Raw genomic sequence first — 114377 nt, 5'->3', positions numbered from 1 at the left:
CTTCAGCAGAAAGCGGTCCAGTTGCGCCTCCGGCAGCGGATACGTCCCTTCAAAATCCACCGGGTTCTGCGTAGCAAACACCGTGAACCACCCCGGCAGCGCATGCCGCACGCCATCCGCCGTCACCTGCCGCTCTTCCATGCACTCCAGCAGCGCCGCCTGCGTCCTCGGAGGCATGCGGTTAATCTCATCCACTAGCAGTAAATCCGTAAACACTGGCCCCGCATGAAACGTAAACTGATCCGTGCCCGGCTTCAAAATCGTAGTGCCCAGAATGTCGGCGGGCATCAAATCCGGAGTAGCCTGCACGCGCTGAAAACCCAGTCCCAGCAGCCGTCCCAGCGTCTTCACCATCAGCGTCTTCGCAATGCCCGGCACACCCTCCAGCAGCGCATGCCCCTGGCACAGCACCGCGATAATCACCTGCTCAATTACCTCATCCTGCCCCGCAATCACGCGCCCCAACTCCGTCCGCGCATGCGCAATCAACTGTTGTGTAGCGGCAAGATTTTCTGTCTGGGGAAGTTCCAAGTTCTCGCTCATGAAGCCCTTTCCTGAGGCTGAAATTCTATCGTCGCAGCATGTAATCTCGCAGCCGCCTTCAACTCATTCATATGCTGACCGAGCAGCCGCACCAGCCGCAGCGCCTCGCGTGCAGCAAGCGCATCATTCTGCGCCCCCGCTTCCGCCGCCGCCAAATCCGCTTCCAGCTCTTGGCCCACATTCGGAAACCTGCGCCGAATCACAACCGCCATCTCGCTCGCATCCAAACGCTGCATCCGCATTCCGCACAGCGCCAGCGCACGCCGCCGGAACCGCCCCCACGCCACAGACACAGCCGTAGAAGAGGCCCCGGCCTTGCGATACAGCGACCCCAGCGCCTCCACAAACTCAATCGGCGTCGTACGTACCGGCAACGGCAGCGAGCGCACCGGCCCGCTCCTGCGGCTAAAGCTCCACACAATCAGCAACGCCAGCACCGGCAGCGACCAAGTCAGAATCCGCAGCGCCGTCGAATCCGCAAAGCTCCAGTTCGAGCGAATGCTCCCATGCAGCGACTCATCCCAATAAAACTTATGTCCCGCACGCGGTCCCAGCGAGTTCAGCAGCAAGTCCAGGTTGCGTGCACGCGCCAGCGAGCCATTTTCCAGCGGCGTCGAGCCCGCCCACCACACCGCATGCCCCTTGCCCCAATCAAACTCCACCACCGCAGCCTGCCCACCGCACGTATATTCCACGCGCTGCGTTGGCTTGCCCAACTGCCACCCCGCCTGCGGAACCATCCACACCTCGCCGGTATTCGCCAGAGCGTCCAGACCATTCGCTTCCAGCTTGCAGGCCGCAAAATTAAACTCACGCACCCCCTCCGGCGACCCCTGCGGCAACATAAATCCGCCCACCATCCCCGTAGTCAGCACGCGCCCGCCGCGCTCCAGAATCTGCCGAATCGCCTTGATATCCGATTCCTCATGCAGCATCGGCTGGGCAAAAATCACCACCGTCTCCGGCCCCGCCACTGCGGCAAGCTCGCTCAGAGGCCGCTCCCATCTCTCAATCGGATATCCAGCGCGTTGCAGCGTCTCATACGCCGCCTGCGCCCCATGCTGCCCGGCCAGGTAACTCGAAGGCAGCGGATTATCATCCTCGCCGCTCGGCGTCACAATCCCCGCAACCACGGCCAGCGCCAGCGCAATCCCCACGCACCAAGCCAGAAACTTGCGGTCCCCCGCATCCAACCCCGGAGTAATGGAAGCAAGCAAGCTCACCGCCCCTCACCTCCAGCCGCCGAGCCGCCCTGGATCAACGCCGAAGCCAGCGCATCCGCCTGCCGGTAGTCCGCCTCACTCGCAGCGCGCCCGCCATACCAGACGCGCTCAAAGCTCCCCGTAAGCGCCGCCAGCCCATCCTTGCGAGGATCTTCCGGCGCAACCAGCGCAAGATACTCCCGCGGCGTCCGCGCCCTGTCCGCAGGCCACAGCCGCTTCGATTCCAGCCGCGAAATCGCCGCCCAGTAAAGAAAGTGGATCGCCTCGCGCCACATCCCGGCCCCGGCAGACCGCTGCGCATCCGCCATCCAAAGCTGCCAGTCGCGAGCCGAAGCCGCCGTCGCCGCAGGCCCATTCCCATCGCCAACCAGCCGCACGCGCCAGCGCCGCTCCAACTGCAGCAGCCCCCATACCAGCCCCACAGCCACCGCCAGCAAAAATCCCCAAACCAGCAAGTGCCCAACCCAAGCCGCGCCCGCCAGCAGGCGTCCCACCCCGCTGAATATCCGGTTCAGCCAGCCCATCGTGCGCTCATACATGCTTTGCCCCGGATTCAGTGTCTGCAGCCGGTGAAACTCGCGCCGCGCTAGCACCTCCCGCATCGCGTTGCTCTCAACCACATGGGAAGAAGCCCCCTGCACCGCCGCTCCAGCCTGCGCTGCATCGTCCGCAAGCCGCTTCTGAGCCTCCTGCAACAGTTCCGTAGTTGTTTTCGGCGCAGGCAGCGTCTCATCGCCCGCAGGCTTCGCCGACACATCCGGTTTCGCATCCGGACTCTGCGCCTGCTCCAGCAGCGCGCGCAGCCAGCCATACCGCACCGTGCGTTTTTCAGGATTAGCAGTAGCGCCAACCGCCACGCGGTCATCCACGCCCACACGCTGCACATCGCAGCTCTTCTTATCGCGCCCCTTCGCGCACTCCGCAGTCAGCCCCGCCAGCTCCCCAAGATGCCTGCGGTAATCCTCCATCGAAGCATCCCGCACGCCCTGCGCCGCCGGAGCAGCAGAAGCCACAGGCGCATCCGCCCGCATCACCGGAGCAGCCACAGCCGACACAACCACCACAACCATCAGGCCCCGCGCTCTACGCCGCATGAACATTACTCTTGCGTATGCTCCACTTCACTTGGCGCGGAGGCTTCCGCAACAGCCGGAGCAGCCGTCATCCCCGCCGCCTCCATCATGCGCACAATGTCGTATCCTTCCTTGCGCACGCGCTGGTCGTAGTAAAACAGCGTCAACCCCGTCGCATAAATCGGTCCCAGAAAGGTGTTCGTGCAAAACGCCACAACCAACTGCAAAATGCGCGCCCACGCCGGCAACTGCCCCGCGCCACGCACCGCCAGCACAATAAACGGCGACTGCAAAATCCCCGCCAGCCCTATCTGGATCACCAGGCACAGCAGCGCCAGCACAAAAATCTGCCCACGCGCCCCTTTACTCAGCTCAATCGAGCGCTTCAGAGCCTCCCGCGCCTTCGACTTCTCCACCACGCACGCCGGAACCGCCAACGCATACCGCAGCCCCATCAGCACCGCGTAAACCACCGCCACAAGCACCAGCGCGAAAAACGCCAGCGCCAGCAGCCCAAAGAGTATCGTCTGCTGCGGGTCCGCCGCCTGCCCTTTTCCGGCATGCAGCACCGACCCAAACTTCAAAAATGTCACCGCCGCAAAGCCGCCATAACAAACCGCCAGCGGAGTCCACAGCACAAAGGCGATAATCGTCATCAGCCACAGATAAGTGCGCAGCCGCGGCCACACGCTCTTATACGCTCCGCGAATCGTCGCCGGCTCGCCGAGATACACCCAGGCCACAGCCCGGTTATTCGCCGCCACAGCCAGTCCGCCCAGCAAAAACATCACCAGCCACTGCACGCCGATAAACACGACGTTCAGCCAGATCACCTGTCCCGTCAGGTGCCATGCGCGGAACAGCTCCTGCAGACCCACCTGCAGCAGTCCCACCAACGAAAGAGAACCCGCATAAACCGCTGCAATCCCCGCAAACAGCAGGAAATTCGTGCGGTAGAGCTGGGCGGTTCTATCCAGAATCTCGCCCAGTGAAAGAGGACGCAGCTCAGTTTGCATCAGCGCCAATCCTTTGCTTACTTGGCCGGATACTAGCACAGTCGGGGTGAAGGCTCGAAAACCCGCGTGAATAGCGGGTAAATCCAAACGGAAGTGCTGTCCAACAGTGTCCATGCCGATGGACAGCATCAGGGAGAAAATCGAGCAATGTTCTATGACGCGGAACGGGGAACGTATTTCGCCGACTGGCGGGACCGAAAGGGTAAACGTCACCGGAAGGCCTTCAAATCATCGGCGGCGGCGCTTGCATACGAGGCAGAGGAAAAAGCAAAGAACCCAAAAGCACGAGCGACGAAACAAGTACGGGCCGCGTCATCGTCACTGCGTGGAGGACGCGGCCAAAGAAAAAACTCCAGTACCTTAAAACCTTTCTTGCTGTCGTCGGGGAAAAAGCGCCAAAGCGCATCACAGCGGCAGAGGTCGAAGAGGTGAACTACAGGCTAAACATGCAGGGCTATAAGCCATTGACGGTGCTGCTCTATGCACGAGAGACACGCACGGCATTGCGTTATCTGGCTGCGCATCATGGCGCAAAGCAATTAGAAGGGTTGGTCAAAAACCCGACAGGCATTCGACCACGAAACATTGTTTGGACGGATGACGAAAAAGACGCAGTTTTTAGGCTGGCGAGAGAGCGCAACAAGGGGCTTTTAATGTGGCTGCTGCTGTGCTCAGACTTAGCCATTCGCTCAGGAACAGCGTATCGAATCGGCTTCAATCACTATGACGCGATGCGGCAAGAGCTGAGGTTCACGACAAAGTGGCGCGAAACAGCAACGCTGCCAGTGACAGCAGAGATTGTGCAGCTTATCGAGAGCTGTAATCCGCGAGACAAAAGGCCATTCGTTGCGCAGTTGTGGGAGAACAAGCACGGGCCAAAGCCAAGCGGAGTGCATCGGCAAAGCGTGCAGCGTGCATGGACAAAACTGCGTGAAGATGCGGGGCTGCTGCGTAAGGTGTGGCCGCACGACTTGCGGAGAACAACAGCAGTAAAAATCTACAACCAGACAAGGGACATAAGAGTAGTGCAATCGACGCTGACACACATGCGTTTGGAGTCAACAGTGCACTACCTCGACCACGATTTAGCGCCAGTGCCTCGGCAGATTTTAGAAGCGGTGAAAAGAGGGCCATTCCTTGTGAAGAGGGAGAAGACAGCATGAGACGAGCAATCCAGCACATGGGAAGCGTGCGCATGTTCCACCTTGCGGCAAGCGCGGCGGCAGGTCCACCACGCGACCGCACGCCGATGACAGTGCGGGCCATGGACCACTGCCGGGACGAGTGGCAAAGAGCGCACCAGACAGGAATTGAGAAGGGCTTGAACGAACACAAAGCGGTTCGCATGGCGGCGGTGGCATACAAACTCGCCATGCCCAAAATGCGCGATTTGCCGTCCATCCGCGCCTACATTTCCTGCATCGCGCAGGGTATCCAACTCGAAGTGTTTGAAGGCCGCGACGGTTCCCAACTCCTTTATGCAGCGCAGGTTGCGCTGGCACTCCACCAGAAAGGCAGGAAGAAATGACCACCCCACCCCCCACCCTCGAGGGCAAGCTAGGCCACAAAACGCTCACAGTAACCGAAAAATGTCTAGTGGAAACTGACAAAAACCGGGTACTGATTGCGCTCACGGCTGGTGAAAACTTCACTGAAACGCCTTCGCCTTTCGGCATCGAAGAGCAGTCACCAGCAGCGCGACGGCTGGCATGGATTCTAAAGAATGCCGGGGAAGAATTGCTCGACGCTGCAACGCAAATCGACACGGGCTACATGTATGAACTGGCACGAGAAATCGCAAGCCGCGTGCTGGCCGTCTGCCCATTGGAGTAAGCCAGTGAATTACTTCCTTGTTGCTGTTGTGGTCGTAGTACTCACAGCCTTCACCACATACGTGAGAGAGAACATGGCAATCATCAAGCGACCAAAGAAAAAAGTTGTAGTGAAGGCGGTGGCATGCCCCGTGTGCCACCGCACGCACCAGCCAGATGTAGAGTTCGGCCCGTTCTGCTGCGCCTCATGTCTGCAAACCGTCATCCGGCCCCTCATTCTAGCTGACCCGCGAAAGCCGCGCTAACCACAACCTGTTGGGGTGGGGTCAGCTGACCCCACCCCAATATATTGCGGTCATAGGTTGACATCAATGTATCATCGCAAGCATGGAACTACAAGACGCATTAGCAGGGGTAGAACGTAAGCGGGAGTCAGAGACCGCCGCACCAGCGGCGGCGGCATGGCTCTCAAACCCAACGCAGCACAAACGAGTGCTCACACCCATGCAGGAGTTCTGGCTAAAGGTTCGCCAGTGGCAAGGGGAGATTGAGCGCGGGGAGATTTGGACCGATGACAGCAAGACAGGTAAAGGTGCTGGCAAGTCTGAAACTGTGGCTCTACGACCGGGCGAAGTTGAGGACGGGAAAGGTGAGCAGCATGCAGGAAACGGACGGGAGAGCGTCGCATAGGCGACGCGCCTACGATGCCCGCATCATCAGGGCAATCGACTTTGAAAAGTGCTTCAACGAGTTAGACACAGCGGACCGCATGCTGCTGGTTCACATCCATCGGGACGGCGTGACACAGGAAGAAATAGCGGAGATGCAGGGCCGTTCCCGGCGCTCCGTGTGCTACCAGTATGACGATGCGTTGGACCACTTGGGAGACCACTTGGAGTTGCGCAACCTGCTCTAAGCATCCCCCATAAAAATGCGCAAATTTTTGTTCATGGCCCAATAGGGCATTACGCGAAAACCGAAAAACGGGAGGGATACCCTCCCACCCCCCGGGAGGCAGAAAAAATCATGGGCTTGTCGCCAGAAGAAAGATACAAAATTCCAGCCAACACAAAATTTGCAGTCGTGGGTCGGGAGCTAGCAGACGCATGGGAGCGGAACAACTACGAGGACATAGAGCGGCACGTTAGGACACTTGCACTCGCACGCGCCGAAGAGTATGAACAACGAGACCATGCCGAAGTCATTGCGGCACTCGCCCGGCAAGTCGGAGACGCGGCACTGCAAAAGCGGGACGTGAGGCCGCTGGTGGAACAGATAGTCGAAGCCATGAAGCAAGAGCAGCGCGGCGGCACTGTGGTGGATTTGGAAGCGATTGAGCGCACAGTCACGGCGGCACTCGGTCGGCGGCTCAGGCGTTAGCGGAGTCCCACCGGTGGCACTTGCCGTGCGGGGCACGTCGCGTGCCACCTACCTCCGCGAAGTCTGCAGCAAAGAACCATAAAAAGCAATAGATAGAAAAACCTATACTCGGTGCTCGGCCCTTTGGTGCGCGTCCAGCGCCGCCAAAGGGCGGCGGCACAGTCCGCGCAAGGGGCCTCGGTCAGTTCCGCCCGTTCGCATTGCCGCACGCTGCGTCACCGAAACGCGCTGAACGCGCATTCGGCTCCTTGCTGCCAGTCGCTTCGCTCCCGTCTCGCTCACTCCCCTTCGGGCTGCTCGGCCCCCTCGCGGGGCGTCCGGCTCGTGCCTCGCCTACCTGCGCTCCATTCGTCGCGCCCCCGCGTCCCGCCTCGCCCCGCTCCGCTTCGCTACGCGGCGGGGCCGAAAAACAAAGACGGCCCCGGCCCTTCGTACACCAAGCCATAAAAGGCAACGGCAAAAACAACAGCAAAGGCACTCGGCTGCGCCTCGCCACTGCGCCGCTTCGCGGCGCTGCCACGTGGCGCGGTTCGGGTGCGCGTGTGTTCGCCTCAGTGTGTCGCACCTTGTCAAGGGCGCTTCGCGTGGCTCCGCCACTCCGCTGCGCTACGCCCCTGACTGGCGGCGCGGTGGGAAGCATCCATGAACACACGCGCTGTTGCTTCTCTCGTCGCTCGTCGTCCTTGCCACTGGTGCTCGGTCCCAGTCGGCACGCACTCCCTGTTCGTTCGCACAGTCGGCCAAGTATCCCGGGTCCGTCACTTCTGCACGGTCGGCTGTCTTGCCGCATGGTCCCACATCACGGCAGGCCAGCCGCACCAGCCGCCATAGCAGCGCGGCGCTGGTGCGCCGCGCTGTCCAAAAACGCTGCTGTCCACATTTTTTATGGACAGCAGAAAAAGACGCATGTATAAAGGGAAATTGAGCCGTTCTCACGACTTGGCCGGATACTAGCACAGTCGGGGTCATTAAATTGTGAGCGGATTCCACCACAGCCCTCAAGGTAACCGCGTATTTCTTACCGCACATTCTTACCTTGCAGGGGAAACTTTACCCAGCCCGCCAGCGCGCTCCAAACCGCAAAGCCACGCATTTCCCACATTCCGCATCAGACTCGCAACTGGAAGTTTTGGCACACCAGTTGCCATATCTCAAGCAGGGCGAAACCGCGATCCAAAGCCGGCAGCACCTCCGCACTGCCCTTCGGAACGCGGTTCCGTCCTGGGGACTAGGGACCTGTAAATGGATAATGCTGTGAAGACTCGTTGCAAACGATGGCTTTTTCTTGGATTCGCAATAGGCTTCGCCGTCTTTGCCGCGCGCCGCACATGGGACGAGACGGAAGACGAGCCAACTCCCCCAGCCTCTAATGGAGCGTCTGAACCTTCACGCCTGACGGAATCTCCAGGTGGAACGGATCGCCCTGCAGCTCCTGGTTCTCCGTCACCTTATCCACTGTCATCACGATCTGGAATTCCTCGAGTGGCCGTTTAATCGTCACGGTTGAGGGATACAGGCTGCCGCCAAAGTCTACATAGGAGCCATAGAGAACCTGCGTCTCCAGGTTTCCCTGCGCGTCATAGATATCCTGCTGATAAGGCCGCAGGTCCTCGCGGTGGAAATGAATCACGCGAACCGTCTTTCGCTCCGGGCTGTCCGGCTTGCCCCGCATCACGGTCAAAATATATTCCGGAATCAGCAGCAGATGCTTCCGCTTGGCATCCTCCACGGTATCCGTGTCCGCCATCATGGAGTACTCGTCGTCAGGGTCCAGTCCGCGCACAATCAACGCATCCAGAAAAAATCCCGGCCGCATATTTTCAATCGCGTTCTTGGACTTGTGCGTCAGCTCGTTCGGTCCCGTGTAGGCAACGTTCTTCGGCGGATTCACATACAGCGTGAAGGTCTTTCCGTCGCTCGCCATGCTGAACATCGGCGTGCCAATCACCGGGTAACGCCCATACACGCGCAGCATCTCCGGCTTCCGCATCAGGATGATGCCCGGAAACGAGGTGTAATCCTTCTCGACGCCATCCTTGGACTTCATTGTGCTGAAGCTGATATCCACCTTCGCATTCAGCGTGTTCAGGCCACTCCAGCGGTCGTTCAGTTGCTTCACCAGGTCTGCCGCGGACGCCGTCTGCGTCACCGTCGGAGGCTTTGGCACCGGCAGCTTCCGCGTAGTAAACAAACACCCCGTCACCGGCAGCAAAGCCGCCGCCAGCGCCACAACGCCTGCAACCCACCCAATATTGATACGCGCAGTCCTCATCGGCTTCCCGCCCTCTTCACCGCGCTGCGATACTCAGCCACGTTCTGGTTATGCTCCTCAAGCGTTGCGGCAAACAGGCTCTTCCCCTGCGGATTCGCTCCCGACGCAACAAAGTAAAGATAGTCCGTACGCGCCGGCTGCATCGCCGCCTTCAAGGAGGCAGCTCCCGGATTCGCCACCGGCCCCGGCGGCAGCCCTGCATGCAGATACGTGTTGTAGGGGGTGTCGTGTTTCAAATCGCTGGCATAAATTGTGCCGCGCCACGCGCCCTCCAGCTCCAGGCCGTAGATCACAGCCGGGTCCGTCATCAGTGGCATCTTCTTCTCCAGCCGGTTCTGAAAAACGCTGGCTACAAGAGGCCGCTCCGTAGCCACAGCCGTCTCTTTTTCAATCAGGGAAGCTTTCGTAACCACGGAATGAAAATTGCTCGCCAGCCCAAGCTGCCCCGCCATGACGCGAAAGTGCTTCACCATCGCCGCCGCGATCTGCTCCGGCTTGGACTTGGGAGCAAAGTGATAAGTGGCCGGGAAAAGATACCCTTCGAGACTCGTAGCCTTCGGGTCCAAATCCTGCACCAGGCTCGCTTCGCTCTTCGCCACCGTCAAAAACTCCTCCGCCGGACCAAAGCCCGCCTGTTCCAGCCGGGCCGCAATCTCAAAAATATTCGACCCCTCAGGAATTGCTACCGTAATTGTGTAAACATCCCCGCGCCGAATCCGTCCATACACTTGGCTAACCGTCGCAGGCTCCGCAAAGCGGTAGGTACCAGCCCGCAAACGCCCCGGCCTCAGCCATCGCAACACATCAAACGCATACTGCGAACGAACCACCCTCGCAGCCTCAAGCTGCTGGCCAATTTTCACCGCGCCTGAGCCCGGAGCAATCTCCACAAAGGTCTCCTGCGCAGGCCCAAACGGCGTAAGTGCAACAAAAGCCGCCACTCCCGCCGCGCCCAGAACCAGCAGCAACAGCAGAAATGCCAGCACTCTACCCCAGCCGGAGCGCTTTTTCTTTTTTTTACTCGTGGTTTTCCGCCTGCGGCTGGCCATCCTGTTGCCGTATTCCCTCTGAAGCCTTCCTTTATCTGACGCAAAGGATAGCCCTAAGATTCTCTTTTGCTTATATCTATTGTATCGGTCTATCGGTCTCGATGCTCCCGTCAGACGTAGCAAATCAGGTGCGGAAAAAGCGGCGGCTTCTGCCCCCTGTACCCCACACCCTGTACCCTGTACCCTGTCATGCCTCCTCGCTACCTAGCCCTCGACATCGGCACCAAACGCATCGGCATCGCCGTGTCTGACGAGTTGGGCCTGACCGCGCAGCCCGTCATGACCCTTGAAGTCCGCCGCAATCCCCGCGAAGACCTTCGCTCCATCGCCCGCCTTGCCCGTAAATTCAGCGTAGTTGGCATCGTTGTAGGTAATCCGCTCCACCTCTCCGGCGAGCAAAGTCCCCGCGCCGCCAAAACCCAGGCCTTCGCGGCAGAGCTAGGCGAGCTGACCGGCCTCCCCATCCACCTATGGGACGAGCGCCTGACCACGGAAGAAGCCCACCGCATCCTCTACGAAGCCGGCCACGCCCGCCAGGACCACGCCCCTCTGGTCGATCAGGTAGCCGCCACGCTGATTCTCCAGTCCTTCCTCGAAGAGAAATCCCGTACCCCTTCCTAGTTCCTTGCCTCTGCGGGCGCTCCCGGTCCCTGGCATTTGGAGACCGTGGATACCCATACCCAAGCTCTCTCCATCCCCGTTCACCACAAAATCCGGCGTTGTCATCCTGGTCGAAGCGCATTGGGGCCCCACGAAGTGGGGTAGGCGGAGTGAAGGATCTGCGGTTGCCTTTCGCTGCCCCCACCCCCATCTCGACCCCGACCACCGGGAGGGCCACAAAAGCCCCGTGGCGCGCCAAGCGCGCAGCCGCTGCATGCCATGCAAAATAAATCTCAAATCTGTGGATAACTCTTGCGCTCAATTAACCCCTTTTGTGCCACACTAAAAATCAAGCAGAAAAACGGCCCGATTCCAATGGAATCGGGCCGTTCATCATTCAGCTTTAAAAAAGTTTTTTCGGGCCATTTTTTCTGCAAAGTAACCACTTTTCACCAATCTATTAACGAATAGGTAAACAGGTGAAACCAACCGTATGGATTTATATTTCAACACCTTACAAGAACTACCGCCATATTGAGGCAAATCGACTCAAAGGGTAGGCCGGGGCCTCCACCCCGGCAATCAAGCTAAGCAGGCTCACCCGCAGCCCGAACCGCCTTGGGCAGGTGGTAACTCTCCGCATCCGACGGAAAAGCGCGATGCTCCACATCTTCCCGGTACTGCTCCATAGCCGAGCGAAAGAGCGCAGCAGCATCCGCATAGCGCCGGACAAACTTAGCCTGCGGCGAAAAGCTCAGATTCACAAGGTCGTGGAAGACAAGAATCTGCCCATCGCACTCTGGCCCCGCACCAATGCCAATCGTAGGAATAGGCAGCGCCGCCGTAATAGCAGCCGCAGCTTCCCGCGGCACACCTTCCAGAACAATCGCCCCCGCACCGGCTTCCGCCAGCGCAATCGCGTCCGCTTTAAGCTGCTCGGCAGCCTCAAGCGTGCGAGCCTGCACGCGATAGCCCCCCATCCGGTGTACAGACTGCGGCGTAAGCCCCAGATGCGCAACCACGGGAATCTCAGCCTCTATCAGCGCCCGGACCAGCTCCACGCGAGCCCCTTCAATCTTCACCGCCTCCGCTCCGGCTTCCTTCACAAAGCGAACAGCGTTAGCCACTCCCTCAGCAACAGGACCGTGATAGCTGCCAAAAGGCATATCCGCCACCACCAAAGCCCGCCGCACAGCCCTGCGCACAGCACGCGTGTGGTGCAGCATCTCGTCCACGGTAATCGCAAGCGTGTTGTCGTGCCCCATCACAACCATCGCCAGTGAATCGCCAACGAGGATCATGTCAATCCCGGCCTCATCCACAAGCCGCGCAGTGGCATAGTCATAGGCCGTAAGCGCAGAAATAGGCTTGAGCTGGCGTTTCATCTCAGCCAGCGCGGGAACTGTGATTTTGGTGATGGGTGTATTGGCGGGCGAAAGCCCACCAGTAGGAAAGTTCGTGAGGCTCATGTTGTCTCCAGTGCCGCTCCGTAAACTCAGGATGCTGCCCGTACGAGGCGAGTATACGCCCCCATGCTTGAATAGGTGCAAATCAGGCGGCCCATGTTGCGGGACTGCTTGCGAAGGGCAGGCACAGAGGCAGAAACTGGTACGAGCATGTTTGTGGCAGGGAACGGGTTAACGGAAGTTGCGATGGGTGCGGCGGCAGTAGGGCTGGTAGCAGGCAGCTGTGCCTATGCTGCAATGTGGCCCGGCTCGCAGATTTTCGGGCGAACGCTGATCGCCCCCAAAAAGCCGAACGAGATCGCGCTGACCTTCGATGATGGCCCAAATCCTGAATGGACGCCGCGCCTGCTGGACCTGCTCGACAAATACAGCGTAAAGGCAACGTTCTTCCTGGTCGGCAACTACGCAAGCGCGGAACCGGCATTGACGCGCTACCTTGCAAACGCCGGGCATGTCGTGGGAAACCACACGTGGTCGCATCCCAACCTGGCAATGACCGCTCCGGCAAAGGTCCGCGAAGAGCTCAGCAACACAAAAGACACGCTGGAGCAGATTACCGGCAAGCCAGTGCGGCATTTCCGCCCGCCATTCGGCGCACGCAGGCCAGACGTGCTGGGCACGGCGCGAAGTTTAGGCATGACCCCAGTGCTCTGGAACGCAATGACCAGCGACTGGAGCGAACCGGACTCCGAAAAGATTACAAAGGCCCTGCTGGCGAAGATTGAAAAGCTTGACGCGCACAAACGCGCCGCAAACGTAGTGCTCCACGATGGCGGCCACCTGGAGCGCACCGCAAATCGCGGCCCCAGCGTACGCACAGTAGGAGCGTTGCTGGAGCGGTTCGCAAACCAGAAGAAATTCGTGACAGTAGCCGAGTGGGCGTAACGCTTTCCGCATCCTAAAGACTGCGGAAAGCGTTCCCCGCGGCTTCAATAGTCCGCTGAATTTCCGCTTCGCCGTGAGCAGCACTTAGAAAGGCAGCCTCGAACTGCGAAGGCGGAAGCCAGATTCCCTGGTCCAGCATTGCGCGATGAAAGCTCCCGAAAGCAGCGGTATCACTGGTAGCAGCTTCGTCATAGTTAGTGACTTCGCTTCCGGTAAAGAACCAAGTCCCCATGGAGCCGACGCGATTGGTCGTGAGCGCAACGCCAGCCTTTTGGGCTTCAGCAGCCACGCCTTCAAAGAGTGCCTTCGATGTGGCTTCAAGCCGTGGGTAGATCTCCGCAGCATGCTCTCGTAGATAACTGACCGTTGCAATACCAGCAGCCATAGCCAGCGGATTTCCGCTAAGAGTTCCAGCCTGGTAGACAGGTCCAAGAGGCGCAAGCTGATCCATGAATTGCCGCTTGCCACCGAATGCCCCAACAGGAAGACCGCCGCCAATGATTTTGCCCAGCGTAATGAGATCAGGATCGAGTTTGTAAAGCTCCACCGCACCGCCAAGAGACAGCCGGAATCCAGTCATCACTTCATCCACGATGAGAAGCGCACCCTCGTGGCTTGTAATTGCGCGCAGCCCTTCAAGATAACCCGGAGCAGGCGGAATGCACCCTGCATTGCCAACGACCGGCTCAAGAATGATGGCTGCAATTTCGTTCTTATGCGAGGCAAATGCCTCTTCGACGGCTTGCAGATTGTTGTAAGGCAGAGCGAGCGTAAGTGAGGCAATGGCTTCCGGTACACCTGCAGAGCCGGGGATGCCGAAAGTCGCAACGCCGGACCCTGCTTTAACCAGGAGTCCGTCAGAGTGCCCGTGGTAGTTGCCTTCAAATTTCACGATGATGCTGCGGTTAGTCGCAGCGCGGGCCAGTCGAATCGCCGACATCGTGGCTTCCGTGCCGCTCGAAACAAAGCGCAGCTTTTCAATCTTCGGATAGCAGGCTACAACCAACTCAGCGAGGTCAGCTTCGGCCGCTGTTGATGCCCCAAAGCTGGCAGAGTTGCGTGCGGCGCGTTCAATCGCTTCGACAACCGGCGGAAAGGCATGCCCCAGAATCATCGGGCCCCACGAGCCAAAGTAGTCGATGTAGCGGTTACCATCGGCGTCGGTCAGGTATGCACCCAGTGCCGATTCAATAAACGGAGGATGACCGCCAACAGCGCGAAAGGCGCGTACAGGCGAGTTCACGCCGCCGGGAAAAAGGCGCTCGGCGCGCTCTTGAAGCTGATGCGAACGGGTGTGCGAAGGTGCGGCTGTCGGCTGGCTCATGTTGAGTTCAGTATAGAAGCGGAGCCAGCAGCCGAATCAGTGATTGCCGCGCTTGCGCAGGCGGAGTGCGTAGAGATTGAACGCGACGGATAGGCAGAGCAGCAGGATGCTTGCGCCGTTGACCCAGTGGTGCGCGGTAGGGCTGGAGGCTTCGGAGAGCAAGGCGCGCTCCGATAGAGCAATGACAAGCAGCGCACAACCAAGGGCCGTCATACGGCGGGATTTGGTCGAGTCATTTTGATTCACCAGGCACATAGCGGGTTCTCCGGCAGGCTGCAGACTACTTGCTCTTACCTGAAAGTATTTTGCCACGATGCTTGAAAGTTTGCCTGAGTTCCTGCCAGTCTTTTTCGGTCTGGTCAGCGTAGTGGGAGCCAAATTCCGCGAGAGCTTCGGCAAAACCTTCTCCGGAGCCTAGATATCCGGCCAGAACAATGGGGTCGCCGGCGCGGGCGTGACCTCTTGCAAGCAGTTCTCCACAAACGGCGGCATAGGCGGCCAGTCCTTTGCCTGCCAGATCCTCTAGGTCGATGCCACCCTTGTGGTCGTTCAGTTGGCGGACGAGGTATTCGCGGCTGCCGATGCGTGTCCAGCCGAGAAAGGGGTCAGACTGGAGCTGCATCGCGCGCTGCCCGTCGGCTACGCGCTGGCCGTTGTGCTGGGGTTTGCGAGGTTTAGGCAGGTAGGGCGCATAGCCGCTGGCGGTCTCTTCCTTCACTTGGAGAAACAGCGGATCATTGGGCCCATTGCCTTCGAGGTAGATGCAGAAATCGCGGAGTCCAACGGAGCCGGTCCCTACCACTTTGAACGCAACATCGACCGGCCGGTAGAGCGAGAGAAGATGAACGCGCTGCGGCTCCAGCATCTGCTGATAGGGCTTGAGGGCGTCGAGGACCGATTGCGCTTCTTGTGCAGAGATGCGGGTGAGCGTAGGCTTGATGGTCTTGAATCGGCGGCGAGCTTCGCGCTGCGCTGCGCGGCCAGCGGGCTCAGTGAGGACTTCAAGCGTGTGCTGTGGAGTGGCGCGTTCGGCTTTCAGCAGGGCATCGTGGACGGCTTCGCCTTCCACATGTACCTGGTAGCGGGCTACATCGAGGAGAGGCATCTCGGCGAAGTTGCGCATGCAGGCCGAGTAACGAGTGACGCATTGAACAACGGCATCGCGGGTAGAGGACTCCTTGTTACCGGCCTCGCGGCCAGCGAGGACAAGAGAGGCAGCCATGCGCTTGAGGTCCCACTCAAAGGGCGCTCGGATGGTCTCATCGAAGTCGTTGATGTCGAAGACGAGCCGGCCATCGGGCGCGGCGTAGGCTCCAAGGTTGCGGACGTGGGCGTCACCGCAGATTTGCGTGCGGATGCCGGTGGAGGGAACCGCGGCAAGGTCGTAGGCCATCACAGGCACGGCCCCGCGAAAGTATGCAAAGGGCGATGCCGCCATAAGCTGGTACTTGAGCCGGATGAGCTGCGGTACGCGGCCCTGCGCGGCGCGTTCGAGAAGAGTAAGCGCGGAAACGCGGCGGGCTTTGAGACTCAGATCGCTGTGCTGCTGGCGGCCAATGTGCTTGCGGTGCGATTGGCCGAGCTTGCGGCGGCCTTCCGGAGTAGTCCAGTCCATGAGAGGGAACATACAACGCCCGGCGCAGGGGCGCAAATGCGCCTGATAGACTTGCGCTGATACAGCAACGTGGCCGTGCAATCTTGTGCCGACGCTCCTCAAATCGCTGGAGGATTCCTTTGGGTCGCGTTCTTCGTATTTCCGCTCCGCTTTTAATTGCGTGGATGTCCGGCATGCCGGCGCTGTGCCACGCGCAACAGCAGGCGGCATCTTCCGCTTCGATTCCGCTGACCGTGGAGGCAATTTATGGCGCGGAGCTGCTGACGGGCACACCGCCGGACGGTTTTGCCTGGTCGCCGGACGGCAAGTACCTGAGCTATGTCGCAAATGGTGAACTTATCGGGTTGGATATAGCGAGCGGCAAGCCGCAGACGCTGGTGAGCCGTGAGAAGCTGCAGCCTCTGCTGGGCGGCGGAGGCATGGCCAGCTACTGGTGGGCGCCGGATTCGACGCACCTGCTCTTCGATGCCGATGGGCGCCTGTGGTTCTTTGATTTGAAGACGGGCACAGGCACAGAGATGGGCTTTACCGGCGCGGCGGCGGGAGATAATCCGACGTTTTCTCCCAACGGCGAGATGGTGGCTTTTGTGCGAGACCATGGGCTGAGCGTCATGCGGCTCAAGGAGGCATTTACAGCGCTGGGGCCGCCTGTGGCGAGCATTGCTGCTGCGCCGAATCCAAACACACTGAATGGTGAAGTGGACTGGCTGTACGGGGAAGAGCTGGATGTGCAGTCGAATTACTTCTGGTCGCCGGACTCAAAGAACATTGCGTTTTTACAGATGAACGAAGCGAACGTGCCGGAGTATCCGCTGACGGATTGGATTCCCACGCATGCCAAGGCGGAGATGCAGCGGTATCCGCTGGCAGGAGACACGAATCCTGAAGTTCGCGTAGGAGTGGTGGGCTCCGGCGGCGGCAAGGTGGCCTGGGTGAAGCTGCCAATTCAAGCGGGGCAGGACTATGTACCGCGCTTTGGTTGGGTAGACCGGCACACGGTCTGGATTGAGACGCTGAGCAGGGACCACAAGAAGAGAACCATCTACTTTGCAGATCCGTGGAACAACGACGGCAAGCACGGAGGTGATCCGCTGCAGATGCTTGTGGTGACGGACGACAAGTTTCTGGATGCGGACTACGACGTGTGGGTGGGCGGCGGAGCAATTGTGCTGACCAGTTGGGTGGATGGGCACAACCATGTGTACCTTGCGAACTATGAGCAGGCAAATCCGCTGAGCGGCCCGGCGACTCCGCCGCGGCAGCTGACCAAGGGGCCGTGGGACGTGGACAGAGTGTTGGCGGTAGACGCCGCGAAGCAGATGGTCTTTTACACGTCGAATGAGTTTGATTTGCTCGATCGCCAGGTTGCGCGGGTAAGTTTTGCCGGGGAGCGCAGGACGCTGACGGCGGGCTCAGGCACGCATGACGGAAGAATTGCGCCGGATGGCAGTGCGTTTGTGGACACCTTCTCAACGCGAGCCACGCCGCCACGGATGAGCCTGTGCCATGCGGGCGCAGGCGCGGGAGATTCCGCGTCTGGCTGCAAGGAGTTCTGGGCATCAAAATCACTGGACGCCTATAAGCTGCATCCGCCGGTACAGATGGAGACCAAGGCCCCGGATGGAACGGTTCTCTACGCCACGTTGATGCTGCCGGAAGGCGAGCACGGAAACAAAAGTGTGCCGCTAATCCTCAATCCCTATGGAGGGCCGACGGGGCAAACGGTGTTGAACCGCTGGGGCGACAGTTTCTGGGCCGATAAACTTCTCTTCGATGCGCTGCTGGCGCAGCATGGATTTGCCGTGCTACGAACAGATAATCGCGGAACGCCGGGGCGGGGCAGGGACTTTGCGCAGGCGGCATATCGCGATTTTGGCAAGGTTCAGCTGGAAGACCAGTTGACGATGCTGGATGCCGCGCTAGGGAAATTCCCCGAGCTGGACAGTAAGCGAGTGGGCTTCTGGGGGTGGAGCTGGGGTGGGACGTTCACGTTGTACGCCATGACGCACTCGGACCGCTTTGCGGCGGGCGTGAGCGTGGCTCCAGTGACGGACTGGCGCAACTACGACTCGGTATACACGGAGCGGTACTTAGGGCTGCCATTCGACGAGCAGAATTTGTACAAACGCACATCCGTAGTGGAGACAGCGAAGAACCTGCACGGGCGTCTGCTGCTGATGCATGGAACGGGCGATGACAACGTGCACATAGGCAACACCGTGCAGTTCGTCGAAAAGCTGATTGAAGCGGGGATTCCGTACGATCTGCAAATTTTTCCGCGCAAGACGCATGAGATCCAGGGCGGAACTGCGCGGCCAGAGTTATTCAACCGCATCGTGGCGCATTTTGAGCAGTATTTGCAGCCGGCGACGAGGCCGGAGTAAAGCGAGATATGCGGAAACTCTAGACTTCGCGGCGCTTAAAGAGGTCGTCTTTTTCCTGCATGGGGCAGCGGGCGCAGCTGAGGCAGCAGGCCACCAGCAGGGCCACGCCAATGGTAACGACGAGCGCTACGAGGCTTCCACTCGTCACGATCCAATGCCAGACGTTGTCAGCATTCATTGCGGTTCCACCCAGGCAGAGGCTAGTTTTCCCGGCCAAATCAGTCTCTATCGGGCTCGCTGGCGGCGTCGGGGTTCTGTCAGGAGCCTCAGTGTAGCATCTATAAACTTCGACTCGGTACAAGAAATTTTGTTGTGGCGGCAACAAAATTTCTGCGGAATTCCTGTTGTGGGATAGCAAAGAAAAAGCGAAAATATTCTTGGGAAGAGGATTTGCCCGCTGTGATGGACGAAAATGCCATTCCGATGGATGCCGCCGAGGCGGCCGTAGCCGATGAGCTGATGGCTACATGGGAGAGCCCCGTTGGGGAGAAAACGGCAGATGAACCAGCAGCCGTGCGAGAAGATGAGCCGAGTCTGAACTGGCTGTTCGTGGATTTGAACTCCTATTTTGCTTCGTGCGAACAGCAGGTACGCAAGGAACTCCGGAACCGGCCCGTAGGCGTGGTGCCGATGATGGCAGATACAACCTGCTGCATTGCTGCCAGCTACGAAGCAAAGGCATACGGCGTGAAGACGGGCACGATTGTTGCGGATGCGAAGACGATGTGTCCGGACATTGTGCTGGTAGAGGCGCGGCACGACCTTTACGTCAAGATGCACCACGCGGTGATTAAGGCCGTAGAGAATTGCCTGCCGATAACAGCGGTGCAGTCGATTGATGAGATGGCCTGCCGGCTGATGGGACGCGAGCGAAAGCTGCTGAATGCGCTGGAACTGGGACGCAAGGTAAAGCGGGCAATTCGCGAACAGGTTGGCGAGATGATGCGCAGCTCGGTGGGGCTGGCGCCGAATCGCTTCCTCGCAAAGATTGCCAGTGATATGGAGAAGCCGGATGGCCTGGTGGCGTTGCCGGCGGACGTGTTGCCGGCAGCATTGCCAACGCTTGATCTGCGTGCATTGCCCGGAGTTGGAGCACGAACAGAAAAGCGGCTGAACCTGAAAGGTGTTCGCTCAATGGAGCAGCTGCTGGCGCTCGATTGCGAGCAGATGGGGCAGCTTTGGGGCTCAGTGTGGGGGGAGCGGCTGTGGCACTGGCTGCGTGGACAGGACTTCGACATGGCGGATCACGAGCATGAGAAGTCGCTGAGCCACCAGCATGTACTCGCGCCGGAGATGCGGACGCAGGAGAAGGCATGGGCCGTTGCATTGAAGCTACTGCACAAGGCTGCGCTGCGGCTTCGTGATAAGCATCTGTGGGCTGCCAGCATTGGGTTGGCCATTGGCTTTGCCGTGCCGAGGGAGAAGCGTGGGCAATCCACGCCGGTGAGCAGTTATGGCGTGCCGCGCCACGGATGGCATGACGAGATTCGCCTGACAGAGTGCCAGGACAACCAGATGCTGATTACGGCGCTGCGCAAGCTCTGGTCGAATCAGCCGAAGGGCGCGCAGTATGCGCATCCGTTCTTTGTAGGTGTGACGCTTGGAGGTCTCGTGCCGGATAAGCTTCACAGCCTGAACTTGTTTGACGCAGGCGACGAGCATGAGAACCGCACAAAGCTGCTGGCCGCAATGGATGAGCTGAATCACAAGTATGGGATGAGCACACTGGCTCCCGCAGCGATGTTGACGGCGTATAAGGCCGCGCCGACGCGAATTGCGTTCCATAGCGTACCGGATTTTGCCTTGGAGACAGGAACCGTGGGGCGTGGAGAGTAGGGACGCACTACAAAGCGTCAGTGAGTTTGTTGAAGGAATAAGCCACGTCCCGCAGGTGAGACGTGGCTTATTCCTTTGCACTTGTGCGAAGCGCGTTACTTGGATTTCTTGGAGGGAGACAAAGCCACTGCGGCTTCCGTAGTGAGAACCCGGAAGACGAAGGTCTCTTGAAGGTATAACTGTACGGCAGTATCCGTGTGGCTGAGGTAGCCGATGGAAACATCCTGCCCGAGGTTCAGCTCGAAGTCGCCGCCGCGTGTCGTCACAATGAACGCACCCTCGATTGCAGGCGCCCAGATAATGTTGCTATCCACGATGCGCTTGACGTGCTCCAGCACAGGGTAGCCGTGCTCACTGGTTTCGGCGAGCGAGGTGTATTCGTCGGCTCCGAGAAGGAGGGAGTAAGGCCCATTGACGCCGACGAGCAGCAACTGGCTGAGAGCGTGAGCAATGGCATCAGGATAGTCGCGAACATCAGCAGGCAGCGTATCAATGGGGTTGCTGGTGCTTTCGCGAATGCCTTGGATATTGGCGTCGGAGTAGCCGTTAAAGATGGCGCGGTCTTCGGCAAAAGCCAGTTTCTTCGCGGCATCCTTTGCGGGTTGCCAGTCGGAGTCATCAGAGCCGCGCTCCACATCGTCAATCGTCTGACGGGAAAGCTCGAACGGCACGCGCAGCTCGACGAGCGGCTTGACTTCACGCTGCCGTGCGAGGATGCCAGCGGCAGGCGCGGAGATGGATTTGAGGTGGCCGGTGCCAACTCCGGGTAAAGAGATTCCTCCCGGTGCGGGAACATCCACAACCCGCCGTCCGGCAAGGTAGCGCTTCAGCGTTCTTGTTGTCTCTTCCTCAATCTGTGCCCATGCTGCATCGGAGATGGGCGCCAGCTCCCGGTGGAGGTTGTTCATCTTGACTCTCCCTTCAGTGATCCTATCTTGAGTGATGTATCTTGCAGTGCAATGGGCGTGGATGCCGCTGCTGGCTGTGCGGCTGGCGGCTGATTCGTGGACTCTGTAGCGCTGGGCGCATCGGGAGTAACGCTATCGAGAAATGTTACCGATGGCACAAAGAACAGGCCGCCGGTGACAGGGCTGCTGAAGTCGAGCAGCCGATCGTAGTTGCCCGGCGGATTGCCGAGGAACATGTTGGTAAGCATGAGCTCAGTGATGCGCGGTGTGCGGCAGTAGCCAATAAAGTAAGTTCCAAACTCACCATGTCCGGGTCGTCCAAAGGGCATGTTGAAGCGCAGTATCTGCAACTGCTTCCCGTTCTCTTCAATGTTGGTGAGCGCGTTGTGCGCGTTGGATGGCTTCTCCGCGTCGCTCAGTTCAATGTCCGAGAGCTTGCGGCGACCGATGATTCGTTCCTGCATCTCAACGGGCAGGGAATTCCATCCCTGCATGTCATGGATATACTTCTGCACAATGACGTAGCTGCCACCGGCAAACACCGTGTCTTCGTTACCGGTGAGCACAGCCTCACGTGCCGCATTGTCGCGAGGATTCTCCGTGCCGTCTACAAAGCCCACCATGCTGCGGTCATCAAAGTAGCGGAAGCCCTGCACTTCATCGACCACGGTAACTACGCCGCCAATGCTCTCCATAATGTGCGTGGCCAATTCAAAGCAGTAGTCCACGCGCTGAGCGCGAATGTGAAAGAAAATATCGCCGGGTGTGGAGACAGCGTGACGATTAGCGGCGTGAATTTCCTTGAATGGATGCAGCTCCGCGGGCCGTGGCACTCCAAAGAGCTTGTCCCAGATATCGGAGCCGAATCCGGCAACACAAGTAAGCCCTGCTTCAAGGTCGCGAGCGTCCACGGCGCGAATAAGGCCGGAGAGACCAGCGCAGAAAGAGCGCAGTTGCGTGTAAGCATCCTCATCCTGACGGACGGTCAGTACAAGGAAGATTGCGGCCCGGGTAAGCGGGCTAACGATAGCTTGTGGAACAACAGTTTCGATGAGCTCGCCGGGGGTGTCCATAGCTTCCATCTCGATCTATGCTTCTGCCTGCCACCTGAGTATCGCATTTTTATGCGAACTGCGGGTTGCCGTTCCTCTAGCGGCAATGCAGATGCCATATAAAGCGACGCATACTTTTATACCGCGCCAGGTTTGTAATGAGTTTCGAGAGGAACAGTACAAGCTCCTGGGATGCTTCGCGGACCAAAGCCTGAAATGTCCAGCACAAATTGAAGTACCTGGTGAAAAGCCGGAAGGCGCAGAATCATGCCGCACCATGCCCAGTAGAGGTTGATGTGCTCAAGCGCACGGGCAAAGGCGAGCAGACCTTCTTCCGCGGGAGCGCCGTCGGCTGGATCGTAGCGCATGCGCCGGATGGAACCATGCGGAAGAGACTCGGCATCAAGGAGCGTGAGACCAACAGGATGCTGAGCTTCAATCCATCGCCGCATCACGCTGCATTGTCCGCAAGTGCGGGAGGCGTAAAGCCGGGCTGGCTCGCCGGAATGATAAGGAAGCCAGCGCAAGCGCCACGCTGGAACGTCTGTGCGATAGCGCTGCCAGGCTGTCCCAAAGCGCTTGGCAAGGTCACGGTTTTCATCCCAATGGGCAATGCCAGCGGAGTAGACGGCAGAGATACATGTAGCCAGAACAAGCCATGAATTGCGAAGCAAAAGCGCCCATAGAAACATGACAACCGTGCAGGAAAGCTGCATGGGGCTTGCACAGTAACGATAGATTCCGCTGGTTACAAGGCGCAGCGGCGGATCATAGGGGATAGGCGTGCCGTTGCCGCGCTGTGCAAACTCCTGCGCCGCGCTGATACCCGGAAGTGCCGCAATGGCCACGCATTGCAGGGCCGCAACCAGAAGTGCATACGGCATAGACAGAAGCGGATGCCACACAGAGACAATGCCAGGCGCAGGACGAAGCGCGAAGGCCAACTCAGGCAGCAGAAAGAGGAAGATAAGGCCGGAGAGCATAGCCTGCAATGCAACACGAAGCGGCAGATGCGTGCCGAGAAGAGTCCAGCGCGCAAGACAGTAGGCAGGAGTGAGAACAAGAAGCAGTGCCGTGGCTTCTCCCATCAGCCAATTTCTTTGCAGAACAAGAAGCGGATTGCAAAACGGCATGACCCACAGATCCAGCGCTCCGAAAAGTACAAGCACTTCTGGAAGAGCAAGAGTAGGAAAGGTAAGGACAGGCACGCAGCCCCACAAAATCGCCCAGCCAATGTAGAACTCAAGAAGCATGCCAAGCAGCGCAGGCGTATCGGGAGAAAAACTCCACCAGTGCGTGACCAGGTTGATGCGTTGCAGAATCAGAAGCGTAGGCAGCGTCCACAGAATGCCGAGCAGGCACGCTGCAAAGATGCGTTTGCGGCGTGGGCGTGTGGCAACCGCAATGACTGCCACAACAAGCGGAAAGTAAAGTACGCCAACGCGAATCCAAAGAGTATCTTGCATGGGTACTACCTCTGCGGCGTAGCATTCGCGGCAATGAGATATTTGGCTGCTTCGCGCACGGCCACATGTTCCCACGGAGCGAAATACCAGAATGGATCGAGTTGGCGGTCAAAAGTGATGCGCCAGGTGACAGCGGTATGCTGTGCATCCACGGAACGCCACCTCACGTCAGAGCTTTTCCAGCAGATCCACTGCGTAAGCTTGCTGGAGTCGCTAACGGTATCAAAGCGCACATGGCCGGGTTCCGAGACGGTGACGCGCATAACGAGATCGCCGGGAGGGTCACCCTCTGCACCCGTAAAGTGAATGACATGCACCGTATTGATGCCCAGGCCCGAGCCATGTGCCTCAAGTGGACGAGGGAAACCGATGCGCAGAAAGCGCGGCAGCGGCGTATGAATCGCCGGATTCTGTGCAAGCGTAATCTGAACTTCATCAGCAGATGCGTTGACAACCTGCGTGACTTCGACAGACTGCGCGCGGCTGGGTGTAAGCTGCGGCACCACTCCTTCCAGCGAGAGCGGCAGAAGCAACACAACGCAACTCAAGGTTGAGGCTCCCTTTTCATGTGCGAGATCGATGATGGCTCCAATGAGCAGTCCAACACCGAGAAACAACGGTGACGCAAAGAGAATGCAGAGATAGCCTTCCCCCACAAGCGGAGCGATGATAAGAAGCGCAAGCGTAATGCCGCGCAGGATGCTTCCTTTCGCGGATTCCGGACGTGGCGCAAGGACAAGGAGCAGCGCCAGTATGCCGGGAATCCCGATGAACATGAGTGAAGTGTGGCCAAGACCGGCGTGCATGATGAGGCGGTATGCCAACGTTCCAACAAAAAATGCTGTAACGAGAAACGCGCCTGCAATCCAGCGCGTTCCGCTTTGGGCGTTGAATGGCTCCGGCTCAAGCTGGTTGAAGGCCGGCACGCGGTCTTCAGGGTTCTGCTGTGAGTTCATCTCTTGTGCTGACATTACGCCTCCTTGAAGGGATAGGCTTAGTTCAACGTTGGGATTAGCTGCGCATCACGCAAAAGCGACAGCAGCTTGGTACGGACGGGGCGAAGCACAGGCAGCTTAACGAGCGTGAGCATTTTCAGCGTGAAGTCAATGGAGCCATCCGCCAGCAAGCGTGTGCGTTTTTGCCCGGCAGAGTCGTCATAGAGAAACATCACCAGCAAGCCCATTTGCAGCGCCCACAGTGCCAGAGGCAGAGTTTGTTCCAGGTCTTTCGGGAGCTTTTCCCTTTCAAGAGCCTGCGCGAAAATCGCCATGGCGCGTCGGCGCATTTCACTGGTTTGCGGCCCGAGGCACGAAAGCGGATGTGTGGGCTCTCCGGTGTAGCGAAAGATGATGCCGAGCAGCTTGCGGTCGTTCTGCGCCAGGTCAAACTTGGAATGCATTGCGGCCAGGAGGCGCTTCTTTACATTCGCGGTTTCTGCAAATGTCTCCGCGCAGAGCTGTTCCTGCGCAAACTGAACAGCTTCGTAATAAGCCTGGATGATGGCCTCTTTGCTGTCGAAATAGTAGTAGGCCGCTCCCTTGGCAACTCCGGCATGCGCGGCGATCTGCTGCATTGTAGTTGCATCAAAGCCATTCTCACGAAATAGCTCAAGCGCAACTCGGAAGATTGTTTCGCGAGTGAGTTCGCCTTTAGTGGTGGACGGATCAATTTTGACCATGGTCAAATTCTGTTTCCACCGCGCTGGGGTGTCAAGAAGAAAATTGACTATGGTCAAAAATAATTAAATTGTACCGTTCTGAAAGAAATGCGCTAGTGAGCGTCGATTTCAATCTTCTTCAGCGTAGGCGGGCGCTTGAGCATAAGAATCAGCGGCAGGAGAATAAGGATGACGACTCCTAAAGCACGGAACTGATCCATGTAAGAAAGCAGCGTGGCCTGCTGCTGCATCTGCGAGTAGAGCTGAGCAAGGGCGCGGTAATGCGTGTCGTGCGAGTTGCCGGGACGCGATGCTGCTCCGGCAACAAACTGCTGAACCCAAGGAGATGTCCCATCGGTATGCTGCCCGAGAACCTGCTGATAAAGTTGGGCCTTGCGCTGCAGAAGTGTACTGCTGACAGCAATGCCAATGCTCCCGCCTTCATTGCGCACAAGAGCGTAGATACCGGCAGCCTGCGAGCTTTGTTCTTTGGGCAGAAAGCGAAACATGATGGTACTGATGGGAACCGTGGTGAGCCCAACGCCAAGAACCTGCAGGATGCGCGGGAGGATCATATCGATCTCTGCAGACTGCAGATTCATAGAGCCCATCCACCAGAGCGAAATGGCGATCAGCGTGAGCCCGGTGAAGATGAATCCGCGCGGATCAAGCCCCTTGCCGAGCAGGTAGCCGACAATCGGCACAGCCATCATGGTAAAGACGCCGGCGGGCGAAAGCGCAAAACCCGCAGTGGTGGCGTCGTAATTCATCATCTGCTGCATGTAGAGCGGCAGCAGATATGTGGTTGCATAAAGCACCGAGTACAGGCACAGAACAAGGATGCAGCAGGTACGGAAATTACGTTCTTTGAGCAGATGCAGATTGATGATGGGTCTGGCGTGGTTCCACTCCCACACAATAAGCCCAAGCAGCGAGACTGCGGCGATGATGACGAAGCTGACGATGAAATTCGAGCCGAGCCAGTCGAGTTCTTGGCCCTTATCGAGCACAATTTCAAGTGTCGCAAGGCCAAGCGATACGAGCGAAAGGCCAACGTAGTCAATGTGCAGGTTCCGGCGATTAGCCGCAAACTGTTGCTTCATGTAGGTCGGATCTTCCAGCACCATGCGAGCAAGGAAGAAACAGGCAATGCCGACCGGAATGTTGATGTAGAAGATCCAGCGCCAGGAATAGTTGTCGGTAATCCAGCCACCGAGCGTGGGGCCAAGCACAGGTGCAACAAGAATGGCAATGGTGTAGAGCGCCATGGCCATGCCACGCTTGTGCGGCGGAAAAGCATCGGCAAGAATAGCTTGCACGGACGGCTGCAGACCGCCGCCTGAGAGTCCCTGTAGAACGCGGAAGAGAATCAGCGTGCCGAGTGAAGGTGCGATCCCGCAGAAGGCAGAGAAGATGGTGAAGAAAAGGACCGAGGTAAGGAAGAAGTTCTTGCGGCCAACAACGCTGGAGATCCACCCGCTGATGGGGAGAATGATGGCGTTGGCAACAAGGTAGCTGGTGAGCACCCAGGAACCTTCGTCCTGCGAGGCCGAAAGCGATCCGGCAATGTGGGGCAGGGCAACGTTGGCAATGGAAGTGTCGAGCACCTCCATGAAGGTGCCGATTGTGACGACAATCGCCACAATCCATGGGCTGAAGACCTTCCGGGCAGGCTCGGGATAAGGCATAGGCAGTGCGTGCACAGGCATAGCTGCGGGCGCTTCGTGCTCGGCGATTTCCTGTTCTTTAATCATGGGGAAGCTTAACTGTACTCATCAGTTCAGTGAATTGAACGTATGAGTCAATGAATTGGACGCCGTACACTGGGGCAAGGATTCAGGAAGTCGATGGCAAAGACGGCAACCAAAACGGCGGAAGAGCGAAAAAGGCAGATTGTTACGGAGTTTCGCCGAGGGGAGATTCTCGAGGCGGCAGCGAAGGTCTTTGGCGACAAGGGCTTTGAGGGCACGCGGATGGATGACATCGCCGCGGAGGCAGGGCTTGCGAAGGCGACGGTCTATGCCTACTTTAACTCCAAGGACGAGATTTACGAGGCAACGGTAGGGCAGGCGCTGGCGGAGATTTCCGCGCTGACGGAAGAGCAGATTGCCCTGGCGAAGGATTTTGTAGGACGTTTGCGGGCATTTGTTGCGGTTCGATTGAGTTATTGGCGAGAGAAGCAGTCGTTTTACCGTGTGATTTCAAGCGTGAATCGCGAGATGCTCGACCGTAAACGGAGCCTGAAATGGCGCAAGCCCGCGGTGGATTATCTCGTTTCGTTATTTATGGAAGCCGCGGAGCGGAAAGAAATTCCGCAGCAGAATTTTGAAGTGGCGGCGTGGGCGCTGATGGATATGATTCGAGGGATTCACGAGCGCAGGATTGCGCGGACAGAAGATTCCCCCGAAGAAGAGATTGAGCAGTTGACGGCGTTTATGCTGCGGGCGCTGGGAGCGACGCGCGGGATGCAGAAAGCCTGACCTAGTCCTTTATTTTCACGCGCAGTGGTTATGCGGTGGAGCGGTTGTGAATTTTTGCCAGCCGCAATCCCCGTACAGAATTGAAAACGAAAATGCGCTCAGCGGAAAGAAACTCTTCTCGCGTGATTGTTGCCACTTCGATTTCAGGATGTGTTGCCAGCAGATGCTGCCGATAGACGCCGGGCAGCAAACCACATTCAAGCGGCGGCGTTATCAACTTTCCATTCTTCTCAATCATCACGTTATGAATGGCGCATTCGGTCACATGGCCTTGTGTGCTGAAGAAGAGCGCATCATCACAACCCGCAACCTGTGCTTGCGCAAGAGCTTCATCAAATAAGACACGCCGCGTTGTTTTGTGTCGTAGAAAAACATCTGATGAATCGACCTGTATGGGAGAGAGCAGTAGAAGGGCCGACTCTCTGGATGGAGTCAGAGGAGTGCTGGTGATAGAGACAGTGCCAGAGCGCGACAACAGCAGACGAACGCGATGATGGGTTCCTTGCGGAAATGTTTTCGCCAACTGATATAGCTGCTGGCGGATATTTTGTGAGTCACAGGCGAAATCAAAATAGGTAGCGGAATTTTGTAGACGTTGAAGGTGGAGATTGAGCAGTGTGAAGTCATCTGTCCATGCTATGGTTTCAATCAACTCAAACCGCGGTGATGTGTGCGTGAGGAACTTCGACTTCAATAGGCATTCTTCGTACTCAGCCTGCGGGTCGGAGTCATGCGTAATGCCTGAGCCTACGCGCAGCCTGGCCTCTCCCTTTTGAAGCGTCACCGTGCGTATAGCGACACTGAAGACCGCGTCCCCATTGGGTGAAAAGAAACCAATGGCTCCGCAGGCAATCTCGCGTGGCCCGTTTTCAAGCTCACGAATAACCTGCATGGTACGTACTTTGGGCGCGCCAGTGATGGAGCCGCATGGAAAAAGACTGCGGAAAATTTCGTAATAACTCGTTTGCGGCTTGAGCTCACCGCGAATAGTTGAGGTCATCTGCAGCAGTTGCTGATAACGCTCAATGGTGAATAAATCCGTGACTTCAACGCTGCCGGTTTTGCAGATGCGCCCTAGGTCATTGCGCATGAGATCGACAATCATCACATTTTCCGCGCGATTCTTCTCATCTGCCGCGAGCCATGCGGACATACGCGCATCTTCCTCAAGATCGCGACCTCGGGGAGCCGTGCCCTTCATCGGGCGTACGGTGATTTGGTCTTGCTGCTTACGAAAGAAAAGCTCCGGTGAGGCTGAGAGTATATGTGCTTGGCCAGTGTGAATAAGCGCTCCATAAGCAACCGGCTGGTTCTCCATAATCTTTGCAAACAACTCCGCAGCGCCTTTGCTGTAACGCATGCGCATCTTCATGGTGAAGTTGGCTTGGTAGAAATCTCCGACTTCGATGAACTGACGAACCTGCTGAACATGGTCGCGGTATTCAGACGGGGAGATGCCTAAGGAGATTGCAGAAGGTTCTTCGGCGTCTTCGTCACAAGGTTCGGAAGCAGCGGGTAAAGATGCACTCTCTTTGCGAATAAGCGGGGCGTGATAGACACCAAACCATGCCAGAGGAAAATCACTCGCATATGCAAGCGCCGCGACCTGTCCGAGAGCGGCGGGCTCAAAATGATATCCAGCTTCGTAGCTCAAAAAGCCTGCTACATAATAGCCATCCTGCAGCGCCTTCTCGATGGATGCGAAGAGAGCAGGGATTTCATCGAGATTGTTGGCAGAGAGAATTTGCAGCGCATCGGTGAAAAGAAAGCTGCTCTGGTTTTCAATATCGGTGCGTGCTGTTTGTAACAGCACGCAGCCGTAATGCTCTGCTGCATACGTCGGCCAGTCTTCGAGTGGATATTGCATCGGTTCTTTCACGGGAATGAGTGCCACTTCTCATTGCAACACATGGGGGTATGAAGATGTTTGCCCTTGCCTTCTCTCCAAGCCCGTGCAGTAGACTACACGTGTGCAGGTCAAATCGCCCACGGGCGGTTTGTTAAACGGGAAGCTGGTGAGAATCCGGCGCTGTCCCGCAGCGGTGATGGGAACGAAATGTTGCACGGCGCAAGCCAACGCACTGTCTCCTGAGAGATGGGAAGCGGCAACAGAGTAGGCAGCCCAAAGTCCGAATACCGGCCTGCCACCACCACCATGGAAGCGCAGTGCGCTGACCGTGGGTGCGCTGAGGATACCGCTCTCGTGGATTGGAGCCGGTGGCCATAGCTGTTTCTGCGCTTTCACGCGACGCGGAGCATGCCTGCGCATGGGTGGTTCTTTCACGCATCAAGGAGAGAACCAAAATGCTTGCAGATACGGCATCGAATATCCCCAAACTTAAAACCGCAAATTTAGGATTTCCTCGCATGGGAGGCCAGCGCGAGCTGAAGTTTGCGCTGGAAGGTTATTGGTCAGGCAAACATACGGAGGCAGAACTGCTGGAGATTGCGAAGAACCTTCGTGCCAGGCACTGGAAGCTGCAAAAGGACGCGGGAATCGACTTCATTCCTTCAAATGATTTCTCACTATATGACCAGGTGCTCGATATGCTTGTTCTGCTTGGCGCAACGCCGGAGCGTTTCGGTACAGGCAAGGTTACGCTGGAGCGCTACTTTGCCATGGCCCGCAGCAGCCACGAGCAGACGGCGATGGAGATGACGAAGTGGTTCGATACAAACTACCACTATCTTGTGCCGGAGTGGAGCGACGGCATTTCATTTGCAGTGGATACCACCAAGCTGTTGAACGAGATTCATGAGGCGCGCCTGCTGGGCATTGAGACGCGGCCTGTGTTGATCGGTCCGGTCACGTTGCTTCTGCTAGGCAAAGCGGTGGATGGTTTTGGCGCATTCTCGCTCGCGGACAAGCTGATTGCTGCATACAAGACAATTCTCGCGCAACTTGCGCAGGAAAAGATCTGGTGGGTGCAGATTGATGAGCCAATTCTTGCAACAGATCTTTCCACTGAGGCAGTGGACTTCTTCCGTAAGGTATATGGCGAGCTACGATCCGTTCCAATCAAAATCATGCTGACCACGTATTTTGGTCGGCTGGCAGAAAATCTTTCTCTTGCAGTGGACGCAAACACAACTGGTCTGCATATTGATGTTGTGCGCGCGCCACAGCAACTTGAACAGGTGCTTGCGGTTCTAAAACCGCACCAGGTTCTGAGCGTGGGATGCGTGGAAGGGCGCAACATCTGGCTAACGAACTTCGCGGAGGCGTCTGTGTTGCTGTCTCGCGCAGTGGGTGTGCTTGGAGCAGGGCGGGTTATAGTGGCGCCGTCATGCTCGCTGCTGCATGTGCCGCATGATTTGCGGAGCGAGACGAAGTTGTCCGCGCATCTCAAAAGCTGGCTGCGTTTTGCCGAAGAAAAGCTGAATGAAGTTGTTGCTCTGGCCAAGGGAGACGTTGAAGCAGCGCAGCAGAATGCTGCCGCGATTGCAGACCGTGCGTCTGCTGAGTCCTCGACCAACCCGGCGGTACGTGCGCAACTTAATGCACTGAAGGAGAGCGATTTTGCGCGGGAGTCAGCGTATAGCGAGCGCACCGTAGTGCAGCGCGAGGCGCTTGGTCTACCGCTGTTTCCGACGACAACGATTGGCTCTTTTCCGCAGACGGCAGAGGTGCGTAAGCATCGTGCTGCTTACAAGCGAGGACACGAAACGCTCGAAAAATATGATGCGTTTTTACGCGAAGAGACGGAAAGCTGCATTCGCCGGCAGGAGAAGATTGGGCTCGATGTTCTCGTGCACGGCGAGTTCGAGCGCAACGACATGGTCGAGTATTTCGCAGAGTTTCTTGAAGGCTTCGCATTCACAGAGAATGGCTGGGTGCAGAGCTACGGCTCACGTTGCGTAAAGCCGCCGATTGTCTTTGGCGATGTTTCGCGGCCTGAGCCGATGACAGTGAAATGGAGCAAGTATGCGCGTTCACTAACCACGCGTCCGCTAAAGGGCATGCTGACTGGGCCAATCACCATTCTGCAGTGGTCGTTTGCGCGCAATGATATTTCGCGCCAACTCACGTCGTGGCAGATCGCGCTGGCTTTGCGTGAAGAAGTGAAAGACCTGGAGGCCGCGGGAATCAACATCATTCAAGTAGATGAGCCTGCACTGCGCGAGGGGCTGCCGCTGCGGCGTGCGGACTGGGATACCTATCTCAACTGGGCTGTGAAGGCCTTCCGCCTCGCAACTACAGGCGTGCGCAACCAGACACAGATTCACACGCACATGTGCTACTGCGAGTTTGAAGACATTTTGCCGTCAATTGCCGCGCTCGATGCCGATGTAATTTCAATGGAGTCGGCACGCTCGCGTATGGAACTGTTGGATGCCTTCCGCGCACATGGCTATCCAAACGAGATTGGGCCCGGCGTGTATGACATTCACTCTCCGCGTGTGCCAGATGCGGAGGAGATGTATGCGCTACTGCAACTGGCCAGGCAGGTGCTTAAGCCGGAACAGCTTTGGGTGAATCCAGACTGTGGATTGAAGACGCGTGGATGGGCGGAGACGGAGTCTGCACTGAGCAATATGTGTGCAGCGGCGTTGCGGCTCCGCATGGAAGTGTACGCATAAGCAAATGAGGCAGCCCGGCGCGACGGGCTGTCTCATTCTATTCATGCTCAACAAGGGAATATCCTCTGCCGGAGAGCGTTCATCCGCTGTCTACAGAATAGTGCGTTGCAGGAAATCGTTGGTGAACTTTCCTTCAGGATCGTAAGTATGCACAAGCTTGCGGAAGTCGTTTGCACGCGGATATCTATGTTCCAGTTGTTCCTTTGAAACGGAGAAAACCTTCGCCCAGTGCGGCCTTGGGTTGAAGGGCGCAAGCTTCTCTTCTATCTGTGGCGTCAGCTCGTGCACGGCATCTGCTTCGGGCTTCCAGGTAAAGTGAATTGCCAGCGATGAGCGCTCATAGGCCATGCTTAACCACAGGTCATCCGCTGCTATAGCGCGGAGCTCGGTGACAAGCAGATGCGGCGTGATGCGGTCGCGCAGTGTTTCCACAGCACGAATAGCTTGGTAACCCTCATCGAGTGGAACGAAATATTCCGTCTGGATCTCATGCCCGACAGACGGCGTGAAAGCGAGCTTGAAGTGAGGCAGGCGCTCATACCACGGCCCAGATATACCGCCCTGCTCCGTGCAGGGAGTCGCATCAGCATCCCTGCCCACAGGATGCAGCTTTTTATCGGCAAGCGTTGCACCATGGAAAGTAGCAGGCATAGGTGCTTTAGCTCCATGCGCCACGCGATGCTTCATCCACACCTGGTCAGCCTTGTTGCCTTGCCAATGAGTGAAAAGAGACACGCTATAAGCGGCCCCCATAATTTCAGCCAGGTGCGATTCGAGCGTGTCAAAGGAAAGATTTTCGTAGATGACCTGCGCTACTTCAAAGCTGGGCTGCACATCAACGGTGAGATGCGTGATTACGCCGAGCGCTCCTAGCGCAACAACCACGCCGGGAAAGGTCGCAGGATCGTGTGCGCGGGAGAGCTTGCGCGGCTTTCCATCAGCGGCGACAAATTCAACCTCGCGAATAGCCGTCGAGATGTTTCCGTTATGAACACCAGAGCCGTGCGTCGCAGTGGAGATGCAGCCTGCGAGCGAGATATGCGGCAGTGAAGGAAGATTGTGCAGCGCCCAGCCTTGCATGTCGATAGCGATGGCCAGATCACCAAGCCGAATCCCCGCGCCAGCCCGCACGGAATGCGTTGCGGCGTCTACCTCGACTGTCTTGAGGCCCAGCATGGAAATCTGGGCGGAGTTGGAGTCTGCGATGTCATTAAAGGAATGCCGTGTACCAAGAGCGCGCAGCTTGGCAGTCGTGCTGATGTCCTTTACCACTGCGGCGGAGTCCTCAGGCTGAAAGACGTGATCCGTGTGGTAGTGAAAAGTGCCGCTCCAGTTTTCTCGCGGAACGTTCGTCGTTTGTCCGTGCATGCGGTTTTGCTCCAGTGCCGAGACGGCTGCAGCTGCCGTGCCGAGGCGCAGAAACTCCCTGCGGTCAAGCGAAGCGCGGTCTTCGCGCATTGCTTCTATGTCATTCAAATTCAACGTATCGCGCATCTTACTCATAGGGAAGTTGCCAGCCCTTTCTTTGTGCACAGTTGTCCAATATGCTCGATTGCTGATGCGATGCGCAAGCCTTAAGGGAGGCGTGTCCCCGTTAAAAACGCTTTCGTGGTATCCTTAAGGTACGCTCAGTTGTTGGTTGTGAGCCGTTCTTGCCTCATCCGCTAGATCGCCCTCTACATAAATTCCCCGACCCCTCAGCGTAATGGTCCATTGAAGTCAAGGTTTCACCCTCTAAGGTGATTGACCGGACCAGGCTGCCACGCATCAGCGTGGTGCAGTCGAAGACGCTACGTGTGGCAAATCCTGAATCGGTTTGTGTGGATTTTTCGGGTAGGTTTCCGGATACGGGTTTTTCTGCATATCAAATTTGAAAGTCTTCCGCGCTGTTGCGGAAGCGATGCGACTGCGTTCGCCTAGGCAAGCCATGGATGATTCCAGAAACAATTCTGGAGGATGGTTTTGCGGGCTGGAATGCACGATAGGAACACATTGAAACTTTTTACCGAACTTGAGCTTTCAAAAACTATGCAGCGGCAGCTTGCCGATGCGAAATTCATTAACCCCACGCCGATTCAGGCGATGGCGATTCCTCCCGCGCTGGAAGGCCGCGACGTGCTGGCAACGGCACAGACCGGCACCGGCAAGACGCTCAGCTTTTTGATCCCCGTGATTGAGCGCCTGGCGGAGAGCCCGAAGGAAACCAAGGCTCTGGTCATGTTGCCCACGCGTGAGCTGGCAATGCAGTTGATGGAGAACTGGAACAAGCTGACGCGCAATCCACGCGGAGCCGCGCTGGTGTGCGGTGGTCTTGCGGAAGGCCCGCAACTGGCTGCAATCCGCAAGGGAGCCCGCCTGATTGTTGCCACCCCCGGTCGTCTCGAGGATTATCTCCAGCGCAACCTGGTAAAGCTCGACGGCGTGAAGATGATGGTGCTGGACGAAGTGGACCGCATGCTGGACATGGGCTTCAAGCCGGCCATCAAGCGGATTGCAGCCGTGCTGCCTGAAGACCGGCAGACGCTGTGCTATTCGGCCACGCTGAGCCCCGCGATTCGCGAGGTGACGAATCTTTATCTCAACAACCCGGTGCGCGTGGAGATTGCTTCCGAGCTGAAGCCTTCGCCGAACGTGAAGCTGCAGAGCTTCGAGGTTCCGACGGACAAGAAGCAGGAGCTCTTGGAGCACTTGCTCGACCAGCACGACGGCAGCTTTATGGTCTTCGTGCGCACCAAGCATGGCGCGGATCGCGTCGCACGCCGCTTGTCCAAGGCCGGTTTCACGGCAGCCCCCATTCACGGAGACCGCTCGCAGTCGCAACGCAGCTCCGCTCTCCGCGGATTTGCCGAAGGCCGTCATCGCGTTCTGGTGGCTACGGACGTGGTTGCTCGCGGCATTGACGTGGCCAACGTGGCGCACGTGGTCAACTACGACATTCCGCGCGAAGTGGAAGACTTCGTGCATCGCGTAGGCCGCACGGGCCGCGCTTCAAGCCATGGCGTAGCTTCCACCTTTGCTGCTCCGGACGAAGTGCGAGCGTTGAAGAAGATTGAGCGCGCTCTGTCGGTTACTCCGAAGAAGTACCGCGTAAGCGCAAACAACGCATCGATGCAGCAGGTTGCTTAATTTCCATTGAGTGGTTCTTCACGGCCTCCTTACATTGTAAGGAGGCCGTTTTATTTGGCGTGTATTTGTTCCAGCAGCCGATATTTATTCCGGTAAGATTGAGGAACGAATTTCATTGCTGCAAGTCCAACAGACAATCTCATACATAAAAGGATGAGCGAAGAGAAATTGCCCACCAGCCAACGCGCCCCCGGCATGCGTAAGCTTCGTCTGCTGTCCCTGCTTGCCGCCACCTACTTCATGGTGTCGGGCGGGCCGTATGACATTGAGGACATCATCGGCTACGGCGGCTATGGCCGCGCTCTTCTTCTGCTCTTTCTCCTTCCCTTTTTCTGGAGCTTCCCAACTGCCCTGATGCTGGGAGAACTCGCCTCCGCCGTGCCGGCAGAAGGCGGTTTCTACGCATGGGTGCGTCGTGCAATGGGCCCATTCTGGGGCTTTCAGGAAGCGTGGCTTTCGCTCGCTTCGTCAGTCTTCGACATGGCAATTTACCCCACCACATTTGTGCTCTACCTCGGTCGGCTCGCGCCATCGCTGACCACAGGGCATCGCGGCCTGCTGCTTGAGCTTGCGGTTGTGGCAGCGGCAGTCACCTGGAACCTATGCGGAGCCGCAGCCGTGGGCGAGGGTTCGGTAAAGCTGTGGCTCATCTCCATCTCGCCGTACATCGTAATGGTGGGCCTTGCCGTCTATGTAGGATTTCTCGGCAAGCAGGGACTATTCGGCGGCCATGCGTCGATGGCGCATCCCGCAAACGCGGATTTTTCAACCGCGGTGCTGGTGGCAATGTGGAACTACATGGGTTGGGACAACGCAACCACTGTCGCCAACGAGGTGGATAACCCACAGCGCAACTATCCGCGCATGGTGCTAACGGCAGTTGTGCTCATCATGATTACCTACGCCATTCCGATTGCGGCAGTCGCATGGGCAGGAATCCCATCCTCCAACTTTTCCACCGGCGCATGGGTAGATGCGGCTCGCACGCTGGGCGGCCCAGCGCTGGCAACGGCTGTGGTTCTAGCAGGTGTCGTCGATGACTTCGGCACCTTCAGCAATCTCACCATGTCCTATACACGCTTGCCTCACGCACTGGCTGAAGACGGTTTTCTTCCAAAAGCATTCACGCGCAGGCTGCGGAACGGCTCGCCGTGGGTAGCAGTGCTTGCCTGCGGTCTGTGTTGGGCGCTCGCGCTCGGCTTCACCTTTGAGCGGCTGATAACTGTGGACCTGGTGTTATGGGGCCTGTCGATGATTCTCGAATTCCTCGCTCTCGTCATCCTTCGCCGCAAAGAGCCTCTGCTGCCGCGCCCATTCCGCATCCCCGGCCCGGACTGGGTGCCGATTGTTCTCGGCATCGGCCCCGTAGCGCTTACCATCTACGCGCTCTATGTCTCGCGAACCGAAACAGTCGCAGGAGTCTCCGCCTTCGCATTTGCCATGACAATTGCACTGCTTGGCTTGCCAATTTATTTCCTCGCAAAAATCTCGCAGCGCAAGCGAATGCCAGGCAGCAGCGCAAATGCGTTCCCCGGCAATCTGGACGCATAAGACTGCGTTTTTATATATCCTCTGCAGGCAATGCCTCATCAGCCGCCTGTATCGCCCGCTTCGCCAGCTCACGAAATGTCTCCCGCAGTTCTGGCGGACTGTGAATAACAATCTTGCGGCCCAGCGTAAGCAGCATCGCGGCAAACATGTCGAGATGATCGCGCCCACAACGAATGCGCGTGCCGCTTCCTTCCGCTTCCGTAGCCACGCGCCACGGTGTAGAAAAGTGTTGCCCAGCTTCTTCAATCGGCATGTCAATCCAGATATCAATCTGATAATCCGATTGAATAAACGGCATGCTCTTCTGCATGTGGCTGCGCGCGTCAAAGGTGGCAGGTCGCTGAAACCCAACAGCCGTAACTTCAAGGTCAGAGATGCGGTCCAGCCGAAAAGTCCGCAACGCCTTGCGCGTCAGGCAATGGCCAATTAGATACCACCGCCCGTCCGTATGCATCACGGCATAGGGCTCAATGTGCCTGCGCGTAACAGCACCGCTGTGTGCTTGATACCCAAAGCGAATCCGCTTGCTGGTCCGGATAGCGGAAGCAGCGCGTATCAAGTGCTCAACCGACGTGGAGACAACCCACGGCCCCGGCTCAATCGCCACCACATCCTCTACTGTGCGAATGCTCTCGCGCAGCGAATCCGGCAGCACGCGTCGCAGCTTGGCCAGCGCGCTCTCTGTATCAGGCGCAAAAGCCGACAAGCCAATCTGCCGCAGCGCCCGCAACCCAAGCGAAAGCGCAAAGGCCTCCTCATTCGTAAGCAGCAGCGGCGGCAGCCGGTAACCAGGCCGCAGCCGGTAAGCCCCGCCAACCCCCGGCGTGGAATCAATCGGGATGTTCAAATCCTTGAGCCGCACAATGTAGCGCTGCACCGTGCGCAGGTCCACTTCCAATCGGCCTGCCAGCTCCGAGCCGGAAACATGGTCGCGCGCCTGCAGAATCTCAAGCACCGTCAGCACGCGCATAATCGGGTCATACATAGAAAATTCAATCCTGCCTCGAATTTACGACAGATCCTGTCGGGAATCCCGCCTAATCTGCCTCTGAGCCCGAAAAAGGGCAATCAGGAGGATGGAAATGGCGACTGCAATAACCGAAGTAAGCGTGCTCACGGCAGATGAGCTGTTGAAGCACTGGCAGGGACACAGGTGTCTAACGCGGCGCGTAATTGAGGCGTTCCCTGAGGACAAGCTCTTCAGCTTTTCCATAGGCGGCATGCGCCCGTTTGCGGACATGATCTGGGAGTTCATTGGCATGGCGCTTCCGATTGTGGATGGCGTGGCGACCGGCAAGTGGGAAAGGTTTCAAGGCACAAAGCCAACAACGAAAGACGAGTTGCTGAAGCTGTGGGACGAGCAGACAGAAGAGCTGCAGAAGAAATTCCCGCAGATTCCAGCCGAGCGCTTCAGCGAGGTCGAGAAGGCCTTTGGCATGTGGGAAGGGGCGGGAATCAAGACAATCGAATACGCAATTGACAACGAGATTCACCACCGCGGGCAGGGCTACGTCTACCTGCGCGCGCTGGGTATTGAGCCGCCGCACTTCTGGGAGCGCGACTAGCAGACAACCTCAATCAACGGCTGCCGTCTGCGGAGTTCTCTCAGGCGGCAGCCGTTCTTTTTTCAGGGAGCATATCGATGAGAATTCTTTGCCTCAGCTTTCTTCCCGAACTTTTTCTTTTCGGCTGCGTACTTTCCTGCATCCTCCAGCGTAATTATGTGCGGATTAGAAAGTAGAAGCGGACGAGATGACCGGCCAGTGGATGCCTGATTTTGAACAACTGATAGAGGAGCACCAATCGATGGTCTTTTCGCTGGCCTTGCGGATGACGGGCGACCGCGGGCTGGCCGAGGAGATTGCCCAGGACGTGTTCCTCGAGTTGGACCGCAATCTCGGGCGGATAGAGTCTGCAGAGCATGCCTGCTTCTGGCTGCGGCGCGTAACCATGAGCAGGTCCACGGATGCGATGCGTCGTCGAAAGGTTCGCGGCTTGGACCTTTGGGTAGAGATGGAACCGGCGCATGACGTAAGCGCGGAAAACAGCGCGAATACTGCAGCATCAAGATTGGGTTCGCGCTTGGAAGGGTTGTTGACAGCATTACCGGAAGCGCAGAGAGCGGCAATCCTGTTGCGTTACCAGGAAGACATGACGCCGCAGGAAATAGCCGAAGCAATGGAGATGCCGGTGGCTACGGTCAAAAGCCAGTTGCAGCGCGGATTGAAGCTGCTGCGAGCCAGGGCCGAAGGAACGCTGCGGGAGTTTATTCGCTGATGGAAAAGAACCGGCGTCAGACCGGGATGCAAAGCAAGGAGCGGGAGTAGAGCGATGGACAAGTTTGAACAGGAACTATGCGAACTGCTGGCGCGTCGGCCAGCGCCTCCGGGCCTGAAGCAGAGAATTCTGGCGGAGAAGGCGCGTCGAGCCGCGGCAAAGAAGCACGAGTACTCGCAGATGTGGATGAAGCTGGCAGCTTCCTTGGCAATTGCCGCAGTGTTGGCCGGAGCTGCAGGCTGGCAGTGGAGACACGAAGACGACAAGCGCAAGGGAGAAGAGGCGCGGCGGCAGGTAATGACGGCGCTACGAATTACAGGCAAGGCGCTGGACGCAGTGCAGACGCGATTAGCGGAACACGACAAGGACGGGGAGTAAAAACGGAATGAAGAAGATCATCGCAGGTTTGATTTTGGGATTAACGGCAGCGGTCGCAGGAGCGCAGCAGTTGCCGGCTCCGTCGCCACTTGAGAAGGAGCTGGCAGCAAAAGCTTCGGATGTAACGGAAGTCACGTTGAACAAAAGCATGCTGGGCTTTGCGGCAAAGTTCATGGATAAGAACGATAAAGACGACCAGGAAGCAAAGCAGTTAATTCAGAACCTCGATGGAATTTACGTGCGTGAATACGAGTTCGATCACGAGGGCGAAGTAACTCCGGAGAAGGTGGCGCAGTTGCGCAGCTATTACCTTGGCGGAACAGGCGAGTGGCTGCCAATGGTGCATGAGCGCGAGACCAAGTCCCGTGAAACGACCGATGTGCTGATGAAGATGGTGAACGGCGAGCCGCACGGTCTGTTTGTTTTTACTTCGGAGCCGAAAGAGCTGACGATTGTCATGATTCTCGGCCCAATCAAGATGGAAGACCTGAGCAAGCTGCATGGCATTGGCGGACTGGGTGGCGCGTTGAGTGGCGTTGAAAAAAGCAGGCATGGCAAAGGAGGCAGCGAATGAGAGGCTTGGTCTGGGTTCCTATAGCGGCAATGGCGTTAGCTGTTCCAGTAGCGGTGCTTGCGAACAGCAGTGAGCGCGGCTTTGACGGCGTGGTTGGCGCAATTGAGTATCGGTACAACGTGCACGCAACCAAGATTCCCATGATGGGGTTGATAAGTTTTATCGCCCGCAGAGCGAGCCATGGCGCGGCAGCCAATCTGCATGTAGCGGAGTTCGAGGACTTCCACGCCGATGTGGATGGGCAGGAACTGGACCGGCTCGTAGAAGACCGGATAGGCGAAGGCTGGAGCCGCGTAGTGCGGGAAACATCTAAGGCTGGACACGAGCAGACGCTGGTATTCATGCGCGATGAAGGCTCGCGCATGGGATTGTTTGTTATCGATAAGGACGGCGGGGAACTGGACGTAGTGCAGGTTTCCGTAGACCCATCGCATGTCGATAGCGAACTGGGCAAATACACGCACCATCATGAAGGCAACAACGCGGATTCGGATTAAGCATCATCCGACGAATCATAATTTTGATTTTCCGGAGGGAGCAGGGGCCTTCAGGCGCCTGAATGCAGGCTCCAATGCAAGGGGCTTTAGCCCTGGGCTTCTTCTCAATACGGCCGTGCTGGTCTTGAAATCCGATTCATTAACCACTCCCCGGCACGGCAATGTATCAGCCCTGCCAATTTTCGCAATTCTCCGCAGCAGCTACAATCGGCGTACATGGATAGCTCGTCGAGTTCAGGGGAAGCGGTTTCCGTATACCGGGGGCGGCTTGCGCCTTCTCCCACGGGCTATTTGCATCTGGGCCATGCGCGAACCTTCTTCACCGCGTACCAGCGTGCGCGCGATGCAGGCGGAACGCTGGTCATGCGCATGGAAGATCTCGACACGCAGCGCAGCAAAAATGCGTATGCCGAGGCCGCGTACGAGGACCTGCGCTGGCTGGGCATTCGCTGGCAGGAAGGTCCCGACAAAGGCGGCCCCTATGCGCCCTATCTGCAAAGCAAGCGCCGCGCAATTTATCTCGAAGCATGGCGCAGGCTCTTGAGAGGCGGCTTCTTGTTTCCCTGCTCATGCTCGCGAAAAGACTTGGAAGCAGCATTGGGCGCTCCGCACGAAAATGGCGGCGACACAGACGATGAGCCTCTGTATCCCGGAACCTGCCGCGTGAACCAGGGATTTGTGCGGCAGTTACCGGGACCAACCGCGGAGATGATGGAAGTCCCCGACGGCGTGAACTGGCGTTTCCGCGTGCCAGACGGCGAAGCGATCGAGTTTCACGACGAAAACCTCGGCCCGCAGCGCTACATAGCCGGCGTAGACTTTGGCGACTTCGTAGTGTGGCGGCGCGACGGCATGCCCAGTTACCAGTTGGCCTGCGTAGCCGACGACGCAGCCATGGACATTACCGAAGTTGTGCGCGGAGCCGACTTGCTGAAGTCCACAGCGCGGCAAATCCTGCTCTACCGCGCCCTGGGCATCGAGCCTCCCAAGTGGTACCACTGCCGCCTGGTGCTCGACCACAATGGCAAGCGCCTTGCCAAGCGTCACGACGCCCTGAGCCTCCGCGAGCTGCGCAAAAAAGGACTAACTCCGCTGAAAGTGCTCGCAGCGAATGTCCCAATGGAATAGCCGCGAATCTCACAAAAAAAGCGGCAAGCCCAATCTCAAGGCTGTCCGCTTTTCCATGCGCGTTACTTATGCTTGATAAACGTCCCGCGCTGCAGCTCATTCATTGCCTGCTGCAACTCAGACTGCGTATTCATAACGATAGGCCCATACCACGCCACCGGCTCTTCAAGCGGCTTGCCGGAGATAAGCAAAAACCGAATGCCTTCCGCACCGGAGCGCACCACAATCTCATCGCCACGGTCAAAGAGCACAAGCGAATGATTCTTCGCATCATAAACAGGCGCAGCATTAGGATCGCTGGCAGATTCCGTCAACACTGCCTGCGGATCGCTCGCATCGCGAAAGGTTCCCGATCCCGCAAAGACATAAGCGAAAGCATTGCGCTCAACTTCCACTTGAATGCGCCGCGTCCTGTTCGGCGGCACCGAGATATCCAGATAACGCGGCTCAGCCGCCACGCCCTCCACCGGCCCAGTCCTGCCCCAGAAGGTGCCGCAGATAATTCGCGCGCTCGTGCCATCATCCTCGGTAACTTCAGGAATAGCAGTCGAAGGAATGTCCTGATACCGCGGGTCGGTCATCTTCAGGCTCGAAGGCAAGTTCGCCCATAGCTGAAAGCCCGCCGAGCGCCCCCGCACATCTCCTTCCGGCATCTCCTGGTGCAAAATGCCCGACCCCGCCGTCATCCACTGAATGTCGCCCGCGCCAAGATAGCCCTTGTTGCCAAGGCTGTCCTGATGCGTCACCCCGCCCGAAAGAACATAAGTAATCGTCTCAATGCCGCGATGCGGATGCCACGGAAATCCAGCCATATAGTCGCTCGGATTCTCATTGCGAAAGTCGTCCAGCATCAGGAAAGGATCGAACTCCTTGGTCTTGCCAAAGCCAAAAGCGCGGCGAAGCTTAACGCCTGCTCCCTCAAGGGTAGGTTTTGATTCGATAATTTCTTTCACAGCGCGCAGGGACATAACTGGACCTCCTTTTTTGCGTACATGGAATTGGATGCACGTAAGAGAAATTCGTTGCAACGACTATTTATTCACAAACGACATCAACCCCATCCTCACGGCAGAAAAGCCCTTAAGGATGCGTCTTATGCCTGAGCTTCATGGTCTCTCAAGCCAATCAGATACAGCAGCCCGTCCAGCCCAAGATTCGCCAGCGAGTGGTCCGCCTTCTGCCGCACAACCGGCTTGGCGCGGTAGGCAATGCCCATGCCGGCCAACTCCATCATCGGCAGGTCATTCGCCCCGTCACCTACGGCCACAGCCTGTTCCAGCGGAATATTCTCGCGCTGCGCAATCATCTGCAACATTTCGGCCTTGCGCACGCCGGTCATAATCGGCGGAATCACGTTTCCGGTCACCTTGCCGTCGATAATTTCCAGTTCGTTGGCATGGAATTCGTCAACGCCCAACTTCTCCTGCAGCGACTTCGCAAAGAAGTTAAAGCCGCCCGAGAGAATAACCGTTCGGTAGCCGCGAGATTTCAGCATACGAAAAAGCCGCTCCGCTCCCGGAGAGAGCGGAATACTGTTGAGCAGGGAGTCAACCCGCTCAGCGGGCAGTCCCTTCAGCAGCCCCACCCGCCGCGTAAAGCTCTGGGCAAAGTTAAGCTCGCCGCGCATCGCCGCTTCGGTAATCTTGGAAACCTCTTCACCCACCCCAGCCAGCTTGGCCAGCTCGTCAATCACCTCGCCCTGGATCAGCGTCGAGTCCATGTCAAAGGCAAACAGGCTGCGGCTCTTGCGATGCGGCGTATCCCGCTGCAGCACAATATCAAGGGAGAGCTCCGTAGCGGCAGCCATCAACTCCGCGCGCAGCGCATGCTCATCCGCAGGCGTACCCGCGAGATGCCATTCCAAAGCCGCGTTAAAAGGTTCGGAGACAGGTTCAAGGCTGGCAGTCAACTGCACAGCCTTCGCAATTTCAAGACCGTGGGCAACAAGAATGCCGCGAACGCGTTCCTGCTGCGGAGCAGTGATAGCGGAACCGAGGAGAATAAGAAGCAGTGGATGATTTTCGTGCGGAATGGTTGCGGCTGTCATGCTCATTCCACTATACGGGGAGAGGTAGGGAGCGAAGAAAAGGGATGCAAGAGGGAAGAGGAACGCTGAGTCGGCGCAGTTTTGCAAAACGCGTGTTTGCCTTGGGATGCGTTGCGATGAGTAGTGTGGAGATGCTGAGTCTGCCAATAGTTGCTGAAGGAGAGCCACTGCCGCCGTGGTCGCCGGGTGCGCTGGATATTCACCACATCGACACGGGCCGCGGCAATGCAACCTTCGTGCTCGCGCCGGACGGTACAACCATGCTGATCGACTGCGGCACCTCCAACGAGGCTTTGGATGTGACCGCTCCTCCGCGTCCCAACGCGACGCGCCAGCCGGGCGAATGGGTCTCCCGTTACGCGCTGCGTCAGGCTCGCGCCGCAGGCCGAACAACCCTCGATTACGCCATTGCCACGCACGTGCATCCAGACCATGTCGGAGACGTTCCCGCTGGCGCACCACCAGGGCAGGACGGATTTGTAGCGACAGGCTTAAGCCAGGTAGATGCCCTGATGCCGATCGCGAGAGTAATTGACCGCAGCTATCCGGACTACGGTTTGCTGCCGCCGGCAAAGGCTCCGTTCGTGGAAAATTACCTTGCATGGCTGGCTTCGCGGCAGCGTGCAGGCAAGCGCGTAGAGCGCGCAGAAGTTGGCTCGAGCAATCAGATTCAGTTACGAGCTCCATCCAAGTCCCCAGCATTTTCCATGCGAGTCTTAGCCGCAAATGGCCACGTATGGACAGGCAAGGGAACAGAGAGCCGTTCCATATTTCCAGACCTCACCACGGTTCCAGCAGCGGAGCGCCCTGCAGAAAACAACTGCTCCATAGCGCTGCGCATTGGCTTGGGCAAGTTCTCCTATTTCACCGGCGGAGATTTGAATGCCGACACGCACGATGGCCGCGAACCGTGGCTCGATGTCGAGTCAGCCGTAGTGGAAGCCTGTGGCCGCGTAGAAGTAGCGCTGGCCGATCATCATGGCTACTTCGACGCCTGTGGTCGCGCGTTTGTAAAGCAGCTCGATGCGCAAGCCTACGTCATTCCCGCCTGGCACATGACACACCCGGCGCAGGCACAGCTTGAGCGGATGCTCGGCGCGTGGCCGAATGAAAAATTGCATGACGTATTCGCGCTGGAGATGCTGCCTGCGAACAAGCAACTCAACTCGCGCTGGCTGCGGCAAATGCGCAGCACGCAGGGCCATGTAGTGGTGCGTGTGGCCGCGGATGGAAACAGCTACAGGATTTTCGTAGTGGATAGCACGACAGAAGATGGCCGAGTGACGTTGGCCAGTGTGCCTTATCTGTGCAGAGACTAAGAGGAAAGTGTTTCAGAAACCACGAATGCCGCGCGACTTTTTCTGCCGCGCGGCATGATGAGGTAATACAGCCAGCAACTGCACGGATGGCGCGCAAAGCGCACAGTGGCTGCATGCAATGCCTTAGGCGGCCTTGACGAACTGCACGTCGAGCGTGATGGTCACGTCTTCGCCCACAAGCACGCCACCGGTTTCCAGGGCCGCGTTCCAGGTCAAGCCAAAGTCCTTGCGATTGATCTTGGTGCTGGCAAGGAGGCCGATGCGCTGGTTGCCCCAGGGGTCCTTGGCTGGCTCGGAGAACTCTTCCACCGCAAAGGTGACGGGCTTGGTAACGCCATGCAGCGTCAGGTCACCGGTAACCGAGTACTCGCCGGAGCCCTTCGGTTCCACCTTGCTGGACTTGAAGGTAAGCGTCGGGAACTGGGCCGCGTCAAAGAAATCAGCGCTCTTGAGGTGGTTGTCGCGGTCGCCAGCGCCGGTGTCGATGGTGGTGACGTCGATGGTCGCGTCCACTTCGTGCAGGGTGTTGTCGGTTTCGTGTAGCGTCAGCACGCCGGAGAGGCCGGTGAACTTGCCCTTGATCCAGGAGATGGCGAGATGGCGAACTTTGAACTCAGCTGCGGAGTGGGCGGGATCGAGATTCCAGGTGGTTGTGGACATAGGTTTTGAAACTCCTTTTTTGTGGCTTCGGAAGGATAGGATGCACGAAAACTGATAGTCGTTGCAACAACTATTTTGAAATTTTAGAAAATTTCTAAATTGCGCCAATTTCCCATTCAAACCCGTCCACAAAACCAGAGGTTGTCATCCTGAGCGTAGCCACCGGGCATCGGGTGCCCCCGGTCCCTGGCATTTGGGGACCGGGGATACCCATACCGAGAGTTCTTCCCGCATCAAGCTCTCCCGCTGTCCTGTGGAAAAATCCTGTCAAGCCCCAAACCCGAAAATATTTCCTAACGCATTGATTCCATTGAGCAAAATTCCTCTCCAGATTTGCGCTCAATTATGCGAAATCTGCCACAATAGAATCAGTAGAAGAAGAACGGCCCGATTCCAAAGGAATCGGGCCGTTCTGTTTTCCACTGGTTCGCCAAGCGCGAAGCGCTGCTAACTAGCTACACCAAAAGAAAGGAGACTCCATGCCGTCAACAGCAAGCACAATCCCCTGTACCCTGCACCCCGTACCCTGTCCCCGGCCTTTTGCACAGTTCCGGAATAAAGAAACTGCACAGTCCCTGTGCAATCACCCACAACCCATACAAAACAAAAGAAATGGGAAAGCACCCCGCTGTGCGCATACACACGGACGCATAAGGGAACCGTAAAAGACAGACCGCAGCACCAGTCTCCTTGTCCCCTCGTTTCCTTGTCCCCTGTATCACCCCACCGTCTATACTTGACCTTCGGACCCGAAACTAATGACAGCCAAAGTATCTGTTGAAGAAGTCGAGCGCGTAGCCGAGCTGGCCCATCTGGAGCTAACGCCGGAAGAAATCCCCTCCATGGTCACCGACCTGAACGCCATCCTGGATTACATTGCCGAGCTCAATCAGCTCGACACCTCCGGAGTGGCCCCGCTAGCCCAGATCAGCGAGCTTCCCGGCGCTGGCGGAGCAGCCGAGCTGCGCAATGACGTCATCGAGCCCTCGCTCAACCGCGCCGCCGTAATGCCCGAGGCCCCCGAATCGGATGGCCGCTTCTTCAAAGTCCCCAAAGTCATTGAGCGCTAGGGACATAGAAACCACGGACGTAGGGGAACAGGAAAAGACGGAATGACGACTGCTGCCACCAATTTTGTAGAAAAGCCGAAAACCCTCGCCGAGCTGAAGGACGGAATCTCCTCAGGAACCACCAAGGCCGCCGACCTCGCCGCAACATATTTCAACCGCATCGCCGCCATCAACCCCGAGCTCAATGTCTACCTGAGCCTCGCAAAAGGTCGCGCCCTCGAAAAAGCCGCACAGATCGACGCCCTGGCCGCCAAAGGCGATCCTTTGCCCATCCTCGCCGGAATCCCGGTAGGCATCAAGGACGCCATCGTCATGAAAGGCGCCCCTGCCACCGCTGGTTCCAAAATTCTCAAGGGTTACGAGCCTCCCTACGACGCAACCACCGTCACAAAGCTTGACGAAGCCGGAGCCATCCTGCTCGGCAAGGTCAACTGTGACGAGTTTGCCATGGGCTCCTCCAACGAAAACTCCGCCTACGGCCCGGTTAAGAACCCCGTAGCTCCCGACCGCGTTCCCGGCGGCTCATCCGGCGGTTCCGCTGCAGCGGTTGCAGCTAATATTGCCGTGGCCACGCTCGGTTCCGACACGGGCGGCTCCATTCGCCAGCCCGCCAGCTTCTGCGGCGTCGTGGGAGTGCTGCCCACGTGGGGCCGCGTCTCGCGCTACGGTCTTATCGCCTTCGCCTCCTCGCTCGACCGCATCGGCCCCTTCGCAGCCAACGTCCGCGATGCGGCCACGCTGCTCGGCGTCCTCGCCGGACACGATCCCAAGGACGCCACCAGCTCTCCCACTCCGGTCCCCGACTACGCCGCCGAAAGCGACAAAGGCGCATCCGGCCTGCGCATCGGCATTCCCGCCGAATACTTCGGCGAAGGCCTCGACCCCGAAGTACGCGCCGCCGTAGAGAAGGGAATTGAAGATCTCAAAGCTGCTGGCGCAACCGTTAAGCCCATCTCCCTGCCGCATACCAAGTACGCCATTCCGACCTACTATCTGGTCGCCACGGCAGAAGCCAGCGCCAACCTCGCCCGCTTCGACGGCGTGCGCTACGGCTACCGCTCGCCTTCCAGCGAAAACCTCGCGTCCATGTACAAGCACTCCCGCGATGAAGGCTTCGGCTCTGAAGTCAAGCGCCGCATCCTGCTAGGCACCTACGCCCTCAGCGCCGGTTACTACGACGCCTACTATGGCAAGGCCCAGCAGGTCCGCCGCCTTCTCGCTGAAGAATTCCTCCGCGCCTTCGCCGACGTAGACGCCATCGTCACGCCAACTTCTCCCGTCCCGCCCTTCAAGCTAGGCGAAAAAACCGGCGACCCGCTCGCCATGTACCTCGCCGACATCTACACGGTGACGGCCAGCCTCGCCGGAATCTGCGGCGTAACCGTCCCCTGCGGCACAACCTCCGCCGGCCTCCCGGTTGGCATGCAAGTCCTCGCCAGCCACCTGCAGGAGAGCACAGCCTTCCGCGTAGCCCGCGCCGTAGAAGCCGCGCAGAAGTAAAAATTGCAGATATTCGAAGTAAGCCGGGGCTTCAGCCCCGGCTTTTCTCTGCAAAAAAATATCAAGACCTTTAGGCCCTGCGGTATGCTGTTCCCATCAATCCAGTAAATATGCAGCCAGTTGCCGAGCAGAGAGCATCCCGGCTGCCCATGCAATCACTTTTCCCTGATCCGCACAGATTTTCGCGATTTGGAGCATATTTTCATGCGCCTTGGGATTTTCTTTTCTGCCGTAGCCATGGTTCTCGCCACACAATTTCTAGTCGTACACGCCCACGCCGCCCGCAAGCCGCACGTAGTCGGCCTCGGAGCCTTCAAAAAAGTCTCGTACTCCAAAACCGGCGACCCCGAAGGCGCGCAGCCCGGTGAAGAATCTCTCAAAATCCGCCCTCTTGTTGTCGATGACCAGATCAAGGAATGGACCACCGGCGAAGCCCACGAAGTCACCGACCGCACCTTCGTCGTCCGCCGAGCCATCCGCCTCAACGACGCCCTCCCCAACGACAAGCTGGCGGCACAACACGAGCACTGGGTCTGGCAGCGCGGCCCATGGCTCATGGTAGACCGCATCAGCGGTCATGTAACCGCTTTAAAACTGCCCGACTACGAGCCGGGCGTCAGCCAAGTCACCTGGTTCCGCGATTACGGAGCCTACTGCGGCCTGACCGCCAGCGGCAAAATCCTCTACGCTGTCGTCGCCCAGCTAGCCGCCCGCAAGCCAGTCCTCGCCCAGAAGCTCAACCCCTACACGCCCGACCCCGCCCAGAAACTCCCCGCCTGTCTCGCGCCCGACTGGCAGCGCGACCCGCTCCGCATCACCTTCCATCCCGTCGGCAATGATGACGTGATTTACGAGATTGTTCCGGGTTCGGTGGTGCTGGTAGAAGAGACAGGCGATGATACCGATGCGACACCTGCGGCCCCGTCTCCGCAGAATTGAGATTCGCAGAGGGCGAGTCTTCCGGGAACTGCGCAGAACCCGCGTCGAAGGCGCAGTTTGCCATGCATCAAGCACCTTGACACGTGTGCATCTCGCCGTTTCTTATCTTGCTAGGCAATCTTGCGGGGATTTGTCCAGTTTCTACCGGCGCTCATGCGCTCGTGCTGTTTCCAAATCACTTCAAGCAAGCCATGTCGAACAGGAAAGCGCAGGGCAGCGGCCATTCAGCCCATCTGCCGAACCTGAACCAGGGAAGCATTCGCTCCTCGGCCAGGATTGTTCCCGGAGACAAATCTCGTGTTCTAGTCCGGCAGCGCCGGGCGGCCCCGTGCCTGAAGCACTCAGGCAGGGCAGTAAAGGATGAGTGTGGCAATCAGTTTGGCAGTATTTGCAGGTCCGGCGGCAGCCGGCGGAGGCATCCTTGGAATGCTTCCCATCCTGCTCCTAATCCCGGTCATGTATTTCGCCATGATCCGGCCCCAGCAGAAGCGGCAAAAGCAGTGGCAGGAGATGCTCTCCAGCATCAAGCCCGGAGACCGCATCACCACCGCCGGCGGCATTCGCGGCACCATCCTCTCCATTAAGGACGACGCCATCATCGTCAAGGTGGCTCCCGACGGAATCAAGATGGAAGTGGCCAAAAGCGCCATCGCCTCTGTCACCACGGAAGAAAAAGCCAGCTAGCGCTCGCACGCATTTATTTTTTTGAACTAGAGAAGCAGGAAGATGAAGAACATCCGAAACCGAGTTGTCCTGATTGTTGCCGTACTCCTTGTTTGCCTGTATGGCATCGTTGGCATTCCCAAGGGCGTTGACGGAAATGCGTGGCTCACCGCGCTCACCAACCGCATTCACCTTGGCCTTGACCTCCGCGGCGGAGCCCACCTCATTCTCAAGGTGGAAGTTGCCGAGGCCGTGAGCGCGGAAACGGACAACACCGTCGCGTCTCTCCAGCAGGACCTGAAAAAGGCCAACGTCGCAGGCTCTGTAACCAAGCCTGACCCGAACAAGCCGACGACGATTGCCATCTCCGGCGTCTCAGGCTCCGGCGCAAGCTCGCTGCGCTCCACACTTGATTCCAAGTACGGCGCCGAGTTCAACATCTCCAGCGACAACGGTAACTACACGCTCACCATGAAGCCGGAGTACCAGACCGACCTCGAAAAGCGCACCGTTGCCCAGGCCATTGAGACCATCCGCGACCGCGTCGATACTCTCGGCGTCAGCGAGCCGGTAATTCAGGAGTACAACCTCGGCGCTAATCAGGTTCTTGTGGAGCTGCCCGGCGTTTCGGATCTCGACAGCATCAAGCGCATTATTCAGGAGACGGCCCGCCTGGAGATTCACCCTGTTGTCGGCGGCCCGTATCCCAATGAGCAGGCCGCTCTGCAGACCACCGGTGGCGCTCTCCCGCCGGATCAGGCGCTGCTGCATGGCACTGGTCCCATGGTCTGCGGCTCGGATGCCGACTGCGTTTTCGTCCTCCAGCGCGCCGCCGTTGTTGCCGGCAACCAGTTCCGCTCCGCCGATCCGGCCACCAATCCTGACACCGGCCAGCCGATGGTGCGTTTCACGCTCACCACGGAAGCTGGCGACAAGTTCTACGACTACACCAGCCATAACATAGGCTCGGCCATGGCCGTCGTCATGGGCAGCCATGTGCGCGAAGTCGCCAACATCCGCAGCGGCATCCGCGATCAGGGCGAAATCGAAGGCAGCTTTAGCAAGCAGGAAGTCGGCGATCTCTCCAAGCTCCTCCGCACCGGCGCTCTGCCTGCCTCGCTCAGCGAAATCGAAACCCGCACCGTCGGCGCTTCGCTCGGCGCGGACTCCATCAAGGAAGGCGTAACCGCAGCCGTTGTAGGCGTGCTCGTGGTCATGCTCTTCATGCTCGTCTACTACAAGGGCTCGGGTATCAACGCAGACCTCGCGCTCGCTCTTAACCTGGTTATTCTGCTTGGCTTCATGGGCTTCTCGTCGGCCACACTCACCCTCCCCGGCATCGCAGGCGTCATCCTGACGATTGGTATGGGCGTGGACTCGAACGTGCTCATCTTCGAGCGCATCCGCGAAGAAATTCGCGACGGCAAGTCAGCATCCGCCGCGGTCGAACAGGGCTTCGGCCACGCATGGATCACCATCGTCGATACGCACGTCACGACGATCGTCTCTGCGGCCATTCTCTTCCTCTTCGGCACCGGCCCGGTAAAGGGCTTCGCCACCACCCTGGTCTTCGGCTTGCTGGCCAACCTGTTCACGGCGGTCTTCGTCTCGCGCACCATCTTTGACGCCCACCTGAATAAGCTCAAGCCCGGCGAGATGGTCTCGATCTAAGGGCGCTTGAAGAAGGATTGAGCTTTCGAACGTGGGATTCATAACCCCAAGGTCGAAAAGCCAAAAGTTTTGAAAGGGCACGGTTGGTAGGCCAGGGATTTATCCCTGGCAACCGAAAGGCCCAAAAGATTTTCGGGGCTCTAGCCCCTGAGGGAAGCATTCAGTGGAACTTTTTCACGGTGTCAACATCGACTGGCTTGGAAAGAAATGGTATTTCCTCGCCTTCTCACTCATCTTCAGCGTAGCCGGCGTCATCTCCATGGCCAATCACTGGATTCACACTGGTACCCCTGTACCCCTCGGCGTAGACTTCCGCGGCGGCACAGAGGTTCAGGTGCAGTTTGCCAACACGCCGGACATCGCCGCTATCCGCTCTGCTGTCAGCGCCGCTGGCATCAACGATGCCAAGATTCAGGCCTACGGCGGTACGGCCAGCAGCAATGAAGTTCTCATCAGCCTGCCTGAGCAGAAGAATGAAAACGCGCTCGACCAGGGCCGCCAGCAGATTGTCAGCGCCCTCAAGGCCCACTACAACAACCCCTTCGATGAAACCAAGGGCGTCAAGGTAGACGTCGTAGGCCCCACCGTCGGCAAGCAGCTGCAGAACAAGGCCATCATGGCCACGCTTTACTCGCTGCTCGGCATGCTCATCTACCTCTGGTTCCGCTTCCAGCTCATCTACGGCGTCGCTGCGGTCGTCGCGGTCTTCCATGACACGCTCATTACCGTAGGCGCTTTCGCGCTGACGAATCAGGAAATCACCCTCACCGTCATCGCAGCCATCCTCACCCTCGTCGGCTATTCCATGAACGACACCATTGTCGTTTTCGACCGTATCCGAGAGAATCTCAGCATCAGCCGCCGCGAAGGGTTGGCCGATGTCGTGAACCGCAGCATCAATCAGACGTTAAGCCGAACCGTTCTGACCTCAGGCTTAACGTTTTTGACTGTACTTTCGCTGTATATTTTCGGTGGACAAGTACTGAAGGGATTCTCCTTCGCGCTTGTTGTAGGCATTCTCATCGGCACTTACTCGTCCATCGCCGTTGCTGCTCCCATGCTCGTTGCATACCAGGAGTGGCGCGCGAAGAACGGTAAGTCTGCCGTGCTGCCTGCGGCCAAGCGCGGTCGGTAAAGCAACCATTTTTCAGGTACGCGGGAGTGGCAAAAATTATTCGTTTTTTCTTTTAAGAAAAAACGTCTGACACAAACTTCAACAGGCTATATTGCAAGAAGAATCTCCCCGGTTGCTTCTATGTGCGAGATGAATTTCGCCATAGCAAAATGAAGTTCGCATAAGTTTGCACAAATTTTGCAGCAGGGTTTTGCATGCAGCGCGCACAGTCTGATATAGGTTGAGCACGCTGAAGTTGAGCGGCGGATATCTCGGGAACATAAAACGTTTCCGCGGTGTCTAAAGTAGAGGAAACCAACACCCGATTCGAGGCTGGCCATGTTTGAAGACTCCACATTTGAATCAGGCGGAAAGATCAAGAGCAAAAGCAAGTATTGGATGCTCGCGACCTTTGGGATCAATGGCGCCATCATCATCGCCATCATCCTGATCCCGCTGATTTATCCTGAGGCGCTGCCTAAGGCGATGATGCAGACGCTGCTTGTTGCCCCGCCGCCGCCCCCGCCGCCCCCACCACCGCCGCCGCCGGCCGCACCCGTGCACGTCGTCCACGTGCAATCGGAGATGATGAATAATCAGCTCGTCGCTCCGACCAAGATTCCGAAAGAAATTAAGAACGTTGCGGAGAAGGAAGCTCCTCCGCAGAGCTTTGGCGTAGCCGGCATGGAAGGCCTCGGTGGCGGTTCAGGCAGTGGCGCCATCGGCGGTGTCTTCGGTGGCACCGGCAACGCTGGCCCGGTGGTTAAGCAGGCTCCTCCTCCGACGCCTAAGAAGATCACGATCTCCGGCGGTGTCGCGCAGGGCATGATTCTTGTCAAGACCACCCCGGTTTACCCGGCCATCGCCAAGGCCGCCCGTGTTTCGGGCACCGTGGTGCTTCGCGCTACCATCTCCAAGACCGGCACCATCGAGAATCTGTCAGCGGTTGACGGTCCTCCGATGCTCCGCCAGGCCGCTCTCGATGCCGTCCGTACGTGGCGTTACAAGCCCTACCTGCTCAATGGTGAGCCGGTTGAGGTGGAAACCACTGTCAACGTCATCTTCAGCCTGGGTGGTTGATCTTTCCGTGGCCCGTCTCCCACGGATACGGGCTGCACGTTTTTCGGTTGAATGCGTCTTTTTGTAAGTCGGACGCGTTCTGTATGCAGCTACAATCGTTGAACCGGAGTTTGAACTGGTTCCTGGAGGTCAGATAGGCTGCCCTCCGCGATCCTCGAAAGCCCGATAAATTGTAGATGCGCCCTTAACCTAGTAAACCTGTATTGCAATAGCAAACTCCTTAGGAGGAACGATTCAGTGATTCTCGCTCAGCTCGCACATTTTGCTTCGCACACGGCCAACAGCCTGGCACTTTTCCAGGACCAGGGCGGAGAAACCGTCAACTTCAGTCTTCTGGGTCTGTGGGGCCACATGGGATGGTTGGCCAAGGCAGTTGCCATCATCCTGTTCATCGAGTCGGTCTGGTCGCTGGCCGTTATGATTGACCGCTACCTGTACTTCTCTGCGGCCCGTAAGCAGTCGCGCGAGTTTGCTCCCAAGGTTGCTGGCGCTCTCAAGGATGCCAAGCTCGAAGAAGCCATCAAGATCGCTGACCGCAACAAGAAGTCGCATCTGGCGGAAGTTGTGACCGCTGGCCTGCAGGAGTTCCGTGCTTCCTCCGGTCTTGCCACCGAGGACACCATCTCCAGCTCCGAGCGCGCTCTTGAGCGTGCCGAAGCCATCGTTCACGCCAAGCTGAAGCGCGGCCTCTCGGTGCTCGCCACCATCGGTGCAACTGCTCCGTTCGTCGGACTGTTCGGCACCGTCGTCGGCATTCTGAACGCCTTCCAGCAAATCGCCACCCAGAAGACTTCCGGTATCGGCGCCGTCGCCGGTGGTATTTCGGAAGCCCTTGTCACCACGGCGTTCGGTCTGCTCGTGGCTATCCCGGCAGTTATGGCCTTCAACTACTTCACCGGTCGCGTTGAGTCGTTCGATGTCGAAATGGACAACTCTTCGAGCGAGCTCGTTGATTACTTCATCAAGCAGAGCCACAAGAAGTAAGCGCGAGCAGTTTGCCTGAGCGGAATTCTGCGGCGGAGGAAAATGTTTCTCCGCCCGCGTTCCAAACTTTCAGGCCAATTTAACGATAAGTAGTGAAGAAAATTCAAAGCATGGAGCCAGACAATGGCGGTAGCAGTTCGTAACGAAGGCGGCAACGTTAACTCCAATATCAACGTCACCCCCATGGTGGACGTGATGCTGGTGCTGCTCATCATCTTCATGGTCATTACGCCGATGCTCCAGAACAAGGTGCAGGTGGAAATGGCGCAGGTCGAGAATCCGACCGCGATGCCGGATGCGGACAAGGAAGACGCGATCGTTGTGGCCATTACCCGTGACGGCAGCGTGTACTTGGGGCAGAACAAGACCTCGCTCGGTGAGCTTGGCAGCCAGATTCAGAACAAGCTGGCAGACAAGCCCGGCAAAACGGTCTACTTCCGTGCCGATGCCCGTGCGCAGTACCGCGTGGTTGAGGACGCCATTGACGCCGCGCGCACCGCGGGTGTGGAAGAAGTAGGCTTGCTGACGCAGAAGCGTGAAGGCGCTGGCGGAGCGGGCGGCGAATAACGCCGTTCAGACCGCGCAATCACAAGGTTTTCTCTCGAGGCGAAGTTCAAAAGACGGGTCTCACGAGACGGTTCTGAGGAACCAAGGAGTTTAGAGCCATGGCATTTTCAACAGGTAACAGCGGCGGTGCAATGGGCGAGATCAACGTCACGCCCATGATCGATATTCTGCTGGTGTTGCTCATCATCTTCATGGTGATCGTGCCGGTTACGCCTAAGGGCTTGGATGCGCTGGTGCCCCAGCCGCCCAAGAATCCTCAGCAGCAGCAGCCGAACGACCGCACCATTGTCGTACAGATCGAAGCAGCTAAGAATGGCCCGCCCACGTATAAGATTAACGAAACACCGTACGCCAAGAGCGAGCTTCTGCAGCGGCTTACCGACATCTATTCCAACCGTGCCGAGCGCATCATGTTCGTCAAGGGCGATGATGATGTGAACTTCTCGTATGTCGCCGAGGTCATCGACATCGCGCACGCGGCCAACGTTGACCACATCGGACTCATGACGCCGAAGATTCTCGCCGGGCAATAGGACACGAGCGATTGCGGCGTAATCTCCCTCGCAATCGCTTTATGGTCTGCATCCGCGCAGTACAGTTTTGAGCTGTGTTACGGAGTCTCCCCTCCCGTAGCCGGATCCAAGTTCCAGGCGCGCAACCGCCTGCCTGAAGGAGAAGAACAGAGACATGAATCAACCCGCACGTATTACGGCTCTCGCGGTTGCCTTGGGCGGAATGATGCTTAGCCTTAGCGGATGCGACCGTCTGAAAGCCCGCGACCAGCTTAACAAGGGCGTGGAAGCATACAAGAGCGCGCATTACGAAGAGGCCATCAACCACTTCCAGCAGGCCACCAGTTTAGACCCCAACCTGCCCATGGCAAAGACCTACCTTGCCACTGCTCTCGCACAGAACGTTGTTCCTGGTCTCACCTCCAAGGAGAATCTCAAGAGCGCCGATCAGGCGATTGGTCTCTTCCAGGAAGTCCTGAACAAGGACCCGAACGATGCGAACAGCGCCAAGCAGATTGCAGCCATTTACTTCAGTGTCGATGACTTCGACAAGGCTAAGGATTGGCAGAAGAAGGTTCTCGCCATCGATCCTAAAGATGCGGAAGCCGCTTACACCATCGGTGTAATCGATTGGACGCTCGCCCATAAGAATGCGTTAGCAGTTCTTCAGGGCGTCAACGCCACCGATGACGGCGAAGGCAACGTTAAGGCCGGCAAAGCCGCTCTTGCGCAGATCAAGGACAAGAATCAGGCGCTCGTCGATGAAGGCTTGCAGTTCCTGAATCAGGCCATTGCCAACCGCGCTAACTACGACGACGCAATGACCTACCTCAACCTCGTTTACCGTCGCAAGGCCGACGTGGACTACGCCGACCCCAGCGCGGTAAAGGCCGACGTGGCCGCCGCCAAGGACTGGAGTTCCAAGGCCATGGGCACCCGCAAGGCAAACGAAGAGAAGAAGAACCAGGGCCCTGGCGGTATCGTCATGGATTCCAACGGCCAGATGAAGTAAATCTCCGGCTTGGTTCAACAACCAACGGCCTTCGCGAAAGCGAAGGCCGTTTTCTTTTCCCCTGAAACGAATATCTTCAACAATACGTACCGTATGAATAGAAAATGCACGTAAGGACGCGACATGCCCATACTCGATCTGGTTACGATTCTCAGTCTTGGTTTCATGATAGGTAACGAGCTAGCGGTTTCCTTGTTCATCAATCCCGCTCTATGGAAACTGGACCCATCGCCGCAGGCTCAAGCATTAAGCATTCTTGCGCGCTCACTTGGAAAGGCCATGCCTTTCTGGTACATACTCTGCCTGCTCCTGCTTATTGCCGAGGCATACGTATGGCGGTACAGCGGCATGCATGCGTGCCTGATATACGCAGCGATAGCCATCTGGGCGCTTGCAATTCTTTACACGGTGATTTTTCTTGTGCCAATCAATAATCAAATCGCTCAGCTTGATGCAGGCTCGCTATTTCCGGGGTGGCGAAGCATGCATGCGAGATGGGATAAGCTACATCGCTGGCGCATCCTCATGCTGACAATAGCCATGGCATGCTTTGTATGGAGCACGGTCTCCAAGTGTATCTGAGCAGGTAAATTACCGTTCGAGCAAAAAACAAAAGTGCGCAGCCGAAGCTGCGCACTTAGCCATTTCAACGACCACGTTTACTGAGCGCTGTTCTTCAGAACCTGTTCCGCGAAGTAGTTCTTTACGCTCGCCTGATCATGTAGCGTTTCCCGGTAAGCAGTCTGAAGCAGCTCTGCTTTACGGTTGCGCAAGCCCTGGCGAATGATCTCATGCGTGCGCGGATCACTCAGGTCGCGTTGCCCGGCAGCTTCCCGGCTATTAAGCTTCAGAATCTGGTAGCCAATAACCGCCTTGTGCGAAGGGTCGGAGACAGGAAGCGCGTCGGTAAACTGCTCTGGCTTGAGCTTCGAGATGGCGTTATAAACCTCAGGATCGCTGTGCAGCTGTGTCTCGGTCACAAAGCCCATATCGCCGCCATTGTTGGCAAACTGCGGATTCTCTGTGAACTGATTGGCCAACTGCCCAAAGTCCTCGCCGGACAACAGCCGTCCGCGAATTGCCTCAATTTCCTTCTTTGCCTCAGCCTCATTCGGAACGTGCTTTGCTTGCGGAGTGCTGTTCTGCTGCGGAGGATTGCCGCTCACCAGGATTTGCGAGATGCCGTAGCGCGGCTCAATCAGGTTGAACTCAGCCTTGTGCGCGTTATAATACGCAGAAATCTCGGCATCCGTCACGCTGATCTTCGCCTCAATCTCTTTGTTCATGAGCTTGGTCTGCGTCAACTGCCGCCGAATATTGTTCTTCAGGTCGTCAAGCGTAATATTGCGTGACGCAAGCTGCTTATTGAACTCTTCTTCCGTGAAGCCCGTCTTCATCTCGGTAATCTTGGCGTTCACGTCCTCGTCGCTGGCTACAAGGTTCAACTTGGCGGCTCGCTGCTGCATGATCTCATCTTCAATCAGGCTGTGCAGAATGTTCAGGCGCTGCAGGTCGGCCTGCTCATGCGAAGGCTGCTGGTTCGGATCGCTGAGGCTCGCCGTGTAGTACTTATCTAACTCCGAGCGAAGAATGTCCTTGTTATTGACGGTGGCTACAACATCAGGGCCTGCTGCATGATGGCATCCGGCGGAGGCCAGCAGAAGTGCGCTTCCAATCAAAACAACAGCCGAACTGCGGCGGACAGGGAAAAGAGCTTCGAGTTGCAACCTTAATCTCCTCAGAAGCTGACTTCAGCTTCCAGCCTTTAAGGATAAATGGTGAGGGCAGGGAACAGGGATTAGGGAACAAGGAACAGGGTAAAAAAACTTCGTATAGTCTCGAACCTGACTTTACAGTCGTTTTTGCTGTTGTCTTCTATTCCCTAATCCCTATTCCCTGCTTTTTACCTTCCGCCGTCCGCAGGCTTGGCCGCAGCCGGTGCGGGAGCTTCCGCCGGGGGAGGTTCCACTCCCGCGGCCTTTAGTGCACGGTCAATCACCATCCAAACCTGTTCCTTCGGCAGCGCGCCGTCAATCCGCTCGCCGTTGACAAACACCGCAGGTGTGCCTTCAATGTTGAGCGCAGAAGCCTCATCCATTGAAGCGCGAATCGCCGCCTCGTCTTTCTTTTCCAAGCAGGCATTCAGTTTCGGAGTGTCGAGCTGTCCCACCGCCGCAAGGTCGCGGGCAATGCGGTCCAGTGCGGCGGCGCTCTTCACAGGATTGCGATCCGCGCCCGTAATCTCTTCCCCATGCGAGTGCAGATAGTCCACATACTGCCAATAAACCTTGCCGCTCTGCGATGCCAGGCAGTTCGCGTTGATGGCCGCGTGCATCGCCCATGGATGAATCTCCACCAGCGGATCGTCCTTATAGACAAAGCGAACCTTGTCCTTGTAGCGCTCAATCGTGTCAGGGAAGAGCGTCGAGTGCATCCGTGCACAGAACGGGCACTCCAGATCGTCAAAGTTCACAACCGTCACCGGCGCAGAAACATTGCCGCGCACAGGCCGGTTGGCCACATCAATATGTAGCACCGGAGCATCTGTCAGGCTCATCGTCTCCATGCGCGCCAGCTTGGAGTTGTCCTTGGAGATAAGAAAATCAATCGAAGACGTATGGCCGTTTTTGGAGATCGTAACCGGCAGCGAGTCATAGCCTGGCACCTGCGAAGCCTTCCGCTCTCCGACAGAAACGTTGTAATCCGGCGGAATCTGGTACCGCGAACGGACCATGACTTCAATATTGCGGGTGAGCGTAGAATCAGCCTGCTGAGCGGGCTGGGCTTTGCATCCTGCTGCCAGCGCAAGAGCAAGCAAGCAGGCCTGTAAACGAAATCGAACCAATGGAATTTCCTCTGGATAAAGGATAACGCAGGGAGCGCACAGCCTTTGGACGCTCCACAGCCGAAATCGGACAACGGGTACCCAGCTTCGCGCCGCATTTGTTTCTGTCGCCAGTCAAAGACATATTGATAGCTTTTTACGGCTCTTGCCCTTTATCTCCCCGCTGTTCCCGGATTCCTGTTCCCTAATCCCTGCCTTATAATGAAATATCACGTAGATTTTCCCTTTGCGGGGCGTCATGAAGACGCTGCCGCCATGGATTTGGATACTCGAAGACGATGCCGGACCACATTAAAAGCCAACTTCAAAAAGAAATCGCCGCGCTCGAATACGAGCTTGCCCACGAGCTTCCTGCTGAGATCAAGAAAGCCGTTGCCCTCGGCGACCTCTCGGAAAACGCCGAGTACCACATGGCTAAGCAGCGGCAGGAGTTCGTCAATGCCCGCCTCGGCCAGATGAAAAGGCGCATGGCTGAGCTCTCGCTCGTCAACCTCGCCAACATTCCTCGTGACAAAGTCGGCTTCGGTTCTACTGTCGTCGTCTTCGATACGCAGAAGGACGAGGAGCTTGTCTACCGCCTCGTCACCAGCGAGGAATCGGACGTAGCCAAGGGCCTTATCTCCACCACCTCGCCCATCGGCCGCGGCCTTGTTGGCAAGCGTGTCGGCGACGTGGCCACCATCATCACTCCCAACGGCAAGCGCGAGCTCGAAGTCCTCAAGCTGACCACCATTCATGACGAGGCCGAGAAGGCTGAGAAAGAGGGAGCCGGCGAAGGCTCCGCGCAGTAAAGGCAGACAAGGAAATGACAAGAGGTAGTTTGTAATGACATGGACAGGCGGCTTTGGCCGCGCCTGCGCCTGGCTCCTCGACAAGATCGTTCACGGTCTGGCGCTCTCCCGCATCTCGCCGAACTTTCTTACCTTCATCGGACTAGTCATCAACATTGTCGCGGCCTTTTTCTTTGGCCATGCAGATGCCACCAACGCTGGCCGCATGTTCTTCTACGCTGGCCTCGTCATCATCGGCGCTGGTCTCTTTGACATGGTCGATGGCCGCGTAGCCCGTCGCACCAACCAGGTCACTGTTTTCGGAGCCTTCTTTGATTCCGTCATTGATCGCTATTCCGACGTGGTGCTCTTCTTCGGCCTGCTTGTCTACTACGCCCGCGTCAACCACTTCCGCTATGTCGTGCTGACAGCCTTCGTCATGGTCACGTCGCTTATGGTCAGCTACACCCGCGCCCGCGCTGAAGCCCTCATCGGCTCCTGCAAAGTTGGCTTCATGGAGCGCCCCGAGCGCATCGTACTTATCATCCTTGGCGCGCTCTTCAACCACTGGGGAGTAATGGCCCCGGTTCTCTGGGTGCTCGCGGTGCTTTCCACCATCACGGTCATTCACCGCATCCAGTACACATACCAGAACACCAAGCAGATGGCGCCGCTAAGCCAGTAGAGCAGCTTTTAGCTGTTAGCTCTTAGCTAACAACCAAAAGCCCACCGAAAGGTGGGCTTTTATCATTGCCTTGCCGAAGATAAGCACAAACGCCAGTCATCCCAGCAACGAGCTAAGAGCTAACGGCTAAAAGCTGCTTTTTCACCGCCTCCACTGCGTAAGAAACTCCGTCACAGACGTAGGCTGCATATGCCGCATATCCTCAAACTCGCCGCCAATCTGGCTATGCAGTAGTTTGCCTTTTTCATCCAGCACAGCCAGCGCTGGAACGCCCTTGTTCAGCGGAATCCTGTATTGCTCCGCAATCTCCGTATTCGCGTCCATGTGGCCAATATTCACATGCACCAGCACGTAGTTGGCCTCAAGCAGTGGCAAATTCCGCTCGTCGTGAAAGTAGACATCGAGCACCTTACAATCCCCGCACCAGTTGCCGCCAAAATCCAGGATCACATGCTTGTGCGTAGCCGCGGCAGTCTTCAAAGCCGCGGCAATCTCAGCCTTCGCCGCGGACGGATCAGGGTAAATATCTTTGGGTGCGGAAAACACAATGGCCGGAACAAGAGCCACTGCGGCAAGGGGAAGCAGTCGAAACAACTTCACGCGAACAAAACCTCCGGGGAATCTCAGCGAGTAAACGCCAATGTATTTTCGATGCGCTTCCCCCTCCGGGCGGCGCACGTTTACTCTGGATACAGATGAGCGACCTGCGCAAACGACTCGAATCCACGGCCTACGCCGACCTGAACGCCATGATGGAGAGTTACGCCTCCGCCGCCGTCGAGACCGCGCGCCGCAACTTCCGCCACACCCTCGACTACACCTCCGAATCCATCGATACTCTCGATGAAATCCTCGTCACCGTCTCCGAAAGCCCTGATAGCGACGTGGAATTCGAGACCCGCCTATGGGGCAGCTATCTCGGCGAAGTTCTCCGCCGCCGCTACGCCGGCCTCTGGGAGATGACGCAATACCCCGGCGCACAAGGCGGAGCGGCACAAGCCGCCATGCCGGCAGTTGACGTGCGCGGCTCGCGCCTCTTCCCGCTCATGAAAGTCCACCGCCGCCTCACCATGGGCGAAGAAGACGATCTCGGCAGCTTTTTCGCCATGGTCACCGAGCGCCTCGGCAGCCCCGCCCGCGTAAACTGAATCCAATCCCTGCATTTCTCCTAATCGCACCCGATTGTGAGACAATTATTGTTGTTCAAGGACACGCGCGTCGTTCCAGTAACCAAGTTGCCGAACTGACGCGCAGAGGAGCATTACGATGGGCGATCTATTACAGCCGTGGCACTTGATTGTGTTGCTAGTTGTTGCGTTCTTACTTTTCGGCGCCAGGCGGTTGCCGGAGCTTGGCAAGGGCCTCGGCGAAGGTCTCAAGGGCTTCAAGGAAGGCCTGAAAGGCATTACCGATCCGACTCCAGCCGCTCCCACGCAGCAGCAGAACGCCTCCACTCCGCCGAGCGGTGAGCAGAAGCAAGCCTAATCGCCGCTTCCATTTCATTTCTGGTTCTAATACGAAAGGCCTGTGCGATGCACAGGCCTTTCGTATCGTTAAGGGAAGTTTACGACGAGCAGGCCGGAGGGAGCAGGGGCCTTCAGGCCCCTGAAAGAGCAGGGAAACAAGGGGGGCTTCAGCCCTGGATTGCTCAGAAAATCGCTATATGAGCGGCCAAAATCAAAAGGCCTGTGCATTGCACAGGCCTTTCGTATTTCTATATCCGCTGCGTTCTAGTGAACACCAGCGTCCGTCGCATTCGGGAAGTATCCCAGCGGAGCGATGACTTCCAGGTTCGGCCGGTTGATACGCACATCAATCTTGCGGAAGCGGCTGTCATACGGCGGAATGTGGCTGGAGTAGTAGAGCGTGTAAAGCGACCGTGCTTCCTTGGCCAGCTCCATGTAGCTCTTTTCAATGTTGTTCACGCCATGCTCAGAGTCAAGCAGGCCGCCCGTCTGGAACGTGTACTTCACCAGCACATTGTCATACATAGTGAATGGCAGATGGATGCGGCTCAAACGTCCTTCGCCCCACCGCGCAGCCTCGCCTACCAGTGTGCCGTAAACGGAAACGTGATTGGTCTGAAGATATTGCACCACGTCCTTGAGCTTGGCCTTCGAGCCATTCTCCTTGCCGTCCGAAATCACGTAAATAATGCGCCGGCGTTCCTTGGGCCGTGTGGAAAGCTCCTTGCCCGCCGCCAGGATTGCATCATTCAGCGTGTGAATCTCCTTCGGAATCGTCATGAAGTACCCGTTGCCGGCGCTCTTGCCTGCCTGCAGGTTCGGGTCCACGCAGTTGCCGTTCTCGCGGATGTTGCAGCTTGCAAACGGTCCGTCATTCACCGGGTTCAACTGCTCCGTGCCCGAAGACTTCGTCATCGACAGGATGTACGGCACGCGGGCGCTCTGTGCCCCCGTAAAGCCGCCCGACTTGTTCTGTGGCCCGTTGCCATAGCTGAAAACGGAAATCTCGTCATAAGGCGTCAGCGCGCCCTGGATGGCCCCGAGTGAATCATTCACCTGCGCCATAACGTCGCGCGGCAAGCTCTGGTCCACAACAAAGACGACAGAGAGCGGACGTCCTTCCGAACCAGAGTAGAAGAAGCGCAGCGGTTCGTACGTGTTGTTTTCGTAGACCTTGAAGTCGCGCCAGGTGAGGCCGCCAACCTGCTGGCCCTTGGAGTCCTTCACCGTCACCGGAACTTCCACCAGCGTGGTGTACACGCGCAGAATATTGCCGAGGTCTGCGATTGGCGGCTCCTGCGGCGGCGTCTGCTGCTGGTCTCCCTGCGAAGTGGCAGGCGGAGGCGTAGCCGGTGCAGCCTGCTGCGGCTGCGGCACAGCGCCCTGGATATCTCCCCCGGAGGTAGAAGCCCCACTGGAAGAAGACTCCGTGCCCGCGCCACCGCCGGGCTTAATCGGCCCGGAAACAGCATCGGTCAGCGGAGGCGCACTTTGCTGCGGAGCAGGCGCGTCAGGAATCGGCGACGGTTTCTGCTGCTGTTGTTGCGCAAGAGCGGGCGCATTCAGGTTCAGTGTCAGGCTCAAAAGCGCCGTCAGCGCCGAATATTGCAATACAGACTTCACGGGTATCCTGGTCCTCCACACGGCTCGTTTCTCCCGTAATCTGGCAGCGGCCGTGGCTCTGGCTCTTCCTCAAAAAACGAAAGGCCTGTGCATTGTTCAGACTATCAGACGCGCGGAACCGATAAAAGACAGGGATCGAGGGAACGAGCGGCCAAGGGAACAAGGAAACGGACATCCGGGATATGCCTCCATACTTCGTTACTTCGTTCTCCTGCAAAATCTAATGTACCCACGCGCCTGCATTATGCTCTCTTCATTGGGATACGTCTAACTAGGATGAGATGGGGATGAAAAAGCTTTTCCTGATTTTTGCGTCGTTTCTTGTGCCGTCCGCCGCCTGGGCGCAGCTTCCGCCCACCCCGGACGCGCCTCCGGTGAGCAATGCTCCCGCGCAGCCGGAGGACGAAACCCCCGTCGCCACCCTCAAGCTCAACGTCAACCTTGTGGATCTCTACTTTACGGTCAAAAACAAGTCCGGCGAGCTCGTCCCGCACCTTAACCGCGAAGACTGCGACGTTGCCGAAAACAAGGAGCCGCAGAAGTGGAAGACCTTTGCGGCGGAAACCGACCTGCCGCTCACGCTGGGCATCCTGCTCGACACATCGGGCAGCCAGCAGCGCGTCCTCCCGCTGGAACAGGACGCCGGCAGCCAGTTCCTTGAACAGATTCTGCGCAAAAAGGACCAGGCGTTTGTTGCGTCCTTTGACGTTAATGTGGACCTTTTGCAGGACTTCACCAACTCGGCACACCTGCTGACCCGTGCCCTGCAAAGGGCGGAAATCAACACAGCCGGCGGCAACGGAGCAGGCGGAATCCCCGGAGCGGGCGGCGGAACTGTGCCTGTCTACGGCGACCCTAAGGGCACGCTCCTTTACGACTCCATCTACATGACCTCGCACCAGAAGTTCGACGAGCAGACCGGGCGCAAGGCCATGATTATCCTCACCGACGGCGAGGATCAGGGCAGCGACCACAAAATAGGCGAAGCCATTGACGCGGCCATCAAGTCCAACGCCATCATCTACGTCATCCTCATTGCGGACGTGCAGGGCTACGGCAACTGGGGCTATTCCGGCTACTCGGCAGCGAAACGGCTGAGTGACGAGACCGGAGGCCGTCTCATCAACGTGGGCAACAACGGCAAGAAGCTGGCCGCCGCCTTTCAGCAGATTGCGGATGAGCTGCGCACGCAGTACATTGGCACCTATACTCCCACGAATGCCAAGCAGGATGGTACCTTCCGCAAGCTCTCCATCACCTGCAAGGGCGAGGATATGAAAGTGCAGGTCCGCAAAGGCTACTTTGCGCCTACGGCTGAGAGCGCTAATAACTAAGTGTCCACAGATTGTGTGCGACTCCGTGTGTATGCGCACAGCGGGGTGCTTTCCCATTTCTTTTGTTTTGTATGGGTTGTGGGTGATTGCACAGGGACTGTGCAGTTTCTTTATTCCGGAACTGTGCAAAAGGCAGGGTACAGGGTGCAGGGTATAGGGGATTGTGCCTGCCATTGCGTGCATGGGGTTCTCCTTTCTTTGGAATTAGCGAGTTAGCGGAAAAACAGAACGGCCCGATTCCTTTGGAATCGGGCCGTTTTTCTTCTGCTGATTCTATTGTGGCAGATTTCGCATAATTGAGCGCAAATCCGGAGAGGAATTTTGCTCAATGGAATCAATGAGTTAGGAAATATTTTTCGATTTGTGGCTTGACAGGATTTTTTCCACAGGCGGCGGGAGAGCTTGATGCGGGGAGAACTGGCGGTATGGGTATCCCGGTCCCCAAATGCGAGGGACCGGGGGCACCCGTACCCGAACCGAAGTTTGAGTCTGGTTTGGAAAAGGCAACTGCAAGAACGACTGCTGAGATCCTTCGGCAAATTTCGGGTGGGATATGGGGTGCCTGGTTTCTGGGGGATGTTTTCGGGGTGGAAATCGAGCAAAATTTACACGCTAAGTCGAAATTGCTTGATTTTTGCAGGTGGGTGTCTGGGCGGAATGCTGTGAGGATGTGTCTATAAGTTACAGATAAATATTTGGTTAAGTTGGTATTTTCGGTTTCCTTATGAGATTGGCGCGCTGCTTGCAGTAGAACTCTTTAGTAGGGGCAATGCTCCGAACAGATTGAGCAGTTCTCGGCGAATATTTATTGCGATAGAGAGGTTTCTCCCCCATGAAAACCGCGATCGTAGCAGCCATGGCTTTGGTTGGTGTTTCCAGTATTCCTTTTCATGCGCAGCAGAGTATGGGCTCAGGCCAGATGTATCTGGCCAGCAGCTCTGTTGGCAACACGGCAGGCGCGGCCAGCTCCGGCGTCGCTTCCACTGAGGGCCAGCTTGTACATACAGTGGGAGCCGCGGGCCGCGCCTTGAACAGCGCAGCGCCCAAAGCGAGCAACGGCCCTCGAGCAACCGCCCCTGGCGCAGAAGCGCCGGCGGCTCATGCCAAGGCAGTCCCCGGCGCAAGGTCCGCCGGGAGTGCCCACGGCAAGCCTTCCCCAATTCACCGATAATCCCAACCCATTTCGCGCCGCCTCCGTGATTCCTGGGGGCTCGGGCTCCATTGCCGGGAGAGGCGGCGCAGGTTTCCTTGTTTCAAAAAAAGATTGCTGTCCTCCCCCAGGACGCAACGGGCACGGTGCAGGCGCTGTCGGAGCTTGCTCCGTGCCTGTTTGTTTTCAGGCGCTGAAATAATTTCGCGGGATTCGGAACCACGCGGCAACCTCTTCGCAAGAGTCTCCGTCATACCCGTCTTTCAGCCGAAGGCTCGAATCGCCCGGCTGGAAGACAGATATTGCGCTGCACCAGAACAGTTGGCGCGGCGGAAGTAACGGAATCGGACCAATGGAGGTTTCCCCCAAATGAAACTCGCTTATAACGCAGCTCTTGTACTGGCGGCTCTCTGCACCATTCCAGCCGCCGCGCAGCAACCCGTTACGCTTCAACCGCAGCCGGATTCTCCGCAGCCACAACAGCAGCAGGCAGCGCCTCCGGCTCAACAACCGGGCCAGCAGCAGGACCAGGCCGCGCCGCCCGGCCAGGCGGCACCAGCCAAGCCTCTCAGCCCGGTGACAGGTGAGCTGACCTCGAAGCTGGACTCGAAAACCGCCAAGGTAGGCGACAGCGTGGTGCTGAAAACCACCGCCAACACCACCATGGCCGATGGCACGGTGATTCCCAAGGGGTCCAAGATTATGGGGCATATTACCGAGGCGCAGCCGCATGCGGAGGACTCGAATGGTCGAGTCACTTTGCAGTTTGACCAGGCGCAACTGAAGAGCGGGCAGAGCATGCCCATCATGTCCGCGATTCAGAGCGTGGCCCCGTCAGAGGATAGCAGCGCCAGCTCCGGCAGCGGTGGAATGCCGATGTCGAGCGGAGCGCCTGCGGGCGGTGGTGGTTCTGCGGGTGGAACCAGTGGCGGCAGCTCAGGAGGCTCGGCCTCACGGACAGCTCCGGCTCAGCAGGCTCCGGCAGCACCAAGCCCCAGCATGGCTCCCTCAGGTGGCGGAGCAGAGCAGAGCGGCCCTCCTCCGGGAACAGCCGTAGCGCAGAACGGCAACGTCGTCATTCGCACAACAAGCGTGCCGGGCGTGCTGGTAGCATGCAGCGCCAGCGGACGCCCATTCTCGAATGCCTCTGGCGCACTGATAAGCGCGCGGCAGGACGTGCATCTGGATGGTGGAACGAAGGTGATGCTGGCCATTGCCAGCACAAGCGCCCCCGGCAACAGCCGCTAGGGCAAGGGGGCAGGGATTTCTGTGCTGAGAGGGGTGCGCGGGAATCCCTGCCTTGTTTTTGGGCAGTCTGTGCTGATTTCAAACACACGTTACGAACAGCAGCGCGGTTGCGGCGTAGCCCGTAATCTGGCAGGGAAGATGCGGTCTTACTACTATCGGCTTGACGGTGCAGAAACTTTAGCAGCTGTTTATTTTTTATCTACGAGAAGTGAGTAGCAGCGATGAATGAGCATGAGCTGGCAGTAGAAACGGTTGAGATTAGCCCGCGTTTTCGCAGGACGATTGAACAGCGGATTGCACGGCTGGAAGAGGGCGCGGCAAGGGATGAGGCGCTGCTTGCATGGATTGAGAATGCCGACCATGTTCGGCGCCAGCAACTGCTGGTTGCTACACAACGCACCGAGGCGCTGCGCATGCGGATTTTTCTGGACCGCTCGCGCACGAGGTTGCCGAGGCCGCTGATTGCGCTTTAGCTGTGCGAAGTTTTGAGGGCTTATGCCTAAACTAAAAGGGCTGCGAAAAGCCGAAAGGGCCGCTTTCTCCGTGCAGGGAGAAGGCGGCCCTTTTGCCTTTGGAATTTGGAGCACCGAGCGGGAATTGAACCCGCGAATACTGGTTTTGCAGACCAGCGCGTTAGCCACTTCGCCATCGGTGCTTGAGGCAGGGACATAGGGACCAGGGACGTAGAGACAAGGCTGGAAGCTTTGCCGGATTGTCTCCTGTTTTTCTAGTCCCTCGTCCCTAAACTAAAAATCCCACCTCGCATTGTGCGGGTGGGTCTTGTTTGCTGCTTAATCCGTTGGTGGATTGGTTAGCTCAGCAAAGACGCCCGCGTGGCGCTGCTCTCACAGCAGCACAGACAACACGCGTTTGCTTTGCAGTTCTTCATTCCCAATCCTTCCCCGCGCTTTTCACTGCGAGTATTCGTAGGGTAGAGGCTGGGCGGGGAACTGTCAACCCCATGTTGCTGCGGGGGCTGGTTCCGGGTTAGCTGGTGAGCACGGCAGACAGCTCCGCTGCACGTTCCAGGGCGCGTGCTGCGAGGACCATGCAGACCGCGAGAAGAGGGTCCGTGTTTTCTTCCAGCGTGAGGGTGTATTCGAGGCCTTTGAGGAAGGAAAACGGGCGCGCAATGGTGGCAACTGGAAGGTCATCTTTGAATATCGAGAGTTTGCTTTGGCTGTGCTGCTGGAACGTATAGCTCTCGCCGTTGCCGGTGCATTTGTAGATGGGCGACCAGGTTTTTTGGTGCTCGAAGGAGTACGTGCGGCCGTCCTGAAAAACGAAGCGGAACCGGCTGTGCAGGATTGTGGACTCCTCTTCCAGGTGCGCGACTACAGCGCCTTGGGAAGAGATTTCAAGCTTGTGCTGGAAGAAAGAGGGAAGCGACTTGGCCAGCAGGCTTCCGGACGGGGTGGAGATTTCGTATTCCAGCGTGCGCCACTTGTCGCGTTCATGGATGGTGATGTTCATAGCAGACCTTTCCTGTTTCGTTAACAATCAAGGTGCCCGGTTTCATAATAGTCCATATGGAGAACAAAAAGCACGAACTGAATTATTTCCTGGTGGACGTGTTTACGGAAACCGCGCTGGCGGGGAATCCGCTGGCCGTGGTGAACAACACGGCGAACCTGACAACGGCACAGATGCAGGCGATTGCGAAGGAGTTCAACCTTTCCGAGACGACGTTTGTGGAGCGGCGGGATACGGCCACCGAGCAGGCAGAAGGCGTGCGCGTGCGCATCTTCACCACGCAGGAGGAGCTGCCGTTTGCGGGGCATCCGACGCTGGGTACGGCGAGCGTTTTGAAGCTTATCGCGCCGGAGACGGTGCAGGGCGATACGGTGACGCTTGCTGAAAATGTGGGGCCGATTCCGGTGCGTTTTGCGGACGCTGCAAAGCCGCTGGCAGGCGAGATGACGCAGCGCGATCCGGAGTTTGGCGTGGAGCTGGATGCGGCGCGTGTGGCGGAGCTTTGCGGGCTGAGCTTGGAGGATTTGGAGCCGGGTGCGCCGCCGCAGGTGGTCTCTACGGGGACGGCGTTTGCCATCGTTGTGTTGCGCAGTGTGGAGGCGTTGGGGAGGCTCAATGTGCGCCAGCAGGAGGCTACGGCCTGGCTACGCTCGCTTGGAGCGCGGTGGTTTTATGTGATGGCTCCGGAGGGAGACGCTTTCCGAGCACGGATGCAGTTTAACGGCGGCGAAGATCCGGCGACGGGTTCGGCTGCGGGATGCGCAATCAGCTATCTCGTCCGGCGCGGGATTGCTCCTTCCGGAAACAGGATTCATGTATGCCAAGGTGTTGAAATGGGACGCCCCAGCGATCTTTTTTTGAGCGCAAAACTTGACACGGCAAAGGTCACAGAAGTGCGTGTAGGGGGCAGCACTGTTCTTGTAGCAACCGGAAGGCTTTTCCTGCCATGATGCACAAACTTTCAACAGGTTTTCATCGTTCTAAGTAGCTTTGGTTGTTGCATGTAGCGAGTTTCACTCAATTGCCCGGAGTTTTCCACCGCCTGCTTCGACAGATTTTCGCCCTTGCATGGATATTCCGCCCGCCGTACTCTTGGCAAGCATTGAGGAAATTGAGCCGGTACAGAAATCGCATTCGTGGAATGCAGGAGACCGGATTTTGACGCAGGCTTCAACCGCAATCAGGACGCGCGTGAAGGCTGACCTCTTCAAGTTTCGATTGCGTGATTCTGTCTGCATTGGGCGCTGTTGATCGATAGCGCGTTCTTCTGCCGATAAGCCATTCACGTTTCCCGGAACCCTGAAGAGTTCCGGCCACGCCGGCTATTGCTCCCAACAATTCGGCTGTCTCTAAGCTGCGCTAACCAGCGCGGCCCGGGAAGCCTTTTGCCTTGATTTTGATTCGATTTTTAGAAGGAGTGTTCCCCCCGCTATGAGGCCCAAGAAGATTATTCTCGCAGTTGACGACAACGAACAGGAGCTTTCCGTACTCGCCTTCATGCTTACGACCAATGGATACCGCGTGGTTACCGCCACGAACGGGGAAGACGCGATCGGAATTTTTGCTGAGACTTCTGTGGACCTGGTGCTGGCTGACCACGGAATGCCACAGATGGATGGCAGCCAGTTAGTGGGGAGACTGAAGGGGATTGCCAGCCACGTGCCGATGATCCTGATGTGCGATCCGGCGCGCGTTGCCGACCAGATGCATAATGCCGATGCGCTGATGGCGAAGAAGAACTGCTCGGCGACGGAACTGCTGGAGAAGATCAAGATTATGAGCGCACGCAAGCGCGGCCCGCGCAAGGGCTCCACGCGGCTGCATCCGCAGCATCACCTGGCCGTCGCGTCGTAAGAACAGGGTATCGGGTACAGGGGAGTGTTGCTTTGATGGCGTTCCTGCCGCCCATTTGCATCATGATCTGAAAAGCAGGGAACAAGTGTTTGCTGGCATGGGTGCTTCGCAATGTTTCTGTACCTGCACCCCGTACCCTGTCCCCTGGTATTTATTCCTTGACGATTCTCCGTGCCGCTCGGCATACTCGCTTACCATGTTTGGCGGAAGGTTCTATTTATGCGCTCCGCCAGCGGTGGTCGTCATGGATATTGTTCTTCTGCGTGTTCTTTTTGTTGCCCTCCTTAGCGTTGTTTGCTATGTTCTTCGGCCCTTCGGGCTGTCTTCTCCCTTGAGCGCTGTGGCTGGCGCCGTGGCTGCGGCTTTGGTGATTGTCTTTGAGCTGCGCGTGCGCGCGCTTACGCTGCGACGGCTGATTGGCGCGGTTGCCGGGTCGCTGCTGGGCATTCTTGGGGCGGCGCTCTTCTGCCTCGTTTTGCGCTCGGCTCCGCTCAGTGAATCCACTTCGGCAGTGCTGCAGATTTTTGTGCTGCTGCTGATGACGTATGTGGGATTGCTGGTGGGCGCGAGCAAGGGAGACCTGCTGAACCCGGCGGCGCTGGGCGCAATCTTTTCCGGTGAGAAGCCTGCGCGGCGCGAGGCGAAGGTTCTCGACACCAGCGTCATCATTGATGGCCGCATTGCAGACATTGCCGAAGCGGGCTTCATGGATGGCGCGCTGATTATCCCTGAGTTTGTGCTGCGGGAGTTGCAGGTGGTTGCGGATTCAACCGATGGCTCCAAGCGGCAGCGCGGCAGGCGCGGCCTTGATATGTTGCAGCGCATGCAATCGAATACCGCGATTCAGGTTCAGATTGTCTCCGATGATTTTCCATCCATTCGCGAAGTGGATTTGAAGCTGCTGGAACTGGCGAAGAAGCTGGATGCGAAGGTTGTTACCAACGACTTCAACCTGAACAAGGTTGCGCATCTGCATCATGTGGAAGTGCTCAACATCAATGACCTTGCCAACGCGTTGAAGCCGGTGGTGCTGCCCGGTGAGCGCATGACGATTGTGATTTTGAAGGAAGGCAAGGAGTACAACCAGGGCGTCGGCTATCTGGATGACGGCACGATGGTGGTTGTGGACAATGCGCGGAAGATGATTGGGCGCAGCGTGGATATCTCCGTGACCAGCGTGCTGCAGACGGCTAGCGGCAAGATGATTTTCGGCAAGGTGGATGAGCTTGGCCGGAATGGCGATGTAGCACGGGCTGTGCAGGCAGGGCCGGTGGAGATTGTGCGGTGAGGCAGCTATTAGCTTTTAGCTCGGTGATGGGAGAACGGATATCTATGGTTTCCCACCCTTGCGCCAGAAAAAAGGCGCAAGGATGGGGCAAGGGGATTTGTTTTTCTGATTAGTATTTTGGGACGCTGGGGTCGATCTGGTCGCTCCATGCGGTGATGCCGCCGGCGACGTTGACTACCTTCTCATAGCCTGCCTGCTTCAGCAGTTCTGAAATCTGCTGGCTGCGTCCGCCGGATTTGCAGTGCACTACGACTTCGCGGTTTTTATCTATCTCCGCGAGTCGGTTGGGCACGTCGCCTTTGGGGATGAGCTTGCCGCCTATCTGTGCAATCTGCGCTTCCCATGGCTCACGCACATCAATGAGTTGCACGTCTTCGCCTGCGTCGATGCGGCGCTTCAATTCCTGTACGGTGATTTGCGGAATGCCGTTCTTCAAATTTGTCTCCTGCGCTGCGGGCGTTATGCCGCAGAACTGTTCGTAGTCGATGAGTTGGGTGACCGTTGGGTTGGGGCCGCAGACGGGGCACTCGGGGTTTTTGCGCAGCTTGAGTTCGCGGAAGCGCATGTTGAGCGAGTCCACGAGCAAGAGACGCCCGATGAGCGAGTCGCCCTTGCCGAGAATGAGCTTGAGGACTTCCGTGGCCTGAATGACTCCGACGAGGCCGGGGAGAATACCGAGCACTCCGCCCTCTGCGCAGCTTGGCACAAGGCCCGGCGGTGGCGGCTCGGGATAGAGGCAGCGGTAGCAGGGGCCTTCTTCCGTAGCAAAGACACTGGCCTGGCCCTCGAATCGGAAAATCGACCCGTAGACGTTGGGCTTGCCCGTCAGCACGCAGGCGTCATTGACGAGATAGCGCGTGGGGAAGTTGTCCGTGCCGTCGGCAACGATGTCGTAGTCTTTCAGAATCTCAAGAGCGTTGGCGCTGGAGAGCATCGTCTCGTGCTTCACGACGTTGAGCGCGGGGTTGAGCGCCTTCAGCTTCTCTTCAGCAGAGTCGAGTTTCTTGCGGCCAATGTCGTTGGTTGAGTGGATGATCTGGCGCTGCAGGTTGCTGGAATCGACTACATCGAAATCGACGAGGCCGAGTGTGCCAATGCCCGCGGCAGCGAGATAGAGAGCCATGGGCGAACCGAGGCCGCCGGTGCCGACGCACAGCACCTTCGCGGCTTTGAGCTTCTGCTGGCCTTCTATGCCGACCTCCGGCAGAAGGATGTGGCGCGAGTAGCGGGCCATGTCGTCTGTGGTGAGCTGCGGGAGTGTGGCGGGTTCGGTTGCGGTTGCCATAACTTGTCCTTTCTCGATTATCGCTTCGCTCAGGCCACCTGAATGGACTGGAGTTCCAATCGTTTGTCCTCTTCCGTGGTTCCAGTAAGGAGGAAGGAGTTGGTGACGGCGGCTTTGCCCTGGGCTACTTCCGTAATGACGTAGGCGCAGCCCAGCCAGTGGGCTTCGGCAAAGTCGGTTTGCGACCACTGCGCGGGGTGGTCGGGGTGCGAGTGGTAGAAGCCTGCGATTTCGAGCTTCTTGCTGCGGGCTTCGCGCTCGATTTTTACGAGTTCGATGGGCGCAATGTTGTAGCGGTTGTGCGCGGAGTCGGTACGGGTGTTGCCTGCCTTGATGGACTCGACGATCTGCCAGCTTCCGTCTATGGAATTGCCGAGCAATGCGCCGCAGCATTCATAGGGATAAGTTTCTTCGCCGTGTGCGCGGATGGCTTCGTAAACGGCTTTCGGGAAAACGATGGTGCTCATTCTTCCTCCCAGAAGCGCTCGCTGAGGTACTTGTCGGCGGAGTCGGGCAGGATGGTGACAATCACGGCGCGGCGGCCTGCGGCGGCTTCTTCCTTTGCTATGCGCAAGGAGGCTTCCACGGCTGCGGCTGCAGAGATGCCAACGAGGACGCCTTCTTCGCGGGCCAGCCGTTTCGCCATGGCGTAGGCGGCTTCGGTTTCAATCTCGATGTTGCGGTCAGCGACTTGCGGGTCGTAGATGGCGGGCACAATGGCGGACGGCATATGCTTCATGCCTTCGAGACCGTGAAACGGCGAGTCCGGCTGGAAGCTGATAGCTATGAGGCCGGGATGAAATTCCTTCAAGCGCCGCGTGGTTCCGATGAAGGTGCCCGAGGTGCCGAGGCCTGCGAGGAAGTGCGTGATTTGGCCTTCGGTCTGCCGCCATATTTCCGGCGCGGTGGTGTTGTAGTGCGCCTTCCAGTTGGCGTTGTTGGAGTACTGGTCGCAGTAGAAATATTTTTCGGGCTCGTCGGCCGCCATCTGGCGGGCGCGGCGAATGGCTCCGTCCGAGCCTTCGTCGGGAGCAGTCCACTCGACGGTGGCTCCGTAAGCGCGGACGATGCGTTTGCGCTCGGGTGAGACGTTGGACGGCATGACGAGGCGGACAGGGAAGTCGAGTACCGCGCCGAGCATGGCGTAGGCAATGCCGGTGTTTCCGCTGGTGGCATCGAGGAGCGTTTTGCCTGATGAGCCGGGCTTCAGTAGGCTACGTTCCATGGCATCGCGGACCATGCTGGCTGCGGCGCGGTCTTTTACGCTGCCGCCGGGGTTGGTCCACTCTGCTTTGGCCAGCAGGGTGACGCCGTTGAGCCCTTGCGCGATGTGTTCCAAGCGAATGAGCGGCGTGTTGCCGATGCGGTCGAGGAGGCTTGCGCCGAGTTGTGCTTGCGGATTCGTGACGGTCATGGGGAAATTTTCAGGGCGCGGAAGGTATGATGAATTCAGGCGCGGTGGAGAGGCAAAAACTTCGCTGCTGTGCCAAGGATTCTACGCCGGGCACCTCCGCGCGTGCTCCTTTCATATCCTCGCAGACTGGAAAGCGACCCATGGCCCGTAAAAAAAATCCCACCTTCGATCAGCTTATTGATTCGCTTCGTTCGCAATCGTTTGAAGTTGCGCCGTATACCGGCGTTGACAAGGCCGTGCAGGTGACGAAGAACGGCGTTTCCGCGGTGCTTGCGCCCAGCGGCGCCGGCAAGGGAGAGGGCAGCGCGGCCAGCCTGGTGGTGACGCCGGGCGTGTTGGTGCCGGGCAAACTGGTAAAGGGCGAGATTGCACGTCTGCTCGACCGCGGCTACCAGAAATTTATCAAGACCACAAAATTTGAGCTGCCCGCGACCGCTGCGCAACTGCATGCGATTCATACGTTTACCGAGGAGCTGAACCTGGTGACGGGGACGATGGGGCTTTATAACGAAGGCCTGGGTACGACAAGCGACCTGTATCAGTACGACCGCCTGCGTGGTCGCGAGGTTGAGGCTCCGGCGGGTGTTCGCCCTTGGGAACTGACGGCGGGTCACTGAGCGTCTTTTTCTGGGCTTCGTTTTCAAAATAGACACCTCTGGTTTTGCTGAAAGCTGCCGATGTTCCTTGGAGAAGAGGGACAGACGGTGGACGACGAGTATCCGGCAACGAACTTGAAGCTTCGGCGGGAGCAGCGGAAGTTTTTCCGCTTTCCCGTTGAGGGCGAGGCATTTCTTTTTCTGCAGGGAGCGGGCGCGAGCCTGCGCTGCGGCATGACGGACCTTGGCCTGGAGGGCTGCCGTTTGCGCCGCGATGAGGAGATTCCTGTTCCGGTGGGCGCGCCGGTGGAGGTGACCTTTCGGCTGGCGGGAACGAACTTCCGGTTTGCCGGGGTGCTGCAGTGGTCGGCGCACAACCAGGTGCTTGGGATTCAGTTTCAGAAGATGAGCGCGGCTCGCAGGCAGGAGCTGGCGGACCTGCTTGGCGGCTTGCGCGAGGAGCTGGATGCGCGCCAGAAAGAGGCCGCGCAGCGTGTAGCGGCAACGCTGAAGGCCGCGAATACGACAGAGACTGACAAAAAGCCGGGCGGCTTGCGCAGGGCGGCGATTCTGAACCGGGACCGGCGTCAGCATGTGCGGCACACGGTGGATGGCACAGCGAAGGTTCGCTTTCTTTCGCTGCACAGCCAGGCGGTGGGCAAGATTATCGACTTGAGCATGGGCGGCTGCCGCATCCGGTCGGAAGAGGTGATTCCGGTGGGCGCTTTTCGGCGCGTAGAGGTGGAGTTTCTGCTGAGAGGCACGCCGCTGCTGCTTCCGGGTGTGACGCAGGCGCTGCATGACAAGCACACCGTTGGAATTCGCTTTGTGGAAGTGACGGACCGCAAGCGGGAACAGCTTCGCGAAGTGATTGAAGAGTTGGAGCAGGGGATTGCCAGCTAGAGGCTAGCCGCGGGTGCGACTGCCTGCGCGTTCGCGCTGCAGCTCGCGGTAGAGCTCGCTTTTGGATTGTCCCAGCGTGCGTGCGAGGCGCTTGAGGGCTTCTTTTTCGTCGAGGCCTTCGGTTGCTTGCAGGGCGGCGATTTGCTGGCGGATGGATTGCGTTACCGGCGCTGCGGATTGCTCGGCGGGCGCTTCAATCAGCAGGGTAATTTCGCCACGAACGCGATCGCGGGAGGCCAACTCGGTGCGGATTTCCGCTGCCGTGCCGCGCAGGAACTCTTCGTGCAGCTTGGTTAGTTCGCGGGCGACGACGACGCGCTGCTGCGTCGGGAAGACGGCTTCGATATCGGCGAGTGTTTCCAGAATGCGATGCGGAGCTTCGTAAAAGATTGCGGTACGGCCTGTGCCTGCCAGTTCTTTGGCCAGGGCTTCGAGGCGTGTGCGGCGTGCGCCTGCTTTTTCCGGAAGAAAGCCGAGGAATTGGAACTCGCTGGTGGGCAGGCCGGAGGCGACAAGCGCGCTGAGCGCGGCGTTGGCTCCGGGAATGGGAATGACGGGCAAGCCTGCGGCGATGGCGGCAGCGGCGAGGCGGCTACCGGGGTCGCTGATGCCGGGCATGCCTGCATCGGTTACGACGGCGATGCGTTTTCCCTCTCGGATGGCCTCTACGAACGCCGCCGCCCGCAGGGCCTCGTTGAATTCGTGGCAGCTTTCGGTTGGCGTTTCGATTTGGAAGTGGTTGAGCAGCTTTTGGGTCTGCCGAGTGTCTTCGGCGGCGATACGGTCGGCGCGCTTGAGCACGTCGAGGGCGCGGAGGGTGATGTCGCCGAGATTGCCGATGGGCGTGGCTACAAGATAGAGGCCGGGTTTTAGCGGGGCTTCGTTTTCGTTCAGGCTGTCGCTAGTCATCGCTCTCACTGCGCTCGTAGCGGCGCTGCTCGGCAAGCAGAGACATGGAGCTCATGAGGTTCTGCACGCTGACAATGCCGACGACGCGGCCACTTTCCGTAACCGGAATCAGCGCGAGTCCGCGGCCTGCCGTAATGCGGCGAATCGTAGTGCCGAGTGTGTCTTCAGGCCGTGCAACCTGGAAGGCGCGGGACATGACGGACTGTACGTAGCCGTTGCCATCGCTGCGCAGAGCCTCCATGATGCGCTGCCGCGAGACGATGCCGACAAGCTGAGGGCCGCGCACGACGGGGAAGTCTTCCTGCAGCGAGTGGACGCAGCGCGAGAGCGCATCGGCCAGTGTGTCGGAAGGCGAGAGCGTGGCGAAGTCGGTGAGCATGACTTCGCGCATCTGCACCGTGTCCACAACAGACTGGAAGAAGACGCCCTGGTCTTCAATCTGCGCGCCAATCATGATGAAGAAGCCGGCGATGATGAGCCACGGGCTATGCAGCAGCATTCCACCAACCATGGCGGCAAGGGCGAGCAACTGGCCGAGACCCGCGGCGGCGCGGCCTGACGGAGCTGCACCATGCTTCTGTGCAAAGTTGCCACGCAACAGGCGTCCGCAATCGAGCGGATAGGCGGGTAGAAGATGCAGGGCGGCGAGTCCGGCGTGCATCCAGACCAGGCTGCGCAGCAGATGCCCGGTGGCAATCAGGGGCAGGCCGGGCAGGTCGATATTGGGCGCAACGCCAAGGAAGACTGCGGCGAGAAAGAGCGCGGTGAAGCCGTTGGCAAGCGGGCCCGCAGCGGCGAGAAAGAACGAGCCGGTTCCGATGGTGGCTAGCTCCTGGCTTTCCGGCGTGGCGTAGGCGAAGAGCCCGCCAATGGGCAGCAGCAGAATGGCGCGCAGGCGCAGGCCCATCCATGCGGCAACCAGCAGGCGCGCGGTTTCACGCACAACAATAGCGGAGACGAGGATAAGGAACAATGCCAGGCCGCGCTGCACGGCGAGCGTGTTGCCTTCGGATGCGCCAAGGCCGGCGCAGACCACGGCGAGCAGCAGAAAGAAGGTGTGGACGCGAAGTTCTACGCCCATCCATCGGCCCAGTGGGATTGACCAGCCACGCATAGGGCCATTGTAGTGTGTCAGGCCCTATGTCTATATTCTGTTTTTCTATGCGAGTAATTGCAGGCGAGTATCGCTCGCGAACCCTGGATGCTCCGGACGGGATGGCTACGCGGCCAACGAGCGACCGTTTGCGGGAAACGCTGTTCAATGTTCTGGCTCTGCGAATAGATGGGGCACGGTTTCTGGATTTGTATGCGGGCTCCGGCGCGGTGGGGATTGAGGCCGTGAGCCGTGGGGCCGCGCAGGTGGAGTTTGTGGAGAAGGCTGCGCCTGCGCTGAAGACGCTGCGGGGGAACCTGTCACGCCTGGGAATTGCAAGCGGGGTGCGTGTACATTCCGTAGCGGCGTCGGCATTTTTGCGCGGAACGGCTCCGGCGGAGGGGTTTGATGTCGTGTTTCTGGACCCGCCCTATGATTTGGCTGCGGAGTATGAGACGGTGCTGCGACTGCTGGGCCGTGAGGATTCCGGCTGGCTGGCTGAGGGTGCCGTGGTGATTGCCGAGCATCGCCGTAAAGACCGGCTGGAAGACAGCTACGGCGCGCTGAAGAGGACACGCCTGCTGGAGCAGGGTGATGCGGGGCTGAGCTTTTTCGCAAAAAGCTAACGCCGCTGGTAAAAGGGCCATACGATGGCGGCTGCGAAGGCCACAGCGATTAAAAATCCTATCGCCATGAGTGTGTAGATGAGGACGAGGTTCGGGCCTTTGTTCTCGTTGTCGTTCTCGGGCTGGCCGGGATTACTCATATTTCAGCGACTCAACTGGGTCGAGCTGTGCGGCGCGCGTGGCGGGCATGGTTCCGAAGATGATGCCGACAAATGTAGCTGCTGCCAGTGCAATGACTATCGACAAGGGAGAGATGGGCAGGCTGAAGTCGGTGAAGAGGCGAACGGAGAGCGGCAGCGAGAGCCCAACGAATGAGCCGACGACGCCTCCGGTAAGCGAGATGATGGTGGCTTCCGCAAGGAACTGCAATCGGATTTCGCGGCGTGTGGCTCCGAGGGCTTTGCGGATGCCGATTTCTCGAATGCGCGAGCGTACGGTGGCGAGCATGATGTTCATGATGCCTACGCCTCCAACGGCGAGTGTAACTGTGGCGACCAGCACCAGCACAGCCGTGAGGATATTCGAGATGGTGTCGGCCATCGAAAGCACTTCGCGCAGGTCCGTGGTGGTGTAAACAGAGTTGGCGCGGTGCCGCGTTTTGATGATGCGCTTGATTTCCGCGGTGGCGTCGGCAACTTCCGCCATGGAGCGCATGGAGAAGTAAATCAGCTTCACGTTGTCCGTGCCGGTGAAATAACGCGCAACCGAGTACGGAATCAGGATGGTCTCGTCGGCAAGCTCGGACTGGCCGAAGTCTGTAACCGACTGCTTGAAGACACCGACGATGGTGAAGGGAATGCCGCTGATAGAGAACTCGTGGCCCACGGCGGCGTCAATGGAACCGTAGCGAAGCCTGGCAAATGTCTCTGTAACAACGGCGCATTTGATGTGCTCGGTGTCGTCGGTCTGGTCGAGAAAGCGGCCATAGGTGACGAGCAGATTGCGGACGTGTTGATAGTCGGGGCTGACGCCAAGGACGAGCGTATCCTTGACCACGCCACCGCCAAAGCTGATGCGGTCGTGCGTCATCAGGATCGGCGAGGAGTACAGAATGCCGGGGAGCTGTGCGTCGATGGCCTTCTCGTCGTCGCGCGTCAGGTAGTCGTTGTAGATGTTGCTTTCCGCCCCGGCGGAGCCGCCGCCTGCGTATTCCAGCGCGATCTGGTTGGTGCCGATTTTCTGGATTTCGTTGAGGATAAATTCCTTGCCGGTGAGGCCGATAGTACTGACAAGAATCACCGATGCGGTGCCGATGACCATGCCAAGAGCAGTCAGCGCAAAACGCAGCTTGCTGGCGCGGAAGCTGTCGAGGGCAATCTTGAGGATTTCCGTCCAGACCATGGTGTGGCGGGCGCTGAGCAGCGTTTGTTGAAAGCGGCGCTGCTGGCGGACTGTCTCGTCGATAGTGGTAACTGGCGGCATGATCTATCTATGGGATGCGCGGCCCGGCGCTGCGGCTCTCAAAAAATCAGCCGTAACGCCTGGTAGAACCCTCGCTTCCTATTCTATTTGAAAGGGCTTATTTCGCCGGGTCGTAGGTAGACTGGTCGTATTTTTCGAGCCAGTTCAGCTCTTCGCGCACCTTGATGTAGCCATGCCAGGGGTTCTTGGCGAGAGGATGCCCTTCGCCGGGAAAGACCAGGAACGTATGCGGAATGCTGAGCGATTCAAGCGCCCGCTCCATGGTTACGCCTTCAAGAAAGTTCACACGGACGTCCGCGCCGCCCTGCACGAGATGCGTGGGCGTTTTGACCTTGTTGAAGCGGAAAAGTGCGGCTTCCTGCTGGTAAACTTCGGGGTTTTCCCAGGGGCGGCCACCAAGAAACCACGCATCGTCGAAGGTCAGGTCGTCATTGCCCCAGTTGGCGGCGTGCTCTACGGCTCCTGCGCCGGTTACGGCAGCGCGGAAGCGCGTGGTCTGCGTGATGAGCCAGTTGGTCATGTATCCGCCATAGCTGTATCCGCCAATGGCGAGGTGGTCGGGGTCGGCATAACCGTCTTTTACGAGAGCGTCGACGCCGGAGAGGATGTCGAGGCCGGGCTTGGAGACAAGGTGCGGAGCGATTTCGAGCATGAAGTCGTCGCCGTAACCCGTGGAGCCACGATAATTGGGGCGGAAGACGAGCCATCCGCGAGAGGCAGCCAGCGCGGCCCAGTCGTACCAGTCGGCCTCAAAGCGGTTGCCGTCGGCGTCTTCCGGGCCTCCGTGGATGAAGGTGAGCATGCGCAGGTGCTTCGCGCCCTTTTTGCCTGGGGGAAAGATAAGCACGCCTTCGACGGTGCGGCCATCGGGAGCCTTCCATGTGTAGGGCTCGAAGGCAGGCTGCGCACGCTGGGCAAAGACCGGATTGAAAGAGGTAAGCGCGGTCAGCTTGTCCGGATGCAGCGGGTCGTCGGCAAGATACGCCTGCGTGGGCACGTTGAAGCTGGAGTGCGTAAGCAGCAGGGCATTGGAGCCATGCACCGATTGCAGGTCGCCGTAGCTGCCGGGAAGGCCGGGGAGCTTGGTCGCATGCGCTCCGTCAATTTTGTAGATTTGTTGTTCCGTGCCCTTCAGGCCAAGTGCAATCTCCGCGCCGTTGGGCAGCAGCGTGTATCCGCTGAAAGAGCCGCTAAAATCCGCGCCGCGCCGTTCCAGCTTTTCCGTTGCAATCTCAAGGCGGTAGAGGCGGCCCTGGATGTCGCGGTATGGCCCTTCGGCTGTGCCAGCGCCCGCGTCTACCTGAAAGTGCAGCCACTTGCCGTCGGCAGACCAGCGCAGCCGGGACTCGAAGCCGTTGTTGTGCGTGATTTGCCGGGTGGAACTGCCGTTAGCGGCAGCGAGGAATACCTCGTAGTTCTGCGGGTTTTCTACACGGTGATGAACTGGGGTGGTGGTGAAGGCAACGGAGGAATCATCAGGCGAAGGCGCGATTTCAGCGATGGACAGGGTGTTTTTCGCAATCGTCCGGGCTAGTTGGGGAAGTGCGGCGGAGTCTTTTTTGCTGTCCTGCTGAGGCGCAGGATGGGGAGGAGGCGTGAGGAGCGGGGAAAGTATCGCAAAGCTGACAGGCTGCTTGAGAAGCAGGTCTCCGCGATGCTGTTCCCGCCAGCGAATGACGTCCTTCCACTGCTCCTTCTGTGCGTCCTCTTCGTCCTTGGTCTGCGGCTGTGTCACGGAATAGTAGATAGCCGAGCCATCCGCCGACCACGCAAAGGCATGCACATCAAGCTTTTCCGTGAAGAGCGGGAGGGCTTCGCCTCCGGTGGGAGAGATGATCCAGATGCGGCTGGCCTTGTCATCGGCACTCGACGGAGCACCATCCGCGCCAGCAGATTCGCCGGGAAGAGCGCGGTCGCTGAGGAAGGCAATCCATTTTCCATCCGGACTCCACTGCGGGCTTTCTTCGCTGCCGGAATGAGTGAGCATTTTCAGGCCGTCTGCCCTGGTCCACAGCCACAAATCGCTGCGAAAGATGTTGTTCTTCCAGTCGGGAGCTTCCGTGCCAATTACCGCTGCGGAGCCATTGGGAGCCATGCGTACGGCGCTGATTTCCATGGTGTTGAAAAACTCGTCGAGACTGATTGGCTGCTGCGCGGACGCAAGCGGCACAAGGCAGGCGCAGAGTGCAGATGCGGCAAGCAAGGAATGAACATGCTGAAAGGGCATAGACGCAATATATCGTTCCGTTGGCAAAGGAGTTAACGGAATTTGGCGGATTCCGAATCAAGGGGCCTGCGCAATTCCCGTCAAGTAAGCAATTCCTGCGGTTTCATCCGCTCGCGCAGGCGCTGCGGCTTGCAATTCCCCCATACGCTACCTATCATCGTTGATATGCACAGATTTCCTTGTTGTCGGTGTTGTACGCTGCGTCACGCGGCGTGGACGGCCTGTGGAATCCAACAGTGATTGCATAAAACAGGTTTCTTTCACCCGCGGTTTAGCTTTCAGCTGACGCGGGTTTTGCATTTTTAGCCGCGGAATTCAATTCAAAGACAGGTAGTTGAGGAATCATGACCCAGGCAGTGCCCCAAAACGTCATCCCCGAAAAAGAGACCAAAGCCCAGCGTGCGGAACGCCTGAAGCGCACCAAGAATCCGTGGGAAGCCTTTGACGAGGTCCGCCAGTTTGCCCGCGAGGGGCGCTCCAGCGTGGTGCCCGAGTGGGCCGAGTTCTACTTCAAGTGGTGGGGCGTTTACACGCAGGGCGACGGCGCGGGTGCTACCGGCGGCAAGGGCGGACAGGGGCTGGCGACCGACTACCTGATGATGCGCGTCGGCATTCCCAACGGCATTCTTTCGTCGCAGCAGTTGCGCACCATCGGCGGCATTGCGCGCAAGTACGCGAACAATCTGGCCGACATTACCACGCGGCAGAACATTCAGTTTCACTGGCTCACCATTGAGTCTCTGCCGGAAGTTGTGGATGAGCTGACCAAGGTTGGTCTTTCTCCCAAGGGTGCATGCGGCGACGTGGTGCGCAACGTAACAGGCTGCCCACTGGCTGGCGTGGCGCATGATGAGCTGATTGACGCCTCTCCGCTTGCGGAAGAGATTGCGCACCTGCTCACGGCGAATCCTGAGTTTTATAACCTGCCGCGCAAGTTCAAGATTTCGGCAACGGGCTGCCCGTCATGGTGCACCTATCCCGAAATTAACGACGTGGCCCTTACGGGCGCAAAGAAGAACGGTGAGGTTGGCTACCACCTGCGCGTAGGCGGCGGCCTGTCGAATGAGCCGCATCTCTCGGAAAAGCTTGACGTGTGGCTGAAGCCCGAGCAGGTAGTGGCGGTGGTGAAGGCTGTTGCGGAAATCTTCCGCGACCAGCTTGGATTGCGCGAAAGCCGCGACCGTGCGCGTTTGAAGTACCTCTTCATGAGGGAAGGCTGGACCGCTGAGAGCTTCCGCGAGGAGCTGCAGAAGCGCGTGAGCTTTACGCTGGAGCGTGCAGGCGAAGAAGAAGTGCCAAGCGATGTTTTTCGTGACCATGCAGGCATTCATCCGCAGAAGGAAGCAGGGCTGAGCTATGTTGGCGCTTCCGTTCTGCGTGGCCGTCTTACCGGCGAACAGCTTGAAGCTGCTGCGGACCTTGCCGAGCGCTTTGGCAAAGGACGCCTCCGCGCAACTGTTTCGCAGAACCTGCTCTTTCTCGATATTCCTACGGAAAAGACTGTGGAGCTTGCGCAGGCGCTGGGTAAGCTTGGCTTGCATGTAGATGGTTCCGTCTTCTGGCGTGGCGCGGTGGCCTGCACCGGCACGGAGTTCTGCAAGCTTGCCATCACGGAGACTAAGGGCTTCGCTCGCTGGCTCGTGGATGAGATGGAAGAGCGCCTGCCGCAGTTCGACCAGCAGCTTCGCCTGCATGTAACCGGATGCCCGAACAGTTGCGGCCAGCACTGGATTGCGGATATCGGCATGGAAGGCAAGAAGATTAAGCATGAAGGCAAGCTGACCGATGCTTACTACTTCTGCCTTGGCGGTGCCGTGGGTGAGCATGCTGGTTTTGCGCGCCCCGTTGGTTATCGCTGCCTTGCCACCGATGCGCCGGAAGCAATTGAGCGCCTGTTGAGGCAGTATCTTGGCAGCCGCAATGGTGAGGAAAATCTTCGCGCATGGTTTGCGCGCCACTCCAACGATGAGCTGCGTGCGCATCTTGCGGGTGAAGTGGTTGCGGCCGTAGAGCGCGACAAGCCTACGGGCCGCGTGCCGCACAGCGCAGGCGAATAAAGGAACACGATGAGCTTACTGCCGATTTTTCTCCAACTCGAAAGACGCGCTGGCCTGCTGGTCGGCGCGGGCGCTGTCGCGTTGGATAAAATCGGCAGCCTGCTTAAGACTGGCGTGCGCTTGCGTGTTGTGGCTCCTGAAGCGCGGGAAGAGATTCGCACGCTGGCTGCCGAAGGCAAGCTGGAATGGATTGCGCGTGAGTTCGTTCCTGCTGATCTTGACGAAGTGTTTGTGGCCATCGCCGCAACCAGTACGCCGGAGGTGAATGCGGCGGTGTACCAGGCAGCGGTGGAGCGCGGTGTTCTATGCAACAGCGTGGATGATATTCCGCACTGCGATTTTTTCTTCGGCTCCGTAGTCAATCGTGGCGCGCTGCAAATTGCAATTTCAACCAGCGGAGAAAGCCCCGCTGTAGCGCAGCGTCTGCGCCGTGAAATGGATGCGCAACTGCCGCAGGATTTAGGTCCGTGGCTTACGCAACTTGGCGAGTTGCGTCGCGAAGTATTGGGTACGCATCCGGCTGGTGAGGAACGCAAGGCGCTGCTGCATCAGCTAGCGCAACGCCAGCTCTGCGAGTCGGAGAGTTGCCCTTCGCGTTTGCTTGCGAAAGCTCCGCTGAAGCCTGTAGCAAACAGTGCAGGCAAGGTCTATCTCGTAGGCGCAGGTCCCGGAGACCCGGAACTGCTGACGCTGCGTGCATTGCGCGTTCTTCAGTCTGCAGACATGGTTCTGCATGACGACCTTGTTCCGCAGGCGATTCTGAATCTCGCCACACGCGCTGAAATTGTGAACGTGGGCAAGCGCTGCGGTACAAAGAGCATCACGCAGGAAGAGATTCATGCGCTGATGATTCAGCATGCGCGTGCAGGCAGAACAACGGTCCGCTTGAAGTCTGGTGATCCGCTCATCTTCGGTCGTGCTGCGGAGGAGATGGCTGCGTTGCGCAAAGCGGATGTTGACTTCGAAGTCGTTCCCGGAATCACTTCCGCGTTTGCCGCTGCCGCTGCCGTGCCGTTCTCACTTACGGATCGTCACAGCGCATCGAGCGTAATCTTTTCGACAGGCCACCACGCGCAGTCGCACAACGACGCGCCGCTGCCTGCGCAGGAAGACGCAACCCGCGTTGTCTACATGCCGGGCCGCGACTTGAAACTGCTTGCAGAAGAGTGGCGTGCCGAAGGGCTCCCCGCCGATCTTCCCTGCGTGCTTGTCTCGCACGCCGCGCAGCCCAACCAGCAGGTGCGATGTACCACGCTTGCCGGGCTCGGCGATGAAGCTCCCCTGCCTGCACCCAGCCTTCTGCTTGCCGGGTGGGCTGTACGCGAAACCGCCGCAAAGTACCTGGCGGATGCGAACGCTTCCATCGAAGCCTGACCTTTAACTGACACAACACAACTGGAGAAAACCATGCCTGAAGTCCCTGCAAAAAGGGGCGGTATTCCGCTAGACGTGTACGCCGTTGCGCTTGCGCTCGTGCTGGCCCTGCTCGTTCGCTTCAACCTGATTCCTGCGATTCCGTGGTAAGCGGCACGCTCGATAGCATTTTCCGGATTGGTGTAGAAGGAAGCCGCAACTGCTGAGTGGATTTTCTTTAAAGAAAATCCACGTTAACTGACTTCGGAAAGTTCACAGTATTCCGGAAAATGCCTTAAAGAAATCCCCGCGCCGTTAGAGAAAGTTCGCCACGCAAGGAGAAACACCATGGCATTCGCTGCCAATCCCGCTTCCGCATCTGGATTTGACCGGACTGCGAATCCTCTACAGCGCATTCTCGCGCTGATTCCCGGCCTGCTTCTGCTCACTGCCGTTGGCTATGGAGGCAAGATTATCGAGGCCTCCATTAACGGCTACACGAAGGCGCATCACATTCCGTTTCCCAACATTGAATACGTGCTGTGGGCGATTGTGATTGGCCTTGTTATCGCCAACACCATCGGTGTGCCGAAGATTTTTCAGCCCGGTGTCGCGACCTATGAGTTCTGGCTCAAGGCCGGCATCGTTCTGCTGGGCTCGCGCTTTATGCTTGGCGATATTCTGCGTCTCGGCGGAATCTCACTGGCGTTGGTTGCAGTGGCCATTGCGCTCTCGTTTACGTTCATGCACTTTCTGGGGCGCAAATTCCAGCTCAAGCCGAAGCTGACTTCGCTGCTGGCCATCGGTTCATCCATCTGCGGCGTCTCGGCAATTATTGCGGCCAAGCCTGCAATTGATGCGGATGATGAAGACGCCTCGTACGCCATCGCCGCAATCCTGGCCCTCGGCGCTATCTCGCTTTTTGCCTTCCCCGCCATTGGCCACGCGCTGCATCTCAGTGATAAGGCCTACGGTCTGTGGGCTGGCCTTGCGGTAGATAACACAGCGGAGGCAACCGCTGCAGGCGCGCTCTACTCGGACGCCGCAGGCAAGGTAGCCGTGCTTGCCAAGACCACTCGCAATGCGCTCATCGGTTTTGTTGTGCTCGGCTATGCGCTCTACTGGGCCTCTCGCGGGCAGGCTCAGGCAGTTGGCAACAAGGCTGCTTTTCTCTGGCAAAAATTTCCCAAGTTCGTACTGGGCTTCCTGCTGATTTCGCTGCTGGCTACGCTGAGCTTCTTCACCAAGGGACAGTTGACGAGCCTTGCAAATCTCTCGCGCTGGGCCTTCCTGCTGACCTTTGCCGGAGTAGGCCTGCGTACCAGTTTCCGCGAGCTGGGCAAGCAGGGCTGGCGGCCTTTCGCGGTTGGCGCAATCGGAGAAATCTTCATCGCGCTGATTACGCTGGGTCTGGTCTTTGGCGCGGACCGGCTGCTGCATCTGTAAAAACCGCCAATTTGTGAGAGCCAAGCTGCCCGGACAAGCCTTCTGCCTGTCCGGGCAGCTTTATTTTGAGCCCGCCGTGGCCTTTATACTGAACCATGTGTGAAGGGCCCAAAACCCGCGCACAGGAAGAGAGACAAGGTTGGCGCAGGCAGAGATTGGCATTATTGGCGGCAGCGGGCTGTATTCCATGCCCGGATTTACCAACATTCAGGAAGTTCGTGTAGAAACGCCCTTTGGCGATCCGTCGGATGCCTTCGTTCTCGGTGAACTGGAAGGTCGCAAGGTTGCTTTCCTGGCGCGTCATGGCCGTAGCCACAGCATTCTGCCTTCGGAGCTGAACTTCCGCGCCAACATTTACGCATTCAAAAAGCTTGGCGTTGAGCGCATTCTTTCCGTCTCCGCCGTTGGCTCGCTCAAGGAAGAGCACAAGCCTACCGACTTTGTGGTGCCTGACCAGTTCATTGACCGTACCTTCCATCGCACCTCCACGTTCTTCGGTGAAGGCATTGTAGGCCACGTAGCTTTTGGCGACCCCATCTGCGCTACGGTTGCAAAGACCGCAGCGGCAGCCTGCACAACCGCAGGGGTTGTAGGCAAGTTCGGCGGCACATACGTCTGCATGGAAGGCCCGCAGTTCTCCACCAAGGCGGAATCGAACCTCTACCGCAGTTGGGGCGCGGACGTTATCGGCATGACCAATCTGCAGGAAGCCAAGCTGGCGCGTGAAGCGGAGATTTGCTACGCAACCGTTGCCATGGTGACCGATTATGACGCATGGCGCGAAGGCCATGACGCCGTCACGATTGAAGAGATTGTGGCCGTACTGCACAAAAACGCGGAGAACGCAGGCAAAGTGGTGAAAGCCGCTGTGGCCGCCATGCCCACGGAGCGCAAGTGCGCCTGTGCAACGGCGGCGCAGTTTGCGGTGCTCACCAAGCCTGAAGCGATTCCGTCCGCAGCTAAGGAAAAGCTCAAGCTGTTGTTTGGTAAATATCTCGGTTAATTGCAGAAAACCTCTACACATAATCCAAGGAGAGCAGACGAGTGGCGATTACAGTAGTCGGCAGCGTTGCGTTTGACACGATTGAAACTCCTGCGGGACGCAAGGAGCGCTGCCTCGGCGGCGCAGCCACGCATTTCTCGCTAGCAGCAAGCTTCTTCACCGATGTGCGCGTTATCGCTGTTGTGGGCGAAGACTTCGGCCCTGAGCAGGAAGCGGTCTTCAAGGCGCGCGGCATCGATACGCGTGGTATTGAGCATTCTGCCGGCAAGAGCTTCTTCTGGGAAGGCTCGTATCTCGACAACCTGAACGAAGCCAAGACGCACACTACCGAGCTGAACGTTTTCGGCTCATTCCAGCCAAAGATTCCCGCCGAATATAGCGACTCGGAATATCTCTTCCTTGCCAACATTGACCCTGTGCTGCAGAAGCGCGTGCGTGATGCTATGCCGAACGTCAAGCTCGTCGCTGGCGACACCATGAACTACTGGATCAAGGATCACAAGCCCGCGCTACTCGAAGTGCTGAAGGGCCTCGACATCCTGCTCATCAACGACACCGAGACCAAGATGCTCGCAGGCAACAACAATCTTGTGCAGGCTGCGCGTGAAGTCATGTCTTACGGCCCGCGCATGCTTGTCACCAAGCATGGCGAGTACGGTGCGACCGCGTTCTTCGGCCCTATTCTCAACGGCCTCAATGCGAAAACGTTCCGCGCTCCCGCTCTGCCGCTCGAAGAAGTTGTTGATCCCACCGGCGCCGGCGACAGCTTTGCAGGCGGCTTCTTTGGCTATCTCGCATCGCAGCCGGAGCTAACGCCAGCCGTACTGCGCAGCGCCATTTTTTACGGCAGCGTGATGGGTTCCTTTGCCGTGGAGCGCTTTGGCACCGAGCGTATTGCACAGCTTACGCGCAAGGAAGTCGATGAGCGCTTTACGCAGTTCCGTGAGCTGACGCACCTTGACTGAGTCACGCCCAAGCCGCGTGGAAGGCTGGATTGTTCTGGCTTTCTGCGCGGCTTTGTCGTTGATTGCGATTGCATGGAGCTGGCATCACGGCGCCATGCTGAATTACGGTGATGCCGTGGCGCACATGCACATTGCGCGGCGTGTCTTTGACTCGCACCGCCCCGGAATCAGTCAGCTTGGTTCTGTGTGGCTGCCGCTGCCACATCTTTTGCTCATTCCCTTCATCGCCGTCTACGCATGGTGGGCCAACGGCGCAGCCGCTCTCATCCCCTCCGCTCTGGCGTGGCTGGCATCGTGCTTCGGCATCTACAGGCTGGTACGCCGCTGGCTCACTCCAACCGCATCCGCTATTGCACTGGCATTCTTTGCGCTCAATCCCAACCTGCTTTATCTGCAGACAACAGCCATGACCGAGCCGCTGTTTGTCTGCGAGATGGTGTGGGCCGCCGTCTGGCTGGTCGAGTGGCGTGCCACGCTCGATGAGCAAGACACACACACCGGCAATCGTCTGCTCTGGTGCATCGCGCTGATACTGGCCGCCGCGGTCTACACGCGTTATGACGGCTGGATTATGGCTTTTCTCGCGTGGTGCGCCATCGGCATAGCGCTGCTTCGCCGCGGCCTGCTCAACAACCGCACGTTCTGGCTCGCAAGCGTAATTGTCGTGGCCGCTCCGGTAATCTGGCTCGTCTACAACGCGGTGGTTTTCGGCGACTGGCTCGACTTCTCGCGTGGACCATACTCGGCCAAGGCAATCGAGCTTCGCACGGCAACACCCGGCGCGGGCCCACCGCATCCCGGCTGGCATAATCTCTGGGTTTCGTTGCTGTTCTATGTCCGGTGCGCGGAGATGGATGCCGCAGCCCTTGCGTGGGGCAATGTGCTGCTAATGGTGAGCGCGCTTGGAGCTGCATGGGCATGGCTCACGGCCCGCCGCAAGGCCTTTCGGTGGGCGTTGCTGCTGTGGCTTCCGCTTCTGTTTTATGCGTATTCCGTTGCCTACGGTTCCGTGCCGATTTTTCTTCCGGTCTGGTGGCCGCACTCCTGGTACAACACGCGCTATGGCATCGAGATGCTGCCCGCACTCGCACTCGGAGTAGGCTTTGCCGCAAGCTTTGCACTCGGCGCAGCGCGGGAGTTCAAGCCGCAATCCGCCCGCTACATAGCCGCCGCATTCTTTGTGCTGCTGTTGCTGAATGCCGCATGGATGCTGTACGAAGGCCCTCCGGTGTATATCGAAGGAACGAAAAACATCGAAGCGCGTCGTTCTTACGAACAGGAAATTCCAGCGGCACTGCGCGAGCAGTTGGCATCACGGCCAGGTGGAATCGTACTGATGGAGACCTCTGTTTATCCGCAGATTGTTGCCTTCACTGGCATTCCTCTTCGTCAGACCATCAACGAAAGCGACAAGGAGTTCTATCACTCCGCGCTCGAATCTCCCGCAAGCCATGCCGCTGTGGTTCTTGCATTTGACGGCGATGAGATAGACCATGCGGTACACGCGCATCCGCAGGGACTGACGGTGGTGCGCAGATTTACCGCTTCGGGACAGCCTGCCGCCACACTTTACGTCTCCGATACCCAGCCCGCGACGCGCTCAACAAGCGCGCCCGCACAGTGATAGCATCGGGCAAGGAAGCAGCCCGCATGGTCTCCAATCTCGCACAACTCGCATCGCCATTCAGCTTTGGCTGGCTGCAGCAATTAGACGTAGCCAATGGCGCGATTCAGCGGCTACTGGTGGCGTGTCTGCTAGGCGGCGCTGTAGGTCTCGAACGCGAGCTGCACGGCAAAGCCTCCGGCGTACGCACAAATCTGCTGATTGCCATGGGCTCGGCGTTTTTTACGCTTCTCTCTCCGGTACTGGCCGGTGATATGGGCACAAACAAGGGGCAAGTCGCTTCCAATATTGTGCAGGGCATTGGCTTTCTTGGCGCGGGCGTAATTCTGCACAATCGCAGCCGTGTGAGCGGCCTCACCAGCGCTGCTGCCATCTTTGCTGTAGCTTCGATTGGCATGGCGTGTGGTTCAGGCGAGTATGTGGCAGCGGTGGCTGGCGCTACCCTTGTGATTGTTGCGCTTGAAGTCGTGGGCTTTTTGGAACGGCGCGCCAGCCTTAAGAGTTATTCACTGATTTATGAGGCACGCGGCCTCGATCAAACGCAGATGCTCGAATGCATTCTGGATGCAATGGACAAGGCCGGTGAGCGACTGGCGGACATTCAACAGGATGCGATTGGCACGATGCAGCGCGTGAGCTTTACGCTGTGGACAACGACAAGGAAACACACAAGGCTGCAGCAGCAGCTTGCGGAAGAGCCCGCCATCAGCGCGCTACATACATTCCGCGACCCGGAGGACGATTGATTCCCTATACGAAGGCACATGCCCTCGGCAATGATTTTTTGATTGTGACGGAAGAGGCAGCAGCAGGACACGACTGGGCAGAGTTGACGCGCAGGCTTTGCGAACGCAACACCGGCGTTGGCGCGGATGGCATTGAGTTTTTTGCGTGGATTGAAAGCAAATCCGGTAACAAATCAGGCCGCATTCGCCTGCATAATGCGGATGGTTCAATTGCTGAAATCAGCGGCAACGGCACGCGCTGCGTGGCAGCGTGGATGGCCGAGGCTGTCGGCGCAAAGGCTGGCGATACGCTGGAGATTGAAACCGATGCGGGGTTGCGCATCTGCCATGTGAACGCGGTGGATACAAGCAAGGGCTATGTCGTGGAAGTAACAACCGGCATGGGAGTGCCGAAGTTTCAGCCGCGCATTGTCACGATTCCCGGCGGTGTACAGGTGCCGGGCTTTGAAGTTTCCACGGGCAATCCGCACTTCGTCATCGCTGTAGATAATCCCGAGTTCAATGTGGATGGCCAGAAGTGGCAAAGCATCGGTCAGCAAATATGCGGCCATCCGGATTTTCCGTATCAGACGAATGTAGAGTTTGCGCGCGTCATCAGTCGCAATGAGATTGAGATTCGCATCTTTGAGCGCGGCGTTGGTCCAACCACTTCCTCGGGCACAGGCACATCGGCAACGGCAACGGCAGTCATCGCGCAAGGATTGGCGGATTCGCCGCTGTGTGTCGTTGCTCCGGGCGGACCGCAAACGGTTGTGTGGGCCGCGCAGGATGCGGCGTTGCAGTTGACAGGCCCGGCAACCTTGATTGCCCGCGGCGAGGCTTGGGAAATCTGACGCATGGGAGAAAGCATGACCCCATTTTTGAAACCGGCTCCGGTTCCTCCGGGCGCAAAGATTGGCTTGATTGCGCCGGCGTCTTATCCGCCGCCGAGCCAGATTGAAAGCGGCGCTGCGCGGCTGCGCTCGCTGGGCTATGTGCCGCAGCTTGCTCCTCATGCACAGACGCGTGGACCGTTGTCCTTTGCAGGAACGCCAGAGCAGCGGCTCTCTGATTTGTACAAAGTGTTTATGGACCCGGAGACTGCTGCAGTGATGTGCTTGCGCGGCGGTTACGGTTCAAACTATCTGCTCGACAAGATGGACGTGAATGTTCTGCGCGCGCATCCGAAGGTCTTTATTGGATACAGCGACATCACAGGCATGCAGGTGGTGATGCTGGACAGGATTGGCTTACCGGCATTTCATGGGCCAATGGCTGCGCATGATTTTTCCGGAGCGGACAACGTACATCTACCCAGCTTTCACGCGGCGCTAGCAGGTGAAACATACAGCGTAGGCGCGGCGGAGGGAATGAGGCCGTTGCGTCGCGGCCCAGGAAATGGTGTGGTGCGCGGCACGCTCTATGGAGGCTGCCTCAGCATTCTTGTGGAGATGCTGGGCACGCCCTATGCTCCGCAGACGGAAGGTAAGCTGCTGTTTATTGAAGACGTGCAGACGCCGCCTTACCAGATTGACCGCTTGCTATGGCAGATGCGCCATGCAGGCAAGTTCGCCGGTGTTACGGGCATCATCTTTGGCGAGATGCTGGGATGCGCCGCACCGGGCGAGCAGGAAACCTTAATTAACTCGATGATGAATGCACTGGATGGAATTGATGTGCCGATGGCCTTTGGCCTTCGGTGTGGGCATGTGTCGCATCATGGCGTCACGCTGACCTTGGGTGTGCAGGCAGAGTTGAAAGTGGGCAGCGATGCGCAGTTGAGCTTGCTGGAGCCGGCGGTGCGCCAATGAGCACCAACGCGAAGCACATTCACTTAGTAGGCATCTGCGGCACGGCAATGGCGTCACTCGCTGGATTACTGCAACTGCAAGGCCACCGCATCACGGGTTCTGACGCAGCGGCATATCCGCCAATGAGCGACCTGCTCAACTCGCTCGGCATTCCGGTCATGGAGCCGTATGCGGAAAAGAATCTTGAGCCCAAGCCGGACCTCGTAGTCATTGGCAACGCGCTTTCACGCGGCAATCCGGAAGTGGAAAAAATTCTCGATGAACGCATTCCATTCATCTCCATGGCCGCGCTGCTGAAAGAGGAATTTCTGACCGGCCGCGAATCGCTCGTTATCGCAGGCACGCACGGCAAGACCACAACCACAAGCATGCTTTCGTGGATTTACGAAACAGCAGGCCAGTCTCCGTCGTTCCTCATCGGCGGAGTAGCGGAAAACTTCGGCACCAGCTTTCATCTGCGCCCCACGCGCACCTTCATCGTAGAAGGCGATGAGTACGATACGGCCTTTTGGGACAAAGGCCCGAAGTTTCTGCATTACTTTCCAGACGCGTTAATCCTCACGCACGTTGAGTTCGATCATGCGGATATTTATGCGGATCTTGAAGCCGTCAAGACCGCCTTCAAGCGCCTCGTGAATCTTGTTCCGCGCCGTGGTCGCATTGTTGCATACGATGGCAGTGAAAATGTCTTGGAGTGTGTGTCGAAAGCATTCTGCAAAGTGGAGCGCTACGGCTTCACAGCCAATGCAGACTGGCGCATCCAGAATCTTCGTTACGAAAACGGCGCGATGCACTGGGATGTGTGGAACAACGGCGCGCTGTGGTCCAGCTTTCAGATGAAGCTTGCAGGCGAGCATAATGCGCTCAACGCCACGGCAGCCGCGGCATTAGCAGCAGGGCAGGGAATCAGTGTCGATGCAATCCGCGCCGCGCTGGCAAGCTTTCAGAGCGTCAAGCGCCGCCTTGAAGTTCGCGCCGAGATTGGCGGCGTCACCATCATCGATGACTTTGCGCATCACCCCACGGCCATCCGTGAAACACTGCGCGCCTTGCGCTCTGTGTATCCAAAGTCACGCCTATGGGCTGTGCTTGAGCCGCGCTCCAACACGCTTCGCCGCAAGGTGCTGGAGAACGACCTTATCGAAAGCCTGCGCACGGCAGATCGCGTTGTCCTTGCTGGGGTATATCAGCAGCAGAAGATTCGCGAAACCGAGCGCCTGCATCCCGATGAAGTTGTCGAAGCCTTGAACGCAGCAGGTACACCAGCCGAGTTGTATCAGGACGCCAATGCAATTGTGCAAACGCTTGTGCCGCAGCTTCAATCCGGCGACGTGGTTGCCATCCTGTCGAACGGAGGCTTCGACGGTATTTACGAAAAGCTGCCCGCAGCATTGAAGGAACGGCTTGCTCAAGCCTGACGTGTACGCATGATTGCTTTTTTAACGTTGTTGTTCACAATTGTTGGTCTCGGAGCGCTCGCAGCCATTGCGCTGATTCCGTGGACGCTGATTACAGGCAACGCCAATGCAATGTATCGTGTCGCGCTGTCTATTGTACGTACTGCATTCAGTCTTGCACGCATTCGCGTGGATGTGACTGGCGCAGAAGGTGTGCCGAAGGAAACGGCGTGCATCTTCATGGCGAATCATGTCTCGAACCTTGATCCGCCGGCGTTGCTTCCGCAAATTCCGGGCCGCACGTCGGCGTTTCTCAAGCGTTCGCTGATGAAGATTCCCGTACTTGGCTACGGCTTCAAGCTGGGAGAATTTGTTCCCGTAGACCGCGACGGCAGCGTGGGGAGCGCAAAAGCAGGCGTAGATGCGGCGCGGCTCGTTCTCAAGAAGGGACTTCACATCACCACGTTTGTCGAGGGAACGCGCTCCCGCGATGGCCGTCTTCTGCCGTTCAAAAAAGGGCCGTTCTATCTTGCAATGCAAGCCGGTGCGCCATGCATTCCTGTGTCAATCTACGGAACAGAAGGCATGATGGCCAAAGGCAGCATGAAGGTAACGCCCGGCACGGCGCACATCATCTTTCATCCGCCGATTGATCCCAAGCAGTTTGCAACGCGCGAGGATTTAATGGCCGCAGTGCGCGAAGCAATTGCAAGCGGTCTGCCGGAGTGGATGCGCGGCTAAGTTATCAGTACTGAATCACAGCGTTGTACCCATCGTTCAACAGCCGCTGGCGCATCGACTCCGCATCGCCACGGCTGTTGAAGGGACCAACCTGCACATGCAGCAGATTATCCGTAAGGTCATGATGGACTGACACGGTATAACCGCGTTTGCGCAGCGCGCCCACCAGCACGTCTGCATCATCCGTATGCTCGACGGCGGCAATCTGCACCCGCCAGGAGATAGACGGCTGCGTAGTCACAGCCAGCGCCGGACGGACCGCAGGATTAACCTCAGGCGCTTGCGTCGAAGATACAGCCGTGTCCGCTTTCGGCATAGCGGCGCTGGGTTGAGCCGTAATTGCGGGCGGCGGATCGGCTGTAGGCAGGCTGGGCTCTTTCGGAGTAGTGGCAGCCGTGGAAACCTTGGCAACGGTCACCGGCGCAGATGGAGCTACAGGCTGGGACGCAGATGCAACAGGCGCCGCGGCAGGCTTGGACTGGGCAAGAATCTCGGCTGCTGATGGCCCCGCATCCTTTGCGGAAGCTCCCTTCAGGCCGGGCAGTACAGTGCCGTGGTTGCCAACTTCATATCCTGCAATAAAGCACACGCAGCAGAGCGCCAGCAGTCCCGCTCCCATCACTCCAAGCATAATTGGCCCAAGAATGACTTCTTTTTCGTCGTGCCGTGGCTCTACGGGTTTCCATTTCAACTCAGATCCGGGTTCCATACATTTTATTTAGATGCAAGCCAGCCATTTTCAGACTGCCTCGGGGTTCGTGTTAGTAGATTTTTCCTCCGGAGCCGATGTGCCGGGAACCACATTGGGAACCGCAGGCGTACCTCCCAGCTTATTCAGGATGTTAAGCAGCTCCATAGGCAAGGGAAAGACAATCGTCGTATTCTTTTCTGCGCCAATCTCAGTCAACGTCTGCAAATACCGCAGTTGCAGAGTAACCGGCTGCGAAGCAAGAAGCTGCGCCGCATCCACCAGTTTCTGCGCCGCGTTGAATTCGCCTTCTGCGTGAATAATCTTCGAGCGCTTTTCGCGTTCTGCTTCGGCCTGTTTGGCCATGGCGCGCAGCATCTGCTCCGGCAAATCAACCTGCTTCACTTCAACCGAAATCACCTTTACGCCAAAAGGCTCCGTGCGCTGGTCGATGATGCTCTGAATGCGCAGGTTGAGCCTGTCTCGGTGGCTCAGCAGGTCGTCCAGCTCCACTTCGCCAAGAACAGAGCGCAGCGTCGTTTGCGCAAACTGCGAAGTCTGGTAAACGTAGTTCTGCACCTTGATGGCTGCATCATTCGGGCTGACGACATAAAGCGTCACAACCGCATTCACCTTGATGGTCACGTTGTCGCGGGTAATTACATCCTGCGGAGGAACTTCCAGAACCTCCTGCCGCAGCGAGATGCGAACCATCTGGTCAATTGGCCGGAAGACAAGAATGATGCCGGGCCCCTTCGGTTCCGGCAGCGCATGCCCAAGGCGAAAAATCACGGCACGTTCATAGTCCCGAAGAATCTTGATGGAATTAAACAGATAAAGAGCAACCAGGACAACGATGATAAGTATCGGAAGCGGCAGAATAGTGGTCAACATGAACTGTCTCCTCGCACCAGCACGAATTGTACTATCGCAGCGGATAGCCAATGGTGATTAGTGCGTGCTTAGCGGTGAAACGCGAAGCAGATAGTTATCGTGCCCCGTAACGCGCAACTGTGTGCCTGCAGCAATCTCTTCCTCGGCTTTGGCCAGCCATATCTCGCCTTCAACAAGCACATGGCCCTCGGGAGTAAGCGGCTCCATGGCAGAAGCCGTGCGCCCAATCAGCGCATCCACGCCAAGCCGCGTTTTCATGTGCCGCGCGCGCACTGCCAGTCGTATCAGCACAACAGTAATAAGGCCAACCGCAATGCTGACGCTGAAGGCCACCCATGGATGAATATCAAGCTCCGGGATCGGCGCGGCCACCAGCGTCATCATGCCAAGCGTCAGGCAGACAATGCCTGCAATCGCCAGCGCGCCATGCCCGCCAAACTTCGCTTCCAGAATCAGCAGCACAACCGCTGCAATCAACAGCAGGACGGCAGTGTAGCGAATCGGAAGCAGATTAAACGCGAAGAGCGCCATGAGCACCATTAGCGCTCCCAGCGCTCCCGGAACAATGGTGCCCGGCGTGTTGAACTCCAGATAGATAAGCAGCACGCCGCAAGCCAGCATCAGCAGCGCAACGTTGGGATTCACAAACCAGTCGAGCAGGTTTTCGCGCAGCGTAGGCTGCAGCAACTGGATGCGCGCATGCGTAAGATGCAGCACCTGCTTGCTGCCATCCATGCGCGTAATCTCGTGCTCATCAAGCTTGACAATAAGCTCCGCGTCACTTGTCGCTGTTACATCAATCAGATGCTGCGCAAGCGCTTCTTCCGCAGAGTAGGAGTGCGAGTTCTTCACTGCATCCAGCGCCGCATCCTGGTTGCGGTTGCGCTTGCTCACAAACGAGCGCAGAAATGCCTCGGAGTCATTCTCCACTTTCTGCGTGAGCACAGGGTCAGGCTGCCCAAACTCAAAGACAACATGCGCCGCTCCGGCATTGGTCCCCGGAGCCATCGCTGCCACGTCCGCAGCCTCCAGCAGAAAGAACCCCGCCGAACCCGCACGCGCTCCCGCAGGCGCAACGTAAACGATAACCGGAACCCGCGAAGTGAGAATGGCTCCCGTCATCGCACGCATCGAATCCACAAGCCCGCCCGGCGTATCAAGCTCCACAAGCAAAGCCGCTGCGCCGTCGGTGCTCGCACGCGCAATTGCGCGATTCAACTGGCCAGCCGTAACGGTTTGAACCGTATCGGCAAGCACAAACTTGTCCACAAGGGGCTGGGACTGCGCCGCCGCAAGAGGTGCAAAGGCGAGCAACGCGGCCATCAGATTGCGAATTTTAAGAAACATTCGTGCAGCCATGGCGTCATCCATTATGCGCCAGTTGCGCCAGCACAGGGGTGACAGCAGCTATCGCTGTGCCTGTTTTGCGGCAATGTCACGCAGCAGCGCCCTGGCCGATATATTCCCCGGATCAATCTGCAGCGCCGTGTTCGCATCGCGTGAGGCCTCCAGCACTAGTCCCTGAGAAAGAAATTCGCGGCCATGGGCCACCAATGCTTCGGCATGCTGGCGCGGAGGCAGTGCGGCAAGGCGCGCCGACTCCATCTGGTCTATCACCGTGGCGGCCTGCCGGAAGGCTGCCGCATCAAAGTTACGCGCAATCCGCTCCAGCGGTTCCGAGGGAGTGGCCCCAATGGGCTGTTTCCATGCAGTATTCAGGCTGAGAGCTTCCGTGTCGTTCGGACGCAGCTTGAGATATTGCGTAAGCTCTGCCAAAGCACCGTTGGCGTCGCCATGCCGCTTCAGGCTCACGGCCAGGTTGAAGTGATAGTCCGCAGCTTCAGGATCGGCCGTAACAGCCTGTCGAAAGAGCGCTGTAGCGTCATGCCCCTGCCGGCTGATTGCCACGCCCTGGTTGTTCAGCACCGCTGCCAGCGGCAAAATCTTCGCTACGCCGGTAAAGGCAGTTTCCGCATTGGGATAGTTGCCCGTATAAAGCAGCGAAAGTCCGCGGTAGAAGCCTGCTTCCAGCGCGTCCGGGCTGTCGCCCGTGACCTTGGAGAAGGCATCCGCCGCATGCTCGTAGTCCTGGCTTGCGTAATCCTCGCGGCCAAGAGCCATCCACGCATCAGAAAAGTTCGGATTCAACTTGACGGCAGATTGCAGGTGCGCAAGCCGCTCATTGTGGTCGGGCTCGGCAATGCCGCGAATGTACTGCTCAAAGGCTTCCAGCTTGAGATTGGCTCCGGCGGCAACAAACGTCTCCTCGCCAACCGGGAATGCCGGGTCAAGTTGCTTCGTAAGCTCCCATGCCAGCGTATCAAAGACGGCAATCATCGAGTGCATATCGCCCTGCGCCGTAACCGGCTGGCTCATGCGCAGGTGCGCCACGTCCACGATCTGGGCATGTGCCGTAATTGTCGTTCCGCTGGTCGAGTAGCTGCCCACAATAATCGAATCCGCATCGAGCGTCTGCGCCAGCTTGAGAGAAGTGGCGCGCGAAGGATGAAAGTTCTGCGGAAACCCCAAGTGGTCCAGCGCATAGCGGCGGTCTGCCCGGCGAAGCGGCGTAAAGCCCGCGGAAAGTAAGCGGCTGGTCAACAGCTCCGGCGCAGCCTCACGAATCCACTCCAGGCTCGGCTGATTGGTTCCATTGTCAAAAGGAAGCACCAGCAGAATGCGCCCATGCGCATCGACAGCACCTGGCGCAGACCCCGCCGAAGCAGCCTGCCCAAGCGCCCGCGGCGCGTAAACAAAAGCAGGCAAAAGAGTCAGTCCCGCTACAAGAGCAAGCCGCGCAGCGCGGCGCATGGAAGATGAAGAAAAATAGAACACGTCACGCTCATTGTAGACGGTCATGGGCCTGCTCTGCGCGGGTGTCGAGCCGTGCTTCAAACTGGCGGTTAAAGCGCAGAAGCGCCGCCCACATGCTGCCGTTGCCGCTGTATTGTTTCCAGACAATCGTGCCGCCCAATTGGGTTGCAATCGCCTCGGGAGACATATCGTGGTGCAGGCCAAAGTACTGCTCATCAAGCTGCTGGCTGCGCGCCCCAAGTGTAAAGAGCGAGTTGGCCGGCTCAATCTTCGTGCTGAAAACCAGCGCAGTGGAGTAGTTCTCCGGCGTAGCCGCAGCCCGCGCGATCTGCTGTGCTGAGAAATCCTCAATCGCAAAAACATCAAACGGAGTCTTCACATAACCAAGCTCCGGCTTGCTCAGTTCATCCGTCGCGGGCCATGCCGAAAGCACAGTGGCCCCCGCATAGCGCGCCTGCAACTGCGCAATCGCGCTCTGATGCAAACGAATCATCCGCGCATACGCAAGGTTGTCTTCCGGAGCAAAGCCATAAGGCGGGTCAATGAGGATTCCCGCAACAAACGCCCCCGCCGCCAGCAACGCCAACGCCGGACACCACGCCACGCGGCGGTAAATTGCACTCACCGCCAGCAGCAGCACCAGTGGATACATCGGCAGCAGATACCGGCACAGCAGCGCTCCGCCCAGCACGCTGAAAAACACAGCATTTGCCGCAAGCAAAACAAATATGCGAAGCTCCGCAGCCCTGCTCAATACAACCAGTTCGCGCCCGCCGTTATCGGTTCGCACAGGCAGCAACAAGACTGCCAGTCCCAGCAGCACTGGCACAAACAGATTCATATGTGTCGTCAGGTGCAGCACGCGATGCCCAAAGGCCGCCAGAAAGCGCAGCGGCGAAAAATTCGCTTCCGCGTTGTAGCGCAAAAACTCCGGATTGCCGAAGAAGAACCCCGTGCGCGTGTAATGCCACACGTACCACGCAGCCAGCGGAACCACGCACGCCGCCAGCCAGGCCGCCTCACGCAGCAGCCGCGTCCGCGTAGACGCCTCCACTCGAAACGCATCCCAAACCGCCAGCCCCGCCAGCGTGAGCGGAACAACAATGGAAGTCTCCTTGCACAGCGCCGCAGCCATAAACCACACCGCAGCAACCGGAGCCTTCTGTTCTTTCTCTGAGAGCGAAAAACTCAAACCCCACAGCGTACACGCCGCGGCAAAAATATCCGCATGCGCCAGCGTGCTCTGCGCAAACCAGATGGGATAAAGCCCCGTCAGCGCCACCGTGACAAACGCCACAGGCCCATTGCCGTTCAACCGGCGAACAAGCCGCCACACCGCTAGCAGCGCAAACGCAGCCACAATCAGCACAGCCTGCCGCGTCACCTCTGGCGTAAAGCCGGAAGCCTTCCACCACAGCGCCAGGTAAATGCTCGGCAGCGGCGGATGCGCATTGGTCAGCGTGCTTGTTGGAATCAGTGAGCCGGTGCGAAAGAAATCCCACGCGGCCGGAATATAGTAGCCAGCCTCATCCCAGTAGTAGGGCAGGCGCAGCAGCGTAAAGTGCGTAATGTAGAGCGCCGCAAACAGGACGGGAAAAATCATCCACAGCGGAAATGGCGCATCCCGTCTTGGTTCCAGAATCTGTCTCCAGCGCACGCAACAATCCTCGCAAGCAATGCGGGGAGCTTGCGCTCCCCGTTCTAACTAATTGACGGGGCCCTGCGGAAAACCTTGCGTCTGTGGCTCAAGATTCAGCGTGCCAAAGGCCTGCTCATATTGGGCAAGGTTCTGCCCCAGCACATTCCACAGCGCCTTGGCCTGCTGCGGGCTCAGGTAAACGGCTTGCTGGTTGCGAATCGTTACCTCATCCGGCGCTTCGCTGGAAGCAAGTCCGAAAAAGAGTTGAAAGTCCCAAACGCTAACGCGTACCTGCACGCTATTGGCGTAGGTCTCGCGGTAATCAGGCGCTTGAACAAGGGTAAGCTTAGGCTGTTGCGGAGTACTCATGATGCTTCCAGATTACTAGGGAAGCCTGAGGGGCGTGAACAGATTGCAGAAGAGACAGGAATGTTGCTGCAATCAGCAAAACAGCCAGCCAGCGACCAACGGGAGCCTCACAAAGGCAGCTTGGCGGCCATCAGGCCGCCGTGGCTGCATGCAATGCTGGTGCGGAAGAGGGGACTTGAACCCCTAAGCCTTTCGGCGCTAGCTCCTAAGGCTAGTGTGTTTGCCATTTCACCACTTCCGCACATCTGGCGCCGCTCTTGCTCAATCCATCCAGGAAAGCCAGCGGCGACCACCGGGAGCCCCACAGAGCTACGTGGCGGCCAAAGGCCGCAGTGGCTCCATGCAATGGCTGGCGGAGAGGGTGAGATTCGAACTCACGGAACCCGTAAAGGTTCGGCGGTTTTCAAGACCGCTGCCTTAAACCGCTCGGCCACCTCTCCGTATCTGGGCTAATTTGATTGTACTTGGAATTCCGGTGCGCCGATAGACCTTAATCCCGTATCCTTACCTGCAGACGTATTTGAGCCATATCGAGGCAGGGAACCCGCGAGATGCCCAAAAAATCCAGCCCGGGCAAGAATCCGCCGCCGGGCCAGCGCATCAGCCTGAAAATGCTTGGAGAATATCTCAATCTCTCCCCGGCAACCATCTCGCTGGTCCTCAATAATGCTCCTGGCGTGCGCTCCATTCCGCAGGAAACGCGCAACCGCGTCGTCGAGGCCGCTGCCAAGTTCGACTACCGCCCCAGCTTCTACGCCCGCTCGCTCCGCAAGCGTCAGAGTTTTTCCATCGGCGTCCTCGTTCCCGAGCTGAACGACACATACGCAGGCCAGGTTCTTTCCGGCATGGAAGAGTTCCTCATCGAAGAGGGATATTTTTATCTCACCGCCAGCCACCGTCGCAAACCCGACCTCATCCAGGAGTACCCGCGCCTGCTCATCGAGCGCTCCGTCGAGGGATTCATCTTCATCGACACCGCTCTCGAAGAACCGCTCAATCTGCCCACCGTAGTCGTTGCTGGACATCGCAAAATCGAAGGCATCACCAACGTAGCCCTCGACCAGAAGCGCGCCGCCGAACTCTCCCTGCGTCATCTCTACCAACTCGGCCACCGCAAAATCGCTTTTATGCGCGGCGGCAGCCATAGCTCGGACGCGGACGACCGCTGGGCATGCCTTATGTCCGTCGCAAAGGAGCTGAAAATCCCAGTTCTCCCCGAGCTGTGCGTGAAGCTCGACCTGCTCGTCTCCACGCCGGAGCTAGGCTTTGGCCCAGCCAACGAACTCCTCTCCCGCGGCGGCGACTTCACCGCCCTCATTGCGTACAACGACATCGCCGCCATCGGCGCCATCCGCGCCTTCATGAATCATGGACTGCGTGTGCCGGAAGATATTTCGGTCGTTGGCTTCGACGATATTCAGTCCGCGGTTTTTTACAACCCCAGCCTCACCACCATCCGCCAGCCCCTGCAACAGATGGGCTCCGCAGCCGCACGCATTCTGCTGCAGCGCATTCGCGGCCAGGCCACATTCCCTGATGTCGTGTCTATCCACCCCGAACTAATCATTCGCGAGTCCACCTGTCCGCCCAGCCCCAAGCGCCTCCGCAGCGCCAAGCGAAGCTAGACCCGCATGCAATCCCGCAAGGCAACGCTCCCGGTTCTGCACGCTGCATTCGCGCTCACAGGCGTAGCCCACGCCATCGGCGGAGCGCTTCTTCCCGCGTTAGCCGCATCGCTCGGCCTCACAGACAGCCGCTCCGGAACGCTCTTTCTCTGCTATTTCCTCGGCACGTCCTTCGGCGCATTATTTGTAACCCGCTGCGTGCGTTCCATGGCAATCGGCTTCGTCATCATCACCGTTGCAGCCCTCGGCATCTCCAACGGCCATCTCTCGCTGCTGCCAGCCTTGTTCCTGCTCCTCGGCATCGGAGTAGGCATGCCCATGACGGCCACTAGCATCTACGCGGGCCGTATATTTGCTGACCGCAGCGCTGCTCCGCTCACGCTGCTCAACTTCACATGGAGCGCCGGTGCTCTACTCGCGCCACTCTTTGCCTCGCGCATTCTCGTCGCGCAATCCTGGCGCACAGCCTATGGACTCCTTGCCATCGCCGCAACCATCATCGCCGCAACATGCGCACTGGTGTTGCAGGAACCAACACAAGCGCAGCCACAAGCCGCAACGCAGCAGGAAAAAGCAATCGCAGCACGCTACACCGTAATCGCCCTCTTCGCTTTTCTTACTTTCCTTGAAGTAGGCATAGAGAACACCACATCCACATGGCTCGCCTCTTACGCCATGCGCATCGCCGGTGTCGGAGCAGCCAAAGCAGCAGCCTTCTCGTCTCTCTACTGGGGGGGATTCCTCGCCTCCCGCGGCCTCGCATCGCTTGTGCTTCTGCGTATACCGCCCATGCGCGTTCTCATCGCATCCATAGCAGCAGCCCTACTAGCCGCAGTACTTCTTGTCAGCAACGCAGCTGCAGCACCCATCGCCATGGCCGCGCTCGGCTTGATGCTCGCGCCCATCTTCCCGCTCCTGCTCTCGCACTTTTTTGCCCGTACAACGCACATCTCCGACTCCCGCTGGGTACTCGCCATCTGCGGCTTCGGCGGCTCAGTCCTCCCGTGGCTCACCGGCTTCATCTCTTCCCGCACAAACAGCTTGCGGCTGGGACTATGGATAGTCCCAGCCGCACTGTTGCTGATGATCGCCATGCTGCCGCTTATGCAGCAAAGAAATCAGCCAACGCAATAGTCTCTCAGGATGCTGTACCCTGCACCCTGTCCCCTGCCTTTAAGGCATCACCAGCACTTCCACCCCGCTGGCTGCATCCTTCTGCCGATAAACCGATTCCGTAGCTTTTACAAACTCTTCCGGCTTCGCGTGCGGAATATCCGTAAACGTCTGCGGATTGCGGTCCGTCAGCGGGAACCACGAGCTCTGCACCTGCACCATGATGCGATGCCCGCGCCGGAAGGTATGAAACAGGTCCGGCATCGTGAAGTTCACCTCGGTCATCTTGCCCGGCACCAGTGCCTCCGGCTTCTCCCAGCTATTGCGAAACTTTGCCCGCATTGGCTCGCCGCGCAACATCTCCTGGTATCCACCCATATGCAGCGGCGGAGTATCCACAACGCGCTTGCCCTTGGGCTCATCTTCATAATCCGGCGCATTGTCGGGATACACATCAATCAGCTTCACCACAAAATCTGAGTCCGTCCCCGTGCTGGCAATCTTCAGCTTCGGAGAAATCGGCCCCGCAATCGTAACGTCTTCTTCCAGCGGTTCTGTCTGGTAAACCAGCACGTCAGGCCGATAGCTGGCAAAGCGCTGGTCGTCCACCATGTACCGCTGCGGAAACGTATCGGTGGTGTACCCCACAAACGGCACCGGATGATTTGGATCGCTCACATACTCATCCACGCCCTTCGCATCTACGGGAGCATCAAAGCTAAGTTTCCCGCCCGCATGAAAGTAGAGCGTCTTGGCCTTCGCAGCCTTCGGAGGCCACGCATCAAAGCTGCGCCAAACATTCGTGCCCGTCTCAAACACAACAGCCTTCGGCTGCGCGCCCTCGCCCTTGCCTTTCAGATAGTGCTCAAAGAACGGGAACTGAACATGCTCGCGAAAATATTCACTCGTCTTCGCGTTGAACTGAATATCACCAAGATGCGCGCCATCGCCGCGCGCCCATCCGCCATGCACCCACGGCCCCTCTACAAGCGTGCTCGGAGTCTCCGGGTTGAACTTGTTAATCGCATAGAAAGTCTTATACGGTCCGCTCAAATCTTCCGCGTCATACCAGCCGCCAACCACCAGCACCGCGCACTTCACATTCTTCATGTGCCGGGAAAGGTCACGCGCCTGCCAGTAGCTGTCGTAGGTATCGTGCTGATACTGGTCGTTGTATAGAGGGTTCGTGCCCTTCATGTACTTCGCTTCCATGTCGGCCAGGTTACCCGCATTCAGATACCACTTGTAGTGGTCCGGCGTGCCAAAGTCGAAGTCCGAACGCTTTGCATGTTCCGGCTCTTCGGGGTTGTGATTAGGCAGAAAGAAAACATAAAACCCAAAGTTCGCCTCCAGCATGAACGCGCCGCCATGGTAGCTGTCATCGCCTTTGAAGAGGTCCGTCATCGGAGCCTGCGGGCTGGCCGCAACCAGCGCCGGGTGCGAGTCAATAATCGACGACGAGGTATAGAACCCCGGATAAGAGATCCCCCAGATGCCAACCTTCCCGTTGTTATTCGGGACATTCTTCAACAGATACTCAATCGTGTCGTACGTGTCCGAGGCATCATCCACATCCTGCGGCCCCTTCTTGTCATCAATGTGCGGAGTCATCTCGTGGAACACGCCTTCGCTCATCCACCGCCCGCGCACATCCTGATAAACAAAGATGTAGCCGCCCTTCTCAAACTCATCGGAAGGCCCAAGATGCGAGGGATACTGGTCCTCGCCATACGGCCCAACGCTATACGGCGTGCGGTCCATCAAAAACGGATATGGCCCCGCATCCTTCTCAAACGCGCCAGTCTTCGGCACATAAACAGCAGTAAAAAGCCGCTTGCCATCGCGCATAGGGATGCGGAACTCATATTTGGTGTAATGCGACTTAACGAAGTTGTCAGCGGCAGACTGTGCGGAAAGAATGGGCAGCGAAAGGAAACAAATTGCCGCAACAGCAAGCAAACGGCAGAGAAGTCTGTGCATGGAAGTCTGGATTCTCCTTGAGAGATACAGACTAAAGCACAAAGGCAGGGAACAGCATCGGATGCAGTTCCACAAATCTTGCGTATCCCCGTCGCAGCAACCAAAAGGCAAACAAAAAGCAGGAAGCGCATAGCGCTTCCTGCCTTCACACAGCCAACGTCCATCTACTCGTTAGTTTTCTTTCTTCGCGTCGGCTACCTTCTCAGGCGTAGTCAGCGGCTTGGTAATGTCATCGAGATAAGCAGGCGTACCCTCCACGCGCTCCAGCACCGGATACCGCTCGCCATCATGGTAGTCAATCTCGAAGCTGTTCACCCAGCTCTCCGACTGGACAATCAGCTTGATAGGCTCGGTCGTTCCCTTGGCATCGCGAACCGCCTCCACAAGATGCTCCGGCGAAAAGACGCGTCCATCCACCGCCAGGATTTTGTACCCCGGAGCAAGCCGCGCCTTATCGGCAGGCCCATTCCAGCGAACATCCGCAATGGACCCATCCGGCCCAAGCCGCAGCCCAAGCGAGTACCAGACATCCACACCGCCGCCGCGCCGTGAAGAGGCAACCATGCGCGCTGAGGCATTCGGCTTGTCCTTGAAGACAAGCTTGTATCCGCCGCGCTCAATGCCTTCCACATCGGCACGCGGATTCACGCGGTCCACGCGGTCATGCAGAAACTTCGCCCAGTCATAAGCAACCACTTGATTCAGGTCTGTCACCAGCTCGTCAAAGTTGTAAGGCACAATCTGCGGCCCGGTGTTTCCACCCTTCGCAAGGAAGATTTTTTCAAAGTCATCCAGCGACTTCTTGTTATCCGTCAGCTTGCGAATCAGCGTGTCCGCATCCAGCCAAAGCAGCTCACCTTCCTGGTAATAATCCTGCCCGCGCTTCCAGTTGCTCCATGCAGGGTTGCCACCACGCAGAATGCTTGCGGCAATCGCGGTGTCACCCGTCGAGCGCCACTCGCGCCCCGGCTTGTAATCAAGGCTCGCCGCACTTGCGGCCAGAATGTCGCGATACTGCGCCTGCGACTTCAACCCCGAACGCGCCGCCAACACGTTGCCCAGATACTGCGTCATGCCCTCGTAAACCCAAAGCAGAGCGCCCTGCTGCATCGTCGCAAAGTCAGGCTCATAAAGCCCAACCGGCCTGCGGTACTTGCCATTCCATGAATGCGTAAACTCATGTGCCAGCAAATCCGACTCGGCAAGCTGGTGCGCATCATCCGCAAAGCCCTTCTCGCCCACACCGTTGTCGCTCGACTGCCCATGCTCCAGCCCTTCGCCGCCCGCAACGTCTGAAAGCGTCAGCAAAAAGTGGTAGACGTTGTAGTGGTGTGACCCATACTCCGCGTCGGCCTCGCGAACAAGGTTCGCAACCTCAGCCAGCGTGGAAGGCCGCATCTTCGAGTCTTCCGGCTCATCCGAAACCACGTCCAGGTAATGCTTCGGAGAAATCGTCGGAGCCAGCGCAAACTCATGGAAGTACTGCCCCGCAATAATCGGCGAATCCTCAAGCTGTTCCACGTTCGTCACGGCAAACTTCGTCGTCGAACCCGAAGCGGGCACCGGCCAGCTAGCCGCGCCCTCCGGCTGCAGTGCCGTTCCCACGCCCCATCCCGCCGGAACCTTCAGTGAAGGCTGAATCGGAATCTCGCGCACCGGGGTCTTCGCCGGATACAGCAGCAGCTTCTCCCACTCCAGCACAGCCATCTTCTGCGTCACGCGTCCCAGCACAATGCAGTCCAGGTGCGCGTGCAGCGTCGTCGCGCCCTTGGGAACATTCACATGAAACTGGTAAAGGTCCACATCGTCGCGCCGCCACTCAACGGGCTTGCCGTTTACGGTAAAAACCACGCCGGTAATATCGTCCACCGGCCCCGTCGGGCGATGATTGCCCGGAATCCACTGCGGCGTCGTCAACGTCACAGGGCCCTCTGTAACCGGAATGTCAACTTCGGCATGGTAGAGCTTGCGCGGAGCGTCAGTTAAGTCAGCGGTAATCTGAATCGGCGCCTTTTGCGCCGCGGCGGAAAGCGATACCAGGCCGCATAGAACCATGGCAGGGAAGCGAAACTTCAGCATGAATACTCCTGTTACGACAGGGTAAAGCATTCGATTGGCATATCTTCCCCGTCCCGCACGTCAGGGGCCTTTTCCGGCGCTTTTTGCAATTCTCCACAATTTCCTGACAATTTCGATCCCCATCAATGGGTATAATGAACGCATAAAGGCTGGGAATATCAGCGCTTTGCGATGACCGCCGCAGCCACAATTTACGTGAAAGCGTGCGAGACGGTTGTCTGTTTCTCTTCTTTCATGGCGCATTCAAGCCATGAGCCCGTCGCGGATGAAGTCTTTCCCGCGTGCTTTATTCAAATTTCGTTGACACAATTTCTGACCTCGTAGCGGTAAAAAATTGGGACACGGCACGCATCGTTCCCGTACTTCCTTCGATGCGCGTGAATCTTTGTCTCAGTGTCACTGCTGCTTGTTACGTAAGCTGTATCAACCTTCTGGAGAGCCAAAAATTATGATTCCACAACCTACAACGAGCAAGCGGGTAACATATCTGCTCGCCGTTTTTGCAATGCTCCTGCTCTGTAGTCCATTTGCGCTTAGGGCTCAGACCACCGGCGCCGGAACCGTTACCGGAACTGTTACTGACCCCAACGGCGCGGTCGTTCCCAACGTCCCGGTCACCATTGTGAATACGGACACAGGCGTCACGCACGTTTACAACAGCAACTCGAGCGGCCTTTACGTTGCGCCCTTCCTCCAGCCCGGCCACTACAAGGTTTCGGCGACTGCTTCCGGCTTCAGCCCCATCGAGGCATCGAACCTTACGCTGCAGGTCGGCCAGACGCTCACCATCGATCTCGCGCTGCCCCTGCAGTCTGCTTCTTCCACCGTGGAAGTCACCAGCGCGGCTCCGCTCATCGACGTGGACAAGACCGACGTCTCACAGGTTGTCAGCCAGCAGGTTATTCAAAACCTGCCCGTCAACGGACGCAACTGGAGCGACTTTGTTCTTCTCACGCCCAACGTTGTGCAGGACGGCGGCAGCGGCATGGTTGCTTTCCACGGCATCAGCGGCCTCTACAACCAGAACTACGTAGACGGCGCCAACAACAACCAGATGCTCTTTTCGGAAGCGCGTGGCCGTTCTTCGGGCGCTCCCTTCGTTTACTCGCTCGACTCCATCAAGGAATTCTCTGCGCAGGCTTCCAACTACTCGGCTGAATTCGGCCAGGCCGCTGGCGGTCAGGTCAACGCCATCACCAAGAACGGTACCAACCAGTTCCATGGCGACCTCTTCTACTACCTGCGTTATCCCGCGCTCAACGCGCTCGACCCCATCACCAAGTTCAACGCGCTCAGCAACCCCACCAGCCCTGCTTCGGCCTTCCTGCTCACGCAGCCTGTACACCAGCAGCAGGAGTTCGGCGGCAGCGTAGGCGGTCCGTTCCTTAAGGACAAGCTCTTCTTCTTCCTCACGTCCGACAACTTCCGCCGCGTAGGCAACGCGCTTTACTACGAAACGAACAACGTTTCGCTCACGCCCGCAGGTACGGCGAATTCCACCACCATCGTCACGCCCACGCAGTGCCCGGCCACCATCACGCAGGCGCAGTGCACCGCCGGCATTCAGTTCCTTCTCGATCTGCAGGGCGCGCCGCGCCGCTTCGCCAAGGAGACGCTGGTCTTCCCGCGCGTGGACTACCAGATCAACCAGAAGAACCTGGTCTACGCCAACTTTAATTGGGCTAACTTTGACCAGACCTACGGCTACTCGCCCAACCCGACCTACTCCAACACTTCGGCCAGCACCAACGCGCCCACTAGCTATCACGAGCGCTTCCTTATCGCGCACTGGACCTCCACGCTGACCAACTCCGCGGTCAACGACCTCCGCTTCCAGTGGGGCCGCGACCTCGAAACCGCCGGAGCCAACTCCCCCGGTCCCAGCATCAGTATGGGCGCGGAAACCTACGGCATGCCCAACGCTCTGCCGCGTATCGCTGAGCCTGACGAGCACCGCTTCCAGATTACCGACGTCTTCGACAAGGTCATCAACCGCCACACGCTCAAGTTCGGCGGCGATGCCAACATCGTTCACGAAGTCATGATTAACCTCTACCAGGGCGGCGGTCTCTACAGCTACTCCGGCAACGTCACGCAGCAGTTCCAGAACTGGGTTGTCGATGCCTTTGCCGGACAGTCCGGTGACACCGACCCCTTCGCAGGCTCGCACTACAACAGCTTTGTGCAGACTGTTGACCTGCAGAACCCCACCACCGGAGGCAAGGCCGGCGCTGACGATTTCTGGATGAAGATGTACGACTTCTTCGCGGAAGACACCTGGAAGATTTCGCGCAACGTTACGCTGAACCTCGGCGTGCGTTACGACCTCCAGCTCACGCCCGACCCCGCCATCCCCAACACCAGCACGGCGCTCGCGGCTGAGTACAACAAGACCATCAAGAACGTCACCGACCGCGTGCAACCCCGCGTGGGCGTTTCGTGGAACCCCTACAAGGACACGGTCGTTCGCGCCGGCTACGGCATCTTTACCGGACTCAACCAGGGCTCCACGTACTATGCCATGCGCGTAGAAAACGGCGAGTACCAGATCAACTACAACTACAACGGCTGCAATGCCACTTGCACTGCCGCAGCCGCGCTGACTTTCCCCAACGTGCCTTACCTGCCCACCGGCCCATCGCTCAGCGGAGCACTTTATCCCACTGGCGGCGCGGCGCCCACGGTTACGGCGGTTACGGTTCCGGGCAGCGCCGGTTTCCACGGCCTCTCGCCGGACTTCGTTCCTCCCATCACGCATGAGTTTGACTTCAGCGTCGAGCAGGCTCTGCCCGGCAAGTTCACCCTGCAGGTGGGCTATCTCGGCACCCGCGCCCTGCGCCTCCCGGTCTTCCTCGATGCCAACCTCGTTGGCAAAACGCCCAGCGGCGTGCGCTCCTACCTCGTTACAGATACCAAGGGCAACCAGCAGCTCCTCACCGTGCCCTACTACCTGGCTACGGACCGCGTGGACCAGACGCTTACCTCGCTCAACGCGGGCTTCAGCGTCGCCAACACGTGGTATCACTCCATGGCCGTCACCATCCGTCGTCCCTTCAGCCACGGCTTCGAGCTGCTCGTCAATCACACATGGTCCAAGGCACTCGACTCCGATCAGGTCGCCGGAACCTACGGCACCTTCTATGGTGGCAACCCGGTTCTCGACCCCAACAACGTCAAGGGCGAATACGGGCGCTCGGACCTCGATGTCCGTCACCGCTTTGTCGGAACCCTGCTCTGGAAGCCCGCCTTCTACGAGTCCAATCCCTTCGTGCGTCACAGCATCGACGGCTTCACCTTCTCCGGAACCTACACGGCAGCTACCGGCCAGCCCATCGTAGCCAGCATGAACACGCCCGCCTCGATTCTCGCCAGCACGCCCAAGGCCGCCGACGGCAACATCTACGGCGGTGCCATGAGCTCCGGCTCCGGCGCGGCTACCACTGGCCGTCCGCCGCAAATCCAGCGCAACAGCCTTCCCGGCCCCGGAATCCGTAACGTGGACTTCCGCATAACCCGTGAAGTGCCCATCCACGAGCAGATTCACCTGGAGTTCATCGGGGAGGCATTCAACCTCTTCAATCACAGCATCATCTCCAGCGTGAACAGCACGTACTCCACCCTGAGCTACGGCGGCACGGCAACCTGCCCCACGCAGGCAGTTCCCTCCGGCTCGCAGTTCGGCGGCTGCATCACGCCTTACGTCAGCAGCACAGCTTCTGGCGCCTTCGGCCTGCCCACCGGCAGCAACAGCCTGATCTATGGCCCCCGCCAGCTTCAGGTCTCTGCCAAGCTGTTCTTCTAACCAAACATCAATCCAACAAAAGACGGCAGCCGAGGCTGCCGTCTTTCTTTTTCATCGCCCCAATCAAGCCGGGTGCTGCATAGTTCTTCCTACCGAAACTCTCCCACGAACCAGCTAGCTCCTAACGAAGAATCCCCCATCTTTACGCCCTCCCTATGGCTTCTTCATCCCCCGCTTGTTACAAGCGAATGAACAGGCAAGCCTGAATCCGTAGTGAAGGAACAACCAACCCTACATGAGCGCCGGTTCGACCACCGAGCTTGAAAGCCTTTTCGGGGACTATCCTCTCGACCATGCATTCGATGAAATGCGCGAGCCGAAAGGCGACATTCGCAAGCACTACTGCGCACTGGCCGAAACCATCGCCAAGCTGCCGCACGACGAGCTCCAGCGCCGCAAGCAATCCGCAGACATTTCCTTCCTCACCCAGGGCATCACCTTCACGGTCTATGGTCGCGATGAAGGCACCGAGCGCATCTTCCCCTATGACCTGCTCCCGCGCCTCATCCGCGCCAGCGAGTGGGAACTCATTGAGCGCGGCCTCACTCAGCGCATCACCGCTCTCAATCTCTTCCTTCGCGACATCTACTCGGAAGCCCGCATCCTCAACGAGCGCGTAGTCCCGCAGGAGCTGGTCTATAGCTGCAAGCAGTTCCGCCGCCAGATGCGCGGCCTTCAGGTTCCGCGCAACGTTTACATCGCCGTCATCGGCTCGGACCTGCTGCGCCTCAACACCGGCGAATTCGTAGTCCTCGAAGACAACCTGCGCGTTCCCTCCGGCGTAAGCTAC

Annotated in this window: 105 protein-coding genes, 3 tRNA genes and 1 riboswitch (1 of these 109 running past the window's edge); of the genes, 61 read left to right on the top strand and 47 right to left on the bottom strand. The window is 58.1% G+C overall.

Features of this window, described 5'->3' with window-relative positions:
- The 4 genes in view from AC5S3R_RS07690 to AC5S3R_RS07675 are tightly spaced (at most 5 nt apart) and all read right to left on the bottom strand, a layout consistent with a single transcriptional unit that may run on beyond the window.
- Nucleotides 1-543, bottom strand: the 5' portion of a protein-coding gene (locus AC5S3R_RS07690) for an AAA family ATPase (protein ID WP_494266435.1). The gene continues 444 nt to the left of window position 1, outside the view; the window shows 543 of its 987 coding nt (coding positions 1-543); its start codon is at nt 541-543; the stop codon falls past the left edge of the window.
- A complete protein-coding gene (locus AC5S3R_RS07685; RefSeq protein WP_494266434.1) occupies nt 540-1766 on the bottom strand; it encodes a DUF4350 domain-containing protein in 1227 nt (408 codons plus the stop codon). Before AC5S3R_RS07685 ends, AC5S3R_RS07690 begins: the two co-directional genes overlap by 4 nt.
- Complete coding sequence (locus AC5S3R_RS07680) at nt 1763-2860, bottom strand: DUF4129 domain-containing protein (protein ID WP_494266433.1); 1098 nt, start codon at nt 2858-2860, stop codon at nt 1763-1765. The genes AC5S3R_RS07685 and AC5S3R_RS07680 overlap by 4 nt, the downstream gene beginning before the upstream one ends.
- Nucleotides 2861-2865: 5 nt before the next feature.
- Nucleotides 2866-3855, bottom strand: coding sequence for a glycerophosphoryl diester phosphodiesterase membrane domain-containing protein (locus AC5S3R_RS07675; RefSeq protein WP_494266432.1), 990 nt, complete (start codon nt 3853-3855; stop codon nt 2866-2868).
- 428 nt (nt 3856-4283) lie between these two features.
- Here AC5S3R_RS07675 and AC5S3R_RS07670 point away from each other — a divergent pair, with 428 nt between their 5' ends.
- From AC5S3R_RS07670 to AC5S3R_RS07650, 5 genes are all read left to right on the top strand, one after another.
- Nucleotides 4284-5018, top strand: coding sequence for a tyrosine-type recombinase/integrase (locus AC5S3R_RS07670; protein WP_494266431.1), 735 nt, complete (start codon nt 4284-4286; stop codon nt 5016-5018).
- A complete protein-coding gene (locus AC5S3R_RS07665) occupies nt 5015-5383 on the top strand; it encodes a hypothetical protein (protein ID WP_494266430.1) in 369 nt (122 codons plus the stop codon). The genes AC5S3R_RS07670 and AC5S3R_RS07665 overlap by 4 nt, the downstream gene beginning before the upstream one ends.
- Nucleotides 5380-5688 (top strand): hypothetical protein, encoded by a 309-nt coding sequence (locus AC5S3R_RS07660; protein WP_494266429.1) that lies wholly within the window; start codon nt 5380-5382, stop codon nt 5686-5688. Before AC5S3R_RS07665 ends, AC5S3R_RS07660 begins: the two co-directional genes overlap by 4 nt.
- Nucleotides 5689-6198: 510 nt before the next feature.
- Complete coding sequence (locus AC5S3R_RS07655; protein ID WP_494266428.1) at nt 6199-6543, top strand: RNA polymerase sigma factor; 345 nt, start codon at nt 6199-6201, stop codon at nt 6541-6543.
- Nucleotides 6544-6653: 110 nt separating this feature from the next.
- Nucleotides 6654-7007, top strand: a complete 354-nt coding sequence (locus tag AC5S3R_RS07650) for a hypothetical protein (protein WP_494266427.1) — start codon at nt 6654-6656, stop codon at nt 7005-7007.
- Nucleotides 7008-8373: 1366 nt separating this feature from the next.
- Here AC5S3R_RS07650 and AC5S3R_RS07645 read toward each other — a convergent pair.
- Nucleotides 8374-9279, bottom strand: coding sequence for a hypothetical protein (locus tag AC5S3R_RS07645; RefSeq protein ID WP_494266426.1), 906 nt, complete (start codon nt 9277-9279; stop codon nt 8374-8376).
- Nucleotides 9276-10265: an endolytic transglycosylase MltG gene (gene mltG / locus AC5S3R_RS07640; RefSeq protein WP_494266425.1), complete on the bottom strand. Its 990-nt coding sequence runs from the start codon at nt 10263-10265 to the stop codon at nt 9276-9278. The genes AC5S3R_RS07645 and mltG overlap by 4 nt, the downstream gene beginning before the upstream one ends.
- A gap of 252 nt (nt 10266-10517) precedes the next feature.
- On the opposite strand from mltG, the gene ruvX reads away from it, so the two are divergent.
- Entirely contained in the window at nt 10518-10949 is a 432-nt protein-coding gene (gene ruvX, locus AC5S3R_RS07635) for a Holliday junction resolvase RuvX (protein WP_494266424.1), read from the top strand.
- A gap of 566 nt (nt 10950-11515) precedes the next feature.
- Here ruvX and panB read toward each other — a convergent pair.
- A complete protein-coding gene (gene panB, locus AC5S3R_RS07630) occupies nt 11516-12397 on the bottom strand; it encodes a 3-methyl-2-oxobutanoate hydroxymethyltransferase (protein ID WP_494266423.1) in 882 nt (293 codons plus the stop codon).
- A gap of 153 nt (nt 12398-12550) precedes the next feature.
- Between panB and AC5S3R_RS07625 the strand changes: the two genes are divergently transcribed.
- Complete coding sequence (locus AC5S3R_RS07625; RefSeq protein WP_494266422.1) at nt 12551-13279, top strand: polysaccharide deacetylase family protein; 729 nt, start codon at nt 12551-12553, stop codon at nt 13277-13279.
- 13 nt (nt 13280-13292) lie between these two features.
- Here the strand turns inward: AC5S3R_RS07625 and hemL are convergent, their stop codons facing one another.
- Genes hemL through AC5S3R_RS07610 form a run of 3 tightly spaced genes read right to left on the bottom strand, consistent with a single transcriptional unit; the run spans nt 13293 to nt 16218 of the window.
- Complete coding sequence (gene hemL, locus AC5S3R_RS07620; RefSeq protein ID WP_494266421.1) at nt 13293-14603, bottom strand: glutamate-1-semialdehyde 2,1-aminomutase; 1311 nt, start codon at nt 14601-14603, stop codon at nt 13293-13295.
- A 36-nt stretch (nt 14604-14639) separates the two neighbouring features.
- A complete protein-coding gene (locus AC5S3R_RS07615) occupies nt 14640-14858 on the bottom strand; it encodes a hypothetical protein (protein ID WP_494266420.1) in 219 nt (72 codons plus the stop codon).
- Nucleotides 14859-14883: 25 nt separating this feature from the next.
- Complete coding sequence (locus AC5S3R_RS07610) at nt 14884-16218, bottom strand: DUF2252 domain-containing protein (RefSeq protein ID WP_494266419.1); 1335 nt, start codon at nt 16216-16218, stop codon at nt 14884-14886.
- 119 nt (nt 16219-16337) lie between these two features.
- Here AC5S3R_RS07610 and AC5S3R_RS07605 point away from each other — a divergent pair, with 119 nt between their 5' ends.
- Complete coding sequence (locus tag AC5S3R_RS07605; RefSeq protein ID WP_494266418.1) at nt 16338-18602, top strand: alpha/beta fold hydrolase; 2265 nt, start codon at nt 16338-16340, stop codon at nt 18600-18602.
- A 19-nt stretch (nt 18603-18621) separates the two neighbouring features.
- Here the strand turns inward: AC5S3R_RS07605 and AC5S3R_RS07600 are convergent, their stop codons facing one another.
- On the bottom strand, nt 18622-18780 hold the full coding sequence (locus AC5S3R_RS07600; RefSeq protein WP_494266417.1) for a hypothetical protein: 159 nt from the start codon (nt 18778-18780) through the stop codon (nt 18622-18624).
- Between the two features lie 224 nt (nt 18781-19004).
- Here AC5S3R_RS07600 and AC5S3R_RS07595 point away from each other — a divergent pair, with 224 nt between their 5' ends.
- Nucleotides 19005-20438: a DNA polymerase Y family protein gene (locus tag AC5S3R_RS07595; RefSeq protein ID WP_494266528.1), complete on the top strand. Its 1434-nt coding sequence runs from the start codon at nt 19005-19007 to the stop codon at nt 20436-20438.
- 95 nt (nt 20439-20533) lie between these two features.
- Here AC5S3R_RS07595 and AC5S3R_RS07590 read toward each other — a convergent pair whose 3' ends face one another.
- From AC5S3R_RS07590 to AC5S3R_RS07565, 6 genes are all read right to left on the bottom strand, one after another.
- On the bottom strand, nt 20534-21346 hold the full coding sequence (locus tag AC5S3R_RS07590; RefSeq protein WP_494266416.1) for a family 1 encapsulin nanocompartment shell protein: 813 nt from the start codon (nt 21344-21346) through the stop codon (nt 20534-20536).
- Nucleotides 21343-22428 carry a Dyp-type peroxidase gene (locus AC5S3R_RS07585; protein ID WP_494266415.1) on the bottom strand — a complete coding sequence of 362 codons (1086 nt, stop codon included), beginning with the start codon at nt 22426-22428 and terminating at the stop codon, nt 21343-21345. The genes AC5S3R_RS07590 and AC5S3R_RS07585 overlap by 4 nt, the downstream gene beginning before the upstream one ends.
- A 107-nt stretch (nt 22429-22535) precedes the next feature.
- A complete protein-coding gene (locus AC5S3R_RS07580; RefSeq protein WP_494266414.1) occupies nt 22536-23864 on the bottom strand; it encodes a methyltransferase family protein in 1329 nt (442 codons plus the stop codon).
- 5 nt (nt 23865-23869) lie between these two features.
- Nucleotides 23870-24835, bottom strand: coding sequence for an SRPBCC family protein (locus AC5S3R_RS07575; protein WP_494266413.1), 966 nt, complete (start codon nt 24833-24835; stop codon nt 23870-23872).
- 23 nt (nt 24836-24858) lie between these two features.
- Entirely contained in the window at nt 24859-25542 is a 684-nt protein-coding gene (locus AC5S3R_RS07570) for a TetR/AcrR family transcriptional regulator (protein ID WP_494266527.1), read from the bottom strand.
- 92 nt (nt 25543-25634) lie between these two features.
- The gene (locus AC5S3R_RS07565; RefSeq protein WP_494266412.1) at nt 25635-27275 is read right to left on the bottom strand and encodes a DHA2 family efflux MFS transporter permease subunit; all 1641 of its coding nucleotides are present in this window, start codon (nt 27273-27275) and stop codon (nt 25635-25637) included.
- A gap of 93 nt (nt 27276-27368) precedes the next feature.
- Here AC5S3R_RS07565 and AC5S3R_RS07560 point away from each other — a divergent pair, with 93 nt between their 5' ends.
- A complete protein-coding gene (locus tag AC5S3R_RS07560) occupies nt 27369-28001 on the top strand; it encodes a TetR/AcrR family transcriptional regulator (RefSeq protein WP_494266411.1) in 633 nt (210 codons plus the stop codon).
- 28 nt (nt 28002-28029) lie between these two features.
- Here the strand turns inward: AC5S3R_RS07560 and pabB are convergent, their stop codons facing one another.
- Nucleotides 28030-29895 carry an aminodeoxychorismate synthase component I gene (gene pabB, locus AC5S3R_RS07555; protein WP_494266410.1) on the bottom strand — a complete coding sequence of 622 codons (1866 nt, stop codon included), beginning with the start codon at nt 29893-29895 and terminating at the stop codon, nt 28030-28032.
- A 63-nt stretch (nt 29896-29958) separates the two neighbouring features.
- A riboswitch (cobalamin riboswitch) is annotated at nt 29959-30160 on the top strand.
- Between the two features lie 145 nt (nt 30161-30305).
- Here pabB and metE point away from each other — a divergent pair.
- Nucleotides 30306-32582: a 5-methyltetrahydropteroyltriglutamate--homocysteine S-methyltransferase gene (metE, locus tag AC5S3R_RS07550; RefSeq protein WP_494266409.1), complete on the top strand. Its 2277-nt coding sequence runs from the start codon at nt 30306-30308 to the stop codon at nt 32580-32582.
- Between the two features lie 90 nt (nt 32583-32672).
- Here metE and AC5S3R_RS07545 read toward each other — a convergent pair whose 3' ends face one another.
- Entirely contained in the window at nt 32673-34085 is a 1413-nt protein-coding gene (locus tag AC5S3R_RS07545; protein WP_494266408.1) for a D-arabinono-1,4-lactone oxidase, read from the bottom strand.
- Between the two features lie 489 nt (nt 34086-34574).
- On the opposite strand from AC5S3R_RS07545, the gene AC5S3R_RS07540 reads away from it, so the two are divergent.
- Nucleotides 34575-35708: a DEAD/DEAH box helicase gene (locus tag AC5S3R_RS07540; RefSeq protein WP_494266407.1), complete on the top strand. Its 1134-nt coding sequence runs from the start codon at nt 34575-34577 to the stop codon at nt 35706-35708.
- A gap of 153 nt (nt 35709-35861) precedes the next feature.
- Complete coding sequence (locus tag AC5S3R_RS07535; protein WP_494266406.1) at nt 35862-37259, top strand: APC family permease; 1398 nt, start codon at nt 35862-35864, stop codon at nt 37257-37259.
- 10 nt (nt 37260-37269) lie between these two features.
- Here the strand turns inward: AC5S3R_RS07535 and AC5S3R_RS07530 are convergent, their stop codons facing one another.
- Nucleotides 37270-38244, bottom strand: coding sequence for a helix-turn-helix transcriptional regulator (locus AC5S3R_RS07530; protein WP_494266405.1), 975 nt, complete (start codon nt 38242-38244; stop codon nt 37270-37272).
- A 97-nt stretch (nt 38245-38341) separates the two neighbouring features.
- On the opposite strand from AC5S3R_RS07530, the gene AC5S3R_RS07525 reads away from it, so the two are divergent.
- The 6 genes from AC5S3R_RS07525 (at nt 38342) to gluQRS (ending at nt 42113) form a co-directional block, all read left to right on the top strand.
- Nucleotides 38342-38824, top strand: coding sequence for a DinB family protein (locus AC5S3R_RS07525; RefSeq protein ID WP_494266404.1), 483 nt, complete (start codon nt 38342-38344; stop codon nt 38822-38824).
- A gap of 202 nt (nt 38825-39026) precedes the next feature.
- Nucleotides 39027-39536: an RNA polymerase sigma factor gene (locus AC5S3R_RS07520; RefSeq protein ID WP_494266403.1), complete on the top strand. Its 510-nt coding sequence runs from the start codon at nt 39027-39029 to the stop codon at nt 39534-39536.
- A 54-nt stretch (nt 39537-39590) separates the two neighbouring features.
- The gene (locus AC5S3R_RS07515; RefSeq protein ID WP_494266402.1) at nt 39591-39914 is read left to right on the top strand and encodes a hypothetical protein; all 324 of its coding nucleotides are present in this window, start codon (nt 39591-39593) and stop codon (nt 39912-39914) included.
- A 7-nt stretch (nt 39915-39921) separates the two neighbouring features.
- Nucleotides 39922-40488 (top strand): DUF4252 domain-containing protein, encoded by a 567-nt coding sequence (locus AC5S3R_RS07510; RefSeq protein ID WP_494266401.1) that lies wholly within the window; start codon nt 39922-39924, stop codon nt 40486-40488.
- Nucleotides 40485-40985, top strand: a complete 501-nt coding sequence (locus AC5S3R_RS07505) for a hypothetical protein (RefSeq protein ID WP_494266400.1) — start codon at nt 40485-40487, stop codon at nt 40983-40985. The genes AC5S3R_RS07510 and AC5S3R_RS07505 overlap by 4 nt, the downstream gene beginning before the upstream one ends.
- 216 nt (nt 40986-41201) lie before the next feature.
- Complete coding sequence (gene gluQRS / locus AC5S3R_RS07500) at nt 41202-42113, top strand: tRNA glutamyl-Q(34) synthetase GluQRS (RefSeq protein WP_494266399.1); 912 nt, start codon at nt 41202-41204, stop codon at nt 42111-42113.
- 62 nt (nt 42114-42175) lie between these two features.
- Here the strand turns inward: gluQRS and AC5S3R_RS07495 are convergent, their stop codons facing one another.
- A complete protein-coding gene (locus tag AC5S3R_RS07495) occupies nt 42176-43081 on the bottom strand; it encodes a pirin family protein (RefSeq protein ID WP_494266398.1) in 906 nt (301 codons plus the stop codon).
- A 125-nt stretch (nt 43082-43206) separates the two neighbouring features.
- A complete protein-coding gene (gene serB, locus AC5S3R_RS07490) occupies nt 43207-44160 on the bottom strand; it encodes a phosphoserine phosphatase SerB (protein WP_494266397.1) in 954 nt (317 codons plus the stop codon).
- A 116-nt stretch (nt 44161-44276) separates the two neighbouring features.
- On the opposite strand from serB, the gene AC5S3R_RS07485 reads away from it, so the two are divergent.
- Nucleotides 44277-45479, top strand: coding sequence for a ComEC/Rec2 family competence protein (locus AC5S3R_RS07485; RefSeq protein WP_494266396.1), 1203 nt, complete (start codon nt 44277-44279; stop codon nt 45477-45479).
- 123 nt (nt 45480-45602) lie between these two features.
- Here the strand turns inward: AC5S3R_RS07485 and AC5S3R_RS07480 are convergent, their stop codons facing one another.
- Nucleotides 45603-46139, bottom strand: coding sequence for a YceI family protein (locus tag AC5S3R_RS07480; RefSeq protein WP_494266395.1), 537 nt, complete (start codon nt 46137-46139; stop codon nt 45603-45605).
- A 758-nt stretch (nt 46140-46897) separates the two neighbouring features.
- Between AC5S3R_RS07480 and gatC the strand changes: the two genes are divergently transcribed.
- The 12 genes from gatC to AC5S3R_RS07420 all read left to right on the top strand — a co-directional run bounded on the left by gatC (nt 46898) and on the right by AC5S3R_RS07420 (nt 57833).
- Nucleotides 46898-47209, top strand: a complete 312-nt coding sequence (gene gatC, locus AC5S3R_RS07475) for an Asp-tRNA(Asn)/Glu-tRNA(Gln) amidotransferase subunit GatC (RefSeq protein WP_494266394.1) — start codon at nt 46898-46900, stop codon at nt 47207-47209.
- Between the two features lie 42 nt (nt 47210-47251).
- A complete protein-coding gene (gatA, locus tag AC5S3R_RS07470) occupies nt 47252-48709 on the top strand; it encodes an Asp-tRNA(Asn)/Glu-tRNA(Gln) amidotransferase subunit GatA (protein ID WP_494266393.1) in 1458 nt (485 codons plus the stop codon).
- Between the two features lie 204 nt (nt 48710-48913).
- Nucleotides 48914-49648 (top strand): hypothetical protein, encoded by a 735-nt coding sequence (locus tag AC5S3R_RS07465; RefSeq protein ID WP_494266392.1) that lies wholly within the window; start codon nt 48914-48916, stop codon nt 49646-49648.
- 366 nt (nt 49649-50014) lie between these two features.
- The gene (gene yajC, locus AC5S3R_RS07460; protein WP_494266391.1) at nt 50015-50332 is read left to right on the top strand and encodes a preprotein translocase subunit YajC; all 318 of its coding nucleotides are present in this window, start codon (nt 50015-50017) and stop codon (nt 50330-50332) included.
- 42 nt (nt 50333-50374) lie between these two features.
- Entirely contained in the window at nt 50375-51982 is a 1608-nt protein-coding gene (secD, locus tag AC5S3R_RS07455; protein ID WP_494266390.1) for a protein translocase subunit SecD, read from the top strand.
- Between the two features lie 163 nt (nt 51983-52145).
- Nucleotides 52146-53117: a protein translocase subunit SecF gene (gene secF / locus AC5S3R_RS07450; RefSeq protein WP_494266389.1), complete on the top strand. Its 972-nt coding sequence runs from the start codon at nt 52146-52148 to the stop codon at nt 53115-53117.
- Nucleotides 53118-53435: 318 nt separating this feature from the next.
- On the top strand, nt 53436-54176 hold the full coding sequence (locus AC5S3R_RS07445) for an energy transducer TonB (RefSeq protein ID WP_494266388.1): 741 nt from the start codon (nt 53436-53438) through the stop codon (nt 54174-54176).
- Nucleotides 54177-54413: 237 nt separating this feature from the next.
- Nucleotides 54414-55160, top strand: coding sequence for a MotA/TolQ/ExbB proton channel family protein (locus tag AC5S3R_RS07440; protein WP_494266387.1), 747 nt, complete (start codon nt 54414-54416; stop codon nt 55158-55160).
- Nucleotides 55161-55283: 123 nt separating this feature from the next.
- Nucleotides 55284-55727 carry an ExbD/TolR family protein gene (locus AC5S3R_RS07435; RefSeq protein ID WP_494266386.1) on the top strand — a complete coding sequence of 148 codons (444 nt, stop codon included), beginning with the start codon at nt 55284-55286 and terminating at the stop codon, nt 55725-55727.
- A gap of 98 nt (nt 55728-55825) precedes the next feature.
- Nucleotides 55826-56260: an ExbD/TolR family protein gene (locus tag AC5S3R_RS07430; RefSeq protein WP_494266385.1), complete on the top strand. Its 435-nt coding sequence runs from the start codon at nt 55826-55828 to the stop codon at nt 56258-56260.
- 154 nt (nt 56261-56414) lie between these two features.
- Nucleotides 56415-57251: a tetratricopeptide repeat protein gene (locus AC5S3R_RS07425; RefSeq protein ID WP_494266384.1), complete on the top strand. Its 837-nt coding sequence runs from the start codon at nt 56415-56417 to the stop codon at nt 57249-57251.
- A 123-nt stretch (nt 57252-57374) separates the two neighbouring features.
- Nucleotides 57375-57833: an anthrone oxygenase family protein gene (locus AC5S3R_RS07420; RefSeq protein WP_494266383.1), complete on the top strand. Its 459-nt coding sequence runs from the start codon at nt 57375-57377 to the stop codon at nt 57831-57833.
- Nucleotides 57834-57910: 77 nt separating this feature from the next.
- Here AC5S3R_RS07420 and AC5S3R_RS07415 read toward each other — a convergent pair whose 3' ends face one another.
- Both AC5S3R_RS07415 and AC5S3R_RS07410 read right to left on the bottom strand, forming a co-directional pair.
- A complete protein-coding gene (locus AC5S3R_RS07415) occupies nt 57911-58978 on the bottom strand; it encodes a SurA N-terminal domain-containing protein (protein WP_494266382.1) in 1068 nt (355 codons plus the stop codon).
- 176 nt (nt 58979-59154) lie between these two features.
- Complete coding sequence (locus AC5S3R_RS07410; RefSeq protein WP_494266381.1) at nt 59155-60096, bottom strand: DsbA family protein; 942 nt, start codon at nt 60094-60096, stop codon at nt 59155-59157.
- A 278-nt stretch (nt 60097-60374) separates the two neighbouring features.
- Here AC5S3R_RS07410 and AC5S3R_RS07405 point away from each other — a divergent pair, with 278 nt between their 5' ends.
- Together AC5S3R_RS07405 and AC5S3R_RS07400 are read left to right on the top strand one after the other, a co-directional pair.
- Nucleotides 60375-60887, top strand: coding sequence for a GreA/GreB family elongation factor (locus AC5S3R_RS07405; RefSeq protein ID WP_494266380.1), 513 nt, complete (start codon nt 60375-60377; stop codon nt 60885-60887).
- Between the two features lie 34 nt (nt 60888-60921).
- Nucleotides 60922-61551 carry a CDP-alcohol phosphatidyltransferase family protein gene (locus AC5S3R_RS07400; RefSeq protein WP_494266379.1) on the top strand — a complete coding sequence of 210 codons (630 nt, stop codon included), beginning with the start codon at nt 60922-60924 and terminating at the stop codon, nt 61549-61551.
- Nucleotides 61552-61692: 141 nt separating this feature from the next.
- Here AC5S3R_RS07400 and AC5S3R_RS07395 read toward each other — a convergent pair whose 3' ends face one another.
- A complete protein-coding gene (locus AC5S3R_RS07395; protein ID WP_494266378.1) occupies nt 61693-62151 on the bottom strand; it encodes a thioredoxin family protein in 459 nt (152 codons plus the stop codon).
- Nucleotides 62152-62246: 95 nt separating this feature from the next.
- Between AC5S3R_RS07395 and AC5S3R_RS07390 the strand changes: the two genes are divergently transcribed.
- Nucleotides 62247-62699, top strand: a complete 453-nt coding sequence (locus AC5S3R_RS07390; RefSeq protein WP_494266377.1) for a hypothetical protein — start codon at nt 62247-62249, stop codon at nt 62697-62699.
- A 118-nt stretch (nt 62700-62817) separates the two neighbouring features.
- Nucleotides 62818-63036, top strand: a complete 219-nt coding sequence (gene tatA / locus AC5S3R_RS07385) for a twin-arginine translocase TatA/TatE family subunit (RefSeq protein ID WP_494266376.1) — start codon at nt 62818-62820, stop codon at nt 63034-63036.
- Between the two features lie 245 nt (nt 63037-63281).
- Here the strand turns inward: tatA and AC5S3R_RS07380 are convergent, their stop codons facing one another.
- On the bottom strand, nt 63282-64640 hold the full coding sequence (locus AC5S3R_RS07380) for a VWA domain-containing protein (protein WP_494266375.1): 1359 nt from the start codon (nt 64638-64640) through the stop codon (nt 63282-63284).
- A 287-nt stretch (nt 64641-64927) separates the two neighbouring features.
- Here AC5S3R_RS07380 and AC5S3R_RS07375 point away from each other — a divergent pair, with 287 nt between their 5' ends.
- From AC5S3R_RS07375 to AC5S3R_RS07360, 4 genes are all read left to right on the top strand, one after another.
- Complete coding sequence (locus tag AC5S3R_RS07375) at nt 64928-65974, top strand: VWA domain-containing protein (RefSeq protein WP_494266374.1); 1047 nt, start codon at nt 64928-64930, stop codon at nt 65972-65974.
- A gap of 832 nt (nt 65975-66806) precedes the next feature.
- Entirely contained in the window at nt 66807-67145 is a 339-nt protein-coding gene (locus tag AC5S3R_RS07370; protein ID WP_494266373.1) for a hypothetical protein, read from the top strand.
- 348 nt (nt 67146-67493) lie between these two features.
- On the top strand, nt 67494-68372 hold the full coding sequence (locus AC5S3R_RS07365; RefSeq protein WP_494266372.1) for a hypothetical protein: 879 nt from the start codon (nt 67494-67496) through the stop codon (nt 68370-68372).
- A 221-nt stretch (nt 68373-68593) separates the two neighbouring features.
- On the top strand, nt 68594-68845 hold the full coding sequence (locus AC5S3R_RS07360) for a hypothetical protein (RefSeq protein WP_494266371.1): 252 nt from the start codon (nt 68594-68596) through the stop codon (nt 68843-68845).
- Nucleotides 68846-68951: 106 nt separating this feature from the next.
- On the opposite strand, the gene AC5S3R_RS07355 is transcribed toward AC5S3R_RS07360, so the two are convergent.
- Together AC5S3R_RS07355 and AC5S3R_RS07350 are read right to left on the bottom strand one after the other, a co-directional pair.
- A tRNA-Cys gene (locus tag AC5S3R_RS07355) sits at nt 68952-69027 on the bottom strand.
- Between the two features lie 332 nt (nt 69028-69359).
- Nucleotides 69360-69845 (bottom strand): hypothetical protein, encoded by a 486-nt coding sequence (locus AC5S3R_RS07350; RefSeq protein ID WP_494266370.1) that lies wholly within the window; start codon nt 69843-69845, stop codon nt 69360-69362.
- Nucleotides 69846-69901: 56 nt separating this feature from the next.
- On the opposite strand from AC5S3R_RS07350, the gene AC5S3R_RS07345 reads away from it, so the two are divergent.
- The 3 genes from AC5S3R_RS07345 (at nt 69902) to AC5S3R_RS07335 (ending at nt 72987) form a co-directional block, all read left to right on the top strand.
- Complete coding sequence (locus AC5S3R_RS07345; RefSeq protein ID WP_494266369.1) at nt 69902-70795, top strand: PhzF family phenazine biosynthesis protein; 894 nt, start codon at nt 69902-69904, stop codon at nt 70793-70795.
- Between the two features lie 481 nt (nt 70796-71276).
- A complete protein-coding gene (locus tag AC5S3R_RS07340) occupies nt 71277-71699 on the top strand; it encodes a response regulator transcription factor (RefSeq protein WP_494266368.1) in 423 nt (140 codons plus the stop codon).
- A 244-nt stretch (nt 71700-71943) separates the two neighbouring features.
- A complete protein-coding gene (locus AC5S3R_RS07335) occupies nt 71944-72987 on the top strand; it encodes a PIN/TRAM domain-containing protein (protein WP_494266367.1) in 1044 nt (347 codons plus the stop codon).
- 109 nt (nt 72988-73096) lie between these two features.
- Here the strand turns inward: AC5S3R_RS07335 and moeB are convergent, their stop codons facing one another.
- From moeB to AC5S3R_RS07320, 3 genes are read right to left on the bottom strand one after another with little or no spacing between them, the layout of a single operon-like run.
- On the bottom strand, nt 73097-74272 hold the full coding sequence (moeB, locus tag AC5S3R_RS07330) for a molybdopterin-synthase adenylyltransferase MoeB (protein WP_494266366.1): 1176 nt from the start codon (nt 74270-74272) through the stop codon (nt 73097-73099).
- A 29-nt stretch (nt 74273-74301) separates the two neighbouring features.
- On the bottom strand, nt 74302-74739 hold the full coding sequence (locus tag AC5S3R_RS07325) for a M67 family metallopeptidase (protein ID WP_494266365.1): 438 nt from the start codon (nt 74737-74739) through the stop codon (nt 74302-74304).
- The gene (locus AC5S3R_RS07320) at nt 74736-75686 is read right to left on the bottom strand and encodes a PLP-dependent cysteine synthase family protein (RefSeq protein WP_494266364.1); all 951 of its coding nucleotides are present in this window, start codon (nt 75684-75686) and stop codon (nt 74736-74738) included. Before AC5S3R_RS07320 ends, AC5S3R_RS07325 begins: the two co-directional genes overlap by 4 nt.
- Before the next feature lie 140 nt (nt 75687-75826).
- Between AC5S3R_RS07320 and AC5S3R_RS07315 the strand changes: the two genes are divergently transcribed.
- Both AC5S3R_RS07315 and AC5S3R_RS07310 read left to right on the top strand, forming a co-directional pair.
- Nucleotides 75827-76303, top strand: a complete 477-nt coding sequence (locus AC5S3R_RS07315) for a hypothetical protein (protein ID WP_494266363.1) — start codon at nt 75827-75829, stop codon at nt 76301-76303.
- Between the two features lie 60 nt (nt 76304-76363).
- On the top strand, nt 76364-77185 hold the full coding sequence (locus AC5S3R_RS07310; protein WP_494266362.1) for a PilZ domain-containing protein: 822 nt from the start codon (nt 76364-76366) through the stop codon (nt 77183-77185).
- A 3-nt stretch (nt 77186-77188) separates the two neighbouring features.
- On the opposite strand, the gene rsmI is transcribed toward AC5S3R_RS07310, so the two are convergent.
- Both rsmI and AC5S3R_RS07300 read right to left on the bottom strand, forming a co-directional pair.
- Complete coding sequence (gene rsmI / locus AC5S3R_RS07305) at nt 77189-78094, bottom strand: 16S rRNA (cytidine(1402)-2'-O)-methyltransferase (protein ID WP_494266361.1); 906 nt, start codon at nt 78092-78094, stop codon at nt 77189-77191.
- Nucleotides 78087-79175 carry a CBS domain-containing protein gene (locus AC5S3R_RS07300; RefSeq protein ID WP_494266360.1) on the bottom strand — a complete coding sequence of 363 codons (1089 nt, stop codon included), beginning with the start codon at nt 79173-79175 and terminating at the stop codon, nt 78087-78089. The genes rsmI and AC5S3R_RS07300 overlap by 8 nt, the downstream gene beginning before the upstream one ends.
- An 80-nt stretch (nt 79176-79255) precedes the next feature.
- On the opposite strand from AC5S3R_RS07300, the gene rsmD reads away from it, so the two are divergent.
- Entirely contained in the window at nt 79256-79813 is a 558-nt protein-coding gene (gene rsmD / locus AC5S3R_RS07295; protein WP_494266359.1) for a 16S rRNA (guanine(966)-N(2))-methyltransferase RsmD, read from the top strand.
- Here the strand turns inward: rsmD and AC5S3R_RS07290 are convergent.
- From AC5S3R_RS07290 to AC5S3R_RS07280, 3 genes are all read right to left on the bottom strand, one after another.
- Nucleotides 79810-79953, bottom strand: a complete 144-nt coding sequence (locus AC5S3R_RS07290) for a hypothetical protein (RefSeq protein ID WP_494266358.1) — start codon at nt 79951-79953, stop codon at nt 79810-79812. The genes rsmD and AC5S3R_RS07290 overlap by 4 nt on opposite strands.
- The gene (locus AC5S3R_RS07285) at nt 79946-81235 is read right to left on the bottom strand and encodes an ABC transporter permease (RefSeq protein ID WP_494266357.1); all 1290 of its coding nucleotides are present in this window, start codon (nt 81233-81235) and stop codon (nt 79946-79948) included. Before AC5S3R_RS07285 ends, AC5S3R_RS07290 begins: the two co-directional genes overlap by 8 nt.
- 97 nt (nt 81236-81332) lie before the next feature.
- A complete protein-coding gene (locus tag AC5S3R_RS07280) occupies nt 81333-83462 on the bottom strand; it encodes a S9 family peptidase (RefSeq protein ID WP_494266356.1) in 2130 nt (709 codons plus the stop codon).
- A 344-nt stretch (nt 83463-83806) separates the two neighbouring features.
- On the opposite strand from AC5S3R_RS07280, the gene AC5S3R_RS07275 reads away from it, so the two are divergent.
- The 11 genes from AC5S3R_RS07275 to AC5S3R_RS07225 all read left to right on the top strand — a co-directional run bounded on the left by AC5S3R_RS07275 (nt 83807) and on the right by AC5S3R_RS07225 (nt 96584).
- Nucleotides 83807-85519 (top strand): nitrite/sulfite reductase, encoded by a 1713-nt coding sequence (locus tag AC5S3R_RS07275; RefSeq protein ID WP_494266355.1) that lies wholly within the window; start codon nt 83807-83809, stop codon nt 85517-85519.
- A 9-nt stretch (nt 85520-85528) separates the two neighbouring features.
- Entirely contained in the window at nt 85529-86893 is a 1365-nt protein-coding gene (cysG, locus tag AC5S3R_RS07270) for a siroheme synthase CysG (RefSeq protein ID WP_494266354.1), read from the top strand.
- Between the two features lie 327 nt (nt 86894-87220).
- Nucleotides 87221-88318 carry a YeiH family protein gene (locus tag AC5S3R_RS07265; RefSeq protein ID WP_494266353.1) on the top strand — a complete coding sequence of 366 codons (1098 nt, stop codon included), beginning with the start codon at nt 87221-87223 and terminating at the stop codon, nt 88316-88318.
- Nucleotides 88319-88457: 139 nt separating this feature from the next.
- Complete coding sequence (gene mtnP / locus AC5S3R_RS07260; RefSeq protein ID WP_494266352.1) at nt 88458-89321, top strand: S-methyl-5'-thioadenosine phosphorylase; 864 nt, start codon at nt 88458-88460, stop codon at nt 89319-89321.
- A gap of 41 nt (nt 89322-89362) precedes the next feature.
- Complete coding sequence (locus AC5S3R_RS07255) at nt 89363-90286, top strand: PfkB family carbohydrate kinase (protein ID WP_494266351.1); 924 nt, start codon at nt 89363-89365, stop codon at nt 90284-90286.
- Entirely contained in the window at nt 90279-91910 is a 1632-nt protein-coding gene (locus AC5S3R_RS07250) for an ArnT family glycosyltransferase (RefSeq protein ID WP_494266350.1), read from the top strand. The genes AC5S3R_RS07255 and AC5S3R_RS07250 overlap by 8 nt, the downstream gene beginning before the upstream one ends.
- Nucleotides 91911-91936: 26 nt before the next feature.
- Nucleotides 91937-92656, top strand: coding sequence for an MgtC/SapB family protein (locus AC5S3R_RS07245; protein WP_494266349.1), 720 nt, complete (start codon nt 91937-91939; stop codon nt 92654-92656).
- Nucleotides 92653-93489 carry a diaminopimelate epimerase gene (gene dapF / locus AC5S3R_RS07240; RefSeq protein ID WP_494266348.1) on the top strand — a complete coding sequence of 279 codons (837 nt, stop codon included), beginning with the start codon at nt 92653-92655 and terminating at the stop codon, nt 93487-93489. Before AC5S3R_RS07245 ends, dapF begins: the two co-directional genes overlap by 4 nt.
- A gap of 15 nt (nt 93490-93504) precedes the next feature.
- Nucleotides 93505-94446 (top strand): S66 peptidase family protein, encoded by a 942-nt coding sequence (locus tag AC5S3R_RS07235; RefSeq protein ID WP_494266347.1) that lies wholly within the window; start codon nt 93505-93507, stop codon nt 94444-94446.
- Nucleotides 94443-95864, top strand: coding sequence for a UDP-N-acetylmuramate:L-alanyl-gamma-D-glutamyl-meso-diaminopimelate ligase (gene mpl / locus AC5S3R_RS07230; protein ID WP_494266346.1), 1422 nt, complete (start codon nt 94443-94445; stop codon nt 95862-95864). The genes AC5S3R_RS07235 and mpl overlap by 4 nt, the downstream gene beginning before the upstream one ends.
- 9 nt (nt 95865-95873) lie before the next feature.
- The gene (locus tag AC5S3R_RS07225) at nt 95874-96584 is read left to right on the top strand and encodes a lysophospholipid acyltransferase family protein (RefSeq protein WP_494266345.1); all 711 of its coding nucleotides are present in this window, start codon (nt 95874-95876) and stop codon (nt 96582-96584) included.
- Nucleotides 96585-96588: 4 nt separating this feature from the next.
- Here the strand turns inward: AC5S3R_RS07225 and AC5S3R_RS07220 are convergent, their stop codons facing one another.
- The 8 genes from AC5S3R_RS07220 to AC5S3R_RS07185 form a co-directional block, all read right to left on the bottom strand.
- Entirely contained in the window at nt 96589-97275 is a 687-nt protein-coding gene (locus tag AC5S3R_RS07220) for an SPOR domain-containing protein (RefSeq protein WP_494266344.1), read from the bottom strand.
- Between the two features lie 48 nt (nt 97276-97323).
- Nucleotides 97324-98166 (bottom strand): slipin family protein, encoded by an 843-nt coding sequence (locus AC5S3R_RS07215; RefSeq protein ID WP_494266343.1) that lies wholly within the window; start codon nt 98164-98166, stop codon nt 97324-97326.
- Between the two features lie 57 nt (nt 98167-98223).
- Nucleotides 98224-99525 (bottom strand): NfeD family protein, encoded by a 1302-nt coding sequence (locus AC5S3R_RS07210; RefSeq protein WP_494266342.1) that lies wholly within the window; start codon nt 99523-99525, stop codon nt 98224-98226.
- A gap of 48 nt (nt 99526-99573) precedes the next feature.
- On the bottom strand, nt 99574-101025 hold the full coding sequence (locus AC5S3R_RS07205) for a tetratricopeptide repeat protein (RefSeq protein WP_494266341.1): 1452 nt from the start codon (nt 101023-101025) through the stop codon (nt 99574-99576).
- Nucleotides 101009-102637, bottom strand: coding sequence for an ArnT family glycosyltransferase (locus tag AC5S3R_RS07200; RefSeq protein ID WP_494266340.1), 1629 nt, complete (start codon nt 102635-102637; stop codon nt 101009-101011). Before AC5S3R_RS07200 ends, AC5S3R_RS07205 begins: the two co-directional genes overlap by 17 nt.
- Nucleotides 102638-102685: 48 nt before the next feature.
- Nucleotides 102686-102988: a DUF3467 domain-containing protein gene (locus AC5S3R_RS07195; RefSeq protein WP_494266339.1), complete on the bottom strand. Its 303-nt coding sequence runs from the start codon at nt 102986-102988 to the stop codon at nt 102686-102688.
- A gap of 157 nt (nt 102989-103145) precedes the next feature.
- Nucleotides 103146-103229: transfer RNA gene (locus AC5S3R_RS07190), tRNA-Leu, on the bottom strand.
- A gap of 109 nt (nt 103230-103338) precedes the next feature.
- A tRNA-Ser gene (locus tag AC5S3R_RS07185) sits at nt 103339-103428 on the bottom strand.
- A 111-nt stretch (nt 103429-103539) separates the two neighbouring features.
- Here AC5S3R_RS07185 and AC5S3R_RS07180 point away from each other — a divergent pair.
- The gene (locus tag AC5S3R_RS07180) at nt 103540-104613 is read left to right on the top strand and encodes a LacI family DNA-binding transcriptional regulator (protein ID WP_494266338.1); all 1074 of its coding nucleotides are present in this window, start codon (nt 103540-103542) and stop codon (nt 104611-104613) included.
- Nucleotides 104614-104619: 6 nt separating this feature from the next.
- Entirely contained in the window at nt 104620-105747 is a 1128-nt protein-coding gene (locus AC5S3R_RS07175; protein ID WP_494266337.1) for an MFS transporter, read from the top strand.
- Nucleotides 105748-105786: 39 nt separating this feature from the next.
- Here the strand turns inward: AC5S3R_RS07175 and AC5S3R_RS07170 are convergent, their stop codons facing one another.
- On the bottom strand, nt 105787-107706 hold the full coding sequence (locus AC5S3R_RS07170) for a CocE/NonD family hydrolase (protein WP_494266336.1): 1920 nt from the start codon (nt 107704-107706) through the stop codon (nt 105787-105789).
- A 171-nt stretch (nt 107707-107877) separates the two neighbouring features.
- Nucleotides 107878-109785, bottom strand: coding sequence for a M61 family metallopeptidase (locus AC5S3R_RS07165; RefSeq protein WP_494266335.1), 1908 nt, complete (start codon nt 109783-109785; stop codon nt 107878-107880).
- A 448-nt stretch (nt 109786-110233) separates the two neighbouring features.
- On the opposite strand from AC5S3R_RS07165, the gene AC5S3R_RS07160 reads away from it, so the two are divergent.
- Both AC5S3R_RS07160 and AC5S3R_RS07155 read left to right on the top strand, forming a co-directional pair.
- Nucleotides 110234-113587 (top strand): TonB-dependent receptor, encoded by a 3354-nt coding sequence (locus AC5S3R_RS07160; protein WP_494266334.1) that lies wholly within the window; start codon nt 110234-110236, stop codon nt 113585-113587.
- A gap of 235 nt (nt 113588-113822) precedes the next feature.
- The coding region (locus tag AC5S3R_RS07155; RefSeq protein ID WP_494266333.1) for a circularly permuted type 2 ATP-grasp protein at nt 113823-114377 on the top strand (555 nt) is incomplete at its 3' end.

This window comes from Occallatibacter sp. FHG110214_02 (assembly GCF_059115385.1).
This window is presented reverse-complemented; position numbering and strand designations above follow the sequence as displayed.

Coding starts and splice junctions, on each gene's coding strand:
- AC5S3R_RS07680 (WP_494266433.1), bottom strand. CDS start 2,860: ATGCGGCGTAGAGCGCGGGGCCTGATGGTTGTGGTGGTTGTGTCGGCT.
- AC5S3R_RS07675 (WP_494266432.1), bottom strand. CDS start 3,855: ATGCAAACTGAGCTGCGTCCTCTTTCACTGGGCGAGATTCTGGATAGA.
- AC5S3R_RS07665 (WP_494266430.1), top strand. CDS start 5,015: ATGAGACGAGCAATCCAGCACATGGGAAGCGTGCGCATGTTCCACCTT.
- AC5S3R_RS07660 (WP_494266429.1), top strand. CDS start 5,380: ATGACCACCCCACCCCCCACCCTCGAGGGCAAGCTAGGCCACAAAACG.
- AC5S3R_RS07655 (WP_494266428.1), top strand. CDS start 6,199: ATGACAGCAAGACAGGTAAAGGTGCTGGCAAGTCTGAAACTGTGGCTC.
- AC5S3R_RS07650 (WP_494266427.1), top strand. CDS start 6,654: ATGGGCTTGTCGCCAGAAGAAAGATACAAAATTCCAGCCAACACAAAA.
- AC5S3R_RS07645 (WP_494266426.1), bottom strand. CDS start 9,279: ATGAGGACTGCGCGTATCAATATTGGGTGGGTTGCAGGCGTTGTGGCG.
- ruvX (WP_494266424.1), top strand. CDS start 10,518: ATGCCTCCTCGCTACCTAGCCCTCGACATCGGCACCAAACGCATCGGC.
- panB (WP_494266423.1), bottom strand. CDS start 12,397: ATGAGCCTCACGAACTTTCCTACTGGTGGGCTTTCGCCCGCCAATACA.
- hemL (WP_494266421.1), bottom strand. CDS start 14,603: ATGAGCCAGCCGACAGCCGCACCTTCGCACACCCGTTCGCATCAGCTT.
- AC5S3R_RS07615 (WP_494266420.1), bottom strand. CDS start 14,858: ATGTGCCTGGTGAATCAAAATGACTCGACCAAATCCCGCCGTATGACG.
- AC5S3R_RS07610 (WP_494266419.1), bottom strand. CDS start 16,218: ATGGACTGGACTACTCCGGAAGGCCGCCGCAAGCTCGGCCAATCGCAC.
- AC5S3R_RS07600 (WP_494266417.1), bottom strand. CDS start 18,780: ATGAATGCTGACAACGTCTGGCATTGGATCGTGACGAGTGGAAGCCTC.
- AC5S3R_RS07595 (WP_494266528.1), top strand. CDS start 19,005: ATGGACGAAAATGCCATTCCGATGGATGCCGCCGAGGCGGCCGTAGCC.
- AC5S3R_RS07590 (WP_494266416.1), bottom strand. CDS start 21,346: ATGAACAACCTCCACCGGGAGCTGGCGCCCATCTCCGATGCAGCATGG.
- AC5S3R_RS07585 (WP_494266415.1), bottom strand. CDS start 22,428: ATGGAAGCTATGGACACCCCCGGCGAGCTCATCGAAACTGTTGTTCCA.
- AC5S3R_RS07580 (WP_494266414.1), bottom strand. CDS start 23,864: ATGCAAGATACTCTTTGGATTCGCGTTGGCGTACTTTACTTTCCGCTT.
- AC5S3R_RS07575 (WP_494266413.1), bottom strand. CDS start 24,835: ATGTCAGCACAAGAGATGAACTCACAGCAGAACCCTGAAGACCGCGTG.
- AC5S3R_RS07570 (WP_494266527.1), bottom strand. CDS start 25,542: ATGGTCAAAATTGATCCGTCCACCACTAAAGGCGAACTCACTCGCGAA.
- AC5S3R_RS07565 (WP_494266412.1), bottom strand. CDS start 27,275: ATGATTAAAGAACAGGAAATCGCCGAGCACGAAGCGCCCGCAGCTATG.
- AC5S3R_RS07560 (WP_494266411.1), top strand. CDS start 27,369: ATGGCAAAGACGGCAACCAAAACGGCGGAAGAGCGAAAAAGGCAGATT.
- metE (WP_494266409.1), top strand. CDS start 30,306: ATGCTTGCAGATACGGCATCGAATATCCCCAAACTTAAAACCGCAAAT.
- AC5S3R_RS07545 (WP_494266408.1), bottom strand. CDS start 34,085: ATGAGTAAGATGCGCGATACGTTGAATTTGAATGACATAGAAGCAATG.
- AC5S3R_RS07535 (WP_494266406.1), top strand. CDS start 35,862: ATGAGCGAAGAGAAATTGCCCACCAGCCAACGCGCCCCCGGCATGCGT.
- AC5S3R_RS07530 (WP_494266405.1), bottom strand. CDS start 38,244: ATGTATGACCCGATTATGCGCGTGCTGACGGTGCTTGAGATTCTGCAG.
- AC5S3R_RS07525 (WP_494266404.1), top strand. CDS start 38,342: ATGGCGACTGCAATAACCGAAGTAAGCGTGCTCACGGCAGATGAGCTG.
- AC5S3R_RS07520 (WP_494266403.1), top strand. CDS start 39,027: ATGCCTGATTTTGAACAACTGATAGAGGAGCACCAATCGATGGTCTTT.
- AC5S3R_RS07515 (WP_494266402.1), top strand. CDS start 39,591: ATGGACAAGTTTGAACAGGAACTATGCGAACTGCTGGCGCGTCGGCCA.
- AC5S3R_RS07510 (WP_494266401.1), top strand. CDS start 39,922: ATGAAGAAGATCATCGCAGGTTTGATTTTGGGATTAACGGCAGCGGTC.
- AC5S3R_RS07505 (WP_494266400.1), top strand. CDS start 40,485: ATGAGAGGCTTGGTCTGGGTTCCTATAGCGGCAATGGCGTTAGCTGTT.
- gluQRS (WP_494266399.1), top strand. CDS start 41,202: ATGGATAGCTCGTCGAGTTCAGGGGAAGCGGTTTCCGTATACCGGGGG.
- AC5S3R_RS07495 (WP_494266398.1), bottom strand. CDS start 43,081: ATGTCCCTGCGCGCTGTGAAAGAAATTATCGAATCAAAACCTACCCTT.
- serB (WP_494266397.1), bottom strand. CDS start 44,160: ATGACAGCCGCAACCATTCCGCACGAAAATCATCCACTGCTTCTTATT.
- AC5S3R_RS07485 (WP_494266396.1), top strand. CDS start 44,277: ATGAGTAGTGTGGAGATGCTGAGTCTGCCAATAGTTGCTGAAGGAGAG.
- AC5S3R_RS07480 (WP_494266395.1), bottom strand. CDS start 46,139: ATGTCCACAACCACCTGGAATCTCGATCCCGCCCACTCCGCAGCTGAG.
- gatC (WP_494266394.1), top strand. CDS start 46,898: ATGACAGCCAAAGTATCTGTTGAAGAAGTCGAGCGCGTAGCCGAGCTG.
- gatA (WP_494266393.1), top strand. CDS start 47,252: ATGACGACTGCTGCCACCAATTTTGTAGAAAAGCCGAAAACCCTCGCC.
- AC5S3R_RS07465 (WP_494266392.1), top strand. CDS start 48,914: ATGCGCCTTGGGATTTTCTTTTCTGCCGTAGCCATGGTTCTCGCCACA.
- secD (WP_494266390.1), top strand. CDS start 50,375: ATGAAGAACATCCGAAACCGAGTTGTCCTGATTGTTGCCGTACTCCTT.
- AC5S3R_RS07445 (WP_494266388.1), top strand. CDS start 53,436: ATGTTTGAAGACTCCACATTTGAATCAGGCGGAAAGATCAAGAGCAAA.
- AC5S3R_RS07435 (WP_494266386.1), top strand. CDS start 55,284: ATGGCGGTAGCAGTTCGTAACGAAGGCGGCAACGTTAACTCCAATATC.
- AC5S3R_RS07430 (WP_494266385.1), top strand. CDS start 55,826: ATGGCATTTTCAACAGGTAACAGCGGCGGTGCAATGGGCGAGATCAAC.
- AC5S3R_RS07425 (WP_494266384.1), top strand. CDS start 56,415: ATGAATCAACCCGCACGTATTACGGCTCTCGCGGTTGCCTTGGGCGGA.
- AC5S3R_RS07420 (WP_494266383.1), top strand. CDS start 57,375: ATGCCCATACTCGATCTGGTTACGATTCTCAGTCTTGGTTTCATGATA.
- AC5S3R_RS07405 (WP_494266380.1), top strand. CDS start 60,375: ATGCCGGACCACATTAAAAGCCAACTTCAAAAAGAAATCGCCGCGCTC.
- AC5S3R_RS07400 (WP_494266379.1), top strand. CDS start 60,922: ATGACATGGACAGGCGGCTTTGGCCGCGCCTGCGCCTGGCTCCTCGAC.
- AC5S3R_RS07390 (WP_494266377.1), top strand. CDS start 62,247: ATGAGCGACCTGCGCAAACGACTCGAATCCACGGCCTACGCCGACCTG.
- tatA (WP_494266376.1), top strand. CDS start 62,818: ATGGGCGATCTATTACAGCCGTGGCACTTGATTGTGTTGCTAGTTGTT.
- AC5S3R_RS07375 (WP_494266374.1), top strand. CDS start 64,928: ATGAAAAAGCTTTTCCTGATTTTTGCGTCGTTTCTTGTGCCGTCCGCC.
- AC5S3R_RS07370 (WP_494266373.1), top strand. CDS start 66,807: ATGAAAACCGCGATCGTAGCAGCCATGGCTTTGGTTGGTGTTTCCAGT.
- AC5S3R_RS07365 (WP_494266372.1), top strand. CDS start 67,494: ATGAAACTCGCTTATAACGCAGCTCTTGTACTGGCGGCTCTCTGCACC.
- AC5S3R_RS07360 (WP_494266371.1), top strand. CDS start 68,594: ATGAATGAGCATGAGCTGGCAGTAGAAACGGTTGAGATTAGCCCGCGT.
- AC5S3R_RS07350 (WP_494266370.1), bottom strand. CDS start 69,845: ATGAACATCACCATCCATGAACGCGACAAGTGGCGCACGCTGGAATAC.
- AC5S3R_RS07345 (WP_494266369.1), top strand. CDS start 69,902: ATGGAGAACAAAAAGCACGAACTGAATTATTTCCTGGTGGACGTGTTT.
- AC5S3R_RS07340 (WP_494266368.1), top strand. CDS start 71,277: ATGAGGCCCAAGAAGATTATTCTCGCAGTTGACGACAACGAACAGGAG.
- AC5S3R_RS07335 (WP_494266367.1), top strand. CDS start 71,944: ATGGATATTGTTCTTCTGCGTGTTCTTTTTGTTGCCCTCCTTAGCGTT.
- moeB (WP_494266366.1), bottom strand. CDS start 74,272: ATGGCAACCGCAACCGAACCCGCCACACTCCCGCAGCTCACCACAGAC.
- AC5S3R_RS07325 (WP_494266365.1), bottom strand. CDS start 74,739: ATGAGCACCATCGTTTTCCCGAAAGCCGTTTACGAAGCCATCCGCGCA.
- AC5S3R_RS07320 (WP_494266364.1), bottom strand. CDS start 75,686: ATGACCGTCACGAATCCGCAAGCACAACTCGGCGCAAGCCTCCTCGAC.
- AC5S3R_RS07315 (WP_494266363.1), top strand. CDS start 75,827: ATGGCCCGTAAAAAAAATCCCACCTTCGATCAGCTTATTGATTCGCTT.
- AC5S3R_RS07310 (WP_494266362.1), top strand. CDS start 76,364: ATGTTCCTTGGAGAAGAGGGACAGACGGTGGACGACGAGTATCCGGCA.
- rsmI (WP_494266361.1), bottom strand. CDS start 78,094: ATGACTAGCGACAGCCTGAACGAAAACGAAGCCCCGCTAAAACCCGGC.
- AC5S3R_RS07300 (WP_494266360.1), bottom strand. CDS start 79,175: ATGGGCGTAGAACTTCGCGTCCACACCTTCTTTCTGCTGCTCGCCGTG.
- rsmD (WP_494266359.1), top strand. CDS start 79,256: ATGCGAGTAATTGCAGGCGAGTATCGCTCGCGAACCCTGGATGCTCCG.
- AC5S3R_RS07290 (WP_494266358.1), bottom strand. CDS start 79,953: ATGAGTAATCCCGGCCAGCCCGAGAACGACAACGAGAACAAAGGCCCG.
- AC5S3R_RS07285 (WP_494266357.1), bottom strand. CDS start 81,235: ATGCCGCCAGTTACCACTATCGACGAGACAGTCCGCCAGCAGCGCCGC.
- AC5S3R_RS07280 (WP_494266356.1), bottom strand. CDS start 83,462: ATGCCCTTTCAGCATGTTCATTCCTTGCTTGCCGCATCTGCACTCTGC.
- AC5S3R_RS07275 (WP_494266355.1), top strand. CDS start 83,807: ATGACCCAGGCAGTGCCCCAAAACGTCATCCCCGAAAAAGAGACCAAA.
- cysG (WP_494266354.1), top strand. CDS start 85,529: ATGAGCTTACTGCCGATTTTTCTCCAACTCGAAAGACGCGCTGGCCTG.
- AC5S3R_RS07265 (WP_494266353.1), top strand. CDS start 87,221: ATGGCATTCGCTGCCAATCCCGCTTCCGCATCTGGATTTGACCGGACT.
- AC5S3R_RS07245 (WP_494266349.1), top strand. CDS start 91,937: ATGGTCTCCAATCTCGCACAACTCGCATCGCCATTCAGCTTTGGCTGG.
- AC5S3R_RS07235 (WP_494266347.1), top strand. CDS start 93,505: ATGACCCCATTTTTGAAACCGGCTCCGGTTCCTCCGGGCGCAAAGATT.
- mpl (WP_494266346.1), top strand. CDS start 94,443: ATGAGCACCAACGCGAAGCACATTCACTTAGTAGGCATCTGCGGCACG.
- AC5S3R_RS07225 (WP_494266345.1), top strand. CDS start 95,874: ATGATTGCTTTTTTAACGTTGTTGTTCACAATTGTTGGTCTCGGAGCG.
- AC5S3R_RS07215 (WP_494266343.1), bottom strand. CDS start 98,166: ATGTTGACCACTATTCTGCCGCTTCCGATACTTATCATCGTTGTCCTG.
- AC5S3R_RS07210 (WP_494266342.1), bottom strand. CDS start 99,525: ATGGCTGCACGAATGTTTCTTAAAATTCGCAATCTGATGGCCGCGTTG.
- AC5S3R_RS07205 (WP_494266341.1), bottom strand. CDS start 101,025: ATGACCGTCTACAATGAGCGTGACGTGTTCTATTTTTCTTCATCTTCC.
- AC5S3R_RS07195 (WP_494266339.1), bottom strand. CDS start 102,988: ATGAGTACTCCGCAACAGCCTAAGCTTACCCTTGTTCAAGCGCCTGAT.
- AC5S3R_RS07180 (WP_494266338.1), top strand. CDS start 103,540: ATGCCCAAAAAATCCAGCCCGGGCAAGAATCCGCCGCCGGGCCAGCGC.
- AC5S3R_RS07175 (WP_494266337.1), top strand. CDS start 104,620: ATGCAATCCCGCAAGGCAACGCTCCCGGTTCTGCACGCTGCATTCGCG.
- AC5S3R_RS07170 (WP_494266336.1), bottom strand. CDS start 107,706: ATGCACAGACTTCTCTGCCGTTTGCTTGCTGTTGCGGCAATTTGTTTC.
- AC5S3R_RS07165 (WP_494266335.1), bottom strand. CDS start 109,785: ATGCTGAAGTTTCGCTTCCCTGCCATGGTTCTATGCGGCCTGGTATCG.
- AC5S3R_RS07160 (WP_494266334.1), top strand. CDS start 110,234: ATGATTCCACAACCTACAACGAGCAAGCGGGTAACATATCTGCTCGCC.